At 67.6% G+C, this 115,343-nt stretch carries 93 protein-coding genes and 2 tRNA genes (2 of these 95 only partly in view); 45 read left to right on the top strand and 50 right to left on the bottom strand.

Annotated features, from left to right (window positions below; genetic code table 11):
- Window positions 1–214: the start of a DUF5691 domain-containing protein gene (locus F0U60_RS24235; protein ID WP_395823753.1), read on the bottom strand. The gene continues 1,295 nt to the left of window position 1, outside the view; 214 of the gene's 1,509 nt are visible here — the first part of the coding sequence; it begins with the start codon at window positions 212–214; its stop codon lies beyond the left edge, outside the window.
- Between the two features lie 234 nt (window positions 215–448).
- Between F0U60_RS24235 and F0U60_RS24230 the strand changes: the two genes are divergently transcribed.
- A complete protein-coding gene (locus tag F0U60_RS24230; protein ID WP_395823751.1) occupies window positions 449–988 on the top strand; it encodes a MarR family winged helix-turn-helix transcriptional regulator in 540 nt (179 codons plus the stop codon).
- 20 nt (window positions 989–1,008) lie between these two features.
- Here the strand turns inward: F0U60_RS24230 and F0U60_RS24225 are convergent, their stop codons facing one another.
- Window positions 1,009–2,364 (bottom strand): SWIM zinc finger domain-containing protein, encoded by a 1,356-nt coding sequence (locus tag F0U60_RS24225; protein WP_395823749.1) that lies wholly within the window; start codon window positions 2,362–2,364, stop codon window positions 1,009–1,011.
- Between the two features lie 45 nt (window positions 2,365–2,409).
- Window positions 2,410–3,759 (bottom strand): hypothetical protein, encoded by a 1,350-nt coding sequence (locus tag F0U60_RS24220; RefSeq protein ID WP_395823747.1) that lies wholly within the window; start codon window positions 3,757–3,759, stop codon window positions 2,410–2,412.
- 60 nt (window positions 3,760–3,819) lie between these two features.
- Here F0U60_RS24220 and F0U60_RS24215 point away from each other — a divergent pair, with 60 nt between their 5' ends.
- Window positions 3,820–4,641: a hypothetical protein gene (locus F0U60_RS24215; RefSeq protein WP_395823745.1), complete on the top strand. Its 822-nt coding sequence runs from the start codon at window positions 3,820–3,822 to the stop codon at window positions 4,639–4,641.
- Window position 4,642: 1 nt separating this feature from the next.
- On the top strand, window positions 4,643–5,557 hold the full coding sequence (locus tag F0U60_RS24210) for a type VI immunity family protein (protein WP_395823743.1): 915 nt from the start codon (window positions 4,643–4,645) through the stop codon (window positions 5,555–5,557).
- Window positions 5,558–5,599: 42 nt separating this feature from the next.
- Here the strand turns inward: F0U60_RS24210 and F0U60_RS24205 are convergent, their stop codons facing one another.
- Both F0U60_RS24205 and F0U60_RS24200 read right to left on the bottom strand, forming a co-directional pair.
- Complete coding sequence (locus tag F0U60_RS24205) at window positions 5,600–7,024, bottom strand: glycoside hydrolase family 6 protein (RefSeq protein WP_395825415.1); 1,425 nt, start codon at window positions 7,022–7,024, stop codon at window positions 5,600–5,602.
- A gap of 153 nt (window positions 7,025–7,177) precedes the next feature.
- Window positions 7,178–16,993, bottom strand: coding sequence for an amino acid adenylation domain-containing protein (locus tag F0U60_RS24200; protein ID WP_395823741.1), 9,816 nt, complete (start codon window positions 16,991–16,993; stop codon window positions 7,178–7,180).
- A 184-nt stretch (window positions 16,994–17,177) separates the two neighbouring features.
- Between F0U60_RS24200 and F0U60_RS24195 the strand changes: the two genes are divergently transcribed.
- Entirely contained in the window at window positions 17,178–17,942 is a 765-nt protein-coding gene (locus tag F0U60_RS24195; RefSeq protein ID WP_395823739.1) for a thioesterase II family protein, read from the top strand.
- Here the strand turns inward: F0U60_RS24195 and F0U60_RS24190 are convergent.
- Both F0U60_RS24190 and F0U60_RS24185 read right to left on the bottom strand, forming a co-directional pair.
- On the bottom strand, window positions 17,939–18,727 hold the full coding sequence (locus F0U60_RS24190) for a 4'-phosphopantetheinyl transferase family protein (protein ID WP_395823737.1): 789 nt from the start codon (window positions 18,725–18,727) through the stop codon (window positions 17,939–17,941). The genes F0U60_RS24195 and F0U60_RS24190 overlap by 4 nt on opposite strands.
- A complete protein-coding gene (locus tag F0U60_RS24185) occupies window positions 18,681–20,123 on the bottom strand; it encodes an MBL fold metallo-hydrolase (RefSeq protein ID WP_395823735.1) in 1,443 nt (480 codons plus the stop codon). The genes F0U60_RS24190 and F0U60_RS24185 overlap by 47 nt, the downstream gene beginning before the upstream one ends.
- Before the next feature lie 361 nt (window positions 20,124–20,484).
- On the opposite strand from F0U60_RS24185, the gene F0U60_RS24180 reads away from it, so the two are divergent.
- Together F0U60_RS24180 and F0U60_RS24175 are read left to right on the top strand one after the other, a co-directional pair.
- Window positions 20,485–21,387, top strand: a complete 903-nt coding sequence (locus tag F0U60_RS24180; RefSeq protein ID WP_395823733.1) for a zinc metalloprotease HtpX — start codon at window positions 20,485–20,487, stop codon at window positions 21,385–21,387.
- A 36-nt stretch (window positions 21,388–21,423) separates the two neighbouring features.
- The gene (locus F0U60_RS24175) at window positions 21,424–22,407 is read left to right on the top strand and encodes a TerC family protein (protein ID WP_395823731.1); all 984 of its coding nucleotides are present in this window, start codon (window positions 21,424–21,426) and stop codon (window positions 22,405–22,407) included.
- A 52-nt stretch (window positions 22,408–22,459) separates the two neighbouring features.
- Here F0U60_RS24175 and F0U60_RS24170 read toward each other — a convergent pair.
- From F0U60_RS24170 to F0U60_RS24140, 7 genes are all read right to left on the bottom strand, one after another.
- Window positions 22,460–22,531: transfer RNA gene (locus F0U60_RS24170), tRNA-Val, on the bottom strand.
- Between the two features lie 27 nt (window positions 22,532–22,558).
- Window positions 22,559–22,630, bottom strand: a tRNA-Val gene (locus F0U60_RS24165).
- Window positions 22,631–22,682: 52 nt separating this feature from the next.
- A complete protein-coding gene (locus tag F0U60_RS24160) occupies window positions 22,683–22,961 on the bottom strand; it encodes a hypothetical protein (RefSeq protein ID WP_395823729.1) in 279 nt (92 codons plus the stop codon).
- A 23-nt stretch (window positions 22,962–22,984) separates the two neighbouring features.
- Entirely contained in the window at window positions 22,985–23,410 is a 426-nt protein-coding gene (locus F0U60_RS24155; protein WP_395823727.1) for a hypothetical protein, read from the bottom strand.
- Window positions 23,411–23,418: 8 nt separating this feature from the next.
- On the bottom strand, window positions 23,419–25,047 hold the full coding sequence (locus F0U60_RS24150) for an Hsp70 family protein (protein ID WP_395823725.1): 1,629 nt from the start codon (window positions 25,045–25,047) through the stop codon (window positions 23,419–23,421).
- A 22-nt stretch (window positions 25,048–25,069) separates the two neighbouring features.
- A complete protein-coding gene (locus tag F0U60_RS24145) occupies window positions 25,070–27,097 on the bottom strand; it encodes an ATP-dependent helicase (protein WP_395823723.1) in 2,028 nt (675 codons plus the stop codon).
- A 63-nt stretch (window positions 27,098–27,160) separates the two neighbouring features.
- Window positions 27,161–28,849 (bottom strand): HEAT repeat domain-containing protein, encoded by a 1,689-nt coding sequence (locus tag F0U60_RS24140; RefSeq protein ID WP_395823721.1) that lies wholly within the window; start codon window positions 28,847–28,849, stop codon window positions 27,161–27,163.
- Between the two features lie 134 nt (window positions 28,850–28,983).
- Between F0U60_RS24140 and F0U60_RS24135 the strand changes: the two genes are divergently transcribed.
- Window positions 28,984–29,733 carry a CHAP domain-containing protein gene (locus F0U60_RS24135; protein ID WP_395823719.1) on the top strand — a complete coding sequence of 250 codons (750 nt, stop codon included), beginning with the start codon at window positions 28,984–28,986 and terminating at the stop codon, window positions 29,731–29,733.
- Between the two features lie 4 nt (window positions 29,734–29,737).
- Window positions 29,738–30,556, top strand: a complete 819-nt coding sequence (locus F0U60_RS24130) for a GNAT family N-acetyltransferase (RefSeq protein ID WP_395823717.1) — start codon at window positions 29,738–29,740, stop codon at window positions 30,554–30,556.
- Here the strand turns inward: F0U60_RS24130 and F0U60_RS24125 are convergent.
- Window positions 30,539–31,696: a hypothetical protein gene (locus F0U60_RS24125; protein WP_395823715.1), complete on the bottom strand. Its 1,158-nt coding sequence runs from the start codon at window positions 31,694–31,696 to the stop codon at window positions 30,539–30,541. The two genes, F0U60_RS24130 and F0U60_RS24125, sit on opposite strands and share 18 nt — an antisense overlap.
- 227 nt (window positions 31,697–31,923) lie before the next feature.
- On the opposite strand from F0U60_RS24125, the gene F0U60_RS24120 reads away from it, so the two are divergent.
- The 3 genes from F0U60_RS24120 to zigA all read left to right on the top strand — a co-directional run bounded on the left by F0U60_RS24120 (window position 31,924) and on the right by zigA (window position 34,750).
- Window positions 31,924–33,189, top strand: a complete 1,266-nt coding sequence (locus F0U60_RS24120) for an alpha/beta hydrolase family protein (RefSeq protein WP_395823713.1) — start codon at window positions 31,924–31,926, stop codon at window positions 33,187–33,189.
- Window positions 33,190–33,350: 161 nt separating this feature from the next.
- The gene (gene rpmG, locus F0U60_RS24115) at window positions 33,351–33,515 is read left to right on the top strand and encodes a 50S ribosomal protein L33 (RefSeq protein ID WP_203404384.1); all 165 of its coding nucleotides are present in this window, start codon (window positions 33,351–33,353) and stop codon (window positions 33,513–33,515) included.
- Complete coding sequence (gene zigA, locus F0U60_RS24110; RefSeq protein WP_395823711.1) at window positions 33,515–34,750, top strand: zinc metallochaperone GTPase ZigA; 1,236 nt, start codon at window positions 33,515–33,517, stop codon at window positions 34,748–34,750. Before rpmG ends, zigA begins: the two co-directional genes overlap by 1 nt.
- 14 nt (window positions 34,751–34,764) lie before the next feature.
- Here the strand turns inward: zigA and F0U60_RS24105 are convergent, their stop codons facing one another.
- From F0U60_RS24105 to F0U60_RS24090, 4 genes are all read right to left on the bottom strand, one after another.
- Window positions 34,765–35,946, bottom strand: coding sequence for a glycosyltransferase family 2 protein (locus F0U60_RS24105; RefSeq protein ID WP_395823709.1), 1,182 nt, complete (start codon window positions 35,944–35,946; stop codon window positions 34,765–34,767).
- 174 nt (window positions 35,947–36,120) lie between these two features.
- Complete coding sequence (locus tag F0U60_RS24100) at window positions 36,121–38,295, bottom strand: zinc-ribbon domain-containing protein (protein ID WP_395823707.1); 2,175 nt, start codon at window positions 38,293–38,295, stop codon at window positions 36,121–36,123.
- A gap of 36 nt (window positions 38,296–38,331) precedes the next feature.
- Window positions 38,332–38,715: a ComEA family DNA-binding protein gene (locus tag F0U60_RS24095; RefSeq protein WP_395823705.1), complete on the bottom strand. Its 384-nt coding sequence runs from the start codon at window positions 38,713–38,715 to the stop codon at window positions 38,332–38,334.
- 3 nt (window positions 38,716–38,718) lie between these two features.
- On the bottom strand, window positions 38,719–39,948 hold the full coding sequence (locus tag F0U60_RS24090; protein ID WP_395823703.1) for an aspartate kinase: 1,230 nt from the start codon (window positions 39,946–39,948) through the stop codon (window positions 38,719–38,721).
- A 162-nt stretch (window positions 39,949–40,110) separates the two neighbouring features.
- Between F0U60_RS24090 and hutH the strand changes: the two genes are divergently transcribed.
- From hutH to F0U60_RS24065, 5 genes are all read left to right on the top strand, one after another.
- Window positions 40,111–41,637 carry a histidine ammonia-lyase gene (gene hutH, locus F0U60_RS24085; protein ID WP_395823701.1) on the top strand — a complete coding sequence of 509 codons (1,527 nt, stop codon included), beginning with the start codon at window positions 40,111–40,113 and terminating at the stop codon, window positions 41,635–41,637.
- A 240-nt stretch (window positions 41,638–41,877) separates the two neighbouring features.
- Complete coding sequence (locus F0U60_RS24080; RefSeq protein ID WP_395823699.1) at window positions 41,878–43,308, top strand: hypothetical protein; 1,431 nt, start codon at window positions 41,878–41,880, stop codon at window positions 43,306–43,308.
- A 301-nt stretch (window positions 43,309–43,609) separates the two neighbouring features.
- Entirely contained in the window at window positions 43,610–44,668 is a 1,059-nt protein-coding gene (locus tag F0U60_RS24075; RefSeq protein ID WP_395823697.1) for a substrate-binding domain-containing protein, read from the top strand.
- 202 nt (window positions 44,669–44,870) lie between these two features.
- Window positions 44,871–47,597, top strand: coding sequence for a hypothetical protein (locus F0U60_RS24070; protein WP_395823695.1), 2,727 nt, complete (start codon window positions 44,871–44,873; stop codon window positions 47,595–47,597).
- Window positions 47,598–47,649: 52 nt separating this feature from the next.
- Window positions 47,650–49,365 carry a DUF4397 domain-containing protein gene (locus F0U60_RS24065; RefSeq protein WP_395823693.1) on the top strand — a complete coding sequence of 572 codons (1,716 nt, stop codon included), beginning with the start codon at window positions 47,650–47,652 and terminating at the stop codon, window positions 49,363–49,365.
- 86 nt (window positions 49,366–49,451) lie between these two features.
- Here the strand turns inward: F0U60_RS24065 and F0U60_RS24060 are convergent, their stop codons facing one another.
- Entirely contained in the window at window positions 49,452–49,994 is a 543-nt protein-coding gene (locus F0U60_RS24060) for a GNAT family N-acetyltransferase (RefSeq protein ID WP_395823691.1), read from the bottom strand.
- On the bottom strand, window positions 49,991–50,815 hold the full coding sequence (locus tag F0U60_RS24055; RefSeq protein ID WP_395823689.1) for a TrmB family transcriptional regulator: 825 nt from the start codon (window positions 50,813–50,815) through the stop codon (window positions 49,991–49,993). The genes F0U60_RS24060 and F0U60_RS24055 overlap by 4 nt, the downstream gene beginning before the upstream one ends.
- A 328-nt stretch (window positions 50,816–51,143) precedes the next feature.
- Between F0U60_RS24055 and F0U60_RS24050 the strand changes: the two genes are divergently transcribed.
- From F0U60_RS24050 to F0U60_RS24020, 7 genes are all read left to right on the top strand, one after another.
- Window positions 51,144–51,680 carry a hypothetical protein gene (locus F0U60_RS24050; protein WP_395823687.1) on the top strand — a complete coding sequence of 179 codons (537 nt, stop codon included), beginning with the start codon at window positions 51,144–51,146 and terminating at the stop codon, window positions 51,678–51,680.
- 110 nt (window positions 51,681–51,790) lie between these two features.
- Window positions 51,791–51,955: a hypothetical protein gene (locus F0U60_RS24045; RefSeq protein ID WP_203404366.1), complete on the top strand. Its 165-nt coding sequence runs from the start codon at window positions 51,791–51,793 to the stop codon at window positions 51,953–51,955.
- 78 nt (window positions 51,956–52,033) lie between these two features.
- Window positions 52,034–54,193: a polyphosphate kinase 1 gene (gene ppk1, locus F0U60_RS24040; protein WP_395823685.1), complete on the top strand. Its 2,160-nt coding sequence runs from the start codon at window positions 52,034–52,036 to the stop codon at window positions 54,191–54,193.
- A gap of 259 nt (window positions 54,194–54,452) precedes the next feature.
- Window positions 54,453–55,283 (top strand): hypothetical protein, encoded by an 831-nt coding sequence (locus F0U60_RS24035; RefSeq protein ID WP_395823683.1) that lies wholly within the window; start codon window positions 54,453–54,455, stop codon window positions 55,281–55,283.
- A 44-nt stretch (window positions 55,284–55,327) separates the two neighbouring features.
- A complete protein-coding gene (locus F0U60_RS24030) occupies window positions 55,328–55,831 on the top strand; it encodes a type IV pilin protein (protein ID WP_395823681.1) in 504 nt (167 codons plus the stop codon).
- Between the two features lie 123 nt (window positions 55,832–55,954).
- Entirely contained in the window at window positions 55,955–56,656 is a 702-nt protein-coding gene (locus F0U60_RS24025) for a YebC/PmpR family DNA-binding transcriptional regulator (RefSeq protein WP_395823679.1), read from the top strand.
- A complete protein-coding gene (locus F0U60_RS24020; RefSeq protein WP_395823677.1) occupies window positions 56,653–58,455 on the top strand; it encodes a tyrosinase family protein in 1,803 nt (600 codons plus the stop codon). The genes F0U60_RS24025 and F0U60_RS24020 overlap by 4 nt, the downstream gene beginning before the upstream one ends.
- 23 nt (window positions 58,456–58,478) lie before the next feature.
- Here the strand turns inward: F0U60_RS24020 and F0U60_RS24015 are convergent, their stop codons facing one another.
- The gene (locus F0U60_RS24015) at window positions 58,479–59,051 is read right to left on the bottom strand and encodes a hypothetical protein (protein ID WP_395823675.1); all 573 of its coding nucleotides are present in this window, start codon (window positions 59,049–59,051) and stop codon (window positions 58,479–58,481) included.
- A 98-nt stretch (window positions 59,052–59,149) separates the two neighbouring features.
- Here F0U60_RS24015 and F0U60_RS24010 point away from each other — a divergent pair, with 98 nt between their 5' ends.
- Window positions 59,150–60,358 carry an MFS transporter gene (locus F0U60_RS24010; RefSeq protein WP_395823673.1) on the top strand — a complete coding sequence of 403 codons (1,209 nt, stop codon included), beginning with the start codon at window positions 59,150–59,152 and terminating at the stop codon, window positions 60,356–60,358.
- 71 nt (window positions 60,359–60,429) lie between these two features.
- Here F0U60_RS24010 and F0U60_RS24005 read toward each other — a convergent pair whose 3' ends face one another.
- The gene (locus F0U60_RS24005) at window positions 60,430–61,356 is read right to left on the bottom strand and encodes a VOC family protein (RefSeq protein ID WP_395823671.1); all 927 of its coding nucleotides are present in this window, start codon (window positions 61,354–61,356) and stop codon (window positions 60,430–60,432) included.
- A gap of 139 nt (window positions 61,357–61,495) precedes the next feature.
- On the opposite strand from F0U60_RS24005, the gene F0U60_RS24000 reads away from it, so the two are divergent.
- Genes F0U60_RS24000 through F0U60_RS23980 form a run of 5 tightly spaced genes read left to right on the top strand, consistent with a single transcriptional unit; the run spans window position 61,496 to window position 66,725 of the window.
- Window positions 61,496–62,722, top strand: coding sequence for an MFS transporter (locus tag F0U60_RS24000; protein ID WP_395823669.1), 1,227 nt, complete (start codon window positions 61,496–61,498; stop codon window positions 62,720–62,722).
- 25 nt (window positions 62,723–62,747) lie between these two features.
- A complete protein-coding gene (locus tag F0U60_RS23995; protein WP_395823667.1) occupies window positions 62,748–63,491 on the top strand; it encodes a class I SAM-dependent methyltransferase in 744 nt (247 codons plus the stop codon).
- Between the two features lie 25 nt (window positions 63,492–63,516).
- Complete coding sequence (locus F0U60_RS23990; protein ID WP_395823665.1) at window positions 63,517–65,199, top strand: MXAN_5453 family MXYO-CTERM-anchored protein; 1,683 nt, start codon at window positions 63,517–63,519, stop codon at window positions 65,197–65,199.
- Window positions 65,200–65,223: 24 nt separating this feature from the next.
- Window positions 65,224–65,751 carry an RBBP9/YdeN family alpha/beta hydrolase gene (locus F0U60_RS23985; protein ID WP_395823663.1) on the top strand — a complete coding sequence of 176 codons (528 nt, stop codon included), beginning with the start codon at window positions 65,224–65,226 and terminating at the stop codon, window positions 65,749–65,751.
- Window positions 65,752–65,768: 17 nt separating this feature from the next.
- Complete coding sequence (locus F0U60_RS23980) at window positions 65,769–66,725, top strand: hypothetical protein (protein WP_395823661.1); 957 nt, start codon at window positions 65,769–65,771, stop codon at window positions 66,723–66,725.
- A 4-nt stretch (window positions 66,726–66,729) separates the two neighbouring features.
- Here the strand turns inward: F0U60_RS23980 and F0U60_RS23975 are convergent, their stop codons facing one another.
- On the bottom strand, window positions 66,730–67,332 hold the full coding sequence (locus F0U60_RS23975) for an O-methyltransferase (RefSeq protein WP_395823659.1): 603 nt from the start codon (window positions 67,330–67,332) through the stop codon (window positions 66,730–66,732).
- 75 nt (window positions 67,333–67,407) lie between these two features.
- Between F0U60_RS23975 and F0U60_RS23970 the strand changes: the two genes are divergently transcribed.
- Complete coding sequence (locus F0U60_RS23970) at window positions 67,408–68,133, top strand: ArsR/SmtB family transcription factor (protein ID WP_395823657.1); 726 nt, start codon at window positions 67,408–67,410, stop codon at window positions 68,131–68,133.
- On the opposite strand, the gene F0U60_RS23965 is transcribed toward F0U60_RS23970, so the two are convergent.
- The 7 genes from F0U60_RS23965 to F0U60_RS23935 all read right to left on the bottom strand — a co-directional run bounded on the left by F0U60_RS23965 (window position 68,082) and on the right by F0U60_RS23935 (window position 75,382).
- On the bottom strand, window positions 68,082–69,368 hold the full coding sequence (locus F0U60_RS23965) for an amidohydrolase family protein (RefSeq protein WP_395823655.1): 1,287 nt from the start codon (window positions 69,366–69,368) through the stop codon (window positions 68,082–68,084). The genes F0U60_RS23970 and F0U60_RS23965 overlap by 52 nt on opposite strands.
- Window positions 69,369–69,423: 55 nt before the next feature.
- On the bottom strand, window positions 69,424–69,993 hold the full coding sequence (locus tag F0U60_RS23960; protein WP_395823653.1) for an ExeA family protein: 570 nt from the start codon (window positions 69,991–69,993) through the stop codon (window positions 69,424–69,426).
- 129 nt (window positions 69,994–70,122) lie between these two features.
- Window positions 70,123–70,344 (bottom strand): hypothetical protein, encoded by a 222-nt coding sequence (locus tag F0U60_RS23955; protein WP_395823651.1) that lies wholly within the window; start codon window positions 70,342–70,344, stop codon window positions 70,123–70,125.
- An 849-nt stretch (window positions 70,345–71,193) separates the two neighbouring features.
- A complete protein-coding gene (gene tnpC / locus F0U60_RS23950) occupies window positions 71,194–72,864 on the bottom strand; it encodes an IS66 family transposase (protein WP_395806806.1) in 1,671 nt (556 codons plus the stop codon).
- Window positions 72,865–72,900: 36 nt separating this feature from the next.
- Entirely contained in the window at window positions 72,901–73,272 is a 372-nt protein-coding gene (tnpB, locus tag F0U60_RS23945) for an IS66 family insertion sequence element accessory protein TnpB (RefSeq protein WP_395804316.1), read from the bottom strand.
- Window positions 73,266–73,643 (bottom strand): IS66 family insertion sequence element accessory protein TnpA, encoded by a 378-nt coding sequence (tnpA, locus tag F0U60_RS23940; protein ID WP_395804338.1) that lies wholly within the window; start codon window positions 73,641–73,643, stop codon window positions 73,266–73,268. Before tnpA ends, tnpB begins: the two co-directional genes overlap by 7 nt.
- 221 nt (window positions 73,644–73,864) lie before the next feature.
- Window positions 73,865–75,382 carry a serine/threonine protein kinase gene (locus tag F0U60_RS23935; RefSeq protein ID WP_395823649.1) on the bottom strand — a complete coding sequence of 506 codons (1,518 nt, stop codon included), beginning with the start codon at window positions 75,380–75,382 and terminating at the stop codon, window positions 73,865–73,867.
- Window positions 75,383–75,725: 343 nt separating this feature from the next.
- On the opposite strand from F0U60_RS23935, the gene F0U60_RS23930 reads away from it, so the two are divergent.
- Complete coding sequence (locus tag F0U60_RS23930; protein ID WP_395823647.1) at window positions 75,726–80,795, top strand: Adventurous gliding motility protein K; 5,070 nt, start codon at window positions 75,726–75,728, stop codon at window positions 80,793–80,795.
- 47 nt (window positions 80,796–80,842) lie between these two features.
- Here F0U60_RS23930 and F0U60_RS23925 read toward each other — a convergent pair whose 3' ends face one another.
- Window positions 80,843–81,877, bottom strand: coding sequence for a DUF4157 domain-containing protein (locus F0U60_RS23925; protein WP_395823645.1), 1,035 nt, complete (start codon window positions 81,875–81,877; stop codon window positions 80,843–80,845).
- Window positions 81,878–81,932: 55 nt separating this feature from the next.
- Here F0U60_RS23925 and F0U60_RS23920 point away from each other — a divergent pair, with 55 nt between their 5' ends.
- Complete coding sequence (locus F0U60_RS23920) at window positions 81,933–82,487, top strand: hypothetical protein (protein WP_395823643.1); 555 nt, start codon at window positions 81,933–81,935, stop codon at window positions 82,485–82,487.
- On the opposite strand, the gene F0U60_RS23915 is transcribed toward F0U60_RS23920, so the two are convergent.
- Window positions 82,441–83,244, bottom strand: a complete 804-nt coding sequence (locus tag F0U60_RS23915) for a hypothetical protein (protein ID WP_395823641.1) — start codon at window positions 83,242–83,244, stop codon at window positions 82,441–82,443. The two genes, F0U60_RS23920 and F0U60_RS23915, sit on opposite strands and share 47 nt — an antisense overlap.
- A gap of 26 nt (window positions 83,245–83,270) precedes the next feature.
- Complete coding sequence (locus tag F0U60_RS23910) at window positions 83,271–83,975, bottom strand: hypothetical protein (RefSeq protein WP_395823639.1); 705 nt, start codon at window positions 83,973–83,975, stop codon at window positions 83,271–83,273.
- Between the two features lie 628 nt (window positions 83,976–84,603).
- Between F0U60_RS23910 and F0U60_RS23905 the strand changes: the two genes are divergently transcribed.
- From F0U60_RS23905 to F0U60_RS23885, 5 genes are all read left to right on the top strand, one after another.
- Entirely contained in the window at window positions 84,604–86,280 is a 1,677-nt protein-coding gene (locus tag F0U60_RS23905; protein ID WP_395823637.1) for a trypsin-like peptidase domain-containing protein, read from the top strand.
- Between the two features lie 119 nt (window positions 86,281–86,399).
- Window positions 86,400–87,116 (top strand): helix-turn-helix transcriptional regulator, encoded by a 717-nt coding sequence (locus tag F0U60_RS23900; RefSeq protein WP_395823635.1) that lies wholly within the window; start codon window positions 86,400–86,402, stop codon window positions 87,114–87,116.
- A gap of 141 nt (window positions 87,117–87,257) precedes the next feature.
- Window positions 87,258–88,112, top strand: a complete 855-nt coding sequence (locus tag F0U60_RS23895) for an NAD(P)H-binding protein (protein WP_395823633.1) — start codon at window positions 87,258–87,260, stop codon at window positions 88,110–88,112.
- Window positions 88,113–88,145: 33 nt separating this feature from the next.
- On the top strand, window positions 88,146–88,895 hold the full coding sequence (locus F0U60_RS23890) for a phytanoyl-CoA dioxygenase family protein (protein WP_395823631.1): 750 nt from the start codon (window positions 88,146–88,148) through the stop codon (window positions 88,893–88,895).
- A 183-nt stretch (window positions 88,896–89,078) separates the two neighbouring features.
- Window positions 89,079–90,092, top strand: a complete 1,014-nt coding sequence (locus F0U60_RS23885; RefSeq protein ID WP_395823629.1) for a DUF1028 domain-containing protein — start codon at window positions 89,079–89,081, stop codon at window positions 90,090–90,092.
- 164 nt (window positions 90,093–90,256) lie between these two features.
- Here F0U60_RS23885 and F0U60_RS23880 read toward each other — a convergent pair whose 3' ends face one another.
- Entirely contained in the window at window positions 90,257–90,958 is a 702-nt protein-coding gene (locus F0U60_RS23880) for a TetR/AcrR family transcriptional regulator (RefSeq protein ID WP_395823627.1), read from the bottom strand.
- Window positions 90,959–91,104: 146 nt separating this feature from the next.
- Here F0U60_RS23880 and F0U60_RS23875 point away from each other — a divergent pair, with 146 nt between their 5' ends.
- Window positions 91,105–92,313 carry a hypothetical protein gene (locus F0U60_RS23875; protein WP_395823625.1) on the top strand — a complete coding sequence of 403 codons (1,209 nt, stop codon included), beginning with the start codon at window positions 91,105–91,107 and terminating at the stop codon, window positions 92,311–92,313.
- 32 nt (window positions 92,314–92,345) lie between these two features.
- On the opposite strand, the gene F0U60_RS23870 is transcribed toward F0U60_RS23875, so the two are convergent.
- Window positions 92,346–92,831 (bottom strand): hemerythrin domain-containing protein, encoded by a 486-nt coding sequence (locus F0U60_RS23870; protein WP_395823623.1) that lies wholly within the window; start codon window positions 92,829–92,831, stop codon window positions 92,346–92,348.
- Window positions 92,832–93,143: 312 nt separating this feature from the next.
- Between F0U60_RS23870 and ycaC the strand changes: the two genes are divergently transcribed.
- Complete coding sequence (gene ycaC, locus F0U60_RS23865; protein ID WP_395823621.1) at window positions 93,144–93,791, top strand: isochorismate family cysteine hydrolase YcaC; 648 nt, start codon at window positions 93,144–93,146, stop codon at window positions 93,789–93,791.
- Window positions 93,792–93,872: 81 nt separating this feature from the next.
- Here the strand turns inward: ycaC and F0U60_RS23860 are convergent, their stop codons facing one another.
- A complete protein-coding gene (locus tag F0U60_RS23860) occupies window positions 93,873–94,757 on the bottom strand; it encodes a hypothetical protein (protein ID WP_395823619.1) in 885 nt (294 codons plus the stop codon).
- A gap of 223 nt (window positions 94,758–94,980) precedes the next feature.
- On the opposite strand from F0U60_RS23860, the gene F0U60_RS23855 reads away from it, so the two are divergent.
- The 3 genes from F0U60_RS23855 (at window position 94,981) to F0U60_RS23845 (ending at window position 98,062) form a co-directional block, all read left to right on the top strand.
- Window positions 94,981–96,813, top strand: coding sequence for an AAA family ATPase (locus F0U60_RS23855; protein ID WP_395823617.1), 1,833 nt, complete (start codon window positions 94,981–94,983; stop codon window positions 96,811–96,813).
- A 100-nt stretch (window positions 96,814–96,913) separates the two neighbouring features.
- On the top strand, window positions 96,914–97,123 hold the full coding sequence (locus tag F0U60_RS23850; RefSeq protein ID WP_395823615.1) for a hypothetical protein: 210 nt from the start codon (window positions 96,914–96,916) through the stop codon (window positions 97,121–97,123).
- A gap of 39 nt (window positions 97,124–97,162) precedes the next feature.
- The gene (locus tag F0U60_RS23845) at window positions 97,163–98,062 is read left to right on the top strand and encodes a 1,4-dihydroxy-2-naphthoyl-CoA synthase (protein WP_395823613.1); all 900 of its coding nucleotides are present in this window, start codon (window positions 97,163–97,165) and stop codon (window positions 98,060–98,062) included.
- A gap of 6 nt (window positions 98,063–98,068) precedes the next feature.
- On the opposite strand, the gene F0U60_RS23840 is transcribed toward F0U60_RS23845, so the two are convergent.
- The 3 genes from F0U60_RS23840 to asnS all read right to left on the bottom strand — a co-directional run bounded on the left by F0U60_RS23840 (window position 98,069) and on the right by asnS (window position 104,714).
- Window positions 98,069–100,903, bottom strand: a complete 2,835-nt coding sequence (locus F0U60_RS23840; RefSeq protein ID WP_395823611.1) for a DUF6851 domain-containing protein — start codon at window positions 100,901–100,903, stop codon at window positions 98,069–98,071.
- 185 nt (window positions 100,904–101,088) lie between these two features.
- Complete coding sequence (locus tag F0U60_RS23835) at window positions 101,089–103,104, bottom strand: serine hydrolase (protein WP_395823609.1); 2,016 nt, start codon at window positions 103,102–103,104, stop codon at window positions 101,089–101,091.
- Between the two features lie 209 nt (window positions 103,105–103,313).
- Window positions 103,314–104,714 (bottom strand): asparagine--tRNA ligase, encoded by a 1,401-nt coding sequence (gene asnS, locus F0U60_RS23830; RefSeq protein WP_395823607.1) that lies wholly within the window; start codon window positions 104,712–104,714, stop codon window positions 103,314–103,316.
- Between the two features lie 238 nt (window positions 104,715–104,952).
- Here asnS and F0U60_RS23825 point away from each other — a divergent pair, with 238 nt between their 5' ends.
- Window positions 104,953–106,488, top strand: coding sequence for an amino acid permease (locus F0U60_RS23825; RefSeq protein WP_395823605.1), 1,536 nt, complete (start codon window positions 104,953–104,955; stop codon window positions 106,486–106,488).
- A 26-nt stretch (window positions 106,489–106,514) separates the two neighbouring features.
- On the opposite strand, the gene F0U60_RS23820 is transcribed toward F0U60_RS23825, so the two are convergent.
- From F0U60_RS23820 to F0U60_RS23780, 9 genes are all read right to left on the bottom strand, one after another.
- Complete coding sequence (locus F0U60_RS23820) at window positions 106,515–107,660, bottom strand: cyclic nucleotide-binding domain-containing protein (RefSeq protein ID WP_395823603.1); 1,146 nt, start codon at window positions 107,658–107,660, stop codon at window positions 106,515–106,517.
- A 204-nt stretch (window positions 107,661–107,864) separates the two neighbouring features.
- On the bottom strand, window positions 107,865–108,599 hold the full coding sequence (locus tag F0U60_RS23815) for a competence/damage-inducible protein A (protein ID WP_395823601.1): 735 nt from the start codon (window positions 108,597–108,599) through the stop codon (window positions 107,865–107,867).
- A gap of 13 nt (window positions 108,600–108,612) precedes the next feature.
- Window positions 108,613–109,293: a dTMP kinase gene (tmk, locus tag F0U60_RS23810; RefSeq protein WP_395823599.1), complete on the bottom strand. Its 681-nt coding sequence runs from the start codon at window positions 109,291–109,293 to the stop codon at window positions 108,613–108,615.
- Entirely contained in the window at window positions 109,290–109,628 is a 339-nt protein-coding gene (locus F0U60_RS23805) for a hypothetical protein (protein ID WP_395823597.1), read from the bottom strand. The genes tmk and F0U60_RS23805 overlap by 4 nt, the downstream gene beginning before the upstream one ends.
- Window positions 109,629–109,707: 79 nt before the next feature.
- The gene (locus tag F0U60_RS23800) at window positions 109,708–109,827 is read right to left on the bottom strand and encodes an imm11 family protein (RefSeq protein WP_395823595.1); all 120 of its coding nucleotides are present in this window, start codon (window positions 109,825–109,827) and stop codon (window positions 109,708–109,710) included.
- Window positions 109,828–110,078: 251 nt separating this feature from the next.
- Window positions 110,079–110,702: a nucleotidyltransferase domain-containing protein gene (locus F0U60_RS23795; protein WP_395823593.1), complete on the bottom strand. Its 624-nt coding sequence runs from the start codon at window positions 110,700–110,702 to the stop codon at window positions 110,079–110,081.
- Window positions 110,683–111,075 carry a hypothetical protein gene (locus F0U60_RS23790; RefSeq protein ID WP_395823591.1) on the bottom strand — a complete coding sequence of 131 codons (393 nt, stop codon included), beginning with the start codon at window positions 111,073–111,075 and terminating at the stop codon, window positions 110,683–110,685. The genes F0U60_RS23795 and F0U60_RS23790 overlap by 20 nt, the downstream gene beginning before the upstream one ends.
- Before the next feature lie 9 nt (window positions 111,076–111,084).
- Window positions 111,085–111,780, bottom strand: coding sequence for an HNH endonuclease (locus F0U60_RS23785; RefSeq protein ID WP_395823589.1), 696 nt, complete (start codon window positions 111,778–111,780; stop codon window positions 111,085–111,087).
- 148 nt (window positions 111,781–111,928) lie between these two features.
- On the bottom strand, window positions 111,929–113,392 hold the full coding sequence (locus tag F0U60_RS23780; RefSeq protein WP_395823587.1) for an AAA family ATPase: 1,464 nt from the start codon (window positions 113,390–113,392) through the stop codon (window positions 111,929–111,931).
- Window positions 113,393–113,576: 184 nt separating this feature from the next.
- On the opposite strand from F0U60_RS23780, the gene F0U60_RS23775 reads away from it, so the two are divergent.
- Window positions 113,577–114,014 carry a zinc-binding dehydrogenase gene (locus F0U60_RS23775; RefSeq protein ID WP_395823585.1) on the top strand — a complete coding sequence of 146 codons (438 nt, stop codon included), beginning with the start codon at window positions 113,577–113,579 and terminating at the stop codon, window positions 114,012–114,014.
- A gap of 163 nt (window positions 114,015–114,177) precedes the next feature.
- Window positions 114,178–114,678 (top strand): ureidoglycolate lyase, encoded by a 501-nt coding sequence (locus tag F0U60_RS23770; protein WP_395823583.1) that lies wholly within the window; start codon window positions 114,178–114,180, stop codon window positions 114,676–114,678.
- A gap of 25 nt (window positions 114,679–114,703) precedes the next feature.
- Here the strand turns inward: F0U60_RS23770 and thrC are convergent, their stop codons facing one another.
- Window positions 114,704–115,343, bottom strand: partial view of a threonine synthase gene (gene thrC, locus F0U60_RS23765; protein WP_395823581.1) — the 3' end only. Its footprint extends 689 nt past the window's final position; only the last 640 of its 1,329 coding nucleotides appear in the window; the start codon falls outside the window, past its right edge — the gene reads right to left on this strand; it ends in the stop codon at window positions 114,704–114,706.

The following is a 115,343-nucleotide window of genomic DNA, read 5'->3' as shown; positions in this document are numbered from 1 at the left end:
GGGCCACGCTGTCTCGCGTCTCGAGCCGGGGAAGCTTGCGCCCCGCGGCCCGCGCCACCGCGCGCACCCCGGCGGCGAACAGGAGGCGCTTCTCCACGGGCAGGCCCTCCAGCGCACGCAGCGTCTGGGCCTCGACACCCGACGTGGGGCCGGGCTCCGGCGAGCGGGCAGTGCCTAGCGTGGCGAGGCGTGTCAGTGCGTCGAGCTCGTTCACGGTGGGCTTCCTCTCCAGCCCGGGACATGGGGGCGCGGCAGCATAGCGGCCCGTGTCCCATTCTGCCCCGAGGCATCGGGAATGGGGCGAAATGCCACGCACCCCTCCGTGGCATTTCGCCACAGACGGTCACGCGCTTTGCCTGTCTCCCTCGGCCTTACGTGCAGGCCTCCGAGGGATATGAGCGCGGCATAAGCATTGCTTGTTTCCGCGACCATGCAGGAAACGGCAGCCATGACGGTGATTGACGAGACCGGTGATTCCTCTCACGCGGACGACAGCCAGGCTTCCCCCTTGGGCGAAGTCCTGGAGTTCATGCGCCTGCTGTGGGCCGTGGACCATCAACTGAGATCCACCTCGAAGCACATGGAGAGCACGCTGGGGCTGACAGGCCCACAGCGGCTGGTGGTGCGACTGGTAGGCCAATACCCCGGCATCACCTCGGGCCGGCTCTCGCAGATCCTCCATGTGCACCCGAGCACGCTCACCGGCGTCTTGAAGCGTCTGGAGAAGCGTGGCTACCTCGAGCGCAAGTCGGATCCGCGCGACGCGCGCAAAGCGCTGTTCTTCCTCACCCAGCCGGGCCGAGGGCTGAACGTCCCCGCCTCCGGTACGGTGGAGGCCGCCGTGCAGCGGGCGATCTCCCGCGTGCCAAGGGCGCAGCTGACGGGTGCCCAGGACGTGCTCACCGCGCTCGCCGAGGAGCTGGGCGTCGGCGAAGAGAAGCCCTCCCACGAAGCCGCCAGCCCTGCCCTGTCGCTCCAAGCCGGCTGAGCACGCGCCTCGAGGGCCCCTCACCGCGGGCTGCCTCCCATCTGATGGAGGCGGCCCTCCACGCGAACGCTCAGGGGCCGGAACTCCTCTCCATCCCACTCGCCAAACACATCGAGTGGGTGGCCTCCAGACAGCGCGAGCAACCGCCACCGGTCACACGGGCCGATGCGAACCGCCGCGCCCGTGGCGTCCCGGAGCCACCAGCGCCGCCCCCCCTCCAGGACAGGCACCACCTGCCCGAGCATCGCCGCCATGCGCTCGCGGAAGGGTTGGCGGGACAGCTCCTCGGCGAAGCGCTGGCTGAGCCCCTCGAGTGAGAGCCCGGGCACGGTCCCCGTCCACGGGTGCACCTCGCCCTTGCGCTCGCGGATCATCGCCCGCTGGGGCGCCGCACTCGGCCAGAACGCCAGCTCGGCAGCGAAGGCCGTACCGGGAAGGAAGCTCTCGGCGAAGCGGGCTCCTGGGCCAGCCGCGAACTGGAGGACGAGCGCCGTCCGGCCCGAGGTGGCGCCGAGCAGGTATGTCCGCTGCGCGCGAACGCGCTCCGTGTCCTCGAGCTCCTGGCCGATGACGACCCAGGTGTCCTCGAGGTGCTCGCCCTGGGCGATGACCTCCTCCTCACGCAGGGGGATGCCCACGAGGGAGCGGAGGTCCGCGGCGAGAGGCGGCGGGAGCTGGTCCAGCTTCCGCCAGGCCTCGGCGATGAGCGCGAGACGTCCGAGCCGCTCCAGCAATCGCCGGGGCCAATCGGGGCCACTGCCCGGGAGCGCCGCGAGCTGCTGCACCTGACTCGCGAGTCCCGGAGCCTGTGCGTCCACCAACCGAGCCGCCTGGGTGTTCCACATGGCGGTCTCCGCCTCCAGCCCGGCGAAGCCATTGCGCACGAGGTCCTCCATCCAGAGGGTCAGCGCCTCGAGTCCTTTCTGGATGCGGCCGTGGCGCTCGGCGGAACGCTTTGCCTTGGCCTCGGTGTCGACGGTAGCCGCACCTTCCTCTCCGGCGGCCTCGCGCTTCGCCTTGCGCTCGGCATTGGCGGAACGCTTGGAGATCCACTCCTCCACCCAGGCAGGAGGCGTCCCCGAGGGGAGTCGCTCGGACGCGGTGAGCAGCAGGAGCCCCACAGCGTGCTTACAGGGGAACTTGCGGCTGGGACAGGTGCACTTCGTGGCGAGGTCGGAGAGATCGATGCGCACCTGGTACAGGGCGCTGCCCTTGCACTCGCCCCAGGCCGCCCGCCCATCTCGGCCGAGCCCCTGCCAGGAGCGCTCCGTTGCCAGCTTCTGGCCGGCGGCCGCCACGGAGGAATCCGGCGCGAGGGCGAGGGCCTGCTCTGAGGTCAGGGGTGAGGCGGACATGGTGTCGAGGCGCGGGAGCATAGCCGCTCAGGGCCGCTCGTGCCCCAGAGGATTCAGGGCGGTGATTCAGGGCAGCTCGCCCGTGCCGGCGAAGGCCTTCATCCACGCCCGCTCGTCCCGAATCCTGGACTCACAGGACTCCTCCTGCAACGAGAGCAGGGGCCAGCGATAGAACCCGGCCTGCTTCAAGCCGTCCTCCCACCGGCCCAGCTCCACCCAGGCGGCGATACACCGCTCTCGGGTTGGGACGTGCTGCGTCAGCTCGGAGCCGAACACCTGAAGCCGGAGCCCCATATCCATCTCCACAGCCGAGCGCTGCTCGTACAGGCGCGCGCCCACTTCCCACAGCAGCCGCCCCATCCACCGCTGCTCGTCCTCGGACAGGTGCGCCTTGCTGGCCCTGGCCCGCTGGATGAGCCACGAGCCCAGGGACGCCGCCTGAGCCGATGAAGCCAGCAGAAAGGCATGATGTGCAGGCGTGGGCATCAGCCCATCGAAGAGCGCGCGCATCTCCAGAAAGAACGGCTCGCTCGCGGGCTGCTTCCAATCGGGGAGCGCGACGAGCGTCTCGAGTTCCTCCAGGTCACGTCGCTCGAAGGGAGCCGTGAGAGGCTTGCCAGCGAGAAAGGAAACCAGGGCGAGCTGGAGGGTTCGCGGGGAAGAACCCGCGAGCTGCCCGAGTCGTGCCTCCACCTCGGACAAAAGGAACTGGCGCACGGGCGCTTGCTCTTCGAGTGCAATGAGTTGTTCGCGCAGCGCCATGAGGAGAGGAACGGATGAGCTGGCACGCACCTGCTCGAGCATCCACTCTTGGCGAGGCTCGGCCCATACCAGATGCAACACCGCCAACGAGAAACGACGTATCTCATCGGCGGACCCCCAGACGGCTCCGATATCGGCGAGTAGGTAATTCAACGCCAGGGGCGCGGGAAGCAGGAGGCTCTTGCGGAAGTCGGGCCGTCCGAGCGCCTGCCAGGCCTCGAAGAAGGCATGGCGCCAATCGGGCGCGCTGGGCCGGCGCTCGGCGAGCTCCAGCAGCAAACGTGCCTCAGGCGTGTTGCGCACCTCCGGGAACGCGAGAGCACGTCGTGCCGAGTCCCACCGGCCTTCCTGCATGGACAGACACGCGCGCAGCAACCGGGCCCGCGGGTTGGGCGTGGGAGAGCTGAACCGCAGCTCCACCTTGAAACTCGCGTCCGGGTGGCCGGCGAAGCAGAACCAGGCAGCCTCCTGGTCTCGCTCACTCCAGGTGTCCCCGCCCGTTCCCACCACCTCGCGACCACCGAGCCACTCGGAAGCAGCCCACCCGCCGCCCGCGACGACAGGGGCCAGACCCAAGGCCCAGCGCAACACCCTGCGACGCGGCCACCTCGAAGGCCGCTCGCCACCCGTCCCCTGCTCAGTCGATATGCTCATGGTGCCTCGACCCCCCACGCTATCGTGAGTCCCATGCTTCATACCGCGAAGAGTGGGCCCATGCGGCTCCTGATGCTCCTGGCCGTACTCCAAGCAGGGTGCCTGCTGGAGTCAGAGCCCTCCATCGAGGTCGCGGGGAAATGTGGCCCACGAGACCTGTCGCCCGAGTGCTGCCTCAAGGAGTTCCCCGGACAGTGGGAGCGCTGCACAGGCGTGTCGGCATACTCGATGGGCACCAGGGTGATTGCCGCCGGTGTGGCTGTAACCGTGGCGTTGAACCCCGTGATCGACTCAGCCGAGCGCCGAGGCGTGGCGTTGGCCGCGGACCTGCTCGCGAAGGTCGAGAAGGCCATCGTGCAGTGCGTCCGCAAGGCGGACCAAGAGGTCAACGACTACCACTTCAATGGCAGGAGCCCGAGCCGGGAAATCTGCCAGCAGGTCAAGGTCGGGGAGCAGACAACGTGGGCCGCATACTTGGGGCTCTTCAAGCACGAGCAGGCCAGGCCGTGCCTGGAGGAAGCGCTGAGCAAGCTGATACCGGACCGCTACCGACTCCATCCGCGATTCCGATTCGACGAACGGAGCGGCAAGTGGGAGTTCCTGGATGAGAACAAGGTGAAGCAGATTGTTTCGGAGCAAGGCTGGAAGGGTCTCACGGGCACCATCGAGCCAGACATCGTCCTCCTGGACGAGAAGGGATTCATCGTCCACGTGTACGATCTCAAGTTCCCGTGTCCAGGGACCAACCCCGCCATCTGGAACAGGTATATGAAAGGGCCCTGGCTTGGTAGCACACAGGGCGATGTCTATAAGCAAGTCCTCCACACCGATCCCAACCTTGTTTCCCCAAGACACGGGGTAGAACGGTGGAGCCCGGAGTAGAATGGAAATGCCCACCCTGCAATATCCGAGATTGAGATACCAGAACCGGCGCGGCGGTTTGGCCGCAAGCGATGCCTTGCTCATTTGTTTCTACATGCAGTACGCCAACGACCAGATTGCACCCGCCGTTATTCGTGCCCTGGAGCTCTTTCGCGAGCGAATACGCCCTTACCAACTGGCATGGTACGCAGGAGATGGGCAAGCCGAACCGCTCGATGGCTCCGCATGGGATGAAATCCGCAAGAAGACGTTGGAGCCGGAACCCGACGAGGGCGCATTCCAACAATTGTGGGATGACCCCATCCGGGTGGATGGACTCCACGTGGACTACAGGGGGCTACCCGTTGTCCCCCTCCCCTGGCCAAACCGGAAGGATGACGTGAGTGTGCTGTACCTGCGCCTGCCCACGGAATACCTGGAGGAGCAAGGCCCGGACCGGGTGCGCGAACTGGCTCTCGAGCTGGCGCAAGAACTCCCCTTCAACTCGGGGTTCGTGGACTTCGCCCTCTGCTCGAACACCGGGGATTTTGGAGAAGCCATCGACCTCGTCCGCCCGCGTTATCCGGGGGTGGAACTCGCCCCGAGCAGTGCCAACCTCCGCATGAACACCTGGGTGGACGGGGTGCACTGGATGAACTTCCTCGGGCAGCCAGTGCTCGGCCAGCTCGGCGGCGTGGACGGCTTGCGCGAGCGGCTGACGCTCCCGGGCGTTTCCATCCAGGAGATGAGTGGAGAGCGGGTCCTCATCACACTCGGCGATCGGCCAGAGACTGGCGATGTGGAGGCAGGCCAGATGCTCCCCCTCCACCGCGCGCTCGCTCGGCTTCTCGAACCCCACCTCTATCACCGGACCACCGAGCTCTCCCGTCTGAGCCCCGAGGAGTGGCTCCGCTGGGAGCGCCGCTTCCTGGACTGAACGGAACCGTTCAGCCCCGGAAGCCTCACGGGTGCCCCGCGATCACGTCCCGTCGATCAAGCGGATCGCCAGGTCAGGACTGAATTGACCCGCGGGCACACCTGGGGCGATGCCGCACGATCCATCGGAGTCACCGGGGACCTTTACCCACAGCAGCAGCTCGGCCCCTCCGCCAATCTGCGATGGCGTGCCGAGCTTGCGCCCGGCCGGGTTGCACCACTCGCCGTTGGAGCCGTTGCCATTGCGGCTGGTATCCACCACGAACGGCAAGGTGTACCCGTACCGATTGGACAGCGCGGTGTTGACCGCCGCCGCGTACGAGCTCGACTGCGCAGTGGTGTAGAAGTTCGACACGTTGAGGACGAAGCCCCGGATGTTACGTGCCCCGGCGGACTCCAGCCGCTGCGCCATCGTGTCGGCGGCGATCCATCCGGCGTTTCCTCCATCGAGGTAGGCCCACGTGTTCGGCGCGCGATCGCGGAGCTGCTCGGTGGCGTAGCGCAGCAGCCCCACCCGGGTCTGTCGCTCGGTGTCGTTCGACAGGCAGTCCAGCTGGGCCAGCGCGTCCGGCTCGATCAGGACAATGGCCGGGCGGTTGCCGATGCCCGCCGCGAAGGCGGAGATCCAGGTCCGGTAGGCCTCGGGGCTGCCCGCGCCACCGCCGGAGTGGCTGCCGCAGTCGCGACCGGGGATGTTGTAGGCCACGAGCACCGGAAGCTTGTCGGCGGCATCGGCGGCCCCGACGAAGCTGGACACCGCCGAGGTGATGTCACCGCTCCAGTTGCCGAACCAGCGTGCACCCGGCTTGCTCGCGATGGCCGACTGGATGCGCGACGCACGCGAGTCTCCCCCGTTGGCACGCACCCACGCCGCGGGGTTGGAGTTCGGATCGACGTAGAAGCCGCTGGTCATCCCGAGCGGTCCGGAGCCGCCGCTGCCGCCACTCGTGGAGAGCGAGATGTCATCGAGCCGGAGCGTGAAGGCCCCACGGCCGCCGAGCTGGAACGTCACCTGCCCCTGACCAGTGGACAGGGTCGAGGTGAACGGGAGCGAGAACCGCCGCGACGTGGCATCGAGCGCAATCTGTCGATCCAGCGTCACGGTGTACGGCGCGCTCTCCATCTGCACCGTCACGCGGACCGACACACTCGCCGTGGCCGAGGCGGTGAACGCCAGGGTGTACGCCTGACCACTCGTGAGCGAGATGGCGCTCTGGCCGATGATGGCGTCCCACGGGTTGGAGGTGCTCCCCGAGACATCCACGCGCCACTGACCATTCTCGACACGGGACGCGGTGTTGGCCCCGTTCCACCACGGTGTGGTCGTGCCTGAGCTGAAGGTGCCGTTGACGACGAGTTCGGTGGCCGCGGCCTGCACGTCCGCGGTGACGGTCCCGGTCCCAGGCGACGTTTCTGGCACCGGGCCACAGGCAAAGGCGACAGCCGACGCGAGCGTCAGCGAGCCCATGACAAAGCGACGAAGAGACAGTGAGCGAGTGATCTCCTGCGTTTTCACGAAGCCATACCTCCTGCATGCGGACGAACACCGGTGTTCGCCTGCCGGTGTATGCACGAGGTCTATCAGGATTTCATCGTCTTTCTGGTTATCCTTCAGCGAGGTTCATCCTCGCTTCTCAAGAATCGCTGCAACCTCTGCATCGAGCAGGTCGGCCAGTTCACCTTCGGAAAGCGCCTCGATTGACTCCGGCACCCCAGCAGGCACCTGGTCCAGGATGGACTCAGGAGCGGATACGGCAACGGGCATGGGAGCCTCGGACGACACCGCGGGAGGCAGCTCCTGGAGCAGGTGCGTGGCCAGGGCGATGATGTTCGGGAAGCTGAAGGCCAGCGTGCTCGGCAGCGTCCGCTCGAGCTCCGTCTGAAGCCGGTTGCGCAGCTCCAGCGCCATCAGCGAATCCAACCCCAGCGCGAACAGCCCCTGCTCGGGCTCGGGCAGCTCCCCGCCATCGAGCTTGAGCAGCTCCGCCACCACGCGCTGGAGGGACGAGACCGCCACGTCCATGCGCTCCTTCACGGGCGCCGTCTCCAGCCGCTGCCGGAGCGTGAGGCGCACCTCGGAAGAACGCGTGGCCACCGGCCGCCGCGTCAGCTCTGACAGGAGCGGGCCCGTCATCCCGAGCACCCCAGCGAAGCGCGCCCAGTCGATGGGGAGCACGCCGATCTCCGCGGGGGCACCGGCCAGCAGTCGGCCCAGCAGGGCCAGGCCTTCCGCGGGCGGGATGAGGCCGACGCCGAGCTCCTTCCACCGCTGCCGCGCGAGCGCGTCGAGGGTCGTCATCATCCCCACCTCGGCCCAGGGGCCCCAGTGGATGCTGAGCGCCGTCAGGCCCTCGGCACGCCGCTGGTGGGCGAGCGCGTCCAGGAAGGCGTTGGCCGCGGCGTAGCTGCCCTGGGCGGGAGAACCCACGAGCGAGGCCCCCGAGGAGAAGAGGACGAAGGCCTCCAGCGGCAGCTCGCGGGTGGCGGCGTGCAGATTCCACGCCCCTCGCGCCTTGGGGGCGAGCACCTTTTGGAACCGCGCCGGGTCCTGTCCCTGCAACACGCCGTCGTCGAGCACGCCCGCCGCATGGAACACGCCCCGGAGCGGAGGCCACTCCTGACGCACATGCTCCAGCATCCGGGAGACGTCGTCCGCACGAGACACATCAGCACGGACCACCTCCACCCGTGCACCCCGAGCCCGCAGTGACTCGAGGGCGCGGGAGGCCGTCTCACCGGCACCACTGCGTCCCACCAGTACGAGGTTTCGCGCGCCGCGCTCCACCAACCACCGAACTACGCACGACCCAAGGGCACCGAGACCTCCGGTGACGAGGTACGTCGCATCCGCCCGAGGACTCCACGACGCCCCGGAGCGCAGCTCGCCGCGCACCACGCGAGGCACTCGGCGCTCCGCACCTCGCAGCGCCACCTGGTCCTCACCGCCTGGGGCAAGAATCACACGCAGGAGAGACTCCGCCTCGCCTGAAGGCGTGGAGGCCTCCAGGTCCACGAGGCCACCCCACAGCGAGGGCTGCTCCAAGGCGATGGTCCGACCCAGACCGATCAGCGGCGCCTGCCAGGCAGCGACGCGTGCGCCCTGCTCTGCCGCGAAGGCGCCGCGCGTCACCAGCCACAGCCGTGCCTCCACCCCGCCCCCTGCAAGCGCCTGTACGAGCCGCAGCGAGCCACCGCACGTGAGTGCCTCGGCCTGCTCGGGCTCGTGCGCATCCAGGCCCCACAGGTACACCACGCGACGAAGACGCGGGCCTCCAGACGGGAAGGCTCCGGCCACGATCCGCTGGAGATCCTCGGCCCGGAGCGGATCCGCGGTCCAGGAACCCGGTCCCACCTGCTCACAACGCGAGCCCCGGCGGACTCGCACCACGGCCTCGCCTCGCGCGGACAGCAGCGAAGCCAATCGCTCGGCGACACCGCCTTCGTCCGCCAACAGCAGCCAGCCCACTCCCCGCTCGGCGACGGGCACGGACGGCACGAGCTCCTGACGTCGCCACGCCACCTCGCACAGCCAATCGGTGCGAAGCGCGGGCGACTCCTCGCGAACCTCGGCCGCTCCGAGGCGGCGCAAGCGCAGGCCGGACACCTCGGCCACCACCGTCTCCCTCTCGTCGAGGAGCTGCAAGTCTCCGCAGGGCATCTGCTCATCGTCGCGAGCCACCGCGCGAATCCAACGCACGGTCGCACTCCGGTCGAGGAGGGCGATGCGCTCGGCACCCGTGAGGGCCAGTGCCTCATCCGCCATCCCCACGTGAGCAGGCAACGCCGCCGCGAGCACCTGGAGAGAAGCCTCCAGCCAGGACGCAGCATCCGCGCCCGTCAGCGACCTACCGGGCAGCTCGCCCAGGGCCTCCCCCGCCCCAGACCAGACGGAGCCGTGCTCCCGCGAGCAGCGTGCCCGAATCCCGGCGACGGACACTCGAGCCTCCCCAGCACCCGCTCGCCCGGCACGCACCCGACCCGCGGCATGCAACGTCCATGGCGCCTCCGGTGAATCATCCCCACTGCTGGAGATGCGGAAGGACACCTGTCCCGATCCCTCCTTCGTCAGCACGGACTGCACGGTGCGGGGCCCACGCTCCAGAGTCAGCGGCTCGTGGAGCTCCAGGTCCTCCACCACCGAGGCAGCACGTCCGAGCACGGACTCAGCGGCCTCCAAGGCCGCCACCGCGAAGGCCACCGCGGGCACCGGCTCCGAACCCGCCTCCAGCCGCGCCTCGAAGAGGGGCACCGCGGAGCGAAGCCGCTTACCCGGAAGCACGGAGGGCACCGACGGTTCCACCCGAGCCCGCTCGGTCCGCGTCTCCAGTTCGGCCGGCTCCACCCAGTAGCGGCGCCGCTGGAAGGCGTAGGTGGGCAGCTTCACGCGGCGGCGCGAGTAGCCTCGATCGAAGCCCGCCCAGTCCACCTCCACGCCGCGCGTGTAGAGCGAGGCCAGCGTCTCGAGCATTGCCTGCCAGTCGTCCCGACCCTTGCGCAGCGAGGGCAGCCACGCCGCTTGGAGCTCCGGAAGACCCCGCTGCCCCAACCCCACCAGCGTCGGCTGAGGGCCGATCTCCACGAACACCGTCACACCGCTCTCGCGCAGGGCGCGCAGCCCGTCGAGGAAGCGCACCGGCTCGCGCGCATGACGGCGCAGGTACTCGGCGGACAGGCTCGTCACTGGACGGCCCGTGAGGTTGGAGATGAGCTCAATCCGCGGGGCGCGGAAGGACACCCCCGTGGCCGCTCGCTCCAAGCCGCCGAGCATCGGCTCCAACAGCGGCGAGTGGAACGCGTGCGACACCTGCAGCGAGCGGCACTCGACCCCCTCAGCCCGCAGCCGCTCCACCACGGCCCGCACCGCTGCGCGCGCGCCGGAGATGACCACCTCGGTGGGTCCGTTGATGGCGGCGATGGACACCTGCCGCGCGTGGGGCCGCAGCGCCTCGACCACCCTCGCCTCCTCGGCGAAGACGGCCGCCATCTCCCCGTCTCGAGGCAGGGACTGCATCAACCGTGCGCGCTCGGCGATCAGCTTCAGCCCTTCTTCCAGGCTGAACACCCCGGCCACGCACGCCGCCACGTACTCGCCCACGCTGTGACCCAGCACCGCGTGCGGCTCCACGCCCCACGAGCGCCACAGCTCCGCCAGCGCATACTCCAGCGCGAACAGCGCCGGCTGCGTGTAACCCGTCTCGTCGAGCAACGAGCTCGGCTCCCCCTCTGGAGGGAAGAGCACAGACAGCAGCGGGCGCTCGAGGTGGGGACGCAGCAACGCGTCGCACCTGTCCAGCGTCTGGCGGAACACCGGCTGCGACGCGTACAGCTCGCGCCCCATGCCCACGTACTGGCTACCCTGGCCGGTGAAGAGGAAGGCCACCTTGGGAGGACCCTCCTCGCGCACCCGGCCAGAGAGCACACCCGCCTCGGTCCGCCCCGCGTGGAAGGCCTCGAGCCGCTCACGGAGCTGCGCATGCGAGCCGGCCACGAGCGCCACGCGCTGGCCCAGGTGCGTGCGTCCGGCGCCCGCGGTGAAGCACATGTCCGGCAGAGAAGCAGGCTCCTTCGCGAGGTACTCCGCGTACCGCTCCACCAGCATCCCGAGCGCCTTCTCATCTCGGGCCGACAAGGGCAGCACATGCAGCGGGCGCTCAGGCCGCTCGGAAGAGCGAGACGTGACGGCGGGAGCCTCCTCCAGCACCGCGTGCGCGTTGGTTCCGCCGAAGCCAAACGCACTCACTCCGGCGCGGCGAGGCCCTCCGTTCGAGGGCCACTCGGAGAGAGCGGTGTTGACGTAGAAGGGTCCGCGCTCGAAGTCGATCTCCGGGTTGGGCGTCTGGAAGTGGAGGCTCGGGGGGAGCTGCCGGTGCTCCAGTGCGAGCACAGCCTTGATGAGCGAGGCGATGCCCGCAGCGGCATCCAGGTGGCCGATGTTCGTCTTCACCGAGCCGAGCGCACAGGAGCGCTCGCGCACGTGAGGCCCGAAGGCCTGCCGGAGCGCGGCGATCTCGATGGGATCTCCCAGGGGCGTGGCGGTGCCGTGGGCCTCGATGTAACCGATCGTCTCGGGACCCACCCCAGCGGCTGCGAGCGCGCGGGAGACAACCTCGGCCTGGCTGTCCACGCTGGGGGCGGTGAAGCCCACCTTGGCGGAGCCATCGTTGTTGATGGCGGTGCCGCGAATGACGGCGTGAATCCTGTCCCCATCGGCCAGCGCATCGGTGAGCCGCTTGAGGACGACAAGGCCCATGCCATTGCCGAAGAGGGTGCCCTGCCCTTGCGCATCGAAGGCGCGGCAGTGCCCGTCGGGCGAGGCAATGCCGCCCTCCTGGTGGAAGTAGCCAGGCACGCGAGCCACCTTCACCGAGACACCACCGGCCAGGGCCATGCCGCACTCACCGGAGCGCAGCGACTGGCAAGCCAGGTGGACAGCCACGAGCGAGGTGGAGCAGGCCGTCTGCAACGTGAGGCTGGGGCCTCGGAGGTTCAGCTTGTAGGAGACACGCGTGGCGAGGAAGTCGGCCGAGCCAGCCACGAAGCGAGGCAACACCTCGGAGCTGAGGTTGCCCAGCAGATGAGCGAAGGGCAGATAGCCGTTGGGCGCGAGGCCCGCGAACACCCCCACGGAAGCGCCCTGGCGCGTCCTCGGGCTGTAACCCGCGGCCTCCAGGGCCTCCCACGCGCACTCCAGGAAGAGGCGGTGCTGCGGATCCATCAGCTCTGCCTCGCGAGGCGAGTAGCCGAAGAGCCCGGCATCGAACTGCTCCACGCCCTCCATGGACGAGGCCGCGCGGATGAAGGACGGATCGCGCGCCAGCGCCGGATCCGCCCCGAGCGCCACCATCTCCTCGGGCGAGTAGAAGCGGATGGACTCTACGCCCTCGCGAAGGTTGCGCCAGAACTCGTCCACGTCCCGAGCGCCGGGGAAGCGGCCCGCCATGCCGACGATGGCGATGGGCTCCGGCGCTCCGTCCGAGCGCCGTGGCACGGGCACGCTTACGGGCTGACGCGCCTCCTTACCCTCCCCGACGCTGGACAGGTGACGCGCGAGGGCGCTGATGGAGGGGTGCTGGAAGAGCTCGGTGACGGGCAGCTCCTTGCCGAGCACCTCGCGCAGCCGCACGCGCACTTGAGCAAGCAGCAGCGAGTGCCCACCGAGCTCGAAGAAGTTGTCGTGCAGGCCCACCTGCTCCAGGTGGAGCACCTCGCGCCAGATGGCGCCAATGGCCTTCTCCACGTCCGAGCGAGGCGCATCGACAGCGGCCTGGCGACCCGAACGAAGCCCTTCCGGCTCCGGCAGCGCCTTGCGATCCACCTTGCCGTTGGGCGTGAGAGGCAGCGCCTCGAGCACGGTGAGGGCCGACGGCACCATGTACTCAGGGAGCCGCTCCTTGAGGAAGGCGCGGAGCTCGGGCCCAAGCAATCGGGTGCGCCGGGTCAGCAGCGGCTGATTGGCGAACACCCCACCCTCTGGGAATGCGCCGACCCCGGGAGGCACACGCTCCGGCTCGGTGGCACCGCGCCAGAAGACGACATCGTAGCGACCATCCGAACCATGGCGGCTCCAGCCTGGCGCGACCGAGTAGCCCAGCGACTCACCGAGCCGCCACAGCGCCTCTGGATCCACGCCCACAGGCTTTTGGGCCTCGAGCTCTGCCCGCCACTCGCCCACCGTGCCGGCACCACTGGCCGCCATCCACTGGATCGTTCGCACCTCCTGCTCCAGCCGGCCGTTGCGCACGCCACGCAGCCCCCACGCCTCCGGGGCCTCGCGCTCCAAGTGCTGACGAATGGCCTCTGGCGTCCACGCCTCCTCCCAGTCCGTCCACGAGGCCTGCGCCGCCGGGGGCACCTCGCCCACGCGAAGGACGGCCTGGTAGCGGAAGCGGCTCATCTCATTGAGAAGGCGCCCATGCCGGGGGGTGATGTCCACGCGACCGATGCTCGGCAGCTCCCGGCGCAGCGCCAGGAAGAAACCGGGCGCGAGGACCAGCTCCTCCTCCTGGGCCACCGCCTTGCGCACCCGCTGGAGCAACTCGGCCCGGGAGAGCGTGGGCGCGGCCTGGTGGAGCTGCACCGAGGTGTGGAAGGCCTCCAACAGCGGCAGGCTCCGCACGTCCCCCACGAAGACGGCGCCGCCCGGACGCACCGCGGAGACCGCGCCCGCGAGCACAGTGCGCAGGTACTCGGCGCTGGGGAAGTACTGGACGACCGAGTTGATGATGACGAGATCGAACGAGCCCGGCTCGATGCCCGAGAAGTCCTCAGCGGCTCGCTGCAGCAGCGTCACCTGGGACAGCCCGCGCGCCTCCACTCCGCGCCGCACATTCTCCACCGCCGCCGCAGAGATGTCCGCGGCCACGTACCGCTCGCACGAGGGCGCCACGCGGAAGAGCACCATTCCACTGCCAAAGCCGAGCTCCAGCACCCGCTTCGGCTTCAGCGCGAGGATGTCCGCGGCGGTGGTCTCCACCCACTCGCGCATCTCCTCGGCGGGAATGGGCTGGCCGGTGTAGCTGCTGCTCCACCCGGAGATGTCGAAGTCCGGCTCGCGCGAGCCCTGCCCCGTCCCAGCACCCTCGCGGTAGATCTCGCTCCAGACGGTGCGCCACTGGTCAACCTGCTCGGTGCGCAGCCGCTGTGACTCCTCGACGGCGGCTTCCGGCTGCATGGCCACATAAGCGAGCAGACGCTGATCACCCGGGGACAGCTCGCGCGCCACCGCGACGGCATCGCGCACGGCCGGATGCTGGCGCAGCACGGACTCAATCTCCCCGAGCTCGATGCGGAAGCCACGCACCTTCACCTGATGGTCGATCCGTCCGAGGAACTCCATCCGCCCATCCACGCGCCAGCGCACCCGATCGCCCGTGCGGTACATGCGGGCGTGAGGCACCTCGTGGAAGGGATCGGGCACGAAACGCTCGGCGGTCAGCTCGGGCCGGTGGAGATAGCCCAGGGCCACACCGTCGCCGCTGATGTACAGCTCGCCGGGTACGCCCACGGGGACGGGCTGCTGGTGAGGATCCAGCACATACACCCGGGTGTTGGCGATAGGCCGTCCGATAGAGACAGACCCCTGCCCCTCTTCTACCCGGTGCACCATGGACCAGATGGTGGTCTCGGTAGGCCCGTAGAGATTCCACAGCCCGGCGCCACATGACACGAGCGCGTTGGCCAGCTCGCGAGGAAGCGCCTCACCCCCACAGAGCATCTTCAGGCGTGGGTGGCCCTTCCAGCCGGCCTCCAGCAGCAGGCGCCAGGTGGTGGGCGTGGCCTGCATCACCGTGGCACCAATGGCGGCCATGCGCGCGGCCAGTCGGGTCCCATCCGTGGCCACCTCGCGCCGGGCGATGTCCACGCGAGCGCCGACGGTGAGTGGCAGCAACAGCTCCAGCCCCGCGATGTCGAAGGACAGCGTGGTGACGGCGAGCAGCACATCTCCGGGCTCCAGGCCCGGCTCCTGGCGCATGGCGTGGAGGAAGTGGGCCAGCGCGCGGTGCTGAATCTGGACGCCCTTAGGCCGCCCAGTGGAGCCCGAGGTGAAGAGGACGTACGCCACATCGTCCGGCCCGGGACTTCCCTCGGGAGCCGACTCCGGCAGCCGCCCCACGAGCTCGAGCTCCGAGTCGAGCCGCACCACCGTCATCCCCTCGACCACGCTCCCAAGCCGCTCCAGCAGCGCGGGCCCGGAGAGGAGCACGCGCAGTCGAGCGTCCTCCACCATGAAGGCGAGCCGCTCCACGGGGAAGGAAGGATCCAAGGGGACGTACGAGCCCCCGGCCTTCAGGATGGCCAGCAAGCCCTGGAGCATCTGGAGCGAGCGCTCGCCGGACAGGCCCACACGGGTGCCCAGCCCCACGCCCAGGGAGCGCAGGTGATGTGCGAGCTGGTTGGCCCTCGAGTCCAGCTCCGAGTAGGTCCACGACACGTCCTCGAAGGAGACGGCCAGGGCGTCGGGAGTGCGACGCACCTGGGCCTCGAAGCGACGCAGGAAGGTGGGCTCGGGCACGGGCTGACGGGTGTCGTTCCACGCCAGGAGGAGCTGAGTGCGCTCCTCCTCCGTCAGCACTGGCAGCGAGGAGATGCGCCGCGAGGGATCCGCGACCACGGCCTCCAGCAACACGCGCAGATGCCCCGTCATCCGCCAGGCGGTGGCGTCATCGAAGAGGTCGGTGTTGTAGAGGAGGTAGCCGAAAATCCGATCTCCCTCCTCGCTCATCATCAGGTCCAGCTCGAAGCGGGTGACGCCCTGCCGGAAGGGCAGCGACTCCATCACCCGCCCATCGCCCCACTCGATGGTTCCGCCGGGAAGGCCCTGGGTGAAGCGCAGGGCCTGGGGGTAGCGCTGCGAGGCGAGCACCACGAAGGCCACCTGGAAGACAGCGGGCCGGCTCGGAGTGCGCGCGGCCTGCAGGCGCTCGACGATGACGTCGAAGGGGTACTCCTGGTGGGGAACGGCGGAGGCGGCGTTGTCACGCGCCTGCGCGATGACCTCGGAGAAGCGCGGATCCCCCTCCAGCCTGGCCCGGCGCACGATTGGGTTGACGCAATAGCCCAGGGTCTGGGCGAACCCGGTACGGCGGCCGCGGCAGGACGCGGGCGTGCCCACGAGGAGCTCCTCCTGCCCCGAGTAGCGGTGCAGGAGCACCTGCCAGGCACTCAGCAGCGTGTTGTACAGCGTGGCGCCGTTCGCTCGAGCCAGCTCTTTGATTCCACGGGACAGCTCCGGAGACAGCTCGAACAAGAGGATGTCGCCGCGGGGCGACTGGACCGGTGGGTAGGGACGATCCACCGGCAGCTCGAGCGTGGGCAGCTCACCGCCGAGCGCCTCCTTCCAGTAGGCCCAATGACGCTCTGCCTCCTCACCGCTGGCGCGCTCCTCCTGCCAGTGGACGAAGTCGGCGTAGGGACGAACAGTCCATGGGGCGGGAGGCGCCTCACCGCGCGTCTCCGCGGCGTACAACCCGCCCAGCTCGTGCATCAACTCCACCAGCGACGGGAAGTCGATGACGATGTGGTGCACCACGAGCAGGAACAGGGACTCATCCCCGCGCCGCAGCAGGTGGATGCGTAGCAGGGGCCCCCGTGCCAGATCGAACGGACGCTGGTAGCGCTCCACCAGCCAGGACTCCAGCGCCGCCTCGCTCCAGCCAGACGCATCCAGCTCCTCGAAGGGGATGACGACGCCGGAGCGCACCTCCTGCACGGGGCCTTCGGAGCGCTCCACGAAGACGGTGCGCAGAATGGGATGCCGGTCCATCAGCGACTGGCAGGCCCGCCGCAGCGCCACTGCGTCCAACAACGGGCGGGTGCGCCCAGAGAACGCAAGGTTGTAGGCGGCGCTCCCGGGTGCGCTCTGGTGCAGGAACCACAAGGCCCGCTGACCATGGGACAACGGAAGGGACACGGGTTCCTGGGGCTCGGAGGCGGTCATCTGGAGGGGCACTCCACCCCTTGAGAAAAAAATGTGGGGGGAGTCCCCCAATGTTGTCATGTAGGGAACAAGGGCGGCAACGCTCGGCGGCGAGGTACCCGGGGGCTCGTATTAAAGTCCCGCGACCACGCCTGGATGCTCGTCTCCCGTTCCTGCTTTGACGCTCCGTGCTAGATGCACGGACATGCGTCCAGTGAACCCATCGACGAATCCCTGGTTCCCTACCCGGCAGCCCCATCCCAACGCACGCCTGCGGGTGTTCTGCTTCCCATACGCGGGCGGGGGCGCCTCCATCTACAACGGCTGGAGCGCGGCGCTCCCGGCGGGCGTCGAGCTGGTCGCCATCCAGCTCCCAGGCCGTGAGCGGCGCATCATGGAGCCCCCCTTCCGGCAGATTCCCCCGCTCTTGGACGCGCTGGAGCCGGTGCTGGCCCCGCTGCTGGACAAGCCCTTCATCTTCTTCGGCTACAGCATGGGCACGCGGATCGCCCAGGCGCTCGCGCAGCGCTGGCAGGTCCGCGGCGCGCCGATGCCACTTGGGATGGTGATGGCCGCCGCGGGGGCGCCCCACCGCTCCCGCGAGTCCCGCGACTCGCTCGATGACGCGGCCTTCGTCGAGCTGCTCCGCAAGTACGAGGGTACGCCCGCCGAGGTCTTCGCCCACAAGGAGCTGCTGGAGATGATCCTGCCGTCCTTGCGCGCCGACTTCTCCATCGCGGATGCCCCGCTCCCCGCCGTGCCGGTGCGCTGCCCGATCTCAGCCTTCGGGGCGCTCGAGGATCCGCACGTCCCGCTCCCCGAGCTCGAGCACTGGCGCGAGCTGACGACAGGCGAGTTCCGCTTCCGCCACTTCCCCGGCAGGCACTTCTTCATTCGCACGGCCCGCGAGCCGTTGCTGGCGGCACTGCGCGAAGAGATCGTCCGCTGGTGCCCCGAGGTCGGCCCCTAGGAGACCAAAACAAACCAGGGAGGTCCATCCCCCGCCAGCGGCACGGTCCGCTGGCACCGCACCGTCAGGGGCAGACCCCGAGCCCGGCGCACCGCCACCGCCGCCGGGTGTTCCGCCGACAGCCGTACCTGCACGAACTGCCACGTCTCCGGGTCGTCCTTCAGACGAGGATCGAAGGAGATGCGAGGCGGCTTCCCGGCCTCCAGGTGGAACGCGAACTGATCCAACGGCAGGCTCAGCCCCGCGCCTCGCGCCTTGATGTAGGACTCCTTCAGGGTCCAATAGTCGAAGAAGCGCTCGCGCTGGCGCTCGACAGGTAGAGCGTGCAGCGCCGCCACCTCTGAGGGCGCGAAGAAGGAGTCGGCCAGTTCCACCGTCTGGCCCGGACGCGCCGAGTTCTCCACGTCCGCCCCCACGTCCGTGTCGAGCACCACCGCGCACACCGCCATGCCGTCCGTGTGCGAGAGGTTGAAGCGGATGCGGGGGAGCGCCTCCCCGACGATCTCCGGACGCCCATACGCGTTGGTGGCGAAGCGCCAGGCCTGGGGCCGCACCGGCGCGTAGCGTGACAGGGTGACGCGCACCAGCGCGTGCGACACGAGGAACTGCAGCCGGTGCTTCTCGAAGCGGAAGCGCGAGTGCCTGTCCTGCTCCTCCGTGCTGAGCATCGCGTGGTAGGCCGAGAGGAGCCCGGGATCGGAGATACGCTCCGGCTCCACTACCCAGAGGTGGACCTCGTCAGGGCGCAGCGACAGGGGCGGCTCGGAAGGGGGGCTCGGCATCATGGGCGATGTCCAGCCCTTCCCCTATCGCGTCACGGGCGTACGCGCCAGCCCGACGACCGCGCGCCTGTTCACGGTCCATGGCGCGCAGATCCTCAACCTCGGCCGCGAGGAAGCCATGCAGGGTGGCGTCGTAGACGTCCGGCGAGCGAGAGGCGCGGAAGCGGAACGACAGCAGGAAGTCCTCCCAGTTCAGCTTGCGATCCAGCACGCGGGCGATGTCCACGGCACTTGCGAGGAGCATGTACCGGCTCAGGTCGCGCACCTCGCTGACGACATCCACCCGCCGCGAGCGGAAGTCCACACGGATGAGCTGCCCCGGCAGCTCGAGGAGGCCCAGGTACAAGGGCATCAGCACGTGATCCGCCAGCGAGAAGGCCTCCAGCTTGCGTTGCATCTCCAGGTGGAGCCGCAGGTGGATGCGATCCACCTCCTCGAGCAGCAGCTTGCGCCGACGCTCACGGAAGATGCGCGTCTGGAGCGTCGCGTAGGAGCGCAGGTACTGCGAGCGGTTCTCATCCGTGACGCGCTCGGACGCCAGCGAAACCAGCTCTCCCAGGCCCGGGTCGAGCACATCACCGGGCATGGGCTCGATGAGGCGCGGCGTCTTTCCGGCCAGGCGGTAGTTGAGGAAGGTGAAGAGCTCCGAGGCGCGGGGGAAGATGTTCACCGGCTCGAGGTTGAGGTGGAAGAGCGACGGATCCAAGAAGCAGGCCGGGCCGGCCGAGGCCAGGTAGACGCGGGGTTGGACCGTCTCAATGGCGCGCGCCACCGCCTCGAACTTGAGGGCGCGCCTTCGCCGTGAGTGCTCCGCGTACACCTCGCGCGGGTAGTCGTAACAGGTGGGGTGCCAGATGGCGCCCGAGAACTGGGCCGTGAAGACATCAATGGGCCCCTCCTCCGCGATGATGGCGGGCAGCCGCTCATGGACCTCACAGTCATTGAGGTTGAGGAAGCGCTGCCCGTCGGCCTGGATCAACAGCGCCGAATCCCGGTGGATCCCCGAGTCGGAGAGGTAGAGCTTCAAGGAGCCGTTCTCGAAGGGCACCTCCTGCTGGTCCTCGCAGGCAATGACACGTCGAGCCCCATAGGCCTCGAAGGCCGCCCGGAGCGCGGTGCGGCGAAATCGACCGATAACGACGGTGAAGTCCCGCTTCGTCAGCGTGCGGAGGAAGTCGGGATCGTAGTGATCCTTGTGCTCGTGGCTCACGTAGAGGAAGCGCTGCTTGGGCGAGTGCTCCAGCTTCTCTCGTACCAAGGGTGCGAGCTGGTGGTTGCGCGGGAACTGCATCCACGCCGAGTCAAACGCCCCCAGGGGTGACAACCAGGGGTCCACGACCACCAGCGCCTGTTGAGTTTCCACCAGAAAACCGGCGTGACCCAGGAACGTGAGCTGCATGAAGGGCTCCTCCATGTGCCTCCGGACGTACGGGTCGCACGCTTGGAGCAGCCGGAAGGCTGGTGTGTGGGGAGAGCTGCGGCCATGACCCTCGAGTGCGAGCCAGAGGTTCAACTTCGAGCAGAAGTCTGGCGGCCGACCTGAAAAACGTGTGGGTACGATGGAAATCTCTGCCCATTCTCCGCCAGCCCGTCTGCCCCACGAGGACATGAAGCAAGCGCCTGCTTCAGTTCGGTTTTTTCGAAGGGTTTCGTCTTGATTACCTATTTGCCGAAGATTCGCGCGCCTCTTATTTCCCAAGATGCCTGGGGTTTTGGGCGCGTGTGGTGCGCGCCCGAGCCCGTGGTGCGTGGACGGAGCCATGAAGAATCAAATCAAGACTCTCCTACTGCTCGGCGTTCTGTCGGTGGTGCTGATTGGAATCGGCGCCGCGCTGGGTAAGGGATTCCTCATCGGAGCGCTGGTGCTGTCGCTCGCGATGAACGTGGGGGCCTATTTCTTCTCGGATAAGCTGGTGCTGAGCATGCACGGGGCGCAGGAAGTGAGCCCCCAGCAGGCGCCGGGCCTGCACCGAATGGTGGAGGAGCTGTCGCGGCAGGCAGGCATCCCCAAGCCGCGCGTCTTCCTGATGCACGAGGCGCAGCCCAACGCGTTCGCCACGGGCCGCAACCCGGAGCATGGCGTGGTGGCGGTGACTGCGGGCATCCTGGAGGTGCTCAATGAGCGGGAGCTGCGCGGGGTGCTGGCGCACGAGCTGGCGCACATCAAGAACCGGGACATCCTGGTGTCCACCATCGCGGCCGCGGTGGCCTCGGCGGTGACGTACCTGGCGCACGCGGTGGGCCTCTTCGGCTCGATGTTCATGGGCCGGGACGAGGACGAGGGCGAGGGACTGTCGCCGCTGCAGACCCTGGCGCTGGCGCTGGTGGCGCCCATTGCGGCGACGCTGATCCAGATGGGGATCTCCCGCTCGCGTGAGTACCTGGCGGATCAGACGGGCGCGGAGATCAGCGGGGACCCCGAGGCGCTGGCCATGGCGCTGCAGAAGCTGGAGGCCGGGGCCATGGCGCTGCCGGTGGAGGGCCGGCCGGCCACGGCGAGCCTGTTCATCGTGAGCCCCTTCGCGGGGATGCAGAGCATCCTGTCGCTCTTCTCGACGCACCCGCGCACCGAGGAGCGCGTGCGCCGGCTGCACGAGCTGGCCTCGCGGATGCCCTCCTCCCGCTCCCGGGGCTGGAGCACCGCCCTCCCCTTCGCCCGCTGACGGTCTTCCACACTTCAAAACGAAAGACACCTATTCATGGAAATGCAGAGTGTAGGCAGCCCCGCCCTATGGGCGGGGTTCATCATATTCGTGCTGGCGATGTTGGCGCTGGACCTGGGGGTCTTTCACCGCAACACGCACGAGGTGAAGTTCAAGGAAGCCCTGGCGTGGAGCGGCGTGTGGATCGCGCTGGCGCTGGTGTTCAACCTGGGCATCTGGTGGAAGTTCGGCTCCACGCCGGCGATGCAGTTCCTGACCGGCTACCTCATTGAGAAGTCGCTCTCCATCGACAACATCTTCGTCTTCGTCGTCATCTTCTCGGCGCTGAAGATTCCATCGCTGTACCAGCACCGGGTGCTCTTCTGGGGCATCCTGAGCGCACTGGTGCTGCGCGCGGTGATGATCTTCGCGGGCGTGGCGATGCTCGAGCGCTTCCACTGGCTCATCTACGTCTTCGGCGCGTTCCTCATCTTCACGGGTGTGAAGCTCTTCGTGCAGCGCAACAAGGAGGAGCACCCGGAGGATGGTGCGGTCATGAAGCTGGCCCGGCGGGTCATCCCCTCGACGACGCGCTTCGACGGCGACCGCTTCTTCACGATGGAGAACGGCCGGAAGCTGGCCACGCCGCTGCTCATGTCGCTGGTGCTGGTGGAGCTGACGGACGTGCTCTTCGCGCTCGACTCCATCCCGGCCATCTTCGCGGTGACGACGGATCCCTTCCTCGTCTTCACCTCGAACATCTTCGCCATCATGGGCCTGCGCTCGCTGTTCTTCGTGCTGGCGGGGGCGGTGGAGAAGTTCTCCTACCTGAAGGTGGGCCTGTCCGGAGTGCTGGTGTTCGTGGGCGCGAAGATGGCGCTGATCGACGTGGTGAAGGTGCCGTCCGCGGTGTCGCTGGGTGTCATCGCCTTGATGCTGGGCGTCTCCATCGCGGCCTCGCTGCTGAAGGCGCGGGCGCAGGAGCGGGCCCAGGCGGGCAAGGCCGTGGACACGGGCAGCCAGCCGGCTCCGGCGGAGTAGGCTGAAAAGCGAAGAGGCCGTGAGCCCCAAGGGACTCACGGCCTCTCTCGTGTGGGCGCACCAGGATTCGAACCTGGGACCCCTGCCGTGTGAAGGCAGTGCTCTACCGCTGAGCTATGCGCCCGACTGCGGTCATCGGGTTTCGTGGGAGTGGGCGCACCAGGATTCGAACCTGGGACCCCTGCCGTGTGAAGGCAGTGCTCTACCGCTGAGCTATGCGCCCCCGACGAAGCGACGGGTAGGTAGATGCCACCCGCTGTGCCCCCTGTCAACGCCTATTCTCTCGCCACTTCTTCCAGCTTCTCGTCCAGCTCGCGCAGCCGGCGCTTGAGGCCGGAGAGCTTCTTGCCCACGGCCTTGAAGTCGCTCCGGGGTGCGAAGCTCAGCACCCGCATCAGCTCCTCCTGGCTCCGGTCCAGGGCCTGCTTGCCCCGCTGCACTGAACCCAGCGCCTGGGCAACCACCATGGCCCGCTTCTCGTCGGCCATGAGCTTCTCCACGGCCTTCTGCGACACACCCAGCGCCTGCTTCTTCAGATTCCGACGGATACTCATGGCTGCCTGCCCCCCGCTGGCATTCACTGCTCGTCCACGTACTCTGTCTTCAACTGGGCGAAGACACGATCTGCGATGCCCTTGAACCTCAAGCGCTCGATGAGCTGTTGCAGGTCCCCCTTCACCGCGATGCGGCGCCGCAGCACCGCCTCCACGGGATCCAGGCTGCCCTGCAGCAGCTGCTTCCACACCGAGTACGGCGCCCGGGCCAGATAAGCCGGATCGAGCTCGTCCAGGTCGTCCGGATCATCCAGCACCCGCAGCTTCTCAATGCGGGTGCCGCGAGGGACCAGGTGCACCACGAAGACCCGCGACAACTTGCCGGGCTCCGCGTCGACGATGACCCCGATCTCCCCCTGCCACCCCTGGGCGGCGAGCGAGCACTCCGGGTCCGCGTTCACCAACCGTACCGCCTCCTCACACCACTCCTTCGACGGGAACGTGGCCATGCCGCCCGCTACCCCCTGCGGAAGATGCTCTTGATGCTGGAGAACAGCCCGCTGCCCTCCTGGTGGGACGACGGCGTAGCCGCCGCCTGCTCGGCCTTCTGCGCCCGCTCCTCGGCCACCCGCGCCAGCTCCTTCTTGAGCAGCTCCGGGGTGTCACGCGTCGCCAGCTCGATGCGCCTCGGGCCACTGGGCTCCTCGACGATCACCTGCAGCAGGCACTCCTCGTTGAGCCGGAAGTCGATCTTCCGCCCCGCCGCCTCGGCCGGCACCTTCAGCGTGCCGAGGTACTCGTTGTCCACCATCAGGTCGCTGTCGCCCTGGAAGATGTCCATTTCAATGAAGGGCGCACCCGGCTCCTTCGGAGGAGGCAGCCGGAAGCTCTTCACCAATGGAATGACGGAGTTCTTGTCGATGACCCGGCGCACGCGCCCATTGGGCAGCGCGTAGCCAATGGGCATGGACACCGCGTCCAGCAGCGTCACCGAGTCGATGCTGCCCAGCGAGTCCGCCAGCAGCGCCGCGCCCAGCGCCACGCACTCGTCCGGGTGCACGCCCTTGCGCGGCGGCTTACCGAAGTGCTCCTGGATCCGCTGCTGCACCAGCGGCATGCGGCTCTGCCCGCCCACCAGGATGATCTCGTCGATCTGCGAACGGCTGATGCCCTTCTCCGCCAGCACCCGGTCGCAGATCTCAAACGTGCGATCCACCAGGTCCATGGTGAGCGCGTTGAGGTTCTCGCGCGTGAGCGGGATCCGCAGATCCAACGGCTTGCCCTTGCGCTCCTCGATGTAGGGCAGGTCGATGACCACGTTGGGAATGAGCGTCAGATCAATCTTCGCCGCCTCAGCCGCGTTCTTGATGCGCTGCATGGCGATGGGGCTCTGCGAGAGGTCGATCTTCGTCTCCTCCCAGAACTTCTCGAGCACGTAGTCCATCACCCGGTTGTCGAAGTCGACACCGCCCAGGAACGTGTCACCACCGGTGGCCAGCACCTCGAAGACGTTCCCCGTCAGGTGCAGCACCGACACGTCGAAGGTGCCACCGCCCAGGTCGTAGACGAGGATCTTCTGATCCAACCCACGGTTGAAGCCGTAGGCCAGCGCCGCCGCGGTGGGCTCGTTGACGATGCGCTTGACGTTGAAGCCCGCGAGCTTGCCGGCCTCCTTCACCGCCTGGCGCTGGCTGTCCGTGTAGTACGCCGGCACGGAGATGACGGCCTCATCGATGGGGCCACCCAGGAACTGCTCGGCAATCGTCTTGAGCTGCTTGAGGATGAAGCTGGACACCTCGGGCAGCGTGTACAGGCGCCCACCCAGCGTCACCGCGGCCTCCCCGTCCGGGGCCTCCACGATGTCGTACTTGAAGTACCCCTTCAGGTCCTCGACCACCTTGGAGTGGTACTTGCGGCCGATGAGGCGCTTGGTCCCGTAGAGCGTATTCTTCGGGTTGGTGACCATTTGATCCTTGGCCACACCACCCACCAGCAGCTCTCCCTTGCCGGACAGGGCCACCACGGAGGGAAGGATCAGGTTTCCACGATCCGTGGGGACAATCTTCGGGATGCGGTTCTTCACGGACGCGACCAGCGTGTTGGTCGTTCCCAGATCAATCCCGATGATGCGAGGTCTGTCCGCCATTGGAGTACTACTCTGTATCACGTCAGGAGCCGTCTTGCTTAGTTCTCGTCTCCAGGATCAGCCGGTCATAGGGGGCATCCTCGCCTACAGGTAGCTCCTCGACGAATCGGGAGAGCCGGAGGATCGCCCGCTCGCCTCCTCGCAGGACCGCGGAGATTGGGTAGCTCAGCGCCAGCTCGTCCCTGGCCCGAGTCGCCGCCACGTAGAAAAGCCGGCGCTCCTCTTCCTCCTCGTCGGGTGTGCGAGCGGCACCGGGCAGTGGGAAGCGGCCCTCGGCCAGGGAGATAACGAAAACCGCCCGCCATTCCAGACCCTTGGACTGGTGCACCGTGGAAAGCGTGAGGCTCTCGTCCGGGGCCTCTCCCGTCGCCTCACGCGCCGAGAATTCGGCCACGAGCGCGATTTCCGACAGAAAGCGCGCCAGGTCCTCGAAGCGCCCCGCGAACTCGGCCAGCTGCCGGATGTCGTCCTCCCGCCGCTCCTCCTCCGGGAACTCCGTCCGCAGGTACTCCCCGTATCCCCCCTCCAGCACATCCTGGATCATTCGCCCTGGGGTCAAGTTCGACCCAGGGGTACTCAACCGCTCCAGCAGGTGGATCAACCGGCCGAAGCCCGGAACCGCCTTGCGGGGTACCGCGGCCTGGATCTCGGGACGAGCCAGGGCCTCCACCAGCGAGAGCTCCGACGGCAGGGTGAGCAGCGCCTCCCAGAGGGCCTCCGCCCTGGCCGGGCCAATGCCGGGCACCCGTTGGATGATCCGCTTGAGGGCGAGCTCGTCGCGTGGGTTGCCCACCAGCCGGAGGTGGGCGAGCACGTCCTTCACGTGGAGCTGCTCGAAGAAGCGCACCCCTGAGCGCACCCGGAAGGGGATGCCCCGACGCGTCAGCTCCAGCTGAAGCTCAATGGAGTGGCTGTGGGCGCGGTAGAGCACCGCCATCTCCTCCAGCGGCATGCCTCCGTCGCGCAGCTCGAGCACCCGCTGGGCCACGAAGGCGGCCTGCTGATCCACGTCCAGGGTGGGCACCAGCACGGGCACGGGCCCCGGGGTCCGCGAGGAGATGAGCTGCTTGGGGAACTGGCGCTGGTTGAGGGTGATGGAGGCGTTGGCCAGCCGGAGGATCTCCGGCGTGGAGCGGTAGTTGCGGGTGAGCTGGAAGATGCCGCAGCCCGGGTAGCGCTTGGGGAAGTCGATGATGTTGGTGAAGTCCGCGCCCCGGAAGCTGTAGATGGACTGGCAGTCATCGCCCACCACGGTGAGGTTGCGGCGCTCGCCGGCGAGCAGATCCACCAGATCGCCCTGCAGCCGGTTGGTGTCCTGGTACTCGTCCACCAGCACGCAGTGGAACCGGTCCACGAGCTGCTCGCGGATGATGGGGCTGTCGACGAGCAGCCGCTTGAGCATCACCAGCAGATCATCGAAGTCCATCAGGTGCATACGCGCCTTGCGCTCGGCAAAGCGGCGCGCCACCGCGAGCACCTCCTCCGCCAGCGGGAGGAACTGCGGCCGACGCTCCACCAGCACCTCCGCCACTGTCGACTGCAGGTTGGCGGCCATGGAGACCAGGTCCAACACCACCTCGGCCCTGGGGAAGCGCCGCTCCCGGGGCAGCTTGCGCTCGGCGATGCACGAGGACATCAGGTCGCGCGCGTCCTCACGGTCCAGCACCGTGAAGTCGCGGGTAAAGCCAATGGCCCCTGCGTGCTGGCGCAGCAGCACATGGGCCGCGTGGTGGAAGGTGCCACCGAGCAGCGCGCGCACGTCCGCGAACGCCCCGGCCAGCTCCTCCACCCGCCGCGTCATCTCCCGCGCGGCCTTGTTGGTGAAGGTGAGCAGCAGCACCGCCTCGGGGGGAATGCCCCGCTCCAGCATCCGCGCCACCCGGAACGTCAGCGTGCGCGTCTTGCCGGAGCCCGCCCCCGCGATGACCAGCACCGGCCCCTCCCCCGCCTCCACCGCGAGCAACTGCTCCTCGTTGAGCAGCCGCTCATAGTCGATGCGCGACGCAGGCGTCGTCGTCGCGGCCTTCAGCATGTACGTGCGAGTGGCCATCGACGACTCACTTTACGGGTCGGTCTGACCTAGGAGATCCAGTCAGTCGGAGGGGACACCTGTTCAATGCGTCTGGAGCGCCGTGAGTCGGGAGGTAGCCTCGGCGCGGATCTCCGGGGACGGATCCCGGTCCCGGGCGAGCTCAAGCAACAGCGGCGCGAGCTTCGGCAGCTTCGTCCCCACCGAGCGGAGTGCCTCACGGCGCTCGGACACGGCGCTCGCCAGGCGCTCGCGGACCTCGTTCTCTCCGCACGTGCGAACCCCAGGCGTCTGCTCACGCAGCAGCAGCTCCGCGTCCGCCAGCCGTGCCTCCGCCAGCTTCAGCGCATCCGCCGCCGTCATCGCGAAGCCGTCCAGGTCCTCGGGGAACTCGGTGTTCGCCTTCCGGGCTCGGGAGATGGTCTCCGACGCGAAGCGCGCTCCCTGCACCGCCGCACACAACTGCCTCGCCGCCGCCAGTGGCACACCGCCCTCGGAGGAGATCGACTCCTCGCGCGCGACCCGCAGCGCCCACAGTGAGAGCTGCCGCGCCGCCACCGCCGCCGAGAAGGACTGGCGCCTCTCCTCGCGGATCTCCACCCAGCGCCGCAGCACCACCGGATCCGGATCCTCCGGCAAGAAGGCCCGCTGGTACTCGGGAACCGCCTCACCCATCCGACCTGACAGATCCAACAGCACCGCCATGGACAGGTACAGCTCCGGGCTGCCTGCCTTCTCGCGCAGCGACTCCAGCCGCACCGCCACCTCGTAGTCCGCCACCGGCTTCGGCAGCGCGCGCAGCACCGTCTGGAGGCCCTCCAGGGCCCGCTGCCGGACAAGCGGGTTGCGCCCCGAACGGAACGCATCCAGCAAGGGATCCAACACCTTCACCGACACGTGCTGCCCCAGCTCCTCCGCCGCCTGCCATCGATCCATCGGATCCGGCGCGAGCAACGCGCTCCGCAGGTCGTCGATGCTCCGCAGGTAGTGCCCCACCTGCGCAGCCTGAGCCAACGGCTCGCGGCTCTGCAGGGCCGCGCGCTCGGCACGAGCCCGGGCCAGGCGAGCCGGGAAGTTCTTCAGCTTCGCCCCGAGCGGGTGTCCCGCCACGCGAGCCTCCGCCTCCTCCACCAACCCCGAGACGAGCAGCCCTTCCACCTCCAGCTCCAGCAACCTCGCCTTCGCCTGCTCGCGATACCGCCCCGCCGGAAAGTCCCGCAGGTACGCAAGGAGCTGCGCCGCTCCTGCCGTCTCCGCTCGCGTGAAGGTCTCGTCATCCAGCCGCGACTCCACCTCCAACCGCCGCGGATCATCCGGCGCCTCCCGCAGGTACTCGCGCAGCTGCTGCGTGTCCGTCGTCGTGGACAGCTCCTTCAGCTCCGCCTCCTTCAGAAGCCGCTGCGCCTCCTCGCGCTGAGCCCCGTCTGGATGGTCTCGCAGGAACTGCCGCAACGCCGCCGCCGTGCCCGTCTCCTTCGCCGCGTTGAAGCGCAACCCCTCCAGCAGCGCCTTCGCTGCCCGGGCCTGCGGTGCCTCCGGGTGCGCCTCCAGGAAGCGCTTGTAGGCCACCACCGTGTGCAGCTTCGAGGCCTCCTCGAACTCCAGCTCCTCGATGCGCACCTCGATGGCCTCGGCCTCCTCGCCCACCGGGTACTCGCGCAGGAACGCGCGGTACGCCTCCAGCGTGTCCGCGTCCCGTGCCCGCTGGTACGCCCGGGGCGCGCCACAGCCGGTCAACAACAACAGCAGGGAGAAGGCTCGGAGCTTGCGCATCACCGCAGCATTACCACCACGTCCCCGGGTGAAAAACCCAAGCCTCCTCGTCCGCTCGGCTGGGTAGGTTTTTTGACGACACGCCCGGTCCACCGGAGCATGCCCCCGTGGATTCGCTACAGGGAGGTCGCGACATGAGGCTCTGCGTGCTGCTCGCGGGAATGGTGGTGCTGACGGGGTGCGCCACCGGCATGCCCATGGGAGGGCGGGTGATCGCCTCCAGCTACCGGTACAGCCCGCTGACGCCCGCCGCCGCGCCCCGGGCCCCCCTGAGTGAGCCGGCTCCCTCGCCTGCTCCCCAGAAGCAGAAGGTGCGCCCTCTCCCGCCCGATGCCCGCGAGGATGTGCTCGCCGCGGCCCGAGGACTTGTGGGCAGCAGCAAGGTGCGGCTCGCCGGGCGTACCTGGCCGAACGACTGCACCGGCTTTGTCGAGGCCGTTTACGCCAAGGCGGGAGTCTCGTTCCGCGGCGCCAACCTGTCCCGGGACAACGGCGTCACCGCGATGTACCGCTACGCGAGGACCCATGGCCGCGTGTACACCCGGGGCCGACCGAAGCCGGGCGACCTGGTGTTCTTCCGCGAGACCTACGACCAGAACCGCGACGGCCGCCGCAACGATGGGCTCACCCATGTGGGGGTGGTGGACGAGGTCGAGCGCGATGGCACCGTCGTCGTCATCCATCGAGTGAAGCGCGGCGTGGTGCGCTACCGGATGAACCTCGCGAAGCCGAGCCTCCGGCGTGATCCTCGCACGGGTGAAGTGCTGAACGACATGCTGCGCGCTCCCGGGGCCGGGAAGGCTCCCGTGCTCACCGGGCAACTCTTCGCTGCATATGGCTCGGTGTTGCCCGAGACTGCACCCACCCAGGTAGCACGGAGGTAGACCTATGAGAATCCAGGATGCACCCATCGATGCGCGGCTCGAGCTCCTGTTCGAGGGGCTGATCGACAAGAACACCTACTATCCGGGCCAACTCGGGCCGCCGATACGGGTCCAACGGACCCCTCACTACGCGGCCATCAACTCCGGCTACAAAACCGACACCTTCAACCTGGTGATCAGCAAGCGGCTCGGTGCGGAAGGTCCAGCGCTGGCCGACCGCATCTGCGGGGAGTTCAACGCGGCGAAGCTTCCCGCGGCCTGGTGGACCTGCGACGAGCTCCGAGAGGATGCCTTCCTGGAGGCACTCCGGCGCAACGACTTCGTCGAGGACGAGGTCGACGTAGGAATGCTGGCCGAGCTCAGCGAGCTCCCCGAGCTGAACCCACCCGCCGGACTGGAGATCAAGCTGGTGGAGCGGCCAGAGGAGGTGGAAGCCTTTGGCCACGTCATTGCCTCGCTCTTCAATCCACCGGACGTCTATGTCGTGCCCTTCTACGAACAGGTGGCCCGGCTCGGAGGGTTGACGGAGCGCCCGCTCAAGCTCTTCCTGGGACTCGTCGACGGCCGCCCGGTGGGGACAAGCTCGATCTACCTGAGCGGGGATGGCGCACACATCTTCGACATCAGCACTCGGGCCGAGCACCGAAACCGGGGCTACGGCTCGGCGCTCACCCACTTCTCCCTCGCGTTCGCGCGCAGACTCGGCGCGAAGATTGGCGCCCTTCAGGCCTCTCCTGACGGCCTGGGCATCTATCGACGGATGGGCTTCCGGGAGGTGTGTACCTTCCGGATCTACTCCAACAAATCAAGGCTCGCCGACTGAGTTCTCGAGGACGTAGATGTTCCAGAACCTCGAGACGGAGGCCGTCACCGTCCGGTTCGTCGCCCAGGAGGGCTGCAAGGGCTCGAGGCGCCACGTCGTTGTCAGACCCAGCTTCTGAACGGAGGCGGTCCCCGTCACCAGGTCCGCATGGTCGTCGATGGACAGCGAAAAGCTCCCGGCTGCGGACAGGTCGAGGATGAAGCCCTCGTGAGGGGGCGGCACGGTGTCCTGCAGCCCCGTGCGACCGGTGGCCCGGACAGACTGGAGAAGGAGCTTCTCTTCCACCATGCGGGCCGTGAGGAGCTCCTCCGGAAGGAACGCCGACGTGGACGTCTTGTGAACGGTGACCCACTCCCCGGCGATATCGATAATCTTATACACGTGCAGGTTCCCGGTGTGGTCCCAGTACAACCACCGCTCGCCTACGACGAGTTGCCTCGGGTGCCGGAACTGGAACAACTTCAGAACCCCGGCGCGGAAGACGCCAATCAGGAACCCTCTCGAATAGAACGCCGAAAGAGAACCTGGGGTCGGGCCCTCGCCGATCGGATAGGGCACCCCGTCAATGAGCACCTCAGTGGTGGGGCTGGCGAACGCGCTGGCGTTGGCCCACATCACGGGCAGCGCGGCACCTCCTGCATGCGGCCCGGGATCGATGAACCCACCCAGCTCCGCCCTAGGGGCAGAGCTGCCGTGGAAGTCCAGGAGAATGTCCTCACCCCGATGTGAAGTAAAACGGACTCGCAAGGTCGGAAGGCCTTCGATCTCACCTTCCTCGTACTGGATGGGCCGGTAGAACGTCAGTCGTTGGGTCAGCACCGCGGCACGTTCACGTGCCACGTCCTCGTCGTTGTAGAAGTCGATCTGGAATCCTCCGCGCAGCGAAAGAATCACCCGGATCAACGGCGGTCTCCCCTGCCGATGGGTCACCATCGCCTCGATGGCCTCGTATTCGGGATGCTCGAGCTGCAACGCAATCACATGGGAGTCGTGGCGCTCGAAGGTGATGGGGAAGGGTTGAACGAAGCTCTCGAGAGAGCCTTGTCTCGAAAAGGATGAATCGGCACGCGAGACACTCGTTCCAAACAGGACGCTGGCGACCAGCAGGACGAGGGCGATCCTGAATCGATGGAATCGCATGGGTCTGCCTCCATTGGGGTTGAAGGTGCCTGAACGTGCGCGCTCCATCCCACCTGGGAAAGCCACCCCTGGGTTGCAGGAGTCCTGACAGAACTGCCTACGCGAGTGTCGAGAAGCTACTGCCAGGCACTGATATGCCCTGGAGGGGCATGGATGGAATCGAGCCTCTTCCCTCAGATGCCTTTCGCCATTCCTTGTCCATGTCAGGGAATGGGAAAGGCACGGGTATGCTCCAACAAGCCAGGTCTCGATTCCCGAGACAAAGGGGATCGCTCTCCGCGCTGCTCTTCGCGCTGTTCCTGATGCTGGGGGCCACACTGGGAGGGGGATGTGATGATGTCCCATGGAAGCACAACCCTCCTGACAACCCGGAGCACGAGCCGCGCACCTGCCCGGCGAAACCTTCGCACAGGCCCGCGGTGCTGGAGTCGCTCTCCGCCGAAGGCCCGTATGGGTTCGCCACGCGAGACTTCGTGTTCGTCGACACCTCGCGCCCCACCCCTCCCAACCGGACCTTCCCAGGAGCACCGTCGAGAACCCTGCCCACGCGCGTCTACTACCCCGTATGCCCGCCCACATCACAGGCCTCGCCGCCCCCGCCCCAGCGCATCCCGGTGGCGTCCGGGGGACCCTTTCCGCTGCTGGCGTATGCGCATGGTCTGACCAGCCAGGGGGACACCGGCCGGCACATCAACGAGCACCTGGCGACGCATGGCTACATCGTCGTCGCGCCGCTGTTCCCCCTCAGCAGCGGAAGGGCCCCGGGGGGGCCGACGCTCATGGATGCCGCCAACCAGCCCGCGGACATGGCCTTCGTCATGCGCCAGGTGGCAATGCTCAGCGGCGCTGACGCGGACCTCGCAGCGGCGGTGGACTCGCAGCGCCGGGGCATCCTGGGGTTCTCCGCGGGTGGGTTGACGGTGTTTATCGCCGCCTATCACCCCGTCCTGGCGCTCGATGGCATCCAGGCCGCGGTGGCCCAGGCCCCCGTGTCATGCTTCCTCGGGGCCCCGGTGTTCCAGCGTCCCGTGCCCATGCTCATCCTCCCGGGGACCGCGGACGAGCTGGTCCCCATCGAGGGGCCTCGGAGGGCCTTCGAGCTGGCTCCTCCGCCAGTCACCCTCGTGGAGCTCATCGGAGGGACGCACACCGGCTTCATGAACCGGGAAGCTCCGTTCGTGAACAACACCGATACACCGGAGTGTCAGCGGCTGCTGGAATCCGGCGCCACGCAGGGAGACATCACCACGGGCCGATTCGCGGAGGACATCTCCCGGGGCGTCGGTCCTGGTGCGCTCGATCCATCGACCTGCACCCCCCTGTGCAGCGAGAGCTTCCAGCAGACAATGGGCGCATCGCGGCAGTTGACCCTGGCCCGGGCGGCTACACTGGCGCACTTCGAGGCAAACCTGCGCGGTCGCTGGGATGCGGCGTACTTCCTGACGACGCACCTGGATCGGGAGCCGGACGTGGAGGTCCACGTCAAGCCGTGAAGCACTGCACCGCCTGGTCGCCCAGCGAGCCGCATTGCCTCCGGAGGGCAGTGCGGCTGTACGGCTGCTGACAGCGCCTTGCAAATGCAACAACGTTGCATTAATGGTCGGGGTGGTTCTAGAAGCCACCGGCACGGCCGCGTGGCCGGGAGACAACGACCATGCCGAAGGGAAACCGCACCATCGTCCACCTGGTGTCCACCGCGGGCACGGGGCACTTCTACACGACGACGAAGAACAAGCGGCTCTCGCAGGAGAAGCTGGAGAAGAAGAAGTACGACCCGCGCATCCGCAAGCACGTGCTGTACCGCGAGGGCAAGGTCTGATGGCGGGGCCACTGCCGGTAACGGTGCTCTCGGGGTTCCTGGGAGCGGGGAAGACGACGCTGCTCAACCACGTGCTCCACAACCGCGAGGGACTGCGGGTGGCGGTCATCGTCAACGACATGAGCGAGGTGAACATCGACGCGAAGCTGGTGAAGTCGGGCGCGTCGCTGTCTCGCGTGGACGAGCGGCTGGTGGAGATGAGCAACGGGTGCATCTGCTGCACCCTGCGCGAGGACCTGCTGGTGGAGGTGGGGCGGCTGGCGAAGGAAGGCCGCTTCGACTACCTGCTCATCGAGTCCACGGGCATCTCCGAGCCGTTGCCGGTGGCGGAGACGTTCACCTTCGAGGACGGCTCCGGGCGCAAGCTGGGTGAGGTGGCTCGGCTGGACACGCTGGTGACGGTGGTAGACGCCTTCAACTTCCTGAAGGACTGGGAGCAGGCGGAGGACCTGCGCGAACGGGGACTGGCCGCGGGCGAGGAGGACGAGCGCACCGTGGTGGACCTGCTGGTGGAGCAGGTGGAGTTCGCCGACGTGCTGGTGGTGAACAAGACGGACCTGGTCACCCCGACCCAGGTGGAGGAGCTGGAGGCCATCCTCGCCCGGCTCAATCCAGGGGCGAAGGTGGTGCATGCCGAGCGCGGCAAGGTGCCCCTGTCCGAGGTGCTGAACACAGGCCGATTCGATCTGGAGAAGGCGCGGCGCTCACCCGGATGGCTGAGGGAGATGCGCGGCGAGCACGTGCCGGAGTCCGAGGCGTACGGCATCGAGAGCTTCGTCTTCAGGTCCCGCCGTCCGCTGCACCCCGGGCGCTTCTGGAAGTTCATCCACGAGGGTTGGGGCGGAGTGCTGCGCTCCAAGGGCTTCTTCTGGCTGGCCACACGCATGGACATCACCGGCGTGTGGGCACAGGCGGGCGGAGCCTGCTCCTTCGAGCCCGTGGGCCTGTGGTGGGATGCGGTACCGCGCGAGGAGTGGCCAGAGGACCCCGAGGCCCGCGCCGAGCTCGAGCGCGAGGTGCGCGAGGGTCCTCACGGGGACCGGCGCCAGGAGATTGTCTTCATCACTCGGAACGTGGACCGCGAAGCCATGCTGCGCAGGCTGGAGGCCTGTCTCCTCACGGACGCCGAATACGCGAAGGGCCCCGAGGGCTGGCGCCGCCTGAAGGATCCCTTCCCCGAATGGGTGAGGGTGCGCCCCGAAGAAGAAGGAAGCACCCCCACGTCCGCGGAATGAGCCCACCTCCGGTCCTACGACGAGGCCCGGGCCGTGCGATCCCACGCGGCCCGCTGCGTGTTGCGCAGGAACCGCCAGAAGCCCACCACGATCGCCAGGTTCATCGTCACGAAGTAGTAGGCCACCGACGCCACCCTCCGGGCCGTCCCCTTCAGCGCTCCCCTCTTCCCGAGGTACGCCAGCGCGTAGAACAGCACCTGCCCTGCCAGCGCCAACCGGTAGAAGGTGCTGTTGAGCAGGAAGAGGTTCGCCACGAAGGCCAGGGCCATCAGCGCCGGCGCGCACCAGCGCAGCAGCTTGTGCGACCAGAACGCGAACGCCGGGAAGCCGGACAGCGGCGACAGCAGGCCCGGCACGATCCTCAGGCTCTGGAAGTTCCCCGCCGCGATGCGCGCCCTCCGCCCGAACTCCTTCCCGTAGTCCTCCGTCGTCTCCTCGTGCGCCACCGCCTCGGGCTCGTAGACCACCTTGTAGCCCTTCTCCAGGATGCGCAGCGGAATCACGAAGTCGTCCACGATCGTCGACGCGGGCAGCGCGTTGAACAGCGAGCGGCGAATGGCATACAGCCCCCCGTTCGCCCCCACCACCGCCCCTCGCTTGCCCTCGTAGAACTTGATGAGCGATTCGTACGTCCAGTACGTGCTCTCCTCGTACTCGGCCTTCGTCGGGTTGTAGAGCCGCAGCTGCCCGCACACCGCCCCCACCTCGGGGTTCTCGAAGTGCCGCACCAGCCGCTTCACCGCCTCCGGCTCAATCATCGTGTTGGCATCCGAGAGCAGCACGATGTCGCCCTTCGCCATCGGGATGCACCGGTTCAACACCGACGTCTTCCCGCCGCGCGGCGCCGCCGACAGCCTCACCCGCGCGTCCGTGCACCGCTGCACAAGCTCGTCCGTCCCGTCCGTCGAGCCGTCCGAGCCGATCAGCACCTCGAAGCGCTCCGCCGGATAGTCCAGCGCCAGACTGTTGCGCAGCTTCTCCTCGATGCAGCTCGCCTCGTTGTAGGCCGCCACCACGAGGCTCACGCGGGGCAGCTCGCTCGGCTGCTCACCCAGGCGCTGGCTCTGCCCCGAGCGCATGTAGCGCACGTTGTGGAGCACCTGCGCCAAGCCATCCAGGGCGAACAACACCACCGGGTACAGAAAGTACGTGTGTACCAGCAGCACCGCGGCACACCAGAACACCAGTTCCGCCATCACCCCTGCCTCCCCGACCCTCGACACCCGTTCACGCGGGCCTTGGGAAGCAAGACACATACCGCCGCCCGCGGCCGCAACCATTCCTCCCGTCCTCAAGCGCAAGCGCCTGGATCTGGGCGGTAAGCGGGAAATTCTTTCACCTCAGGGAGGGCAAAAATTGCCGACCCGCGCTTAAGGCGAGGGGGTGGCCTCGAGAGAGGGCTCCGGCGAAGAGGTGGTTTCGGGCCCAGCGTCCGGCGAGGCCGAGGCCTCTGGATCTACAGCCGGTGGGGGCTCGACCTCGGGCGCGGAATCCGGCGGGGTCGGCTCGGGCTCGGCTTCCTGTTTCGCCAGCTCCCGGGCGTACGAATGAAGCTGCTGGGCCAGCTCGTGCTTGGGGTTGAGGGTGATGACGGTGTCCAGCAGAGACTGCGCGACGACCAGCTCCTTGCGCATCAGGGCGATGCGCGCGCCCAGCACATAGGCACGCAGCAAGGTGTTGTCCTTCTCACGCAGACGCTCCAGCGCGGAGACGGCCTCCTGAATCTGCGCCTCCGTGGGAGTGGCGTAGTTGAGGACGTACTCGGCCATCGTCACCGTGCTCCAGTCCCGCAGGTCTGCCTGAGCCAGCTTCACGGCCAGGCCGAGTGAATCGCCCCCGCCCAGGACGCTGCTGAGCAGGGCACTGCCCCGAAGGCGAACCAGAGCGGCCTCCCGGGACTCCTTCTCGGGAGCCGCCCCCAGCTGCTTCAACACCTGCGCGGCTTCATTCGAGAGCGTCTTGGCGCGCGCCTCGAGCGGGGTCAGCTCCCGCTGAGTCGAGGCCAGCTCGTCCTGCATGGTGTTGACCCGGCTCTGCCAGTCGAATGGCGTCCGGGCCTGCTTGAGGCGGCTGATGCGCGACTTCAACCTCGTCACCTTGGCCTGGAGCATGGCCACCTGGACATGGGTGTCGTCCATCTGCATGCCAAGCGCGCTCGCCACCTCCGCCAGGAGCTCGACGTGCTGGGGGTGCGCAGCCCACAGGGACTTCAACCGGGTGAGGGCCTCTTGCTTCGAGGTCGCATCGTCCCGCCGCAGCAGCACCACGGCCTCGTCCCGGGCGACCCGCACCTCGTGCGGCATGGCATCGGACTTCGTGAGCCAGGCCGGCGAGGTCAGGAACGCCGTCAAGGCAAGCACGAGCACGCCTCCCGCGATGAGCAGGTTCCGGCCCTTGTGACTCGGCTCCGGGCGCTTGTTGCGGCCTTCCTTGGGGCTGATGTCGACGGACCCATCGAGCAATGCCGGCGGCAGCTCGAGAGGCTTGGACAGGGCCTGCACCGGCCCTCCCACTGAGGGCTGTGGGCTCTCGGGAGAAGAAGCGCCCTCCGCCATCAACTCCGAGAGCGGGCGGTTCAACTGTTCGAGGATCTCGTCGGGAAGCTCGATGGGCGTCGTCGCCGCGACCCCGACCAACGGCCTGGACTGGGGCGCTGGGGTCCCGGGAATCCGCTCCTCGGTCGGGGCCCGAGGCATCAGCCCCGGCGGCTGCGAGAACAACCCTGTCGCGGGCTGGCCGGCCTGGGGCTGGGACACGGGCGCGGACGGAGGAGGTGCCACCGGAGCTTGAGCCTTGGGCTGAACCTCCGGCGCAGAGCCGAATACCTGTGTCGTCTGGGGCACGGGCGCGGCGCCGAATACCTGTGTCGTCTGGGGCACGGGCGCCGTGCTCGCAGGGGGCCTGGCACTGGGAGCCACCTGCTGCGGCATGGAACCGAAGGGAGGCGTCGTCGTCGCAGAGGGCGGCCTGGCCGGTTGTGGCACTGCGCCGAATACCTGCGTCGTCTGGGGCGCGGGTGCCGTACCTGTCGGAGGCCTGGTGGCCGCGGGTGGAGGCTTGGGCACCGCACCGAACACCTGCGTCGTCTGGGGCGCGGGCGCGGCCCCCACCGGAGCGGGCTGAGGCCTGGGGCTCGTCGGCGCCATGGGCGCCACGGACGGCACCTGCGGCACTGCGCCGAATACCTGCGTCGTCTGGGGAGCGGGTGCGGCCCCCACCGGAGCGGGCTGGGGCCTGGGGCCCGTGGGCGCCATGGGGGCCACGGACGGCACCGCGCCAAAGGTCTGCGTCGTCCCGATGGGCCGAGGCTGCGCGGTCCCACCTCCGCCGCCGTAGGGCAACGTGGAGTTCAGGCTGGGGTTGGGGTGCGGATTCGGGCTGGGCGCGGCGGGACGGGGCGTCGCCGGAGGAGGCGCCGCCGCTCCCGGCGGAGCGGCGATGAAGATGTGGCTACAACGGGTGCACTGCACCGGAACACCCCCTGGCGGAAGCAACCGGGGGTCGAGCGCGTACTGCATCGAGCACTGGGGGCAGGCGATCTCCACAGGGAGTGCTTATCACACGCCTCGGGGCCCTGGCGCCTACCGTAGCTCGGTCGTCGCCTGGAGGGTCTCCAGCCGGGCAGCGCCCACCCCGGGTATCGCCGCAACCTCCTCCCAGGAGGCGAAGCGGCCCTGGGCGTCTCGAGCCTGCGTGAGACGGCGAGCAAGCGAGGGCCCTACCCCGGGCACCCTCGCGAGGTCGTCCTCAGACACCGAGTTGAGATCCAGCTTCTGCCCCAACGCGAGGCGCTGCGAAGCGGAGGGGGCGGCGCCGTCACCGCACACCGCAACCCCGTCCACCATGCGCACCGCGCTGGGCTCACAGTCCAGCGCGGGCGCGGAGTCCGGCCAGCGGCCACGCGCCACCACACCCAGGCCCAACAGCCCGAGCGAGGCCACCGCGAGCGCGCCGGTCCGGTTCACGGCTCAGCTCGCCGCGGGAGCCTTGTCCAGGCCGAACGCCGTGTGCAGCGCCCGGACGGCCAGCTCCGTGTACTTCGAATGGATGAGGCAGGTGACCTTGATCTCCGACGTGGAGATGAGCTGGATGTTGATGCCCTCACTCGCGAGCACCTGGAACATCTTCGCCGCCACGCCCGAGTGGTTGCGCATGCCCACACCCACGATGGAGACCTTGGCCACCTCGCCGTCCGTCTCCACGCCACCCGCGTGGATCTCCTTCGCCACGCGCTCCACGGTCTCGCGCGCCTTGGGCAGGTCCGTCTTGCCCACCGTGAAGGACAGGTCCGTGCGGCCCTCCCTGGAGGCCGTCTGGACGATCAGGTCCACCACGATGTTCTGCGAGTCCAGCGCGCCGAAGATCTTCGCGGCCACGCCCGGAGTATCCGGCACACCGTTGATGGCGAGCTTCGCCTCGTTCTTGTCGTAGGCGATGCCGCTGACAACCACATTCTCCATCGACTTGTCCTCCTCACACACCAGAGTGCCCGGGTCGTCCGTGAAGGAGGACTTCACCCAGAGCGGCACCTTGTACTTCATCGCGAATTCAACCGAACGAATCTGCAGGACCTTCGCACCCAGGCTGGCCAGGTCGAGCATCTCCTCATAGGAGATGCGGTCCAGCTTGCGCGCCGCGGGGCACACGTTGGGATCGGTCGTATAGACGCCGTCCACGTCCGTGTAGATCTCACAGGCATCCGCCTTGAGCGCCGCAGCCAGCGCCACGGCCGTGGTGTCCGAACCGCCACGACCCAGCGTGGTGACGTTGCCCTGCTCGTCCTGTCCCTGGAACCCCGCCACCACGACGATGTGTTTCTGTTTGAGCGCTTCGACGATTTTCTCGGCGTCGATGCGTTTGATACGCGCCTTGGAGAAGGTGCTGTCGGTGACGATCTGCACCTGGTGACCCATGAAGCTGGTCGCCTGGCCGCCCTGCGACTGGATGGCCATGGCCACCAGGCCGATGGACACCTGTTCGCCGGTTGCCACCACCACGTCCTGCTCGCGCTCGCTGGGCCGGTCTGTAATCTGGGAGACGAGTTTCAGCAGACGGTTGGTCTCGCCGGACATCGCGGACACCACCACCACCACGTCGTTCCCAGCGGCCTGCGCCGCGATGCAGCGGCGGGCCACGTTCTTGATTCGGTCAATGTCGCCGACCGACGTTCCGCCGTACTTCTGGACGATTAATGCCACGTTGGCTGGTTCCTCCTTGGAACGGCGCGTCACGGTAGTGAGGTGACCCCCGACTGTCAAAAGCTCCCGAACACTCTCGGAGTGGACGGGCTGCGGACCGCCGGTTGTTGGGGTATAGGGTGCGCCCGAGGAACGCCGTACCCGTCGCTTCCGGAGCCCCACATGTACCGCCCCCGACTTCTTATTGATGGAGACACCCTCCGGCTGGAGGAGATTCTGCAGGTTGCCCACAACGAGGCGACCGTGGAGCTCACGCCCGAGGCCGAGGCCTGCGTCCGGGCCTCGCGCGAGCTGGTGGACCGCGTCGCCGCCGGGGATGCCCCCGCCTACGGCATCAACACCGGCTTCGGCACCCTGGCCGAGGTGCGCATCGACAAGAAGGACCTGCGCGAGCTGCAGCGCAACCTCATCCTCTCGCACGCGGCCGGTGTGGGCACGCCCATGTCCCTGCCCGAGGCCCGCGCCCTGTTGCTGCTGCGCTGCAACGTGCTCGCCAAGGGCTACTCCGGCATCCGTCTGGAGACGTTGAAGCTGGCCCTGGACATGCTCAACAAGGACGTGGTGCCGGTGGTGCCCGAGCGCGGCAGCGTGGGCGCCTCGGGAGACCTGGCGCCGCTGGCCCACCTGGCGCTCGTCTTCATCGGCGAGGGTGAGGCCTTCTACCAGGGGCAGCGGATGCCGGCCCGCTCGGCGCTGGAGCGTGCGGGACTTCAGCCCGTGGTGCTGGAGGCCAAGGAGGGCCTGGCGCTCGTCAACGGCACCCAGGCCATGTGCGCCGTGGGCACCCTGCTCCAGCTGCGCGCCGAGATGCTCTCGAATGTCGCGGACATCGCCGGCTCCATGACGCTCGAGGGCCTGCTCGGCAGCCACAAGCCCTTCATCCCGGAGATCCAGGATGTGCGCCCCCACGAGGGCCAGAAGGCGGTCGCCGCCCACCTGCGCCGGCTGCTCGCCGGCAGCGATCTGGTGGAGACGCACGTCAACTGCAGCAAGGTGCAGGACCCCTATTCCCTGCGCTGCATGCCCCAGGTGCACGGCGCGGCCCGCGAGGGGCTCGCCTTCGCCCGGCGCATCCTCGAGGTTGAGGTCAACAGCGCCACCGACAACCCGCTCGTCTTCGTGGAGAGCGGCAAGATTGTCTCGGGCGGCAACTTCCACGGCCAGCCCATCTCTCTGGCCATGGACGTGGCGGCGATGGCGCTCACCCAGCTGTCCTCCATCAGCGAGCGCCGCGTGGAGCAGCTCGTCAACCCGGCCCTGTCCAACCTGCCTCCGTTCCTCGCGAAGAACTCGGGCCTCAACTCGGGCTTCATGATCGCCCAGGTGACCAGCGCGGCCCTCGTTGCCGAGTCCCGCGTGCTGTGCCACCCCGCCTCGGTGGACTCCATCCCCTCCTCCGCCGGCCGCGAGGACCACGTGTCCATGGGCATGACGGCGGCCCTCAAGGGACGCCAGGTGGCGGACTTCACGCGGACGTGCCTCGCCATTGAAATCCTGGTGGCGAGCCAGGCGCTGGACTACCGGCTGCCGGTGAAGGCGGGCCGCGGACCTCGCGCCGCGCACGAGCTGGTGCGCAGCATCGTGCCCACCATGGAGAAGGATCGGGAGATCCACCGCGACATCGAGGCCGTCTGCAAGCTCATCGACTCCGGCGAGCTGATGCGCGTGGTGCGCGGCGCCACGGCGTAAAGAAACTGCGCGATGTCCCCTCTCCCTCTGGGAGAGGGCTAGGGTGAGGGTATTTCCCCGCTGTGTGCGACTGAATGGAGATTGGGGACCTCTGGCTTTTCTTGACGGGTCCCGTATGCAACTTGGGTGACGACTACCCTCACCCCCCGCCCTCTCCCAGAGGGAGAGGGTGCATGCGCAACCTGACTATCTCGATAAAGTCAGGGGAAGAGAGGAGCCTGCTTGGACGTCCTCAGGTAGGTGTCTTTCCTTCGCATCCCCTCCTGGCTGCTCCTGGGCCTCGCCTGCCTGCTGTGGTTCGCGGCGCTCGGCTTCGTGGCGCTCTGGCCCCAGCACCCCACCGGTGCGCGCCAGCTCCGCTGGAAGGATGCGAACGGCCAGCCGCTCGCTTCAGCGCCGACCAGCTGCGGTCGCGATACGCGCTTTCCCCTGCTCGCCCAGCAGAACCGCGTGTGGGTCCCCTGCCTGGCCGCGCCTGACCTTCCAGGAGGCGGTATCGCCCTGCTCCAGCCTTCGCGTGGAGAGGCTCGCCTCCTGGCCCCATTGCCGGAGCAGCTGTCACTCGAGCGCGTGGAGGGTCTGCTTCCAGGCACAGGCGGCCTCGTGGGCCTCGTCTATCGGGCGAGTACTCGAACGTCATCTCCAGGCGGCGTGGTCGATGTGCTCGTGGCAACCGTAATGAACGAGGACGGCTGGCAGGTCCCTCCCGAGCGCCTTCCGGGCGGAGCTGGCAGTCGCCTGTTGGGCCTCGGATGGTCGGGCCACCGGCTGGAGGTGGCGCTCGCGCCAGCACGAGGCGAGGACACCCGGGCCGAGGCCGCGGATGCGGTCCTGGTGAGGGTGGGCGACGCAGAACTCCCCCTCACCATCACGCGAGAGGAGATGTGCCTGTATCTCCCGGACTGCATCGTGCGCGCGGCGTACCGCGCCGCTCAGGCCGGATGGAGATTCCTCCTCGAGGATGGTGGAGCCCTCCGCGAGGTGAAAGAGAGCGGGGCCAGCGTGATGGAAGGGCAATCCCTCCAGGTGCTGGCCGGGCTCGACCTGCGCGTGGCCGGGCGCTTGCGGCCCGCGAGCATCCCCCCCACCCATCGACTCGAACCGGACGGCAGCATCCTCCCCTCGGAGCCACCGCCCTCCGGGCTGCGCCCACTGCCCTCGCCCTCCGTGGCCGAAGGCTCCCGGCTCGTGCCCTTGTCCCGCTCGCGGCCCGAGCAGGGCCCGGGCGTCATCCACGAATGGGAGGACCAGCACTGGCATACGGCCTCCGGCTCGGATGGCTCTCTGCGAGTGGGAGAAGGCGCCCGTCCACTGGCCACCGTCGCGCTCCTCGACGGCCCCTGTACCCACCTGTCCTCCGGCTTTCTCGTTCCCTTGCGCCGGGGCCTCACGCTGCTCACCCCCGAGGGGTGCCACGTGGGACTCACCGGGTCGGGACAGCGCACCGACCCACTCAACCTGCTCGAGCACCTCGAGCGAAGCCGCGTCCCCCACGCCGTCCCCGCGCTGCTCTGGATTCTCCTCGGACTGCCCCTGCTGCTGCTCCCCGCGGGCCTGCTGCGCTGGCCCCGTGAGTCCGAGCGCCGGCTCCTCGTCAGCGCACTGCTCGCCTGCTGCTACCTGCTCAGCACCCTGCCGCTCATCTCGTGGCTGCTGCCTCTGCTGTCTTGACCGACTTGCGACGTGGAAAAATCCACTCGCAATTGATTGCATCCAGCGCCTCACGTCCGCCGCTGCAAAAAAAAGACAGACATCCGTGACACGATAGACAGCCGTGACATGTGACCTGCCGCTGTCCGAACTTTGACGCAATTGGAGCGCGAAGAAACCCGTCGCTTGAGGCACCTTGCGCTCCGTCGAAACCGGGCCCCACCGGGTTCGGCGACTCTCCCCAGGCCCGCGTTCCCGCACCGCTCGGTGGAGAGTCATTGTCTTGTCAGAAGTGAGTCCCTCGCAACACGGAGCATCCGTCATGAACAAGATGAAGTGGGTGATGTCGGCCGCCGTGGTGGTTTCGATGTCTGTGGTGGGCTGTGGTGGCGCGGCCATGGAGGCCGAGCAGTTCGGTTCGGTGGCCCAGAACCTGGGTCCGAACAACGAGTTCTACGGTTCGGACACGCTGAAGGAGGCCCTGGTCGCCGCCAACGTTCAGTCGAGCGCTGGTCTGACCATCGAGGGCAAGGGCTCGGGCGTGGGTGAGGGCTGTCTGCGCAACGGCTCGGGCACGTCCTGTATCGGCCGTCAGCAGACGCTCGCGCCCATGTCGCGCGACTTCAAGGCGGGCACCTGCGCGGGTGGCGCTGCCTCCACTGGCGCCTGCTGCCCTGGCGAGTCCAGCAACGTCATCGCGCTCGACGCGGTGAACGCCTTCGTCAACAGCGCGACCTACAGCGCCCTCCCCAGCAACAGCATCACCTCGGCCAACCTGAAGAAGGCGTTCTGTGGCGACGGCAGCGGCAGCGCCGCCACCTGCGTCAGCAACTGGTCCGCGCTGGGCCGCCCCACCGCGGGCACCATCGTGAAGTACCGCCGTGACGACCTGTCCGGCACCACGGACACCTTCAAGTCGCTGCTCGGCTGCACCACGTTCTGCGCCGACGTGGTCGTCATCAAGGACGAGTCCACCACCAACCCCTCCACCTGCGCCGCCACCGACAGCGCCACCACCTGCATCGGCAAGCTGACGGCGAGCAACGCCAACGCCATCGGCTACGCGGGTGACTCGGCCAAGCGCACCGGCAACGCGGCGCTCAAGGTGGACGGCATCGCCCCCACCGCGACCAACGTCCGCAAGCTGCTCGCCAGCAACACCACGGGCGTCTACCCGCTCTCGCGCAAGCTCTTCCTCAACGAGAACGTGAACTACGCGAAGGCCTCCCAGGAGCAGGCCCTGTATGACTGGGTTTACAGCAACCCCCAGGATTTCGAGGACATCCTGGTTCAGCAGGGCTTCATCTCCTGCAGCGACGTCAGCCCGCTCAACTGCGGCGGGAACCTGGGCCGTGGCGCCGGCGTGTGCAAGGGCCTGTGAGCTGAATCCCACGACCTAAGCCATTCCGCGGCCGGAGGAGCACCTCTGCTCCTCCGGCCGTTACCATTTTGTAAAGACATACAATCGTGACGAACCCCGTGCCCCTGGAAGATTCCAGCCCGGCTTTCGTTACGATATTTTGTCAAACCCTTATTCACATTCTCCGATAAGGCTCGCGCAGCGTAGGAGGAGATCCGGCCTCATGGTGATGACAAGGAATAGGCTCGTCACGAGCCTCGCTCTCAGTGTGTCCATGCTCGTGCTTGCGATGACGGCAGGCTGCCCGTCCCCGGGAAAGCCTGACGTTGACCCGGACGCGGGCTGGACGGAACCGAACACGCCTGACGCGGGCGATGCGGGTCCCGGTCCCGTCACCTGCAACCCGGCCCGGTCGAACGAGCGAATCCCCCTGCGCCGCGCGGCAACGCGCGAGGTCGTCACGGAGACCTTTGACAACCTCAAGGCGAGCGTCGACGCGCAGTGTGGCTCGTGCCACAAGGTCCCCGAGGCGCGGGGCGGCTTCCAGTACACCTCTGACCTCGCTGGCCTCCGGGCCACGGCCCCGTCCCTGGCCCGCATGGCCTCGCAGGGCGCCATGCCTCCCCTGCCCACCCCCGAGCAGCTCAAGCAGGCCGTGGCGCTCGGACAGGCGCTCACGTCCTGGCTCGCGCAGGGTGCGCCAGAGGGCACCTTCGAGGTGAGGGAAGAGGGCTCGACCGACGGCGGCGTGACGGTGGGGCGTGATGTGGGCGAGGCGATGACCGACCTGGGCAACTGCATCCCCGAGAGCAAGCCGCTGGGCAGCGATCCGGAGAAGGACGCCTTTTTCGCCAGCCTCACCGCCCTGCCCCGCTACCTGTCCGAGACGGACACGGACATCGTGACTTTCGACGCGCAGAAGCTGGCCGAGCACGGAACCATCGCCTTCGCGCCCACCTACCCCCTCTTCTCAGACCACGCCAAGAAGCTGCGCCAGGTGCACGTCCCCGCTGGCAAATCCATCCGGTACGACTCCACGACGAAGCGCTTTGAAATCCCGCCCAATACCCGCTTCTACAAGACGTTCTTCAAGCCGGTGAAGGACGCCCAGGGCCAGGTGGGCTACCGGAAGATCGAGACGCGGCTCATCGTCGTGCGCCAGCCGTGGCAGGACTCGCTCTTCGGCACGTACATCTGGAACGAGGACGAGACGGTGGCGGAGCTGCATGATCTGCGCTACCGCGATGGCTCGAGCTTCTCCGACCGCGTCCTCGTCTACCGCACGGACGAGGCCACCGGCGCCACGCGCAACTACGCCGTCCCCGGCCGCCATCGCTGCATCGACTGTCACACCGGCTCCGAGGGGCAGAACTTCGTCCTCGGCTTCACCCCGCTTCAGCTCAACCGTCGCCCCGGTGGCGAGGGCGGTGTGGGCACCGAGACGGACGTGCTCGAGGACGAGCTCTCCCAGGTGGACCGGATGATCAGCTATGGCGTCCTCACCGGTATCCGTTCGAGCGCGGACCTGCCCAAGCTGGAGACGTACGGCAGCAAGCGCGCGCGCAACACGCAGGAGCTGGAGCTCCAGGGCTACTTCATCCCCAACTGCGCGCAGTGCCACAACCCCAACGGCTTCGCGGTGATCAGCAATCCGGCGATTGCCTCGCTCGACTTCTCCGCCGGCGGCATCCTGTTCCAGTTCCCCACCTCGCTGAAGGAGAGCAACGGGCTGCGCTCCTACGTCAACTTCGGGGTGACGGACTTCGCCGCCGACTTGAAGAGCCCGATTCCCGCCAGCACGCTCTACCAGCGCGTCGCCCGCGACACCGACGAGCGCATCATCCACATGCCCGCCAACGTCCCGGGCCAGGACTGCCGCGCTCCGCTCCTGGTGGCACGGTGGATCGCCTCGCTGGATTGGCCCAAGGACGCCGGGCTGAGCGCGGCGCAGAAGGAAGCCAACCGTCAGGAGCGCCTGCGTCAGGCGGAGCTCGCCGTGAAGGAGACCTGCCAGGATCCCCCTGACGTGCGGTGGGTGTCCGAGGACTTCACCGACAAGGTCCCCTACGAGCCGCGCAACACCCACTGGGAGTCCAACATCGGCGTTCCGCCTTTCGACTACCTGACGCGCTACCCCATCACCGCGGAGCACGAGGCGCTCGCTCGCCAGCGCATCCCCACCAACTTCTGGACTCCCAAGCCGGGCTGCCGCTTCGAGACCAACGCTCCGCCGCCGGAGTCCGTCGAGCCTTGGATGTTGGACAGGCTGGGCAGTCCCAAGCAGCCGTGGGGCGAGCTCTACTACTCCACGCCTGGAGCCGCGGTGTTCCAGGGCATCTGCGCCAACTGCCACGGTCGCGCGGGTGACGGTCAGAGCGGTGCCGCCAAGACGCTGGTCGCGCTCAACGGGGCGCGCGTGGCCAACCTCGCGAAGGGCCTGTTCGGCACCTCCTCCACCGGCGAGTCCCACCTGGCGATGTTCGAGCGAGTGCTCGGGCAGCACGGTGGTGCGCGCTACATGACGTGGATGGCCGCGGGCGGCACCACGGTGACCTTCACGCCAGAGTTCATGCAGGCGTGGATCAAATACGGAGAGGTGGACATCGACTTCTCGCCTCGGGAGACGGACTGGGGCAAGTGGGGCGCTAACATGCTCGGTGCCGCCCGCGGTGCTTGCGATCTCGTGCGCGTCGGCAAGTTCGGCACCGGCTCGAGCGAGCCTCCCAGCGGCAACCCCAGTGCCATCGGCGGCGCCACCCTGTGGAAGAAGATCTGCACCCTCGACAATCCCCTGACCCCAGCGATTGAGGAAGGGACGGATTCCACCGCGGTCTCGGAGTGGCTCCAGCACGCGCAGTTCAACGCGGGCGTGATGGCCTACTTCTACCTGCGCGATGAGCTGTCCAAGGGCCGCATCTACCCGCTGCGAAGCGAGTGCGAGAAGCGGTGAGCCCCACCCCCGTCATGGCTTCCTGTCTTTCATTTCCTGTTGGAGAGCACGCGTGAAGAGGAACGTTTCAGGTGTCTGGTTGTTGATGACGGTCCTCGCCCTGACGGCTGGGACTCTCACCGGCTGCGACGATGGCGAGCCGAACCCGCCCGGCAACACGGATGCGGGCGGAACCCCGACGGATGCCGGAGACGGCCTTCCAGATGGAGGGGATGGAGGAGACGGCGGGCCCGTCGATCCCCCGGCGGACGCGGGCACCGATGGCGGCACGGACGCGGGTCCTCCCGTGGCCAAGGCGTACGTCCGCTTCGTCAACGCCTACCTGGGCTTGAAGAACAACCCCAGCGACAAGGCCGACGCGCCGTGGGACCCGTACAAGCTCGACGTCTACGTCGGGGACACGAAGCTGTTCCCGAAGCCGGTGGAGCCGGGTGATGAGGCCGTGACGGCCTATCACGAGCTCGAGCTGACCCCCGGCGAGAGCGTGCAGTTCGTCGTGCGCAACGCGGAGTCGGCACTCACGGACGCTCCGGTGGTGACCTCGGACGCCATCACCCTCGAGGAAGGCGAGCGGCTCACCCTGGTGGGCGTGGGGAACATCACCTACGCCGGGGAGGACCGCATGGACAAGCCGCAGTTGCTGGTGCTGAAGGAGTCCTTCGACGCGGTGGAGGCGGGCAAGGTCCGGGTGCGCTACGTGACGGCGGACCGCGTCACCGGAACCAACCGCAACCGCCGGCTCGCCAACGAGACGGGCGCAACGCCCTACACCACCGCGGTGGAGCCGTACTCGGCCGACACGACCACGGGCGGCGTTTCCATCCCCGCGGAGCCCCAGCGGCTGGCGATCATCGGCTCGCCGAACTTCACGCCCTCGCAGAGCGGCAAGCTGTTCTTCTCTCCCCCGAGCGGGACGCTGGTGGCGGGAAGCACCTGGTTCGCCATCACCACGGGTGATGACCGGCGCACCCTCCAAGACGAGGGCGAGCCCGCGCTGCTGCTGGTCCCCGCGGGCAAGGAGGGAACCGTCCGCCTGAAGCGCGATCCGCTCCTCTACTTCTTCCATGCGGTCAATCCGGCCACGGCCGACGACTCCCCCATCCGGCTCCAGGTGCTCAACGGCTCGCAGATCATCGCCAACAACATGCGGTACGGGGCCACGCCAGCCATTGGCGATCTGCCGGTCACCCCGACGGGCACGAAGCTTCACTTCACGCCCTCAGGCGATAACTCCGTGACGGTACTCGCCGATGCCGCAACCGGTCCGCTCGAGGCGGGCCGCCGCTACCTCGCCGTGGTGAGCGGCACCGAGGGCGCGCAGGTCCGGCTGACCGTCGTGAAGGATGAGTTCCCACCGGACGCGGTACCCGCCCCCCTGGTGCGGCTCATCCAGGCCTCGACCAACGCGCCTGCGGCGCTCGACTTCGGTCACTTCGCGCCGCAGGCGGACGGCGTCACTCGCGGAGCCTTCATCCCCGTCATCACCAGCGCGGAGTACGGCTCGGTCGCCGGTCCCTCCACGGGGGCGTCCTTCCAGCCCCAGGTCATCACCCCCGCGACCGGCGGCAGCCCCTACGTCTATTACGGCGTCCGGGCCACCGTGGGCGGCACGGTCATCGAGCGCTCGGTGAATGGCTGGGCCCTCACCACGCCGAACTTCGTCGTGCTGATGGGTGACTGGAGCACCTCGCTGCAGTTCCGGGCGCTCAACGTCCGCATCAACACCTGGTCCCCCACGGCGCCGGAGGGCTACTTCAGCGAGCAGTAATCCTGGCCCCACACGCGAGGCGAGTCCCCACCAGCCCGGGGACTCGCCTCCCTCGGAGCGCGGGGCCACCGGACTCGAGTGTGGGTTCAGGGCAGCTCGCGATCCAGCAGCAGATTCATGCGCGGCACGCTGTAGCGGTCGTCGGGGATTCGTTCGATGATGCGGAAGCCCGCACTCAGGTACAGCCCAAGCGACTGCGGCAGCCCCTCGACCGTCCAGAGGTAGACGCGCGAGAAGCCCGCGGCGCGGCAGAACTCCATCGCACGCCGCAGGAGCTCCTTGCCGATACCCCGGCCGTGGAACGTCTCCTCGACGATGACCCAGCGCAGGCGCGCCCCCGGCTGGTCGGTCTTCGAACCCACGACGGCGATGGAGCCGACGAGCCGGCCGTCGACATGGGCCGTCAGCAGGAGGTCCCGGCCAACCTGGTAGTGCGCGAGGAACTCGCGCATTTCCTGGGCCATCAGGCCCTCGAACTCGGCGCCCGAGCCCCAGGCCTTCGCGTAGTAGATGCCGTGCAGCTCGGTGATCCGGCCCAGGATGCCAGGCCGGTAGCCCTCGACGTACGCGGTTCCCATGTACTCCGTGTACTCAGTACCCATGTGCTCGGTTCCCAGGGTGGTGGTCATAGGTCCTCGTAGGGGGTGCCCTCGTCCCAGAGTCGCTCGAAGGCGAGGTTCAGCAGGGCGACGGCGCCCCGGTGGCGCAGGGCGACCGCGGTGAAACTGGGCGGGCCGCCCACGGGGTCCTGCATCGACAGCAGGGCGACCTCGTCGTCGAAAACCTGCATCTTCACCGGCAGGGAGTGGACGACCCGGATCCGCTGCCCCTTCTTGCTCAGCGTGTCCATCCACTCGCGCAGCTCCGGGTCGTCCAGCGCCTCCCGCTCATAGAGCGCGCGGTAGAGCACGCCCCGCTCGAGCGGGACCTGCAGGAAGCGGCGGTTCTGCTCCTGGGAGAGGATGAGGGGGCGCTTGATGAGCGAGTGGACGTGACGCTTCGCCGCGCTCGCGAACGCGATGGCCTGCGCGGCGATGCGCGCGGGGTCCGCCAGGGCCTCGACGTACTGCAGAGGATCGTTCTCCCCCTTCCCCGCCTGGAAGAGAGGGCCGAGCTGCGCCGCCAACTGCAAGGCCACCGCGGCCGTCCGCTCACGCTCGCGCTCGAGCTCCATCGCCCGCTTCGCGCTGAGCGCGGGCAGGGCCGTCGCCGGATCGGTGGGAAAGAACGTGCGCGGAGTGGTGTCACGCGCCACGCACAGGCCCTTGGCCTCCAGCGAGCGGAGCACGTCATAGATGCGCTGCCGCGGCACTCGTGCCCGCTCGGCGAGTTCCGTGGAGCCCTGGCCGCTCCGGGAGAGCAACGCGAGGTAGACGCCGCTCTCGTAGGCGTTGAGCCCGAGGCTCGCCAGGTCCGTGCTCGAGGTCTCCGCTGATGTCTCTGTCTTCACCGCTGTCGCTCCCGAGCGCTGTCGCCGACTCCCTCAGCCCAACACCACTGCTCAGTGGTGTCATTTCAAGTAACACCACTGCCTAGTGGTGTCAACGCGAGTGGAGCGGGGCTCTTCGGGAGGCGCCCGGACAGGGGCATGCCAGCCCACTGCGCCATAGAGCCCCAACGTGGGACGCGCCCATCCCAGTTCCGGGGCCAACATGCGCGCGAGGCGTCGTGAGAAAGAGCCCGGCGCGTTTGCTGAATTGAACGGATGCGGGCTTGCACGGCTGGCGGTGTCACATCCGAGCACTAGATTTCGCCTCCCACGCACAGGAGAACGCCCCATGAAGCCGCTGCCCGCCAATCGTCCGGACCTCTGGAGTCAGCAGCAACGCGCCTGCACCCTGAAGGTATCGCGAGCAGAGCTCGAGCGGCGCTTGGGGCCCGCACTCGTCCATAACGAGGCAGACGGCTTGGGGCCCCGGTACCGGTGGGGGTTCCAGTGCGGCTGTGGCCTCGAGCTGATCATCGATCTCCCCCGCCAGCCCTCTCAGACGCGCGAGGCCGTGATGTGGATGGAGCATCTGGAGGTCGAGCACGCGCTCGCGCACCTGGGGCTCTCTCCCGAGCGGGTGCTCTGGCGGGCGGACATGCAGGATCCCCTTCCCCTGGAGGGCTGGGCGGTCGTCCGGCAGGCCGATGCGGACAACCGGTTCGACATGTGTGTGTTGTCCATCCGAACGCATGCGGAGTGTCTGGCACGGTTGAAGGAAGAGGCATGCGCCTACACACAGTCCTATGACGTGGAGCGCCGAGGGACGCCGCCACGCATGGCTCCCCACCGCGCGCCCGAGTATTTCGTCGAGTCCATCGCCTCCTAGCCTTCCACACGCCCGCTCTGCCGGCGTGCCACCCAGCCAGCCGTCCCATCCGACCCCGTGCCTGGAACCTGTTCAGTACCCACCTTCGTGGGGAACTGGAGGTGACCGACATGGCAGGAGTTCGCGGAACGAAGGCGAAGAAGATGCAGGCGGAGGCATCCAAGGCAACGGGACGTACCCGCAAGGGTCGCAACAAGGTTCCCAAGATCACCCGGCAGGATTCGAAGAAGGGGCGCGCCAAGTCCGGCCAGCGTATCGACACGCACGGCAACTGAGTCCTCGTCCCCACGAAGTTTCACAATCCCCGAGGCCCAGGCTTGCTACACCGCTCCCCCGTTACCAAGAGAGCGGATATGTCCAAGCGTGCATCCTCGACCCGGAGTACCACCAGCAAGCCCCTAGAGCGGGACGTCATCCCTCAGGGAACGGACGTGCCGGACAGCGACCTCTTCTTCAACCGGGAGCTGTCCTGGCTCGCCTTCAACAACCGGGTGCTTCAGCTGGCCGAGGATCCAGCGGTGCCGCTGATGGAGCGCGTGAAGTTCTGCTCCATCTACGCCCGCAACCTGGATGAGTTCTTCATGATTCGCGTGGCGCGGCTGCACGAGCAGGTGCGCGGCCGCGTGGCCCGGCTGGTGCCGGATGGCGCCACCCCGGGCGAGACGCTCGACAAGCTCCATGAGCGCATCCTCGAGCAGGGTCGGCGCCATGCCGACTGCTTCGAGAACCAGCTCCGCCCCGCGCTCTCGGAGAAGGGGCTGCGCATCCTCTGTATGAAGGACCTGGACGCGGACGGGCGGGCTCAGGTGGAGCAGCGCTTCCGCGAGCAGATCTTCCCCGTGCTCACCCCGCTGGCCATCGGTCTGGGGCGACACTTTCCGTACATCTCCAACCTCTCCCTGAGTCTGGCGGTGCTGCTGCGCGACCCGGTGACGGAGCTGGAGAACGTGGCGCGGGTGAAGGTCCCCAAGGAGCTGCTGCCGCGCTTCGTCCCGCTCAAGGGGGGGACGTCCTTCGTCCCGCTCGAGGACATCATCGCCCACCACCTGGACGCGCTCTTCCCTGGCATGGAGGTGCTCGACCGAGGGCTGTTCCGCGTCACCCGCGATGCGGACTTCACCGTCTCCGAGGATGCCGAAGATCTGCTGGTGGCCGTCCAGACGGAGCTCCGCCAGCGCCGCTTCGGCGACGTCATCCGCCTGGAGGTGCAGGCGGGGATGAGCCCCAAGATGCTCGAGCCCCTCATGGAGGCGCTCGCCCTGGAGCCTCGGCAGCTCTACGAGGAGCAGGGCCTGTTGGACCTGTCGGATCTCATGTCCGTGGTGTCCACACCGGGCTTTGCCGAGTTGAGGGATCCCCCGTGGACCCCCGTCACCCAGCCCCGCCTGAAGGCCGAGGGCGACGGCGGAGAGGTCGGCACAGTGATGTCGGCCATGCGCCGGGGAGCTCTGCTCGTTCACCACCCCTACGAGTCCTTCACCACCTCGGTGGAGCGCTTCGTCACGGAGGCGGTGGAAGACCCGGACGTGCTGGCCATCAAGCAGACTGTCTATCGCACGTCGGACAAGTCCCCGCTGGTGCCCGCGCTCATCCGAGCCACGGAGCGCGGCAAGCAGGCGGTGTGCATGGTGGAGCTCAAGGCGCGCTTCGATGAGCGCACCAACATCCAGTGGGCGCTCGCGCTGGAAGAGGCGGGGGTGCACGTCGTCTACGGCATCCCCGGGCTCAAGACGCACGCCAAGGCCATCCTCATCGTCCGCCGCGAGGGCGAGCGGGTGCGCCACTACGTCCACGTGGGCACTGGCAATTACAACTCGAAGACGGCTCGGCTCTACACGGACCTCGGGCTCTTCACCACGGACCCGGAGATCGGCGCGGACGTGGCGGACCTCTTCAACTTCCTCACCGGCTTCGCCCGCCCCAAGTCCTTCCGCAAGCTGCTGGTGGCCCCCATCAACATGCGCGAGGGCCTGCTCCAGGAGATCCGCCGCACCCTTGACGCGCACTCGGCCGAGCGCCCCTCGCGCATCCAGATGAAGATGAACGCGCTGGTGGATCCGGCGATGATCCGCGCCCTCTACGACGCCTCGCGCGCCGGCGTGAAGGTGGACCTCAACGTGCGAGGCATCTGCTGCCTGCGCCCCCAGGTCCCCGGCGTCTCTGAGAACATCCGCGTCGTCTCCACGCTTGGCCGCTTCCTCGAGCACTCGCGCATCTACCTCTTCGAGCGCGGCGGTGAGACGCGCTGCTACATCGGCTCGGCGGACCTCATGCCCCGCAACCTGGACCACCGCGTGGAGGCCCTCACGCCCGTGGAGGATGCCCAGCTGCTCGCTCAGATCCGGGATCTGCTCGAGCGGGGCCTCTCGGACAACACCCACGCGTGGGTGCTCGACGCGAACGGGACGTGGAAGCGCCGCTCACCCGAGGGCGAGAAGCGCTGGGTCCAGGGCGAGTTGATGGAGCGTGCGGTCCGCATGGCCCAGGCCAGCAGCGGTCGGCCGCTGCCCTGAGCGCTGGCTCTTTTTATTGCAACTGCAAGCATTCACCCGGACACGATCTTCAAGCTCGTGGGTGTCAGACCCACCCGGCACCGGGCTGCGCTATGCATTGTGTTGAGGGCCTCACCAGTCGGATGATGGGCGTGCCGTCAACCCGCGTGGGCCCATGACAAACGATCAGGAAACCCAACCCCCCCCCACTTCGGATGTGAGCGAGTTCGCTGTACCGGAGCATGCCCCGCCTGCCTCCAAGAAGTTGGAGCAGCCCGCGATGTGGCCCGGCAATGTGCCGTCTCAGACGCAGGCACTGGAGGTGCTACGGGGCCAGCGGACGCTGGTGGTGTCGCTGCCCAGTGCCCGCCGGCTCCAGGAGAAGCTCACCCTGCCCGAGCGGGAGGCGCTCCGGGACGACGGACTGGCCGATAGCCTGCGCGATGCGGTGGCGGTGCGCTGGCGTCTGGCGGCGGCGCAGGATCTGCTGCTGACCGCGGGTGGCAAGGTGGATGAGGTGGCGCTCAACGCGCTGCTCGCCGAGGTAGACGGAGTCCTGGAGGCACTGCGCGCCGCGAACCCGGCCTCGCCGGACCTGGCACTCGCCATCGATCGCACCTGGGAGACGCTGACCCAGGAGGCCGTCGACTTCTCCAGCAGCGTGAAGGCGGCGTCGAACCAGGAAGCCCCTTCCGCGCCTGTCCACGCGGCTCCGAAGAAGCACACCAACACGGGCAAGGTGACGTTCCAGCCGGAGACGCCCGCGGAGCAGCAGGCCCAGGGCAAGTCGCAGAAGCTGATGTATGCCGCCTTGGCCGTGGTGGTGATCGCGGTGGGCGCGTATCACGGCGTCAACCTGACGCGGAACAACCAGCGGCAGCAGCAGTCCTCCTACCCGGGCGCGCCTCCCAGCACGGTGATCATCCCCCACCAGACCAACGGGACGCTGATGATGCAGTCGACGCGCACGGGTGCGCTCACCCCGGAGCAGCAGGCCTGGCTCAAGCAGCAGGAGGCCAATGGCATGCAGGTGAAGCCACTGGGCCAGGGCAGCTATCTCCTCACTCCGTCGTCGAACACCCCGGTCACCGCCGGCAATACCACTCCGTGAGCTCCAAGATCCTTCCCTTCCTGTCTCCTCGAAGGAGGCCTGTCATGGCGAATCGAATGCTGCACTCCGTCCGCGCGCGGCGGGGCTTTACCCTGATCGAGTTGATGATCGTCGTCTGCATCATCGGCCTTCTCGCCACGGTGGCCCTGCCGGAGTTCCAGAACATCCTGCTGCGCACGAAGCAGGCCGAGCGCGAGATGATGATGAGCTCCATCATGCGCGTGCTGAACGAGTACACCGCCTCGCACGGTGGAAAGTTCCCGGGCGGAGACACGCCCGACTTGCCGTGGAACCCGACGCACGAGGCGGACGGCAGCAAGCAGGCCTTTGAGATGGGCCTGGGTCACTGGGCGGACCTGGGCTGGGGTCCCGATGGTCTGCTCTACTACCGCTACCAGGTGATCAGCACCGGACCCGATACGATCGTGGTGATGGCCAAGGCCGACCTGGATCGCGACGACAACGTCAACATCAAGTCCATCGAGTACAAGCTCCAGAACGGCATGTGGCAGCGGCACTCCGAGAAGGAGGAAGGCGGCTGGTTCTAAGGCCCTCGTCCGGTCGCTGGGTCACCCTGGGGAGGGAGTTCCGTCCAGTTGCTCGCTGGCTCGTGGACTCCCTGCCCCTTGAATTGGTGAACCCCGACCCGGAATGAGGTAGGAGCGCTCCCCATGGGCGCTCAATGGAAGCAAAAGGGCCGCACCGAGCATGCGGCCGCGAAGGGTCGGCTGTTCACGAAGCTGGTCAAGGAGATCATCGTCGCCGCCAAGGCCGGTGGTCCCGACCCGAGCAGCAACCCCCGCCTGCGCATGGCGATGGAGCAGGCGAAGAAGAACTCGATGCCCCGTGACACGCTCGAGCGTGCCATCAAGAAGGGCGCCGGCCTGCTGGATGAGCCCGTGAACTACGAGCTGGTGACCTACGAGGGCTTCGCCCCGCACCAGGTGCCTGTCATCGTCGAGTGCCTCACGGAGAACAAGAACCGCACCGCCACCAACATCCGGGTGCTGTTCCGCAAGGGCCAGCTCGCGAGCAGCGGCGCGGTGTCCTGGGACTTCAACCGCCTGGGCGTCATCGAGGCCACGCCGCCCGAGGGGGGCGCCGATGCCGAGACCGCCGCCATCGAGGCGGGCGCGCAGGACCTCGAGGCCGCGGAGGAAGGTGCCACCCGCTTCCTCACGAACCCCACTGAGCTCGACGCCGTGAGCAAGGCGCTGGCGGGCCTGGGCTGGACGGTGAGCTCGCAGAACCTCGCGTGGATCGCCAAGAACCCGGTGCACCTCGAGGGTGAGGCCCGGACCGAGGTCGAGTCGTTCCTCGAGGCGATGGACGAGGACGACGACGTTCAGAACATCTACGTCGGCCTCAAGTGAGCCTCTCGGAGCTGCATGCCCGAACCCGGGCCCTGCTGTGCCGGGAGTCTCCACCGGCCGCCCTGCCGATGACGCCTCGGGGGGAGCTCGCGCCACTCGAGCCCCCCTCCTCCGCCCATCGCTTCCTCCCCTTCCTGCCCTCCCACCTCAAACAGGCGGTGTCCCTGGCGGCCCGCTTCATGGGGCTGGCCAACGCGCGGCCCGGAGAAGAGGGACTGGCGGCGGTGCTCGACGAGGCGGAGCAGCGCATCCAACAAGGGGACCCCGAGTGGGTGAAGTACGCGCTGCGCGTCTTCATCGCCCACCACCCCGAGGGCCGCCACCTGCCCGTACCGCCCCTGCACGAGCGTGCTCCGCACCTGGTGGCGCCCTCGCTGCGTCCGGAGCTTCCCCGCAGGGGCAACCCGGGGACGCCCGGCGCGGAGATCTGGCTCGACTACTTCCGCGAGGACACGGGGCTCAACGAGCACTTCGACACGTGGCAGGTGCTGCACCCGGCGACCGGGTATCCAGACCCCACGCAGCCGCAGCGACGCCTCCTCCAGGCTCAGCGGGGGGAGCAGTTCTGGTACGTGCACCAGCAGGTGCTGGCCCGCTACGACACGGAGCGGCTGGCGTTCGGCATGCCCCGCGTCGAGCCCCTGCAGGACTACGCCTCCCCCATCAACGAGGGCTATGACGCCCGGCTCCCCGGCTTCGCGCCCCGGCCACCCGGACTGAGCCCGAGGGGATTCCCCGGCTACGACGTCACGGACCACGCCATGCGCCGCGACCGGCTCTTCACCGCGGCCTCCTCCGGGCTGCTGTGGCAAGGCTCTACGCCCCTCTTCATCGAGGACCTCGAGCAGCTCGCCGACACCGCCGAGTCCAACATGGGCTCCGTGGATGGCGAGGCGTGGGCGGATCCGCTCGGCGCCTATGGCTCACACCACAACCTGGGGCACGTGCTCCTCGCCTGCCTGACGGGCCCTCGCGACAGGTCGGGCTTCCCCGGGGTCATGGCCTCTCCGGCCACTGCGGCGAGAGATCCGCTCTTCTACCGCTGGCACCGCCACGTGGACGACATTCTCGACACCTGGCAGAGCACCCACCTGCCGCCGCATGAGCTGTCTGATGGACCCCAGGTGCTGGTGCGCAAGTGGCTCGGCGATGGGGTGGCACCGTTGCACCAGAGCCCGGACATCCTCCTGTGCTTCGACCAGGACATCCCCGGGGCGGCGTCACCGGATTTCGACGGGCAACGCTGGAGCGAGGAGACCTTCGGCGGCGACTACTGGACCAGTCCTCCTCCGTCCTTCCGCTCGAGCACGCATACGCTGCGCACCCGCATGGCGCAGCACCCGGTGCGACTCCCAGACGGACGGGAGCTCCTCAAGCCGCGCCTCGAGCACGACGCGTTCCACTACGTGCTGCGGGTGGAGAACCTGCTGCCTCGCGAGCAGAAGGTGACGGTGCGCATCTACCTCGCGGCGGATGCGTTCGCCGAGGATCGCCGGATGTGGATGGAGATGGACCGCTTCGACCACACGCTGCGGCCCTCGGCGCAGGCCGTCATCTTCCGGCCCGCGAACCTCTCCCCCGTGGTGCGCGAGCGCGGCTGGCCCGCCAACCTCCTGCTGCCGCGCGGCCGACGCGAGGGCATGCTCTTCCGGTTCATGGTGATGCTCACCCACGCGGAGCAGGAGCTCGTGAGCGGCTATCCGTTCGACCGGCCCTTCCCCCCGGGACAGCGCATCGCGGATCTGCTCTCGCTGCCCCATGTCGCCACGCGCAACATCTGGATTACCCACGTCTCCTGAGCCGCTCAGGCAGTCCGAGCTGCTCAGTAGTCGCCCTTGCGAATCTGGAAGTGCATGGCCTTGAACTGCTTGAGCAGCTTCTCGCGCTCCTGAGAGAAGAGCTCGCGCGCCCGGGGCTTCTGCGTGTCCGTCAGCAGCTTCTCCGCCTGGACATAGGCCTCGGAGTCGTTGTCCTGCATCTGGCGCAGCGTGGACTCGATGCGCTCCAGCCGCTCGCGACGCTGGAGCCTCGCCTGCTCCTCCTCGGGAGGGGCGCTCGTCGAGCCGCCCTTCCCCCCGTGGAGGTCATGCTGCCCGCCGCCCATATAGCCCCCGTGCCAGGGACGGTTGCCTTTCTTCTGCTGGGCCTGCAGCGCCTCGAGCTCGTGCTGGAGCACGATGTTCTTCTCGTGGAGGGTGAAGTCCATCTTCTCGAAGCGGTCCACCTGCTCGGGGGTGAGGGCCAGCTCGGCACGGTTCTCGAGCAGCACTGCCAGCGAGGACTTGAAGGCCAGGCCCGGGGCCGCATCCCCGCGCTGGGACGCGGAGGACCCAGCACAGGCGGCCAGCGCGAGGCACATGCACAGCAGAAACATCTTCCGGATCATGAGTGTCATCGTGCCACCAAACCCGGGGGCAGCTCACGTCAGTCCACTCCGCTGCTCGGCGTCCGAACACCACGCCCCTCCCCCTTCACTCCGAGTATAGAGGCCACATGGGTTCCAACATCTGGAAGCTCCAAGCCATCCGGATGCTGTTCTGGATGCAGTTCTTCTCCGCGGTGCTCGTCCCGTTCTACACGGACTGGGGAGGCATCTCTCTGGCCCAGGTGCTGTTCCTCAACGCCTGGTTCTTCCTCTGCAACTTCCTCTTCGAGGTCCCCACCGGAACCGTGGCGGACTTCCTGGGCCGCAAGGTGTCGCTGGCCCTCGGCAGCCTGGTGGGCGTCGGTGCGGCCCTCCTCTACGTGTCCAAGCCGTCCTTCCCGGTGTTCATGGCCGCGGAGGCCATCTTCGCCATCGCTTACACGCTCCACTCCGGAGCCGACGAGGCGCTCGCCTATGACAGCCTCAAGGCGGAGGGGCAGACCGAGCGGGCCGCGCACGTCCTCGGCCGCATGGAGTCCTTCAAGCTCGGCGGCATCATCACCGCGACCATCACCGGTGGCTTCATCGCGAGCGCCTACGGCCTGAGCGCCCCCATGCGGGCCTACGTGTTCCCCTCCGCCCTCGCATTCCTGCTCTCCCTCACCCTGCGCGAGCCCCCGGATACGGGCCGGGAGCGGAAGACGCGGACCTCCTACGCGCGCATCCTCACCGAGGGCGGGCGGTACTTCCTCGGCCACAAGGTGGTCCGGCTGCTCGCCTTCGAGCTCGCCGTGACCAACGCGCTCGCCTGGGGGCTCATCTGGCTGTTCCAGCCGTTGCTCGAACGCGGCGGGCTGCCCCTGCGGTTCTACGGGGTGATTCATGCCCTGTCGTGCGTCGGGCAGATCGTCTTCCTCGGCAACGTCGCGCGGATTGAACGGTGGGTGGGCTCGATGCGGCGGCTCCTGCTCGCGGCCACCGTCGTCTCCGGCGTGAGCTTCCTCCTCCTCGCCACCACGCGGTGGCTGCCGCTCGTCATCGTGGGGATCATCGTGGGCTTTACCTTCAGCCTGCCGCGCATCCCCCTCTTCAGCGCCTATATCAACCACCACATTCCGTCCGAGCGACGGGCCACGGTGCTCTCCTTCGTCTCGATGGTGCGCACGCTGGCGATCGTGGTGATCAACCCGCTCATCGGGTTGCTTGCCGAGTGGTCGCTGTCCTGGACGATGGCCGTACTGGGGACGGGGCTCATCGCGCTCGCGGCGGGCTCTCGCATCGAGGAGCGGCACCTGGTCACCGAGATGGTGACACCCGAGCCTCCCGCCAAGGGTTGAAGTCCGTCACACAGGGAAGGAAATACCCTCACCCTCGCCCTCTCCCAGAGGGAGAGGGGACATCCACGGACTCACGCGATGAGCGAGATTCTCAGCCCGGAGCTCGCCGCGGGATCGATCGACAGCCGGCCCGTGGCCTGCGAGCCGAGGAGCTTGCGCTCGGCGAGGAACACCCGCGCTGTGTCCAACGATTGAACCCTTAGAACGAGCTCGTCCAAACGCTCCGCCTGCCCTGAGATCACCCGCAGAGCCGGCCCCCGCTCGAACTCGAAGCGCCCGGCCTCCGTGGGCGTGACAGGCGCGAGGATCGCGCTCCACGCGCGGAGCACCCGCCGGGGCTCCCGGGACATCATGACGACCTCGTCGACTCCGAGGATGCCCAGGGGACCGAGCGGACCCGGTGTCTCACCGAGGAGCCGCTCCATGCGCCGAAGGTGGCCCTCTTCGGGCGACATGTACTCCACCGCGGACAACATCCCCTTGGTGAACGTCCGGTTGAAGAACCTCCACGCCAGCGCGCCCCGGAGTTGTTGGGGCTTGCGCACGGTACGCGGCTTCCGGCGCGTCATCACCAGGAAGAGCTGGAGCCAGAGGCTCGAGCCCCCGAGATCATCGAAGTAGACGTTCTTCCAGAGCGTCCGCAGCGAGCCAGCCTCCACCTGCTCCTGCATGGGGATAGCCCCCCCGGCTCGGATACCGCGCGCCCGAAGCGCCTTCGGAACCTCGTCGATGGGGAGCGTCGGCTCCAGGGCCAGGCCGAACAGCCTGACCGGAGGCGTCCCCGGGCGCGGCGGGCCCATCTGGAGGAACTCGAGGGGAACATTGCCGAGCGCCACTCCCGCGCTCGTGAACGACCCATTCCGGGACATCCACGGAGAGGGCAGACCCAGCGTCCGGGTAAAGAAGTCGAAGACCTTGTCCAGGTGTCCGGGCGCGACACGCACGGTGAGGTGCTCGCAGCACCGGAATAGCGCAGCAGCGGATTCCGAACCCGTCATAGATGAATCCCCACCCTATCTGGTCGAGATTTCGGGTCGAGCGCCCAACACACTTGCGCTACAGACTGAACAAATCGACCCCACCCGCGCCAGCACCGTGGCGGGTAACTATACAGAGTGGAGCATGGTGGCCCGCACCTTGAACCCCCCAGAAGCCTCCCCGCGCCTCCTCGGCCGGGTTGAGGCGCTCGTCTTCGTCACGGTGTTCCTCGACCTGGTGGGCTTCGGCATCGTCATCCCGCTCCTGCCCTTCTACGTCCAGTCCATGGGCGGCTCGGCGCGTACCGTGGGTGTACTCCTCGGCTGCTTCTCGTTCACCCAGCTCCTCGCGACCCCCGTCCTCGGGAGGTTCTCGGACCGGTACGGCCGTCGGCCCATCATCCTGTTCAGCCTCGCGGCCAACGCGGTCGCCATGGGCCTCTTCGCCCTGGCCAGCTACCAGCGCCTGCTGCCGCTCCTCTTCGTCTCGCGCATCCTCGCGGGCGCCACCGCGGGCAACCTCGCGGCGTGCCAGGCCTCCCTCGCCGACATCTCCACGTCCGAAACCCGTGCGCGAGCCATGGGCCGGGTGGGAGCCGGCATCGGATTGGGGCTTGTCATGGGGCCCATGATTGGGGGGATGTTCTCGCAGTGGGGCGCATGGCTCCCTCCGCTCGCGGCGGGAGCGCTCGCGCTCCTGGGGTCGATCGGGGTGCTGCTGGCCATGCCTGAGACGCACCCTCTCTCGGCCCGCTCCACCGCGAAGCCCCGGTCCCGGCTGAGCGTGCTCCGGGAGTCGCCTCGGCCGCGTGCGCTGAAGCTCGTGCTGCTGCTCTACTTCCTCGTCTTCCTCGCCATGACGACGCTCCAGGTGGCCCTCGCCCTGCTCGCGCAGGCCCGCTTCGGCTGGAAAGCGAAGGAGGTGGGCTACGTCTTCGCCATGCAGGGCGGGCTGGGGCTCCTCATCCAGGGCGTGCTCATCGGCCCGCTGTCGAAAGCCGTGGGCGAGGTGCGCCTGTTGATTCTCGGCACGCTGCTGCTCTCTGCCGGCATGCTGGGCGTGAGCCTCGCGGAGCACCCCGTCGCCCTCGTCGGGGCCCTGGCCGTGCTCGGCACAGGGCTCGGCTTCACCCAGCCCCTCCTCTCCAGCCTCGCCTCCCAGGCGGCCAACCCCTCCCTGCAGGGACTGACCCTCGGGCTTGCACAGTCCTCGGGCGGGCTCGCGCGTACCGTAGGACCCGTGGCCAGCGGTGCGCTCTATTCATCCCTGGGCACCAGCGCGCCCTTCGCCGCGGGAGCGCTCGTGGCGCTCATCGCCGCGGCGCTCGGTGCGCTGTTGAAACACGAGGGCCTCGGAAAGCAGCGCCCCCCACCCGGGGCAGGATGAGGCAAGCTTGGGGGACGGAGAGCAGATGGACGAGAAGGACTGGTCACTTCCCGAAGGCAAGACAAAGCGCGTCGACACCTCGATGGGTTTCGATGCGTCGCCCTGGGAAATGATCGTCATCCGGATGACCGTGCTGCTCATCAGCTTCGTCACCCGGGCACTGGACGTGCTGCTGCTGCTGTTTCGCCCGAGGCTGCTCGGGCCCTACCTGCGCGTGTGGCTGGCAGAGTTCCTCCGCTCGCCCTATCGCCTGGGGGCCAGCTTCGAGGTGGTGCGGGTGCTGAAGGCCAGCGGACAGGACATGCGCGAGCTGGTGTACGGCGAGACGCCGGTGGCCACCGCTGTGTGGATCTTCCACCGGGCGGGGCTCAGACGCGGCGGGCGGCTGGTGGATGTCGTGGCCGGCCGAGGGCGTGCGCTGCTCGGCGCGAGGTGGCTGGGAGCCGAGGCGCGCGGGGTGGACCTGCTGGAGCGGCACGTGGCCAGCGTGTCCGGCGCCATGCGGAAGGCCGGCATTTCCCTGCAGGTGGGGGACGCCACGCAGCAGGACCTCGGCGATGCCACCCACGTCTACCTGGCCTGGACGTGCCTCAGCCCCGACACGAAGGCCCGCGTCATCGAGCGTCTGCGCACCTGCGCGCCTGGCACGCGCATCCTCACGGTGACGCGGCCCCTGGAAGCGCCCGGCTTCATCACGGTCTCACGCCATTGGGTGCTCTTCACCTGGGGCTTTGAGCGCGTCTGGATCCACGAGTACCGCCCCGGTTAGCGCCAGACGTGGTACCCACTTCTCCATGAGAGAAGACACGTGGAAGAAGCGACGGAGTCGGGTCGGACTCCATGGGGTGGGGGTGGTGCTGGGGAGTCTCCTGCTCGCGGGGTCCGCCCAGGCCGAGCTGCCGGACTACACGCTGCAACTCCAGGCGCGGACCAACATGCTGGGAAACAGGAGCGGCGCCTACAACATGGCGCCGGGCAACCTCCTCGCGGGAAGCCTGCAGATTCCCATCACGTCCGAGCGGAAGGTGGCCTTCCGGCTGGCGATCACTCCCGAAGAACGCTCCAGCGTCTGGTGGGGCGGAGATGGCCAGGGCAAGCCCCTCTACCAACTCCCCGATCTCGGCACCGACGTGCTCTCGGGAGACCCAAGCATCAACACGGCGGGAGAGCTCGCCTTCAGCGTCACGGGTACGAGTGATGCCGCCAAAAGCGGCATCTACCTGTTGAACGTGTCGGCACCGGACGAGGTCCGCATCATTCGCGAGCCCCTGGGCGCCACCAGTTGGTCGAGCGTGACGATCAACGAGGCAGGGCAGATCGGTTTCCGGGCCATGTTCGGCGGCCTGGGCCGCATCCATGCCCTGGTGTCGCCCGAGAATGGTGAGTTCAAGGCGACCATCGTGGCCAAGGAGCAGGCCGTTGATGGCAAGAGCCCCTACAAGTTCCTCTACTCTCCCAACCTCAACGATCGCGGCCAGATCGTCGGAGTGGCGGATCTCACCACGAGCTCTTCGGAGTACGCCCAGGAGCTGCGAATCTGGAATGCGGACGGGAGCTCGCAGCTCGTTGCGGCGTCACACGGGTTGGAACCGGCCTCTCCCATCTACCAATTCGCGCCGGTGGCACCAGCCCTCAACAACAAGGGGCAGGTGGCCTTTCTGGGAAGAGCGACGCCGAAGGATCCCACCACGGGGAAGAACCCCGTCACGCTCTGGCTATGGGACGGCACTGGCTTGAAGGTCCTCGCACAGGAGGGACAGGAGCGCATCCAGACGATGGAGTACTTTCCCCCGGACCTCAATGACAGGGGCCTGGCCGTCTTCCGGGCCATCGACAGCGACGGCCTGCGTGCGGTGTGGGTGAGCGATGGCGCGTCGATGAAGCGCGTCGTGACCGAGCATGACATCGTCCCCTCCGATCTCGGCGAGGCGCGCGTGGATCAGGAGACGCCCTCCAACCCCGTGTTCGCCGGGTCGGGACAGATCAACGAGCGCGGAGATGTCTCCTTCGCCGCCGGTCTGGCACCACCGGATAACGACCAGGAGGAATGGGGGACCGCGGTGTACGTCGCGCTGTCCTCACTGGCCCCTGACCTGCCCGACGCGGGCACGGGTGAACCCGATGCAGGCACAGGAGAACCGGACGCCGGCCCGGGTGAGCCCGATGCCGGCCCAGGTGAGCCTGACGCGGGTCCGGGTTCGCCCGACGCTGGCTCAGGAGAGCCTGATGCAGGCCCTGGAGAGCCTGATGCAGGCCCTGGAGAGCCTGATGCGGGTCCGGGTTCGCCCGATGCAGGACCCGTTGAGCCGGACGCTGGCACGGGTGCGCCCGACGCGGGCTCTCAGGGACCTCAAGTCCCGGCTCCGGACACCGGCTGTGGTTGTCAGTCGACGTCACCCGTGGCGCTCTGGCCGTGGCTCCTCCTCGGCTTGCTGGTCTCCAGGAAGAACAGGTCCTCCGCCAGACTGAAGGGGTAGCACGACCCGGGCTATCATCGGCCCATGTCCGTGCCCCTGCTCATCATTCCTGGCTACAGCAACTCCGGCCCGCAGCACTGGCAGAGCCACTGGGAGCGACTCCTTCCGGGAGCGCTCCGGGTTCAGCAACGTGACTGGGAATACCCCACAGTCGAGGAGTGGGTGGCCGCGCTCGATGCGGCGATCGCCACCTGCGCCACGCCTCCCGTGCTGGTCGCCCACTCGCTCGGGGGGAGCACCGTGGCGCACTGGGCGGCTCGCTTCCGCCGGCCCGTCCAGGGCGCGCTTCTGGTGGCGCCTCCGGATCTCGACAACCCCGCCCTTCCCGAGGCCTGCCGCACCTTCGCCCCCGTACCGCGCCAACCTCTGCCCTTCCGCTCCATCCTCGTCGCATCGAGGGACGATCCCTTCGCCTCCTTCGAGCGCTCTGAGCAAATGGCTCGCGACTGGGGCAGCCAGCTGGTGGACGTGGGCCAGGCAGGGCACATCAACTCCGCCTCCGGTCTGGGTGAGTGGCCTCGCGGGCAGGCGCTGCTCCGCGAGTTCCTATGAGCCAGGGAAGAGAATCCATGACCGTCCCTTCATTCACATTCACCCTTCATGGCGACTTCTCCGAATTTCTCGGCGACCTGCAGATCATCGTTGCCTCCATCGGACCCGATGGCTCCGCCAATCTTCTGGCGACGGACGTCAACGAAGCGAGAGTCCCCTTCGTCCGCGACGTGAACCCGAGTGGCTCCTCCTTCCCCCGAACGAGAGCGGAGCGGCCCTACAAGGCCGTGGCTTTCAAATACGACGGCCTCTCCGTTCATCGGACCGAGTTGCCAGCTGTGCCCTTTGCCTTCCCCTTCATCCAGATACTCGGCACGGGCCACGTCCTCGTCGCCGGGTCTCGCTGCCTCTACTCCAAGGGACGTGCCGAGCTCAACGCCGCGCTGTACACACCCGAAGGCGAGCTGACCCATCAGATGACGTTGGGCGATGGCATCCAGGACATCCAGGCTTCGCCCCATGGGGAAATCTGGGTCTCCTATTTCGACGAAGGCGTCTTCGGGAACTTCGGATGGAGCAACCCCCTCGGTGCGCCGGGCCTCGTCTGCTTCGGACAGCAGGGACAGGTCCTCTGGAACTTCACGGCTCCCGCGGGCATGGACTCCATGGCGGATTGCTATGCCTTGAATGTCTCCGAGGACGCGACCTGGCTCTGTTACTACACCGACTTCCCAGTGGTTCGCATCGCACAGGATCGCTCGACTCGAGGCTGGACGAACAAGATCTCGGGAGCCAGTGCACTGGCGGTCTCCCGCAGCCATGTGCTCCTCTGGGGTGGCTATCAGGAAAAGCGAAGCCGCTGCGTCATCCAACGTCTCGGCCCCGAGTCACTCACGAAGGCTCGGGAAATCTCCCTGCTGCTCCCCAACGGTGAGCCGCTCTCGACCGGCACCATCGTCGGCCGAGGCTCCGTCCTCCATGCCATCGTCGGCACCCACTGGTATCAGCTCGACGTGAACGAGATTCCCTGGTGATCGCTCAGGTCGTGGCCTTGAGCACCAGGAGCTCGCCCTTGCCCACGGGGACCAGGACGTGCGTTGCGCCTGGCTGCTGGCGGATCCGTTCGACCAGCGGCTCCATCTCCGCCTCATGACTGATGGCGTTGTCCACCACGAGTAGCCCGTTGGCTCGCAACCCGCGCCACAGGTCGGGCCACCACGTCGCGTACGGCTTGCGGTCAGCGTCGAGGAAGATGAGATCCCAGCGCTCGGCGGCACCGCGAGCCAGCAGGTCGCCCGCGTCACCCGTGAGCAGCTCCACTGTGTCCTCCAAGCCGGCCCGGCGGAGGTTGTGGACCGCGAGCTGCGTCTTCCGGGCCTCCACGTCGATCGTCGTGACCCGGCCGCCCACCGCCGCGGCCGCCGACGCGAGCCACACCGTGGAGTAGCCATTCGAGGTACCGATCTCCAGGATGTTTCGGGCGGCCATCGAGCGCACGAGCACCGCGAGGAACGCGCCCGTGTCAGGCGTGATGTTGAGCATCCTCGATGCGCGATCCGTGGTGGTCGCGTCGTTGTGCTCACCGAAAGTTTCGAGCTCTTCCAGCAGTTCGCGCAGGCCTGGGGGATACGAGATGGACATGGCCGAGACATAGCCCACACCTGGCTCACAATGCTTCGGTGCTCATCGAAATGACGCACCAGCTATATTCGCCGCATGTCGATCGATCCGAACCCCGCCTTTCCCGCCGCACGCCATGAGGTGGCGAGGATCGGCGCCCTGCTGGGTGACTCGAGCCGGGCCGCCATGCTGCTCGCGCTTCTCGATGGCGATCCCCGCTCGGCAGGAGCGCTCGCCCGGGCTGCTCGGATCACCCCCCAGACCGCCAGCACCCACCTGGCGAAGCTTGTCGAGGGCGGCCTGCTGACCGTGAAACAGGAAGGGCGCGACCGCCTCTTCCGCCTCGCCAGTGGCCGCGTGGCCGATACGCTCGTTGCCGTTGCGAGCCTCTCCCCCACTCCCGCCGTCACTCGTCAGCGGCTGGCCCTGGAGCCGGTACGCAGGGCCTTCCGTCGCGCGAGGCTCTGTCATCACCACCTCGCTGGAGAGGTCGGAGTCGCCGTCACCGAGGCGTTGCTCCAACGCGGATTCCTCCGACGGCGTCAGCGAGGATTCGCCCTCACGAGCGCCGGTCAGGCCTGGATGGAGACCTTGGGCATCGCGGTGCACGAGGCCCGCCCGAACGCGAGCGACTTCGCAACTGCGTGCCCGGATTGGACCGAGGAGCGTTCACACCTGGGGGGTTGTGTCGGGGAGGCCTTGACCTCGCGTCTGCTGGAGCTGGGCTGGTTCAAGAAGATACCCCGAGGGCGGACGCTGCGTCTGACGGCTCACGGGGCGGTCGGCCTAGCCAAGGAGCTCGGTATTGGAGACGACCGGTAGACGAGCTTCCCCTGTCTCAACACCAGGCGCACCTTGGCGAGCGCCTCGATGTCTCGGGATGGGTCTCCGTCGATGACCACCACATCCGCATCAAGCCCCGGCGCGAGCCGGCCCGTCCTCGAGTCCTGACCGAACTGCGTCGCGGGGTTCGTGGTCAGGCTCGCCAGGATGTCGCGCAGGTCGAGCCCCGCCTCCCGCAGCAGGGTGTACTCTCGTCGTGGATCGTCGTCGGTCATGTAGCCCACGTCCGTGCCAAAGAGGATGCGGCCTCCGAGCCGGGCGTGGTGGCGGACCTGCTCGGCTCCCGCCTGGGTGAAGCGCTCGAGCACGGCGGGCTCCTCGTTGGCTCGCTTCAGCTCCCACTCGAACAGGGAGAGCGTCGGCACGAGCGCCACCTTCCGGCGCACCATGGCCTCGTGGAGGGAGTCCGGCAGCGGGCCGGCCATCGGCGCCGTATGCACCACCACGTCCACGCCTCCTTCCACAGCCGCGCTCAGCCCCGCCACGTTCGTCGGGTGCGCGAAGACGGGCTTGCCGTGCGCATGCGCTTCCTCGGTCACCGCTTGGACGATGGCGAGCGGCATCACCGGATAGGGTTTATGGGCCGTGAGGGAGGCGGTGAAGAGCTTGATGGCATCCGTGCCGCCCGCGAGCTGCTCCTTCACGATCGCCTTGGCCTGCTCCGGCGTCCGGAGCTCCGGCAGCTTCACCGGAACGTACCAAGGTGTGCCATCCACGGGGGCCAGCGGGGCACCCGCGGTGATGATGCTGGGACCGGCCAGCTCGCCAGCCTCGATGCGCCGCCGCAGCGCCAGCGTGGCCTCCGGGAACGAGCCGGTATCCACGACATGGACGAAACCGTGGCGCAGCAGCATGTTCCGCAGGTGCTGCTCGAGCACGGGCGCGGGTTGGGTCGCCGACTCCTGCCCCCATGGTTCGGTGAAGTGGACATGGCTGTTCCAGAACCCGGCCAGCAGCGTCTGCCCCGAGGTGTCGAGGACGGTCGCCCCCGCTGGAATCTCCACCTCCGACCGGGGCCCCACCGCGGAGATCCGCCCCGCGGAGATCAGCACGACCCCCTCCGGGATGGGAGTTGCCTCCGGGGACGGGTAGACCGTGCCTCCAACGAGCGCCAGGGTGGGCACTTCTGGGTCCGCGATCCGCTCGGAGCTAGCGGGCGTCCTGCACCCTACGAGACCCACCGCTCCAGCGACGAACAACACCTTCCAATCCATGCGCTCCTACCTTCCGAGGTTAATGATCCCTCCTCCCTACGTTCTCGGGGGCAGGTCATTTCCTGGCAGGAACGAGCGAGGGGCTCGACGACCATCCGCCACTCCCTATGAGAGCTTGTTCGCGATGAGTTCCCTGGCTGGCCTCGTGCAGCAAGGCGACGGCGTCGAGCGGGAAGAGCTCGCGGTCGCAGCCAGCGAGTTGGAGGCGGTAGCGCAGGTAGTCGGCGGAGTCGTCGGCGCTCACCGGCTCCAAGTGCACGCGGGTGTGAAGCCGGGAGAGCAGAGACTTGTGCGTGCGCAGGGAGAGCCGATCCTCGAGCTCGGGCAGGCCGACGAAGACGAGGCTGAGCAGGGCACGGCTGTCCCACTCGTAGTTGAGCAATATGTGCAGATGCGCCAGCACGTCGGAGTGCAGCAGGTGGGCCTCGTCCAGGAGGAAGACGGGATGGACGCGGGCGCTGGCGAGCTCCTGCACCTGGCCGGTGACGGAGTAGAAGACGGCGGCGGCGGTGGCCTTGGGCGACAGGCCCAGCGCCAGGCACAGCTGACGGTAGAAGTCGCGCCGGCCCAGGGTGGCGTTGTGGCAGTAGGTGAGGCGGAAACAGGTGCGCCAGAAGCGCTCCATCTTTCCCCGGGCCTCTGGGTCATAGGGGCGGGCGTGGACGAGGGCGGAGCCCAGGCGGGCGCAGGCGGTGGCCAGGGCCTTGCCCGAGTAGGTGGAGCCGTTGTCGAGGTAGAGGGAGTCGGGGCGCCCTCAGCGGCGCAGGGCGGCGAGGAAGAGCGAGAGCATGTCCTCCTCGCGCTCGCTGCAACGCGCCTCCAGGGCCACCACGTAGCGGCTCTTGTCGTCCAGCAGGGCGTGGATGCGCAGCGGCCGTCCATCGGCCAGCGCCAGCCCGTGGCACACGTCCCCGTGCCAGAGAGCCCCGAGGTGCGAGGCCTCCCAGCGCAGCCGCGCCGTCTCACCCGGGCCCACTTCTCTCTCATCCAGCGTGCTCGGTAACAACCATGGGGCTGGGCGGACATTTACGTTGAACAAAGCGGCGCAGGGGTATTTCATCGCCCCGGGCGCAGGTCCGAGTCTCCACGTCAGCCCTGCCGCAAGCGCCGCGCCCCGCAGCATTCCCATCCCTCCTGCATCCGCCCTCATGAACCAGTCATTTTCTCCTGTGTTTCTGGCGCTTCTGGTGTCCCTTATCCCTGCCGCAGCATTTGCGCACAGTACTCTCCGTTATCCCCCGCCATTCGATGGCACGACTACTCATATGAATAAACAGGGGCTATGCCACGGCAAACTGGCTGCCGCTGGGCAGGCGACGCAAGTAGGACGTCAGTTGACGCTCAAGTTCTTTGCCGTCAACCACCACACAGGCCCGTGCACGGTTGAATTGCGAGATCCTAAAGACGTTAAAAGGGTCACCCATAGAATCGCGCAGAAGAAAGACTGTGTGTCGTTCGGGAAAAATACGAAAAGAAAGAACGTTGAGTTCGAATGGACGATTAGAGTGCCGTCGTCCGTAAAGCCGGGGAGGTGGGTACTGCGGTGGTCTACGGTGTCCACGAATACACCGAAACCCCAACATTTCGAGAGTTGCGCCCACATCGAAATCAAAGATCCGTCGGCCGACGCGAACCCGCCCGTCAAGCCGACCGCCGAGGACAAGCCGGCATACTCCATGACGACCTCCCAGTCTGGCGCCGAGAGGCCTCACGTCAGGTAGCACTCCGTCACGACGTATCCACTCGGCAGAGCGGTGCAGGGGGGCGGCGCAGATGTGATAACGGGTGCGCCGCCCGCCGGTCTGCCGACGGGGATGGGCGGTGCTCAGGTCGCGGCAGAAGAGGTGGAGGGCGTCTGCGAGGCAGCCGCGCGCGCGGCCTTCCACATGGGCGGCAGCAGTTCCTCGAGACGGCGCTGCGGCCAGCCCTGGGCGAGCTTCTCCAGCACGTCAGCCAGGTACGCCCACGGCTCCACCCCGGCCAGCACGCACGTGGCCACCAGCGTGTACACGCACGCGGCGCGCTCGGCTCCCGCGTCGCTGCCGGCGAAAAGGTAGTTCTTCCTGCCGACGGCAATCTCCCGCAGCCGCAGCTCCGAGGCGTTGTTGTGCAGCGGCAGGCGCGCGTCCTCCATGAAGCGCGTCAGCGACTTCCACTGGTTGATGGCGTAGCGGCACGCCCGTGCCAGCGGACTCTTCGGCGGCTCCCGGTTGTAGACTTCGGCCATCCAGCGCCCCAGTTGCTCCGTGACAGCGCGTGAGAGCGTGTCACGCCTGCGCAGCCGCTCGGTCTCCTCCACCTGCTGCTCGTCGGCTTCGCGCTCCACCTCGAAGAGCCGGCCGATGAGAGAGAGCGGCAGCGCCGCTCGTGTGTCACCGGCGTCCAAGGCCTCGACGAAGTAGCGACGGGCATGGCTCCAGCACCCCACCTCCACCGCGGTGGCGCCCTGGCGGGTAAACAGCTTGTCGTAGCCCTTGTACCCGTCCACCAGCAGCCAGCCCTCACGCTTGTCCAGGAAGGACAGGGGCCCTTCTTCCTTCCAGTCCGGCGTGTAGACGAAGGCCGCCCAGGTGGTGTCCCCCAAGTACACCCACATGTGCCCGCGCTTGAGTCCGTTGGGGTGCTCTCTGTCGAGCACCTTCAGGTGCGTATCGTCGCTCTGCAGCACGTGCGAGGCCAGCGCCCGTTGGGCCACCTCCCGGGCCAGCGGCTGGAGGGTGTCGGCGCCCGCGGCCACCCAGTCCGAGAGCGTCGAGGTACGCAGCTGCACGCCATGGCGCGCGTAGATGCCGCTCAGCCGGTGCAGCGGCAGGTGGTCCTTGAATTTGGAGACGAGGACGTGGGCCACCAGGCCCGGTCCGGGCAATCCCCCCTCAATCACCCTGTCGGCGGGAGGCGCCACCACCAGCCCGTCACCACACGGCCGGCAGGCGTACTTGGGCCGTACCTCCTCAATCACCTTGAAGTGGCCAGGCACCCACTCCAATGTCTCACTCTTCTCCTGGCCACAGCACGTCTTGTCCCGCCCGCATGCCTCGCACCGCAGCGCCTCGGGCGGGGGCTGGTGGACGCGCTGCTCGCGCGGCAGGCTGGAGGGCAGCGGGCGGCGCCCGTGCCCCTTGCGCTCCTTCTTTCGCGATTCCTTGTGGGGTGGCTTGGAGGGCGGCGTGGAGCCCGCCGCGACGCCTGCGTCCCCGGCCTGGGGCGGCGCCGCCTCTTGGGCCCCGGCGTTCTGCTGGCCCAGTTGCTCCAGGAACAGCGACAGTTGCTCGGCGGAGAGCTTCTCGCTTTGGCGGCCAAACCGCTGGCGCAGCGCCTTGCGCAGCCGCAACTCCAACTCGGTGTTCTTCTCCACCAATTGCGAGAGCAGGCCCACCACCAGCTCAATCACCTGCTCGTCCTGGCCCTCGGCCAGCAGCGTGCGCAGCAGCGCCGCCACGCCGTGTACGTCCGTCGTCTTCTTGCCGGGAGCCGCGCCGCTCATGTCCCGGGACATGAGCCATGACCCGGACCCAGGACGCAAGAGGTATTCTCAAGCAACCGACTTCTCAGGTGGGGGCTGCCAGCGAGGCCGGCGGACACTGGCCTTCAAATCAATCCCCTCCAGCAGCAGGGTGAGCTCCACCGCTTCCAGGATGACGGCGCCCGTGTCCTCCGGTAGCGGGCGCGGCAGGCGGAAGCTGCCCTTCTCCAGGCGCTTGGAGAAGAGGCAGAAGCCACCGGAGTGCCACCACAACACCTTCACCATGTCGCGCGTGCGGTTGAAGAAGACGAAGAGGTGTCCACTCAGCGGGTCCTCTCGCAGGACCTGTCGTGCCAGCAAGGACAGCCCGTCGAAGGACTTGCGCATGTCCACCGGCTGGCTCGCCAGGTGGATGCGCACCGAGGAGGGTAGTGTCAGCATGCTTCCTCCAGCGCCCTCACCAGCCGCGCCAGCGCGTGCGCGTCGAAGCCCGGCTCCACTCGGATGCGCCGGCCCCTGGCCAGTAGCACCTCCATGCTGGCTGTGCCCGGTGCCCCACGTGCTTCTGGCGAGGGCGGCGCCGTGACGTGCACCGGGACGAACGAGAGCGCCGGGCCCGCCTCCCCGGCCCGCCGCTTCTTCCACCACCTCAGCCGCTGTGGCGTAAGCCCATGGCGGCGGGCGAACTCCGCCACCGACAGCCCGCTCGCCTCGTAGGCCTCCAGCACCGCCTGCGCTTCGGCCTCCGTCCAGTAGTTGCTTGCCGCCGCCCTCGCCAGCGTTGCGTCCACTCTTTCCGTGTTGCGTCCCATGTCTACACCTCCTGGAACGCGACGCTGAACGGCTCCTCCCTCACGCGGAAGGTGTGGTCCACCGAGCGCTTACGTCACGACGGGGCAGGGCAGCTCTTACGGAACTTCTTGATGCAGCAGGAGCGCCAGCTTGGACAGGGTGTGACAGGCGTTCCGGGGCGACGAACACGGAGGCGATTACCCTCACCCCCCGCCCTCTCCCAGAGGGAGAGGGTGTGTGTTTAGCGCAGTCCCGCTTCTTCACCCACGGCCGCCACTCGGGGCGGCATCGTGCTCACGTCTAGCTCGGCAGCGATTGCCTCCAGGGCCGCGGGCGCAAGTCGCGGATCCTGCCGCAGGCGAATGAGCACGCGTGCCGATTCCCCTTGTCCCGGCTCGGGACTCTGAACCTGCGCAACGAACGCCGCCGCGCTCAACAGCGCCCTCGCGGCTCGTCCCGCAGGTGGGCCCGCATCCGGTCCCGAGAGCAACACGGCCGAGAGGAGCTCGCTCAGTTCCGGAGCCCCTCCCACCAGTGTCCTCACGCCCGTAAGCGTGGGCAGAACGAAGCGCCGGGGCTCCTCCAACCTCGCGGCGAGCACGAGCGTTCGGGCCGCCAGGACCGCCAGCGACTCTTCGTCCTCCCCTCCTCCCAGCCGCGCCACACAGCCGCGAGTGAGCCGCACCAGCAGAGGGGCTAACTCCGCGCTGCCTCCGATCAGCCCCAGGGCCTCATCGAGTAGCCGCGTTTGCAAGTCCTCAGGTCGCGTCTGGCGAGGGGGGGTGGGTCGCTCCTCCTCCCTCTTTGGCATCCCCTCGAGCGCCTCATCCGGAGGTGGCGGCGGTTCCACCGGGTACAGCACCGGTGGGAGCTCCCCCTGGACGCGCTTCCCGGACGTCAGCGGGACGATGTCGATCAAGGCCTCGCTCCGCGCGCCCATCCAATCATCAATGGACGAGCGGCGCGCGGGGAAGACCCGGGCGAAGAGGTGAGCGATGTCGAAATGATCCACGCTGAGCTCTCGCTCCACCAGGAAGCCACGCAACGTGTCCGCGAACGCACGCGCCGAGGGGAACCGGGCCTCGGGTACCGCAGCGATGGCCTGGAGCAGCACAGACCAGAGCGAGGGCGGGCACCCTGGCACCGGTTCGAGCTCGCGCTCGTCGAAGTCACCAATGTGATGGATGGCTCGCGGATGCGCGCTATCGAAGAAGAGCGGCCGTCCCGCGAGCAGCTCGTAGAGGATCAACCCGAGGCGGAAGACATCGCCGCGCGGATCCGCGGGGCGGCCCCAGACTTGCTCAGGCGTGAGGTAGGGCGGCTCGCTCCGAGAGGCCCCGCCCGTGTCGATGAGCTTCACCTCGCCGTCGCTGGAGATCCACACGTGGGCGGGATGGAGACCCCGGTGACTGGCACGGGCTTGATGGAGGTTGGCAAGGCCATCGGCCACCTGCTGGACAATGAAACACACCTCGCGCAGGCCTATCGTCAGCCCGCGCTCCCGCGCCACCTCAAGCAGGGTGCTCAGCGCCTCTCCCTCCATGAACTCCAGCACCCGACAGGGCCGCTCTCCGCTCACCCCCGCATCGAGCACCCGCAGCACATTCATGTGCGGATGCATGCTGGACGTCCGAGCCGTGCCCAGGAAGAGCTCCACGAAGGGGGCATCCCCCGACAGTCCGGGCTGAAGGCGCTCGATGAACACGAGGGGCTCCAGGATTCCCTCCCCCACCGTGCTCGCCAAGAACAGCTCGGCCACCGCTCCCGCTGCCAGTCTCCGGATGACTCGGTACGTCCCCACAAATGCCCCCCGGCTTTCGTGCCCACCTGCCCCTTCCAGTTCTCCCCGGAACCGGGCAGCCCGGGCCTCGCCTGAAAGCTAGGAAGCCCCGCCGCACTGGCACCCTGCCCCTGAGTGCGGATTGCTCGCCCTTCAGCGAACAGCAAACACCCGAAGGCGGCCCTCGCCCACCCGGCAAGCGGCCATACCCAGAGCAAAATGCCAAGAAAGTCGGGAAGTTGAGCGACCTCCGAGCACATGGTACGACCCTCGGCGGCCTGCCTTTCATGGCCTCGATTCCCGTCACGGAGCCGGCTTTCCCATGAGTGAGCGCAACGATCTGCCGAGGATGCCGTCCTCGTCCTCTCCCGGTGTCCCCGTGGCCGCCGTCACGCTGGGAAGTGCCCCCACCCGCCCGGTCGCCACCGAGGCCCTCGCCAACACCCTCCCCTCCATGCCCCCTGCCTCCAGCCCCGAGCAGGAGGCCCGCGAGCGCATCACCTCCCTGGAGCGTGAGGCCCGTGCCCTCGGCGCCGATCCCCAGGCCGCCCTGCTCTTCCACGAGATGGGCCGCCTCTGGGAGGACCCCCTCAAGAACCCGCGCAACGCCGCCATGGCCTACAACCAGGCCTACCGGCTCGCGCCTCGGTTCCTCGCCAACATCCGCGCCGCACGCCGCCTCTTCGCCGATGTGGGCAACTGGCAGATGGCCGTTCAGCTCCTCGAGGCCGAGCTGAACGCCACCGAGCTCCCCGCCGGCCGCGCAGCCCTCTTCTTTGAAAAGGGCACCCTGCTCGAGGAGCGCCTGTCGCGCGAGGAGGATGCCACCATCGCCTTCCGCCAGTGTCTGGAGCTCAGGCCCCAGGACGTGGCGCTCCTGTCCCAGCTCGAGACGCTCTTCGCCGCGCGCAACGACTACGCCTCGCTCGTGGAGGTGTACCGTCTGCTGGCCACCTCGCTCGAGACGCCCGCACTGCGCGCCCACTACCTCACCGCCGCGGGCCTGGTGCTCGACGAGCGCCTCAAGCGTCCCGAGCAGGCCGCCGCCTGCTTCCGCGAGGCCTTCACGCTGGACCGCGAGGATCTGCTCCTGCTCAACGCCCTCAAGCGCGTGGCCCTGCGCGAGGGCCGCGCCGAGGAGCTGCTCGAGGTCCTCACCGCCGAGGCCGAGGTGCTCGGGCCCCAGGGCGCTCCTGCCTGGCTCCAGCTGAGCAAGATGTACGAGCGACTCGGGCGCAAGGAAGAGGCGCTGGCCGCCCTGCTCGACGCCCGCCGTGTGAGCCCCCAGGAGCCGCTCATCCTCTCCGCGCTCGCCAACATCTACGAGACCCGCCAGCGCTTCGAGGAGCTCGCGGACGTGCTGCTCGCCTGGGTGGGCAGCATCAATGACGAGAGCGAGTTGGTGGCCATCAACCTGCGCCTGGCCGCCCTCTACGAGGAGGATCTCAAGCGCGACGCGGACGCCATCGCCCGCTACCAGGCCATCATCGCCCGCATCCCCGGCCACGCCGCCGCGCTCGCCGGGCTGGGCAAGCTCTACTACCGCACCCAGAACTGGGAAGGCCTCGTCTCCGTCTTCGATGCGGAGAGCGCCGCCGCGCAGGATCCGAAGGAGAAGGCCGCGCGCTTGTTCAAGGCGGCCGAGGTGCTGGAGGAGCGGCTCGGACGGCAGGAGGAGGCCATCCAGCGCTACAACAGCTGCCTCCAGCTCCAGCCGGGCTACCTCCCCGCGCAGAAGGCCCTCACGCGCCTCTACGAGCGCCAGAGCCGCTTCGCCGAGCTCGTGGCCATGTACGAGCAGGATCTGCTGCAGACGCAGGATCGCGATCAGATCATCACCACGCTCAACAAGGTGGCCCTCATCTACGAGGAGCGCCTGAGCGACCTGGACCACGCCATCGAGAGCCTGCGGCGCATCCTCGACCTGGCGTCGGACCACCTGCCCACCATCCGCAACCTGTCGCGCCTGCTGGAGCGCGCCGGGCGCTTCCAGGAGCTCATCAGCAACCAGGAGCTGGAGGCCTCGCTGGTGGGTGACACCAAGCAGGTGCTCTCGCTCTACCACCGCAACGCGGAGCTCCTGGACGAGCACCTCAAGGACCGCACGGGCGCCATCGCCGCCTACGAGCGCGTGCTCACGCTCACGCCGTCGTACCTGCCCGCGCTCAAGGCCCTGGGTCGGCTGTACGCGCAGGAAAGCAGGTGGGAGCAGCTCATCCGCATGTACCGGGCCGAGGCGGAGTTCTCCCCCACCCCCGAGGCCGCCGCGGCGCTCATCTACAAGATTGGCGAGCTGTGCGAGCACCGGCTCAAGGACGAGCACCAGGCCGTGGCCTCCTTCCAGGAGGTGCTGACGCTGGCGCCGAGCCACTTCCCGGCGCTGCGCGCGCTGGCGCGGCTGTACAAGGCACAGGGTGCGTGGGAGAGCCTCATCGAGGTGTTGCGCGCCGAGGCCGCCAACCGGACGGACCCCGTCGAGCGGGCCAACGCCATCTACCAGGCGGCCACCATCTGGGAGGATCAGCTCAAGCGGCCGGACATGGCCATCGAGGTCTTCCAGGAGGTGCTCCTGCTGGCGCCGGGCCACACCGCCACGCTGCGCGCCCTGGAGCGCTTGTACCTGGCCGACGAGGACGTGAAGTCGCTGGTGGCCCTGCTGGACCGCGAGACGCAGATGGCCCAGACGGCGGGCGCCAAGGTGGCCGCGTACATGAAGCTGGCGCGGCTGTACCTGGACCACTTCCAGGAGCCCGCGCGCGCGGCGCAGTGCTGCGAGGCCGTGCTCGCGCTGGAGCCCCAGCACCTCTCCGCCCTCAAGACGCTGGAGCGCATCCGCGCGGCTGATCGGGCCCGCCGCGGAGAGCTGCGCCTGCGCCTGGCCGAGCTGGTGAAGGACGGACGCCTGGGCACCGCGCTGCGGGTGAACGCCGCCACCGACCTGGACAAGGGCGTCGACGTGGAGGCCCTGCGGCGCGCCGTGGCGGAGAACCCGCGCGACGTGCGGCTCACCTTCGCTCTTGAGCGCGCCCTGCGCCAGACGGGCGATGCGGCGGCCCTGTCCGACCTCTACATGCGCCGCCTCCAGGTGGTGACGGAGGAGCTGGAGCGCGTGGAGCTGATGCTGCGCTGCGCGGAGCTGGACGAGTCGCGCTTGAACAACCCCCTCCGCGCCGAGCAGGCCTACCGCGCGGTGCTGCAGCTCCAGCCCCAGTGCCTGCCCGCGGTGCAGGGCCTGCGCCGCGTGCTGATCCGCCGCGGAGACGCTGCCTCCGCCCGCGTGCTGCTGGAGAGCGAGGCCCGCCTCAGCAAGGATCCTCGCAGCGCGATTGAGGCCTTCGTCGCCGCGGCTCGACTCGCCGCGGGTCCGCTGCGGGACACGGATGGCGCCATCGGCTTGTACCGCCAGGCGCTGGAGCGCGATCCGCTGGACGCGATGGCGACCGCGGGCCTGGAGGATCTGCTGGCCACGCGCGGAGGCGCGGCGGACCTGGCGGCGCTGCAGGAGCGGCGTGGCGAGGCGCGACAGGCCCAGGGTGACACGGCCTCGGCCGCGGCGGCCTTCTTCGATGCGGCGAAGACGCAGATCTCCGCGCTGGCCAACCGTCCCAAGGCCCTGGAGTTGCTGGAGCGCACCCTGACCCTCCAGCCCACGCACGCGGAGGCGCTGGAGCTGCGCGCCCACCTCCTGATCGAGGAACACCGCTACGCGGAGGCCGCCTCGCTGCTGACCCAGCGCATCCAGCTCGGAGGCGAGCCTGCCCACCTGGCGCAGCTGCACCTCACGCTGGGCGCGCTGTACCAGGATCACCTGGCCGAGCCGAGCCGCGCCGCGGTTCACCTGCGCGCCGCACGCGAGGGCATGCCGCACAACATCGAGGTGCTGGAGCGCCTGGCCGCCCTCTTCCAGGAGGTGCACAACTGGACGGGTGCGGTGGAGTGCCTGCAACGCCTGCTCGAGCTGGAGCTTCCGTTGGCCGATCGCGCGCGCCACACCGTCTCCCTGGCGCAGCTCTACGAGCAGGGGCTCAACGACGGCGCCTCCGCCTCCGCGCTGTACCGCCAGGCGCTGGAGCTCACCCCGGGCGACACCTCGCTGGTGGACCGGCTGGTGACCCTCTACGAGCGCGCCGGCAACCTGCCCGAGCTGTCGCGGATGTTGGAGGCCCAGGCCGCCCAGGCCCAGACCACCGGCGACACGAAGCGCGCGGCCTTGCTGCGGCTGAAGGTCGCGGACCTGTGCGCTGGCCCCCTGGAGGAGCCCGCCCGGGCGGTGACGCTGTACCGGCAGATCGTCGACGGGGACGCGACCCACATCCCGGCGCGTGCGGCCCTGGCGAACCTGTACATGCGCGACGCGGCGGCGTCCCAGCTCGCCATCGAGGAGCACCGGCAGCTCCTGCGGCTGGAGCCCACGCGCGTGGAGAGCCTGCACTCGCTCTTCCGGCTGTGGGAGGGCCTCAAGCAGAACGACAAGGCCTTCTGCGCCGCGGCGGTGCTGCACTTCCTGCGCTCGGCGAACGACGTGGAGACGGCCTTCTACACGGAGATGCGCACGCGGCTGCCCATGGAGACGCAGGAGCGGCTGAGCGTGGCGGACGTGGACGCGGGGCTCATGCACCCCACGTCACGCGGGCCCCTCGTCGAGGTGCTGCGCGCCGTGGGCGACCAGCTCAGCAAGCTGCACCCGCCGCAGCTCGAGGTGCTCGGGGTGGATCGCAAGGACAAGCTCAAGCCGGATCACGCGGTGTTCAAGGCCGTCCGCGCCGTGGCCCAGGTGTTCGGCGTGGAGGAGTTCGAGGTGTACCTGGCACGCCGGGGGCTCATCGGTCTGGAGACCACCGAGCCGCTGTCCGTATGCGTGGGCCAGGACGTGGTGCGCCGCTTCAACGTCCGCGAGCAGAAGTTCCTCTTCGGCCGCGCGGTGCTGGGTCTGATGAACAAGACGGCGGTGCTCACCAAGCTGTCGCGAGGTGAGACGGCGGACCTGTTCGGCAACTCGGTGCGCATCTACGCCCCGCAGTTCACGGCGCTGGGCCGCAACAATGAGGAGCTGGTGAGGCAGTACCGCCGGGCCTATTCGCGCAAGGCGCTCAAGGCGCTGGAGCCGGCCGCGCTGGAGCTGGGTCCGCAGTCGAAGGTGGAGCTGGCGCCCGTGTTGGAGGGCCTCTCCTACTCGGCGGACCGCGCGGGCATGTTGATGTGCGGCGACGTCTCGGTGGGTCTCACCATGGTGCTGCGCGAGGACCCCAACTTCGCCACCGCCCGCGTGGATCAGGCCGAGCCCCTGCTCCAGGCCGTGCGCGAGCGCACAGACATTCAGCAGGTGCTCGCGTACATCCTCACCGACGACTTCCTGCGCCTGCGCCAGCGGCTCGGCCTGGCGATCGCGTGAAATGACTCGAGGTGATCAGCTCCGGAGGGAGTTCCCGTAGCCGGCATTCAGGGGGTGGCGCTGACCTCGGTCTTGTGTTTCGCCTCGTCGGGGTCGCAGCAGTTCCACGAGACGTTGACTTCGCGCGTCTTGGGCCCCTCGACCGGCGTGTTGTTCCACCAGGAGGGCTGGATGTCCGTCGAGGGGAGCCCTCCCGCCTCTGGAACCTTACCCACCCGCGGGAAGAGGCAACCCCACCCGGGCTCGCGCTCCGTCCAAGCCGTCATCAGGTCGCCGGTGGTGCCTGCCGTGAAGAATTTAATCGTGCCCACGGAGCGCAGCATGCCGGCGGTGTTCGGCATGGGGGTGAAGAGCGCGCTGGTGTCTGTCCTCCCCTCGCCGATTGTATCCACGCTCTTCCTGTACCCCTTCTTCACGAACCACGCCTCCCAGTAGGTTGGGAGCGGGGCCGGCGTGCCCTGCGCGGGGCATTCCCCTATCCACTCGTTTCTATCGACCTGCTGCACGATGTAGCCGTCATCCGGGGCCGCGTGGTCGAGGACGAACGCCCAACTTACGGAGTACTGCCCGCAGTCCCCCCACGATCGGCCCGCCTGCTTGATGGCCAGACACTGGACGTGCGGCCCCGCGCGCTCCTGCTGCACGACATGCGCCAACTCGTGCGCCAGCAGGCGGCGCCCCTCCAACGTCTCGGGCGCGTACTCGCCCGCGCCTACCATGACGTCTCGCCCCAACGTGAAGGCGCGGGCGCCAACTCCACGCGCAAGCCGCGCCGCCCTTGCGTCCGCGTGAATCCGCACGGCCGAGAAGTCGTGCCGGAACCTCGCCTCGAAGAAGGAGCGCGCCGCGTCGGGGAGGGGCGAGCCCCCTCCTTGCAGCGCACGCACCTCGGACTCGACGCGGCCGCCGACCTCACCCGTGTCCGAGTCTGCCGGGAGTATCTGAGTGGAGTTGAAGTCGTGGCCGGGACGGTGGGACGTGGCGGCGCCCGGGCGGTGGCCCGGCCGCAAGGCCGGCGCGTTCGACCTTGCGGAGTCGGAGGAGGGCTGCCGTCGATCCTCTCTCTGCACCAGGACTCTCACGCTCACCCTCCTACCCGCCGTCGCGTGGCGGCGGTAATTATATATCGGCATCGACGTGCACAAGCAGGACAGCCAGGTGTGCATTCTGGGTGAGGGTGGCGAAGTGGTGCTGGAGCAGCGGGTACGCACGCAACGGGAGCGGTTGGGGGAGCTACTGAGCAAGCGTTCGAGGGCCCGAGTCCTGCTGGAGGCCTCCACCGAGCTCGAGTGGGTGGCGCGGTGTCTGGAGGAGTTGGGCCACGAGGTGGTGGTGGCTGACCCCGACTTCGCCCCCATGTACGCCACGCGCAGCCGCCGGGTGGACGGACAAGAGGGACGCGCGCACCCTGGCGGAGGCGTGCAGGTTGGGGGCATACCGGCCCGCGCACCTCTGCCGGGCAGGTTGAAGGCGGAGGTGGCCCCGCTGCTGAGCCTCCTGCTGCAGCTCAACGAGCAGATTGCCTTCCTGGTGTCAAAGGATTCGAGTGACTCGGTGGCGTTGGCGTCCACGAGACAAAGCTGGAGGTGGTGGAAGTCAAGACGCGCTCCGAGGCGCTGGGAGCGATGTTCGACTGAGGGGGCGACTACTGCACCTCGAGCTCATGATCCCAGTTGGTCAACAGCCAGATGAGATCCCCCGGGCGTGCACCAGAAACCCGCTCGAAGAACCATGAGTCGAGTGTGGTGAGGCGCTCGCGCTGGAAGTCAGGCTCGGCCACTACGTTCCAGTGTTTCAACTTGCCGGCATGCGCGAGGGCTCGCGGCATTTCCCGGATGATAGCCTCGATGCAGTCCTCTCTAGTGGCCCGCTCCATGCGCTCCGCCGCCATTGCCAGACGCTCGCGCACGGAAGCGTCTCCCACCGGGCACCACGCATCCATAGCCCAGTCGTAGGAGGCCACCATCAGTTCCTCCAGCGTGTGCGCCGCCCTCGGTTTCTTGAAGAGATAGCGCGCGCACTGGAGCGGCTCCCAGAATCGCAGCACCGCCTGAAGGCGCTTCGCCGTTCGCTCCGCACTCACCGGGCCCATTTGGGCCAGAGCGAAGTAGAGCGCGCCCCAGGCCGTCTCCAGGAAGAAGGCCTCGTAGGCATCCCTCGTGGGTAACGTCTTCTGCCGATCCACGGCATCGAGCAAACCGTCCATGACATTTGACACCATGTACAGCCGCCAGGCCGGGCGCTCGTGCTGGAAGTCCACCACATCGTGCGCCACCAACACCTCGCCCGGGAGCACCTCCACCATCTTCCGTGGAACAGGGAAGGTGCCATCCTCCCGGTACTGCTCGCCACACCGCAGGCCCTCTCTCCTCGCCTTCTGCTGCGCCGAGCGGAAGGTACCATGCAGGAACGACGGCAGTTGCAGCGCAGCGATCTGTCCAGGCGTCATGGAGCGCGTCCTATCAAACCGGCTCTTCAGGGCGGAAGGGACATGCCCGCGGCAGCGGGCACCTGGGCCGGAGGCGCGGTAGGAGGGGGGCGTGCTGGGAGCGGGATGACCTGTCCACCTCCTTGGGCTGGCGGCTGCTGGGCCCCTGAACCCATCTGACCCAGAATCGCCCCCCACAAGACCGTCGTCGCGACTCCTCCGATGAGGTCGATGACCATGCCCACGGACCCACTGACGGTAGCGAGCTTCTCACGACGATTGAGCATGCCCTCCACGGCCCTTTCCACCCACCCGCCATACTGCCGCAGTTCCTCTACCGTGAGGTCCACCCACTGCGCGGCTTTGTAGGCTGCTGCCTCAGAATCAAATGGCTTCTTGCTGCGCGTCCACTGGTACTGCACCACTCCTGGTTCTGCTGTCTTCCATTCCAACCGCCAGATGTACTGCCCCCTCGCGAAGCGAATCAGGATTTCGCCGTGGAAATCCGTGCCACCCGTGAAGCGTCTGCCGCCCAGGATCGTCCGGTTCAGTGCAACCAGGTATTTTCGCGCTTCCTCGATGCCTTCTTGGAGAGCCCGCTTATTCCAGGGTTTTATCTCGAAGAGCACCAAGCGGGAGACATCGGTGATGTCCGGGCATATCTCGCGCTCCTCCGGAAGAAGCAGTGATACATCTCCAAGTCCTGTATCCCGAATGATGACTTTGAGGGATTTATTGTTGTAGTAGGCCACGCTGTCTGGGTGATTGATACCCTACTTGAAAGCAATAAGCCGGTGTGAGGCATTGCCCATGAAGAACTCCCAAGGCATCTGCGAACCCGGCTTCCGGCCGGGGATATTATATCCCTGGACTGGCTGGCTGACGGTTTCCCCACCCGCCGACGTGACGTCGCTCATGGCAAGCAGGATTCCCTGTCGCGCAGCGGCAGTTCGCGGCACCTCGAACCGTGGTCCCTCCTGGTTCCAGGCAGAGGCAGTCCGTCCGCCGGAGGCCGTAGCACAGCCGGCGAGTACCGAGACGAGGAACAGGGAAACGCACCGCGAAGTCCGGGACATGGGTGGACAGCTGGCAGCGGCACTACTCACGTGTACCTCCCGCTCCGCTTGCGCACGCTCGAGAGCACTCCAGCGCGGGGATGCTGTAGCAAACTACAGCACGATTGAGCTGATGGGTGTGAGCCGTGTGACATAGCTGCCGGTGCGAAACGGTCGCATCACCTGTCCAGGCCGCGTCTCGTTCTCGCGCCTGTGTTTCAAATTTCTTTCGAATTCTCCGACGCCATCTCGGGCATCATGCATTGGCCGGATTTTCCGGCTTGGCATTTTTTGCCAATTCTCAAGAAAACAGGAGTGAACTCTCATGCGACGTCCCAGGTTCGGGCTGCACGCACGTCCCCTCGCGGGCGCGTTGGCGTGCACCCTCACGCTCGCGGTGGGCTGCGGCCCGGCGGAGGAGCTGGAAGCGGCGAAGAGCGACGAGGCCGCCACGATCGGAAAGAAGGCAGGCCGGATCGTCTACGGCACGGACGACCGTCAGGACGTCTACGCGCATCCGAACGCCACGCTGCGCGCGCGTGCGCAGCAGGCCACCGTGGCGCTGATGGAGCCCGGGTCATTCGATGCGACGGACCCCAACAACGTCACCTTCTCCGACTGGACCTTGGGCGAGGCCTACAACCTCTGTACCACTGAGCGCTTCCGGGATGATCCGATAGCGGCCGGCTGCTCCGGCACGCTCATCGACGACGATCTGGTGCTCACCGCGGGCCACTGCGTCCTGGACGCCGCGGACTGCGCCAACAAGAGATTTGTCTTCAACTACTACCGGCCCGCCGCGGGCACCCTGAAGACCGTCACGACCCAGGACATCTTCAGCTGCGCCTCGATCGTGGCGCGCAAGCTGGAGGACGTGGGCGGGCGGAACCTGGACTATGCCATCCTCCGCCTGGACCGGCCGGCGACGCCGCGCTTCACCCCGGCGCCGGTACGCATGAGCAACACCGCGCTGAGCACCGGACAGAATGTGGCCGTCATCGGCTGTGGCAGCGGCGTTCCGTTCAAGATTGATTCCGGTGGCTCAGTGCGCGACCCGCGCTCGGGCACGCGGGACTACTTCGTGGCCTCCACGGACACCTTCGGTGGCAACTCGGGCTCGGGCGTGTACGAGACGAGCGGCTACACGGTGGCGGGCATCCTCGTGCGTGGCGATGAGGACTATGTCTCCAACGGCAGCTGCAACGTGGTGAACAAGTGCAGCGAGACGGGCTGCGGCGGCGAGTCCATCACCTACGTCTACCCGGCCATCCAGGAGCTGTGCGCCGTGACCAATAACGGCAGCCAGCGGCTGTGCAGCAACCTGCCGCCGCCACCGCCTCCTCCGGACAACTCGTACACCTACACCGCGAGCAACACCAACAGCGCCCAGCAGAACACGGCGGACAAGACCCTCACGCTCGCTGCGGGCGACGTGTTGGAGGTGGGCACCTGCGGCCTGGAGGGCGCCGCCGGCTCCGGCGACACCTTCCTGCGCCTCCATGGCCCGGCGGGCACCCAGGTGGCAGAGAACGATGACTCGGGCTCGTGCGACAACAACAACTCCTACATCAAGTACACCGTGCCCTCGGCCGGTTCCTACACCGTCCGCGCCGGCTGCTACGACAACGGCAGCTGCGGCGGTACCGTGGTGTGGAAGGTGACGCCGGGCTCGGGTGGCGGCTCGAGCGGCTCGTTCAACTTCAGCGCCAGCAATACCGACAGCGCCCAGAGGAACACCGTCAACCAGAACGTGACGCTGGCAGCCGGCCAGGTCATCCAGCTGGGCACCTGCACGGTGAGCGGCGCCGCCGGCTCCGGCGACACCTTCCTGCGCCTCTATGGCCCTACGGGCACGCAGGTGGCCGAGAACGACGACACCTGCGAGGTCCTTTCGTACCTCGGCTACACCGTCCCGGCGGGCGCGGGCGGCACGTACCAGATCCGCGCCGGCTGCTTCGGCAACGAGAGCTGCGGCGGCACCGTGGCCTACACCGTCCAATAGGCACCCGGTGACCCGGGCCACTCTCGGGTGGCCCGGGTTCCCCGGTGGAGCGATGTTCGACTGAGGGAGCGGCTACTTGGAAGTGGTGCTCGCCCGCTTTTTTCGACCCAGGTGCCAGAATGAACAGGATCGTTCGCCTCTTCAGCCTCATGGACTCCCTGCGCCGATACCGTCGTCCCGCACCGGCGCAGGTTCTCGCGGAGGAACATCGCGTTTCCGTACGTACGATCTATCGCGACATGCAGTTGCTCAGCGCGCTCGGGGCACCTATCGGGGGCGAGGCCGGGTTGGGCTACGTGCTCCGACCTGGTTTCTTCCTGCCGCCGCTGATGTTCTCCACGGAGGAACTGGAGGCGCTCGTGCTCGGCGCGCGCTGGGTCGAGCAGTTGCCGGACACGGAGCTCGCGGCAGTCGCCACGAACGCCTTGGCCAAACTCGCAGCGGCGATGCCACGGGCGCTCGCAGAACGGATCGACGACACGGGGCTGTATCCAGTCACCCGCGGACGCGATTCGAGCCCGAAACCGCTGCTCGGCCTCGTCCGACGCGCAATGCGCGAGGAGCGAGGGATCTTCATGCGCTACAAGGACCAGGCCGGCAGGACGTCGCAGCGGGTCGTTCTGCCGGTGCAGCTCGCGTATTTCGAAGACCGACAGGTCGTCGCGGCGTGGTGCTGCGCGCGGAGCGCGTTCCGTCTCTTCCGTCTGGACGGCGTCCGGCACGCAGAGCTCACCGATCAGCGCTTCCACAAACGCCGCGTCGAGCTCGCGAAGCAGTGGTTCGACGAGTTCCAGGCCGCGAACGCGCACAGCGCACACGGCGGGGAGGCGACCTGACGCGCAACCGGCTTCCAGACGGCGCTCCGTAGAGGTGCGCACGCAACCGAGCTCGACTGCTGACATGTCCTGTCACGGCGCGGCGATACCACCTCCTGGCGCCGCCCTGGAGGGCGGTCGAAGCCTGACACGGAGCCTCACATGTCAACCCTCCTTCAAGAGACGCCTCGTTCTCCCGGTACGATCCTGGTGACCGGCGCGACCGGAATCGTCGGCCGGCACCTCGTCCAGCAACTCGTCGCCGCCGGCCACCGCGTTCGCGCGCTATCGCGGCGCCCCGCCCAGGCGAACCTCCCGCCGGAGGTCGAGGTCGTCGCAGGTGACCTTGCGGACGTCGGCTCGCTCGCGCGCGCGTTCGAAGGCGTGAGCGCCGTTCACCTGATCACGTTCGCCGGTGATGAAGGCGAGTCACTGTCGAACGGTGACGAGATCGTCCGCCTCGCCGAGCGATCGGGCGTTCGCAAGGCCACGGTCCTGGGCGGTTGGGACGAGACCTCCGTCGAGCGCGCTCTCCGAGTGAGCGCGATCGGGTGGACCCGGCTGGAGCCGGTCGAGTTCATGGCGAACGCGCTGGAGTGGGCGCCGAGCATCAGGGAGAAGAACGTTGTCCGCATGCTCGCCACCTGGCCCAGCGCGATGGTGCACGAAGCCGACATCGCGGCGGTGGCAGCCGTGGCGCTCACGCAGGACGGCCACGAAGGCAAACGCTACCCTCTGAGCGGACCCGAGGCACTCACCCCTGCCGAACGAACCGCGCGCATCGCCGAGGCGGTGGGCCGGCACATCGCCTTCAAATCGCTCAGCGAAGACGAAGAGCGCGAGCGCCTCCGGTCCTACGGCTATTCGGAGGACTACGTCGAGTTCGGCATTCAGCTCGCCAGAAATCCCCCAGCAGAGGCGGCCAGGGTCGTTCCTACGGTCGAGCAGGTGACTGGACGTACCGCACGCACCTTCGCCTCATGGGCGCTCGAGCACGCCGACGCGTTCCGACCGTAGGTGAACCCCGAACATTTCACGACGAGGATTCCGATGTACCTGAAGGACAGCGAAGTGACACGGTTCCGGGCGGAGGGCTTTCTCAAGGTCCCTCAGGTGCTTTCCACCGCGGAGGTTGCCGGTTTTCTCGAGGAGGCCAAAAAGCTCCTGCACCACAAGACGACCCTCCACTGGCCAGTGGAAGAAGGGATGGTCATGGACTGGGTCGCCGACGTGGAGCTCGAGAGCGCGACCATGCGCCGCCTGGCGCTCCATCCCGTCGTCACCGGCATCGCCGAACAGCTTGCCGGCCGGCCGCTGCGCCTGTTCAAGTCGGAACTGCTGCGCAAGGAGAGCGCGGGCTCGACGGCCACGCCTCTGCACATCGACGAGTCCGCGCTCCCCATCAACAGCGCTCCCGTCACCCTCACCGCCTGGGTCGCGCTGGTGGACGTCCCCGCGGAGCGAGGATGCATGACCTTCTGGCCCGGCTCACACGGGTTGGAGCTCGCCGAAACGGAGGATCTGACTTCGCACCCCGAACTGAGATTCTGGCCTCGGCTCACGGTCCCGCTCCGCGCCGGCGATTGCACGTTCCACCACGCGCGAACAGCGCACTCGGCCCACGCGAACGAGACCGACGTGACACGGATTTCCCTGGCCACGGTCTACATGGACGCCGAGGCCAGGTTCGACCCTCGAAGGCTCTACGCCGAGGGGATGACTGACGGTCTCTCCAGGCTGTTGGCCACCATGAAGGCGGGCGATGAGCTTTCAGGCGAGCGCTTTCCCAAGCTCCGCTGAGATGGCCGCGCTTGAAGAACTCAGTGCTTGCGCAGCCAGAGCGAGCGGGGCCCGCGCAGGAAGAACGAGCCGCTTGAAGTCCATGCGCCGTCCGCACGTTCGCCCCGATATGCGCGCGCGGGCCCTGCGTTTCATGGAGCAGCAGCACCCGCGCATCCCCCCATCTCCAGAGGTCTCCTGCCTATGAAGTCCTTCAAGCGTGGCTTGCTCGTTGTCTCGTCCCTGATGCTCGCTTCCACGTCCGCCCTCGCGGCGGCACCGGCTCCCACCACCAACCCGCGGCTTCTGGGCACGCGCGCCATCGTCGCGTGCGACCCCGTGGAGAAGTCGTGCGGCGTGGCCAGCATCTCCTTCCCCGCGGGCATCAGCGGCCTGGTGCCCTACGGCCGTCCAGATGTGGCGGTGGCCACCATGTTCTACCCCTCGGTGGATGACGCCGAGGCGATCCTCGCCCGCACCGCCGCGGGCGACACGGCCCAGGCCGCCATCGACTTCGTGTTCTCCGTGGACCCGTACGCGAACTACCGCCAGCTCGCCGCGGTGAAGCTCAACCCGGACGGCACCGTCACGGTGGGCCAGCGCACCGGCGAAGAGAACGCCCAGCAACGCTGCGCCGTGAAGGGCGCCACCTTCGTGGTGCAGGCCAACAACCAGACCACCTCGGCGATGTGCGGGGCCATGGCCCAGGGCTTCCAGGAGGCCAAAGGTAGCCTGCCGCAGCGGCTGCTCGCGGCGCTCAAGGCGGGGGCGCTCGTGGGCGGTGACCGCAACGGCGAGCGCTCTGGCGTCATCCGTGTCTGGAGCGCGGAGAACGAAGCGGCCTTCTATACGCACGTGCTGGTGGAGGCCGTGGTCCACAGCAGCTCGAATGCGCTGAAGGAGCTGGACGTGGAGATGAACCGCTACCAGGCCAGCGTCGCCGCGCCGTACGAAGCAGACCTCATCCCGCTCGACTCGGAGACCGTCAAGAACGTGAGGCTCGTGCTGAACAAGCTCGGGTACTACAACAGCCGCGTGGGCACCTCGTGGGGCGACACCGACGAGCAGGCCCTTTACAACTTCAACTGGAACAACCTCTTCTTCCTCAAGCCCACCGTGGTGGTGAACGGCGTGCGGAAGATTGACAGGCCGCTGGTCCAGTACCTGCTCAACGCGGACCTGGGCGCGCTCCGGCCCGCAACGCCCGCGACCCCGTGAGCCCGGGGTGGACTACGGGGAGCCTGTTCCGGCCTCCACACCTCCAGCGTGGAGCACTCGGAACCGCAGAGCCTGACCGGACACGGGCTCCCCGGTCCTCCCTCCCAGATCATTGAGAACGGGGCATCTTCAACCCCATGTGAGCACGCTGGCGGAGCAGATGCTCAAGGGCCAACTCGCTGCGTGTCCTTGGCGGCGCGCCGAGAAGTCCCAGGCGGACGGGAAGGCTCGGAGCGCAAGAGCCCTCGCTCGAAGACAGCAAGCGCCTGCTCTGCCACCGAGAGCGGAGCGTCCCCACCGAGCCCCAGGCGCGCGAAGTGGCCCTCCACGTACATCCGCCCCAGGCCGTAGACGAAGGCCCGCGCCGCCAGGTGCACGATTCGGGGATCGCCGGGCGCGACCTCGCCCCTCTGCTGTCCTTCGATGATCAAGCCATCGAGCGCGTCCAGGGTCTCCTGGTTCTCCTTCTTGAAGAAGTCACTGTCGAAGAACCCGAGCTCACCTGCCCGCGCGAACGCCCGGAAGTAGGCTGGCTCTCCGAGCGCGAACCGCAGATACGCCACGGCCATCGCGTGGATCTGCGCGGAGGGCGCGGAGGGTGCCGCGCCGAGCGCGGTGACGACCTCGCGGCGGAAGCGCCGCATCGTCTCCTCGGCCACGGCCGCGAGCAACGCGGCCTTGTCGCGGAAGTGCCGGAACGGGGCTCCCGGGGACACGCCCACGAGCCGCGCCGCCTCTCGGAGGTTGACGTCCTCGCCGCCACCAATGAGCCGGAGCGCGGCGGCAATCAGCGCCTCGCGCAGGCGACCGTGGTGGTACGCGGACGCAGGCTTCTTGGGGATGGGCTGTCGGCGCTCGGCGGACATGGTGCGGCGAGCATAAGCCTCCCCGCCGGGCCCCGCAACGCGAGGCCACATGTAATCAATGCTTATTTTGTTGCTCCGGAGCCAGGCTCCGGTCTATCCATTTCAATGTAATCATCGATTACTTTCCATGCAAATGCGGAGGTCCCATGTCGGCATCGCGAATCCCGAGGCTCGTTGTCCTTCTGGCGCTGTTCGGCTGTCCCAAGGACGACTCCGACGAAGGCCCCGGAGGGTCCCCCGACTCGGGCACGCCCCCCTCCACCCACGCCGGCACCATCTCCATCCAGGACCGCAAGATCCTCGGCGCCCCACAGCTTGGGCACGGGTTGTCGGTGCTCGTCGACCTGAGCACCGCAACACGGGCTCCCGACTATGACGAGGAGCTGGGACAGCTCACCGGCTGCAAGGTCTGGGTGTACGACGTCGAGTCCGACCCGCCGCCACGCGCCGCCGGTGACGTGGGCACCCTGTCCATCGAGGGGACGAGCGCGAGCCTGGGTCCGGGCTGCGTCTTCCAGGACGGTCCGGGGTACGTCTGTCCGACGGCGACGGGTCAGGGCGAGGTCGTGCTGGAGCACGCCGCGGGGACGGGAGCGCCCCCCAACACCGCACGGATCTCCATCGGCGGCGCGGCGTTCGGGCCGGATGATTCGGGACGCTACCTGCAACTCCGAGGCGTACCGGGGGCGAGCGGCAGCTTTCCCATCGTCGCCGTGACGAGCACCACCGAGGTGCGCGTCGCCAAGGCGCCGGGCACCAACCCGGCCCCTTCTCCTGGCACCTACCAGGTGCTCGCTGGCGCCGGGCCCGTGCCAGGGACTCCCGAGGACGAGGCCCCTGGAGATCCGCTCCGCAACTCCGACCACGTCCGTGTGCGCATCACCCCCGGTAACGACACCCCCTTCCACTTCCCGGAGACGACGGTGGCGGACATTGGCAGGGCCTTCACGCCCGACATGGCCACCTTGGGACTGCTCGACCATGTTCCCCTCGACGGCCGCGCCTTCCGCCTCGGGTGTGCTGGCGAGGGGGGACATTGCGGCGCCGCGGAGTTCACCATCATCCAGCTCCAGACGACGGATGGGCCGACGGCGGGCGTCTCGCCCTATGCGCTTCCACCGTCGAAGAAGAAGCAGGTCGTCCTCACGTGCGTCGAGCGGGGTGAGAGCGGCTTCGTGGACATCCCCGCCGAAGCCTCCGCCCTGCTTGCCCAGGCCCATGCCGCGAGTCCCATCACCCGCATCCGCACCGCGATCATGCGCAATGGCGCCGTGTTCACGAAGAACCCGACGCCGCCGGACAACACCGTCCGGGTCGTCGCGGGTCACCAGCTCATCGGGTTCACGAACCCCTGAGCACCGCTATGCGCGGACGGAGTGCCCGAGGGTCAGCGCAACCCAGCCGGAGGCGACGGCACCTCTCCTCTGGCGATCTTGAGCACCTCCTGCTGCGGGACGCTCATGGCCGCTCTATTCATCACCTCGCCCAGTTCGCGCAACCGGTCGTCCGAGGACAGCTCTTTCAGCCGGGGGAAGACGACGGACTCCTCCTCCTGCACGTGGCTCCGGACGGACCGCTTGAGCTCGTCGAACAGCCCGTTGATGCGCGGGTCATCCAGCTCACATTGGAGGAGATCCGAGAGGAGCCGCTTCACTTCGGTGTGATCCGCGATGGAGCGATCGACGAGGTCCTGAAGGCCCGCCTGTCGCGCGAACGGGTAGAAGTGCTGCTCCTCTATCCGCGCGTGGATGGTGAGCATCTCCGCGATCTGCGCCAGCAGTTCGAGCATCTCCTCCTTCCGGGCGTTATCGAAGCGCTCGCATAATTGGTCGACGGCTCGGTGCTGTTTGGTCAGCAATTCGATGGCATCCATGGCTTCCCTCTTCAAGCAACCCTGGGGAGGATCCGCACGGTGGTGGCGCCACGGCAAACCTCGCGCCCAGCATGCTGGGCTGGGTTCCGCGGAATCATGAGAACGCTTGGGTGCTTCATGGATGGGCCGCGCTACATCCAGTTGGAGGCTCGGCCGCTCAAGGGCAAAAGCCTTCCGTCCTTTGACCCTTCGGCTCCCCGCTCATTGTCCAATGGATAGGACAATGAGTACCGAATTCACGGGCTACCTGGCGAACCGGTCCCTCCGCATACTCCTCTCCAACACGACGCACCCACCCCACGGAGAAAAGCCATGAGCAAGCCCTACAGCCGTCTCGACATCGCGAATGCAGCGGTCCTGATGGTGGACCATCAGGCCGGTCTGCTGTCGCTGGTCCGCGACTTCAACCCGGACCAGTTCAAGAACAACGTGCTCGCCCTGGCCGACCTCGCGGCCTACTTCAAGCTCCCCACCATCCTGACGACCAGCTTCGAGGACGGCCCCAACGGTCCGCTGATGCCGGAGCTGAAGGAGAAGTTCCCGAATGCACCGTTCATCCCGCGCCCCGGTCAGATCAACGCCTGGGACAACGAGGACTTCGTCAAGGCGGTGAAGGCCACCGGACGCAAGCAGCTCATCATCGCGGGCATCGTGACCGAGGTCTGCGTCGCCTTCCTGGCGCTGTCGGCCCTCGCGGAAGGCTTCGAGGTGTTCGTCGTGACCGATGCCTCCGGCACGTTCAACGAGATCACGCGCGACTCCTCCTGGAATCGGATGTCCGAGGCTGGCGCACAGCTCGTGACGTGGTTCGCCGTCGCCTGTGAGTTGCACCGCGACTGGCGCCGTGACGTCGAGGGGCTGGGTGCGCTGTTCGCGAAACACATCCCCGACTATCGCAACCTGATGACCAGCTACAGCGCGATCAAGGCCGCCAATCCCCTGCCCAGGTCCGTGCCTTGATGGTACCTGGGCAGGCCTGGCTCGGCCTGGTGGTCGCGTGACGTGAAAAGACCCGGAGTGAGGGGCTCCCCCCTGCGCCCCTCACCCCGGATCGACCTGCAAACCCTCCGGTGAGGACTTCGATGGAAGGACCTGCTGGAGGGCGAGCAGTGCCTCGCCGTCCAGGGACAGTCCCGCGAAGAAGGCGGGTGTCCAGGGGCCCTGCCAGAACCCTGACTGCGTCGGTGAGAACGCAGTCCCTCCAGTGGCCCTCCGGAAGTTGACCCCCGTGTTCAGGTAGAAGACCCAGACCTTGAACGTCAGCCCCGCGTAGAGGTTGCCTGGGAAGCCATTGCCGCCCAGCCCGAGCATCCCTCCCAGGCTGAACGTCTGGCGGCGATCCCGGCTGTTCAGATCCACCGGCAGGAAGGCGACTCCCCCGAACGCATCGAACTCCCACCCGGTGACCCGGCCGCCGCGCCCCGGGGAGGTGCCGGGCTCCGAGGCGCCAAGCCGGAACTCCGGGAAGCGGTACACTGGTACGCCCGCTCCGACGACAAACCGGAAGAGCCTCCTGCCATTCTCGAGCGTCTCCAGCCGCTCCCCCTGCGCTCCAGCAAGTGACAGGAGTTGCCCCTGGCGCTGGACGAAGTCCTGGACCTCCCTGTCCTTGTGCTCCACCGCCCTGGCGAGGTTCGCGTCCTGTCCCCCTGTGCTGGCGAGCCGAGCGACGAGCGCCTCGCGCTCCTGGAGCAGTTGCTCGAGCCGCCTGCTCTGCGAGGCAATCTGGCTCAGGAGATCATTGATGACCATCTCCGCGTTGACGAGGACCGGAGCTGGGGGAGCAGCCGGCGCCTTCGTGAGGCTCGGAGGCGGAGCAACCGTCGGGACATACGTGCTCTGTGCGAGGGAGGGCATCGCGAGCAGAGACACGCACCCCACCAGACACCTCCCTGTGAAGCGCTTCACACCGTGCGACGACATCATGGTTCCCCCCCTGTACGTGAGCGAGCCCGAGGAGCTCGTCCTTCACGACAACAGTGTGGACGGGGGTGTGATTGGCGCGTGATCGATAACCCCTGGCCCGGGTCCGAGGCGTGACTGCGGTGTGACAGGTGTCTGTTTCCGCTCGTGCACCGTGCTCACGACAGCCTTGCAGCCAACCTGCCAGGGCGTGAAGATTCCAGGCACCTTGGGAGGAGGGGGGAACATGGAGACCGAGGCTCCACGTATCGAATTGCTCGGACGTGCGCGTGTGACCTCCTCCCGACTCGGGCCGAGGCACCTGGAGCGCAAGGCGGCGGCGCTGGTGACCTACCTCGCCATCGAGGGCCCCACCGAGCGCAGCCTGCTCGCCAGCCTCCTGTGGCCGGACGCTCCCGACAGGGCCGCCCGCGGCAACCTCCGCCAGCTCCTGCGCCGGCTGAGATTGACCCTGGGCGAGGACAGCCTCGCAGGTGAGGACCCTGTGTGGCTGCACGAGGGGCTCTTCATCGACACCCGCCTCTTGCGCGACGTTTTCGAGGCGCGCGAGTACTCCAGGCTCTCCACCCTTCAAGGCGAGCTGCTCGCGGGCTTCACCTACGACGACTGCGCCGAGCTGGACGAGTGGCTCCGCGTCCAACGCACACGCTTCCACTACCTTCAATGCCGCGCCGCCGAGGCCGAGGCCCTCCGTCTGGAGCAGGAAGGTCAGCTCGGAGCCGCCCTCGACGCGGCGCGACGCCAGCTCCACCTGCAACCCACCTCCGAGCAGGCCTGGCGCACCGTGATGCGCCTCCACCTGCTGCGAGGGGATCGCTCCTCTGCCCTCCAGGCCTATCGGGACTGCCAGGCCGTGCTCCACCGCGAGCTCGGAATCGATCCGTCACCGGAGACCCGTGCGCTCGCGCAGGGGATCGAACGGCCCGCGGACCTGGAACGCGCTCGGCCTCGACCCGAGGAGATCCCCCTCCTGGTGCTCTCCCCTCCTCTGCTGGTCGGACGCGAGCACGAGTGGGCCGCGCTGGAAGAAGCCTGGGCCACGGGTCGCTCTCTCTATGTGCTCGGCGAGGCGGGCATCGGGAAGACCCGGCTGGTCTCCGACTTCTGCAGCGCCCAGGGCTCCTGGCTGCTGGTCGCGGCCCGGCCCGCGGATCCTCCCACGCCCTACTCGACGAGCGCCCGAGTGGCCCGCGCGGTCCTGGGGCTCGCGCCGGCTCGGCCCCTGGAACCGTGGGTGCGATGGGAGATCACCCGGCTCGTCCCGGAGCTCGGCCCCAGCGCACCGCCCTTGCCCTCCAGCCCTGAGGAGAAGGCGCGGCTTGCCGAGGCCCTCGCCCGGCTGATCCGCACCTGCTGTGAGGACATGGAGGCCCTGGTGCTCGACGACGCGCACCGCGCCGATTCCTTCAGCTTCGAGCTGCACCTGCGGGTGAAGGATCTGCTGCTGGAGCACCGGCCCGAGGGCAAGGACGCGCTGCGGCTGTTCACCTGCTTCCGCACGAGCGAGCTGTCCCCCGGGTTCGAGGAGCGGCTGCGTGAGCACCGGGAGGCGGGGCTCGCGGCCTGGCTCGAGGTGGAGCCGCTGGCGCCGGACTCCGTCAGCGAGCTGCTCGCCAGCATGTCCGTGCCTGGGCTGGAGGCGAGCGCTGCCGAGATGGCGAGGTACACAGGCGGCAACCCGCTTTTCATCATCGAGACAACCAAGAGCCTGGTCGCGGCCGGAGGCTTCACGGGGAGCCATCCCGCCGTGCCGCCGCCCTCGCACCGCGTGACGTGGATTGTCGAGCAGCGGCTCAAGCGACTCTCCCCGGACGCGCTCCGGCTCGCGAGGACCGTGGCGCTCGCGGGGGCGGACTTCAGCCTGGAGCTGGCCGCGTGCGTGCTGGGACTGCCGGCGGACCAGCTCGCCGCCCCGTGGAAGGAGCTGGAAGAGGCCAAGGTCCTGCGCGGCAGCACGTTCACCCAGGGGGTCTTGCGCCGCATCGTTATCGAATCGCTCCCCCAGCCGGTGCGAGAGGCCGTCCTGCAACGGATCTCCGCCTGCGCACGCCGAGGCTGAGCCGCACGACGGAGGACAGGCGAAAAAAGGCTGTCCGGTTTTTCCGGGGATATTCGTTCAAGAGACGAAGGCACCTGCTCTTCTCCAGGCCTTCGTCACCATGAAACGCCTCCTCTTCCTCACGCTCCTCACCCTCACCGCTTCTTCCTGCACCCGGTTGGCCCACACAGGCAGCACGCGCAAGGCGCGGCCGGAGACGGGCTCCTCTCATGTCATCCCCCTCCATGGGGAATGGGTGGTGTTGGAGATCCCCGAGGGACGGAGTTCCCTGCGCCTGGCGCTGCGGTGGGGCGCTGGCTGGCCGAGGTGACGTGAGCTAGGGTCGCGCCCCCCTCCAGGAGTGACGACCATGACGGTTTCCGCCATCTTCAACACCGCGCGCTGGCGCGAAGTGGAAGGCTTCAAGTTCGAGGACATCACGTACCACCGGGCCGTGGAGCAAGGCACGGTGCGCATCGCCTTCAACCGCCCCGAGGTACGCAACGCCTTCCGTCCCAAGACGGTGGACGAGCTGTACACCGCGCTGGATCACGCGCGGATGACGACGGACGTGGGCTGCGTGCTCATCACCGGCAACGGCCCGTCGCCGAAGGATGGCGGCTGGGCGTTCTGCTCGGGTGGGGACCAGCGCATCCGCGGCAAGGACGGCTACAAGTACGAGGGTGACGAGGCCGGCAAGCCGGATCCGGGCAAGCTGGGCCGGCTGCACATCCTCGAGGTGCAGCGGTTGATCCGCTTCATGCCGAAGATCGTCATCGCCGTGGTGCCGGGCTGGGCGGTGGGCGGTGGACACAGCCTGCACGTGGTGTGCGACCTGACGCTGGCCAGCAAGGAGCACGCGATCTTCAAGCAGACGGACCCGGACGTGGCGAGCTTCGACAGCGGCTACGGCTCGGCGCTGCTCGCGCGGCAGGTGGGCCAGAAGAAGGCGCGGGAGATCTTCTTCCTGGGCCTCAACTACACGGCGGACCAGGCCGCGGCCATGGGCATGGTGAACGCGTCGGTGCCGCACGCGCAGCTGGAGGAGGTGGCTCTGGAATGGGCGGCCCTCATCAACTCCAAGAGCCCCACGGCGATGCGCATGCTGAAGTACGGCTTCAACCTGCCCGACGACGGCATGGTGGGCCAGCAGCTCTTCGCGGGTGAGGCGACGCGGCTCGCCTACGGCACCGACGAGGCGAAGGAGGGCCGCGACGCCTTCCTGGAGAAGCGCGATCAGGACTACTCGCGCTTCCCCTGGCACTACTGAGGGACGTCAGGGGACGGCGGTACCGGCGAAGAACGTCTTTGCGCGCTCGACGGCCGCCAACCCCACTTCACTCCCGAGCCGGCGGCCCACAAAGTCGTCCGGCTCGATGTGGATGCCGCCCCAGAGCCGCGACTGACCCGCCTGGTCCGCCGCGTCGTAGTACGAGGCCCACTGCAGGCGGATGTCCGTGGACGGGCCCTTCTCGAAGGTGAGGTAGGCGTCGCGCTTCGCCACGAACTCACCCAGGCCGCCCGGGAAATACGGACTGCCCGTGAGGGAGGTCAGCACCTCGGCCGCCGAGCGGCTGAAGGTGCTGTGCCCGGAGATGAAGCCCGGGAAGGCCGGCGTGACGAAGGTGCGCAGCTGGTAGGGAATCCACTCGGTGGCGCGGATCCACCCGAGCCCGCCCACCTCGTTCTTCCGGTCCCCCGGCTCGCCCCTCCACGAGTACACCGCCACCTGGCCCTTGAAGCGAGCCAGGCTCGCGTGCCGCTGTCCTGGCGCCGAGCTCTCCGCGGTGATCTCCTCGATGAGTCCGGGGACCAGCGGCAGCCCGTCGGGGTGGGAGGGTCCCAGCCCTCCCATGTAGCGAATGAGGGAGATGGGCCGCACCGTCACGAACACGCGCTTGAGCTCCCACGCGGTGATGGCCGCGTCGTGCACCGCGCCGTTGAGCGCCAGGTACACCTTCACGTCCCACTCGAGCGGCTCCAGCGAGTCCCCGGTGCCAAAGAGGCGACGCTGGAACCCCGGTGAATCCGCCACCTGGTTGGCGAGCACGTTCCAGTGCCCCGGCGGCGTCTCCGACTTCGGCCCATCCGCCCAGAACTCGGCGAGCACGCGGCCGAAGTCCCCGCGATTCACCCACTGTTGCGTGTACGGCAGGCCCGTGACGGGGTTCACCGCGTAGCCCTTGCCGTCATTGGCGCCCAGGCTGTTGTTGCCAACGGAGGCTGGCGACAGATCGATCCGCGCGTCACCGCCGAGCATGCTCGCCTTGCGGATGACCTCCACGACGTCGTCGCGCATCCTCGAGTCACCGAACGCCGGCGCCGGACCCGGGGTGTGGTACAGCCCCCCGCCCGCAGGCCGAGTCATCGCGAATGGCGTGACGTTCTTCCAGTGCGCGCCGATGTAGCCCTGCACACCCGACGCGGTGTCGATGCCGTTCTGGGTGACAGAGACCGCCAGGTTCAGCGGCTGCCACAGGGAGGGCTCCACCAGCGTCGCGCCGACGTCGTCCACCACGAGCGGCGGGTTGACGAAAGAGAAGCCCGTGGTGTCCGCGTAGTCATTCTGCTCGTTGGCTCCGTCATCGGCGCCGAAGCTGATGAGGGTCCGGCCAATCCGGTTGCCCAGTGCACGAGGGCCATCCCCCTCCACCGTCATGTCATCCGGGTCGTAGCCCAGCTTCAGCATGAAGGCCTTGAAGCACGCGGCCGACACCTTGCCGCCAATGGCCGTCGTGTAGCGGTGCGCGAGCACCCGGTAGGCCGCGTAGCTGATGGCCTCAGCGCGCGCCTGGGCTACGTCCGGAGCGGTGTGCTTCTCATGCACGAAGGTGCCATCCGCGGTCGCGTCATACGCCGCCCACGCGTCCCACATGGCAGCGGACACGTGGTACAGGTTGCGCGCGTGCACCGTCGGGCGCGGAAGGTCCCGCCGGATGGCCCACAAGAGCTGCTCGTTCCAGCGCCGTGCGATGGAGCCCGTCGGGCTGGGATCCACCTGCTCGGCCGGGCACGTATCAGGTGGCGGGGTAACGGGGCCGGGAACGAGCGATGCCGCCGTCACCGACCCGCCAAAGTGACCGATCGCTCCGCCATTCAGCTTGGGGGACTGGAGGTTGCCCCCCACAGTCCACATGCCGCCCCGTGAATCCACCCAGACCCCCTGAAGGGACTGGACTCCGAACGCGAGCCGGTGATCCACCAGCGCCCACTTTCCATTCAACCGGTGGAACACCTGGCCCCACGAGCCCACGACGTAGCCGGTCCCATCCGCGGCGATTGCCACGTCTTGGAAGAGCTGGCTCCCCGCGGGCGTCCTGTCCTCGAATTGGCCAGAGGCATTCAGCTCCAGGAGCCTGCCGCTCGTGCGGCCTCCCACCACCACGACCGAGTCACCCATGCCAGAGACGGAGACGAGGCGATCCGTGGTGCCCGTGGGGAGGACTTCGAAGGCTCCGCCGAAGCGCGAGCGGAGCACCATGCCCTGACCGCCCACCACGTAGACCTCACCCTTCCCGTTGCCCCAGACCTTGAAGAAGGGCCAGAGGTCTCCATCCGCGGTGCGCGGCAACCGCGCATAGGGAAGCTCCACCTCGCGCCACTCCGAGCCGTCGTAGTGCCACACGAAGCCGCCCCGGCTGGGACCGCTGCCCACCGCGTAGACATCCTTCGGGCCCGAGCCCCACAGGCTGTAAACCGTCTGGCGCGCGAGCCCTGGAGTGCGCATCCGGGTGAACCGGCCCGCCTCGTGGAGCAGGATGGTGGCGTTGGAGCCCGCCATCATCGTCGTCCCATTCTCGAAGGGGAACACCGCCCAGAGATCGAGCCGCATCCCGGTGGCGAGCTCCGACCAGGACGAGCCGTCGTAGTGCAACACGGCCGGACCGCGACCGCGATCCATGCCCACCGCGTAGATGTCCTCGGGAGAGCGGCCTCCTACCGCCAGCAGGGCCTCGGGCCGCTCGGAAGTCACGAGCGTCCAGGTGCCCGGCTCGGGCGGTGGAGGCGGCTCCTCACACCCACCGAGCAGCGCGGTGAGCAGCACCAGGAGCGGTACATTCCAACAAGCGAGCCCCTTCAGCGGAGCCTGTGTCCGGATCGAACGAAGCATGTTCCCCTCATCGTCCGGACAGCCCCACCCTCCCCGCACTGCGCCTGCACGCACCGCCTGTGGCCCTCCACATTCCGCGCGCTCGTCGAACCGGACAAGAACCTTCCGAATACTACAGCACGCGGAGCAATACCTTTGGATGGGCTGAGGGGCTGGCGCCCCCTGAAAGGACTTTCTTCCCTGGATTAGAACAGGTCGTGCTCGGGCCAGGCGCTGACGCCGTTCACGACGTTCCACATGAGGCCATCGAGGTTGATGTCAGACATGCCGGAGCTGTTGTTGGAGTTGGTCATGACGGACCATGTGAACTCCTCGGAGCGGCTCGGGCCATAGATGTTCTGGGTACGCACCAGCATGGACAGGGTGCCGGGGATGTAGCCGTTGTGCCACCAGTTGGGGATGTTGTTCACGGCCCAGCCCTTGGCGTAGTAGACCGGGTTGCCCGAGGTATCGAGCGCCGTCGTCCGCGTGGTCATCGTGGAGAGAGTGCTCGCGCTCAGCAGATCCGGGACGGTGGAGAACCCATCCGCTCGCACGGTGACGCGCAGCAGATCGATCGGCGTGACGACCCAGCCGCCATGCGCATCCATGCGGCGCACCGGCATGCCGTACGGGTTGTAGGCACCCGCGCCCAGTTGGTAATAGACAACCTCGTTCGGCAGACGCGCGCTCAGCGTGTCGCCCCCCACGGCGAAGCTCGTGGCGCCGCTGGGGGTGAACACCTGGTCGCGCATGTAGGCCTCATAGGTCTTGCCCGTGACGCGCTCGATGATGCGGCCAAGGACGCTGTAGCCGAAGTTCGAATACTGGTAGGTCGTCCCGGGGTTGAACTCGAGCGGCACGTTCTGCAGCACCCACTGAATGAGCTGCGCCTGCGACATGCCCGTCTGCATGAACATGGGGTCGCCCGAGCCATCACTGCCGTCATTGTCCCAACCGCCCGCGGTGTGCTCGAGCAGGTGCTGGACCGTGATGTTCAGGACACGGCTGTCCCTGTAGGTGCTCTCCGCGCCGTACGTCTCCCCGAGCAACCCGGACCTGCCGAAGACGCGGTCCGTCAGACGAAGCTGGCCGCTTTCGATCAAGCGCATGATGCCAATGGAGGTCATAGGCTTGGACACGCTGGCGACGCGGAAGCGGTGCGAGGTATTGACCGGGGTGTTGCTGCCCTGATCGGCCAGGCCGTAGCCCTTGGCGAATACGAGGCGCCCGCGGCGGGTGATGGCCAGCGACAAACCAACGGTGTTGGTGTTGGCCATGGCCTGGAGGACCGTGTTGTCGATGCGCTGCAGGTCGGCCGCGCTGAACGTGAGGTTCTGCCAGAGCATGGCGAAGACCGGCTGGCTCCCATTGCTGTGCGCGCTCACCAGGACGGGGCGATAACCCTGGTACTTGAGGTCCTGGACTGTCTGTTGATACGCGGCGGAGGAGAGCGCATGACGTGCGACGGTCGGAATCCCCGATGAGGCCTGGAAGATGGCCGCGTACTTGTCCGTGCCGCCCACGTTGTAGCCGCTGACCTTCACGAGCTGGTAGCCCTGGGCCGCGTTGGTGTCGAACGTGGACTGATACTGGGACGAGCTCATCCCGTGGTAGGCCCGCCAGGCGGGTCCAGACGACTTCTCCCAGAGGGCCGCGTAGCGCTCCGCGCCACCGGACGTGTAGCCGCTCACGTGCGTGAGCCGGTAGCCCTGCCCCACCCAGGTGTTGAACTCCGTCTGGTACTGGGACGAGCTCATGTCATGGCGGGCCACCCACGCCACGCTGCTGTCCTGGTGGAAGATGGCCGCGAAGTAAGGCACGCCTCCAACGCTGTACCCATTGACCAGCACCGGGCGGTACCCCTGCGCCATCAAGCTCTCGACGGTGGACTGGTACTGCGCGGAGGACAGCCCGTGGTAGGCCTGCCAGGCCGGGCCGCTCGTCTTCTCCCAGATGGCGGCGTAGCGGACAACTCCCCCTTCTTCGTAACCACTGACATAGGTGAGCCGATAGCCCTGCCCCACCCAGGTGCTGAACTCTGTTTGATATTGAGAGCCGGAGAGCCCATGACGGGCAACCCAGGCATCATACGGACCGGCCAGCTCCTGGGTGACGGTGCCAGAGGTGAGAGGCACCTCCTCTGGAGCCTCACAACCCGTGAGGGACAAGACCAGCGCGGACAAAACGGCCAAAAGAGGCTTCATCCTGAAAGGATTCATGCTCGGCTCCTGATGGACTTTCTTGCTGTCTATTCGTTACGGCGAGGGAGATTCTCCACGGGATTTCACTCCCGGAGTATCTCCCAGACACGTGACCACCTGTTCTCCGTCTTGGGGAAACAGGTGGTCACGTTTCGGTAAAGAACAAACAGCGTCGCAGTCCAGCCCTCGCTCGGAGCCAACCCCTGACAGGGTTTTCTGCGGGCAGACTAGAATTGCGCCCAGCCCGGAACGCGCGGGTAGGGAATGGCGTCGCGGATGTTCTGCAGGCCGCACATGTAGACGATGAGCCGCTCGAACCCGAGCCCGAAGCCCGCGTGCGGCACCGAGCCGTAGCGCCGCAAGTCCCGGTACCACTGGTAGTGCTCCGGCTTCAGCCCGAACTGCACCATGCGCTTGTCGAGCACGTCCAGCCGCTCCTCGCGCTGGCTGCCGCCGATGATCTCCCCGATGCCCGGCGCCAGCACGTCCATCGCCGCCACCGTGCGACCGTCCTCGTTCAGGCGCATGTAGAACGCCTTGATCTTCTCCGGGTAGTTCATCACCACCACCGGCCGACCCACGTGCTCCTCCGTCAGGTAGCGCTCGTGCTCCGTCTGCAGGTCATTGCCCCACTCCGGCGCGTAGTCGAACTTCTTCTTGGCCTTCTTCAGGATCTCGATCGCGTCGGTGTAGTCGATCCGCTCGAAGCTCGAGTTGATGAACTTCTCCATCCGCTCGATGACGCCCTTCTGCTGGCGCTCCTCGAAGAACTTCATGTCGGGGCCGCACTCGGCGAGCACCGCCTTGAAGACATACTTGAGGAAGCGCTCGGCCAGGGCCGCGTCCTCGTTGAGATCCGCGAAGGCGATCTCCGGCTCGATCATCCAGAACTCGGCCAGGTGCCGGGTGGTGTTCGAGTTCTCCGCGCGGAAGGTAGGCCCGAACGTGTACACCTTCGACAGCGCCAGGCAGTACGCCTCCACGTTCAGCTGGCCGGAGACGGTGAGGTAGGCCTCCTTGCCGAAGAAGTCCTTGCTCCAGTCAATCTTCCCGGTGTCCGTGCGCGGCGGGTTCACCACGTCCAACGTGGACACGCGGAACATCTGCCCGGCGCCCTCGGCGTCGCTGGCGGTGATGATGGGCGTGTTCACCCAGAAGAAACCCTCCTCGCTGAAGAAGCGGTGGACGGCCTGCGCCGCCGCGTGGCGTACGCGGGTGATGGCACCGAAGGTGTTGGTGCGCGGACGGAGGTGGGCCACCTCGCGGAGGAACTCCAGCGTGTGCTGCTTGGGCTGGATGGGGTACGTGTCCGGGTCATCCACGAAGCCGAGGACCTGGACCTCGTCGGCCTGAATCTCGAACGACTGGCCCTTGCCCTGCGACTTCACGAGCGTGCCGCGGGCGACGACCGAGCAGCCCGCCGTGAGGTGCAGCACCTCCTTCTCGTAGTTGGGCAACGTATTGGGCGCGACCACCTGGATGGGATCGAAGGTCGAGCCATCACTGACGTTGACGAAGCTGATGCCCGCCTTCGAGTCACGGCGCGTACGCACCCAGCCGCGCACCTCCACCTTCGTGTCCGGTGCGACCGAACCATCCAGCGCCTTCTTCACACTGACGACCTGCATGATCCCCTTCCTTCCTCACGAATCTCTGGGGACGCGGAGTTAGCCGCCCGCTGGCCAGAGGACAAGCCCCATGAGCACCCCCAGTGGATTGCCGAGGCTTGACAGGCTCCCCGCTCCCCTCCAGGGCAAGCCGCCACCCCCTGGGAGGGGGTCCACCGCCCCACGGGCGGGAACCAACGCGGCGCAGCACGGACAAGGTGGAGACCCGATGGGTGGGAACGTGGTAAGCGACGCCCACATGCGTTCCCTCTTCAAACGCAAGCAGATCGCCGACCTCCTCCCCGAAGGAGAGTCGTCCGGTGGCTTGAAGCGCGCGCTGGGCACCAGCGACCTCGTCATGCTCTCCATCGGCGCGGTCATCGGCGCCGGTATCTTCTCCACGCTCGGCACCGCGGCCGCTGGCGAGATCATGCCCAATGGCGAGGTCATCCGCCACGGCGCGGGCCCCGCCCTCACCGTGTCTTTCCTGCTGCTCGGGGGGGTGTGTGCGCTGGCGGCGCTCTGCTACGCCGAGCTGGCCTCGATGATCCCCCAGGCCGGCAGCGCCTACGCGTACTCCTACGCGACGCTCGGAGAGCTCATCGCGTGGATCATCGGGTGGGATCTCATCCTGGAATACGCGGTGGGCAACGTCGCGGTGGCCATCGCGTGGGCGGGGTACTTCAACTCGCTCCTCTCCCCCTGGGTGCACATCCCTGACTGGCTCACGCACGGCTACTACAACGTCCAGGCGAGCAGCGATCCGGCCATCCGAGGCCTGCTGGAGACCGCGCCGCGCGTGTTCGGCATCCCCGTGCTGGTGAACCTGCCCGCCTTCCTCATCGTCATGCTCATCACCTGGCTGCTGGTGATCGGCGTGAAGGAGAGCACCCGGGTCAACAACCTCATGGTGGTGGTGAAGCTGCTGGTGCTCACCCTCTTCGTGGGCGTGGGCGTCCTGCACATCGACACGGCCAACTACACGCCGTTCGCCCCCAATGGCTTCACCGGTGTCCACCAGGCGGCGGCCATCGTGTTCTTCGCCTACATCGGCTTCGACGCCATCTCCACCGCGGCCGAGGAGACGAAGGATCCGCAGCGCACCCTGCCCAAGGGCATTCTCCTGGGCCTGGGCGTGTGCACGGTCATCTACGTCATCGTCGGAGCCGTGGCCACGGGCCTCATCCCCTATCAGCAGCTCAAGTCCTCGGATCCGCTGGCCCATGCCTTCGAGGTGGCCGGGCTGACAAAGTTCAGCTGGATCATCTCGCTGGGTGCGGTCGTCTCCATGGCGGCGGTGCTGCTCGTCTTCCAGTACGGCCAGCCGCGCATCTTCTACGCCATGGCGCGCGATGGTCTGCTCCCCCCGTGGGCGGCCAAGGTGCATCCCAAGTACCGCACGCCCCACATCACCACGCTCCTCACCGGCGTGCTGGTGGCGCTCGGCGCGCTGGTGGCCGATGACGCCGCCACCTACGATCTGACCAACATCGGCACCCTGTCCGCCTTCATGCTGGTGTGCCTGGGCGTCCCCGTGTTGCGCCTGAAGGATCCCCACCGGCACCGGCCCTTCAAGGTGCCCTTCGTGTGGCCCGTGTCGCTCGCCGGGGCCGCCGCGTGTCTCTTCGTCATGAAGGGCCTGCCCGTGCACGCCTGGGAGCGCTTCGGCATCTGGCTGGCCGTTGGGCTCGTCGTCTACTTCGCCTACGGCTACCGCAACTCCGTGCTGCGCCGGGGCGTGGCGCCCGTGAACCTGGAGGCACCGACCAGCCCGGACAGCAGCCCGGGCACCTGAGCCGGTGCGCTCTAGAGCGGGCGTAATCAGACGCGCGGAGGCTCTTCGCCGCGCGCCGGGGTCTGCTGCCAGAACATCTCGGCGGAGCACAGCAGGCGCTCGTTCCCCAACCGTGAGAGCGCCTCGCACACCCCGGGATGATCCATCAGGTACCGCTCGCAGCTCCCCCAGTCGAGCCGCAGCAGCAGGCAGGCGCTCTCCGCGCGCACGGTCGCGGTGGCCTGCAGGCCGAGCATCAGGGCGATCTCCCCGAACATGTCGCCCTCCCCCAGCGTCCGCAGGAGGCTCTCGCCACCCTCCGGGCGCTGGTGGAGCACCTGACAGCGTCCCCGCAGCAACAGGTACAGGGCGTCCACCGGCTTGCCCTGCGTCAAGAGGGTCGCCCCCTCTGGCCGGGCGCAGAGCTGGAAGTCACGCGACAGGGCTTCCCTGCGCTCGGGTGGGAGCATGCGGAAGATCGGATTGCCCCGGAGCACATCGTCCAGCAGGCGCTCGCGGTGGTAGGCATGCAACGCCTCCCCTACAGAGGGGTGCTGCTGCATGAGCCCCTCCAGCCTATCCCGGGTCAGCTGCAACACCGCGGTGCGCTCGAAGGCCTTGACGCTCGCGAGCCTCGGCACGTCGGAGAGGAGCGACGCCTCTCCGAAGAAGTCGCCCTCGCCCAGGAAGGCCACGGTGCGCCGCCGCCCCGACTTCAACGTCCGCACCACCTCCACGCTCCCCTCCACGATGGCGAACAGGGCGTTGCCCGGCTCCCCCTCCGCGACGATGGTCTCTCCCGGCTGGAACTCCCGCAGCTCCAAGGATTCCATCACCGACAGGAACGCCTTCTCGCCGAGCTGCGCGAGCAGGGACACGCGAGGCTGCATCCCGCTCATGTTCGAGCCCGCCTCCGCGGTCGGCAACCGCACAATGCTCCTCGGGACAGGATGCCCCGGCGGAGCCAGCGGATCCATCCACCGGGCATCGAGCTTCGTGAAGAGCCGGCGCGTCGGCTCATGATCCGGCTCGAGCCGGAGGATGACCTTGCACAGGGCGATGGCGCGCGACAACCACCCCCGCTGAGCCCAGGCCTCCGCCAGGTGCTCGTAGTCCGATAGCGTCTCTTCCAGCTCGCTGCTGGAGGGCAGTTGAACGACCACATCCTCCTGCTTCAACGGTGCGTCGGACACGGTTCCCCCTTCTGATGAGGCGCTGTACGGGTTGCGTGGTTTCTTGCCCCATCTAACGCCAAGGGTGAGCGCGCACCCTTCCCTTGTCTGTGACCGGATTCACATGTCGGAGGAATTCGCGTGCTCTCCGGTGGAGAACGGCCGTGCGCTCGTTTCTGATGTCCAGTGGGTGACATTGAAGAGGGAGGCGGTAGGGAGTGGCGCTTACTCGGTGCGCAACACCGAGCCCGTGGGCAGCCCCGCCAGGAGCCGGGCCATGGCCTCCTCCACGGCGTCCTTCTCCACGCTCTCCACCGTCACCTTCACCTGGTAGTCCAGCGTCCGGTCGAACATCGGGTACGAGCCGATCGCCACGTGCGGCATGTCCAGCGCGACCCGATCCAACACCGCCGCGACAGCGCTCTCGCCCAGGCCCAGGTACAGCATCCGCAGGTGCACCGGTGTGCCTTGCAGCCGCGACAGCACCGCATCCAGCTGCGTCCGGAAGAGCTGCGGTACTCCGGGCAGCATGAACACGTCATCCACCGTCAGCACCGGATACCAACTCCCCGGTTGGTAGATCAGCTCCGCGCCCTCGGGGGCATCCGCCAACCGCAGGGCCTCGGCCGTCGGCGTGTCACCCGCCTTCTCGTGGATCAGCGCCACCATCTCCGGCAGCCGGACCACCTTGCGTCCCATGGCCAGCGCCACCGCGCGCACCGTCACGTCGTCATGCGTGGGCCCGATGCCCCCACTCGTGAAGACGTACTTCGCTCGCAGGCGTGCACGCGCCACCGCTTCCACGATGACGTCCACCTCGTCCGGGACGAGTTCCAGCGTGCGCAGGGGAATCCCCACCTCGCGCAAACGCCGGATGAGGTGGGGACCATTCGCATCCACCACCTTCGCCGTGAGAACCTCGTTACCGATGATGACCGCCGCTGCGCCCGTGGGCTCCATGCGGCCGGGGACTCTACCGCACCGCCGCGCGCCTGGGTTTGCGTCCGAGCAGTTTGCGCACCTGGACCAGGCAGTCCGCCGTCACGGCCTCCACCGGCTGGTCCCCATCGATGCGCACCACGTGCTCGCGCTTGCCGCGCAGCCGGATGGCCGCCTCGTACTGCTTGGAGATGCGACGCTGCTTCTCCACTGCGTCGAAGAGCTCCTCCGGCCCACCCCGCGCCGCTCGACGCCTCGCCGCCACCTCGATGGACACCCCGACGAAGAGCGTCAGGTCCGCCGGTACGGCGTGCGCGTTGATCGACTCCACCCACTCCATGGGCAGTGATGCCCCCTGGTAGGCGAGCGACGAGAGCACGGAGCGATCACTCAACACCACCTGCCCCGCCTCTAGCGCCGGTAGTACCTTGGCGCGCAGGTGATCCGTCCGGTCCGCCGCGTACAGCAGCGCCAGCGTCTCCTGTGCCAGGGGCTGCGAGCCCGAGGACCCGGGCAGCACCACTCGCCCCGTGAGCGCCTGGCGGATCAGCACTCCGACGGGTCCGTCCGAGGGCTCACGCGTGGTGAGGACGGGATGGCCCTCGGCCCGCAGCGCGGACGCCAGCCGCTCCACCTGCGTGGTGGTACCCGCGCCGTCCAGGCCTTCCAAAACGATGAGACGCCCGCTGCGTGCGGGCTTTCGGGCGGGACTCACCGAGGCAGCAGTGCCGTGGGATCGTCCAGACGCAGCCGGCGGCGCAGCTCCAGCATTGTCTCGTAGCGAACCAGCTCGTCGGCCAGCACGGTGCGGCCCTTGCGGTAGCGGACCAGCGAGTAGATGGCCAGCCCCACCGTCAGCGCCAGACCCAGCCACGCCACGTACGGCGCCCTCGCCGAGTCCCAGAAGAGCTTCGCCGTCGCGCCTCCGAAGATGAGGGCGACGACGAGGGACACGCCCGCGTGGGCGAAGTGGAGCGTACTCTGGCGCGTGGACAGCGCCTCCTGGAGGCGCTCGAGCTGCTCGTGGAGATTCTGCGTTTCTGCGTTCACGGGGCGGCGAACCTAGCGGAACCCGGGGGCCGCGTCGAGTCGGCAACCACCCCGGCAGACACTGAGCGACAGGCGGCCCTTACACCTCCGTGAACTTGAGTCCAGTGAGGCCCTCCTGCTCCAGGGCCTGCTTGAGGTTGTCGGAGACGATGAGAACCACCCGCCATCCCCAGGGTCGGAAGATGTGGGCGTCACTCACTTGGTGGCCCTGACTAGGGAGCGGCGCACGTGAAGCTCGCCGCAGAGACAGGGTCGCCTTCTCCCTTGTAACAGGAATAGAGGGGGTACCTGCACACCTGCCTCGCAAGAAGCGGTGCTCTTGCCAGCCGTGGATCCGAGAGCAGATCGCCCCCCCAAGCGGGGGCAGAGCCGAAGCCATAAGAGGATGTTCGACGCCATGCCCCTGCTCTTCTGGATGGGACGGAGCCTCTTTGGAGCGTGAATGCAGGTTCAGCGCAGGGGGATGCTCAAGTAATCCAGAAGGAACTTCGGTTTGAGCCGGGCTCCGCGCGCCAAGCGCTCCAGCTCTTCCCTCGCATGCGGAAGGCGGGCCCATGCTTGATCCAGCAGCGGCGTCGGAGGAACGGGCTCACCTTGAGCCAGGAGATCGTGTCGCTGGAGGTCACGGCGGATGAGCGCGAAGTGCTTCTCCCGGTAGAGCGCATCTAACAAGGGAAAGCTCTTTTCGACGGCTTGTAGCCTGCGGCGAAGTCTCTCGGCCTTTCGCTCCTTCGCATCGAGGGAGGGCCGCACCCGGTGCACCCAGTCTGGTTCCCCCACGAGCCACTGGCCGTACCTCGCGACATGTCCGGCCAGCTCACTGCCAAGCCAGCGCTTCCTACGGCAGTCCTCTGGAGTCACGAAGACGAGATCGAGCGAAGGGCCAAGACGGCTGAGCCCCGAGCCAATGCACATCAGATCGAAGTCCGAGCCTTCTCGGGAGACACCCGCCGCACGCGAGCCGAAGAGGATAATCTGCTGGCAACCCTTGGAGAGTTCCTCCCATGACAAACCTCTGCGCGCCAGCAGTGGCTCCAGGAGGACGATCCAGTGCTCATACTCCTTCGTCGTCATCCTCGTCGTCCTCGATGCTGCCGTAAAGAGACTCCAAACCGGAGAGAAGCGCCTGCCGATCCTCCTCATTGATTTCATCGGGAGTGACCTCCACGACTGAACCATCATAACGCTCGACGCTGGCTGTTTCGAGCAGACGGCTGGCGGCCTTGGCGGCAGCAGTGAGCCACCCATCCTGGCTTGCCAGATAGGCGAGCAGGGCATCGAGCGGGGCAGCCTGCGACTTGAGTGAGTCCGGGAGATCCTCGAAGAAGGGCTTGAGCGTCGATGCGACGGCGTCCAGTACCGTCTCAAGCTGGTCCGGCTCTTCGAAGTCCTGGAGCGCAGAGATAGCTTTCTTGAGCGCCCTGAGTGCCTTGGGCCGATCACGCATGGCAGGTTCCTATTCGTCCCAGACGGAAAGAGGCATTTCGAGCGCAAACTCGATGAACTCGTTTGTTTCAATCACTGCTCGCAGGAGCGCAACCTTCCAGTGATGCACGCCACGAAGCTCCCGCTCCTGCTCAAGCTGCTCCCGCAGGCTGTAGATGAGCTCCGGTCGGCTCAGGTCGCGCCCGTACTGCTGAATCGCCTGATGAAGCTCACACAGGCGTGAGGGAGCGGCCTGCGCGTACTTCGCGAGGAGCTTCAAGTCACCCGTGATGTGACGCTCCAGCAATTGATAGAATGGTTGCGCACGAGCTTTTCCCAGGTCCAGGCGGAAGGTCACGGACGGGGTCCGGGCGACGAAGATGTCCGCGAAGAGGATCTCCACGTCCTCGTCGATGTGGTCATCATAAAGATGCACGTATTTCCGTTCTCCCCGTGCGTTCTTCCACCGGTTGCCCCTGTCCCGGTTGCAGTCGGCGCAGCATGGCACCAAGTTGCGCAAATGAACGGCGAACTCCGGGTACTGACTGCGGGGCAGGTAGTGATCATACGTCGTCGGGGGACTCACGCAGCAGTACTGACACTCGGCTCTCGACAGGTCGGTCTGGCAGCTCTTGATGAGGCCCTTCAATGTGGATAGCGGCCGCGTTTCCTCCTCATAGGAGTGCAGGAGCGCTTCCCGCTCCTGTCCACTCACCGACATCGGCACGAGTGCCTCCAGGGCCGGAGAGGCGGCGGTGTAACTGAGATAGACCGCATTGATACGGGCTTCGAGCGCGAGAAGACGCTCGCGCCTTGGGGGCTCCTTTGCAGTCGCGATGGCAAGGTAGTGCCGAAGCGGCGGCTCCGCGCAAGGTCTAAGGTTTCTCATCGTCCCGTTCCCCAGGCTTCGCCGTCAGCGCCTGGAGCGCCATGCGAGCATTGAGGCTCAGCTTCTTGTTGAACAGGTTCGCGACACCCTCGCGCGTCCCTTGTGTATCCACGAGCTGGCGAAGGATGCGGAAGTAGTTTTTGTGCCGTTCGTCCACCCGAAACGCGGTGTTGACGATCTCGGTCAGGTTCTCCCCGAATGACTCGGCGGGGTAGCGCGAGATGATGGGAACGCCCCCCTCGCGCTCCAGGATCCGGATGTTCCTCGCGGGAATCTCCTGCAGCACGATGGGCGAGTGGGTTGCGATGATGGCATATGAACGGAACTCTTGAATGGCCTTGTGGAGCAGTCGCATCATCCCGGAGAGTAGCTGCGGATGCAGGTGGGTCTCCGGCTCGTCGAAGAGCAGGATCGAGCCCGGCCGGATGTGCGCAAGAACCCTGGCCAGGATCAGCAGGAGCAACTTGTGACCGGAGCTCTGCTTCCGGATCCACGCGACGCGCGTGTCCAGGTCCGGAAGCTGGGTGATCCGCTCCGGCTCCGAGAACTCCTCGAGGATTCCTGATGCCTTCATCAGCTGAGTCCACTGGGGAGCACGTTTCTGCTGCTGGATGAGGAGGATTGCCTCATCGAAAGCAGACATGGCCCAGTCCATGTTGACGTGGTTGGTCGCGTCACGCAGCCCGCAATAGATGTAGTTGACACCCAGCTCTGGGCTGAACGGTCTCTTGAATGTATCGAAGGCGCTATACGAGATGGCGATGACCTGGCTGACCAGAGGCCGCGCCGAGCCAAGCCCCGGAACCTCACTTTTTTCGAGCCCGCTCAAGGCATGCGCCAGCCCCCCCAGCAGAACCGTCTTGCCGGCTCCATTCCGACCCACGAGCGCAATGGCACGCCCGAACCACTCTGCCCGCTCCTCGAAAGCAATCTCGAGCTGGTGCGGAACATCGAAGCCGTCGAGCTGCTTCGTGTACGTGAAGGAGGGCGCCGGAATGGGCGCGGTGGGGCGACCGAACAGGGCACCCGCTGTTTTCAGGGCCCACAATGCCGATGAGGCTCGCAGCAGCGAGAACTGATAGCCCTCTTCCTGCTCGAATTCAGCATGGATCGCGGGGTTGAAGGCGCTGTCACGGAGCGCCTTCAATATCTCCCCGGCAACATCCAGTCCCAGTTCCCGGATGCGCTCGTAGAACTCCAGGGTCTGCCCCAGGCTGCAGTAGCGCTCGTCAAGCGCGGTGAAGGCGCCAGGGAGTTCGGTCTTCTTCTGGTCGCGCTGAAGAATCTTCAATGCACCCAGCTCGACTTCCTGATTGGCGTCCGGACAGTAGTACGCTCTGAAGCTGGTCTTATAGGTGTAGTCGTCCCAGGGACGTCCCCGTTCCAGGACCACGCACGGGAATTTCTGGCGGGGCACCAGGTACTTCCACTGCTCGCTCTCGAAGTGCATCGTGGTCCTGTCGGATAACCGCCGCCAAGGATAGCCGCATACCGGATAGATTGGATGCCGGACCTTAACAAGAGGCCACGGGGCTGTCGCCGTCGTGCGGGGACGAACCCTGCCCGTTGGCTCTCCGACAAAGGGGCCACAACTCCGCATTCACGTCCCTCGTCGGCTCTACCCTCGCGAGCGAATGCCCCCGGCTCACCCTGGATGGAAAGGCGCTCTCCGACATGGCGACCACCACTCTTGCCGGACTACCGAGCGCGGCGACGAGGGTGTGGACCGCATCAAGGATCTGGCCGACGGCATCGGCGCTGACGCGGTGCTGGAGTGCATCGGAACCAGCGAGTCGACGAAACAGGCATTGCGAGCCACCCGGCCCGGTGGGTTCGTCGGCTATGTCGGCATCCTGCTCGGGGTGGAGCTCCCGGGTGAGGAGCTGTTCTTCTCCCACGACAGGCTGCGCGGTGGCCCTGCGCAAGTGCGCCGATTCCTGCCTAATCTGATCGACCGAGTATGGAACGGCAAGATCGAACTGTTCGACCTGACCCTGCCACTCGAGCAGGTCGCCGAGGGCTACCGCGCCATGAACGAGCGCCGCGCGATCAAGGCACTGCTGCGCCCGTGACGCGCTTTGCACCTCCTGAGCGAGGTAGTTGATGCCAAACTGTTAGCCTTCTACGTCGGCTGGCCCAACACCATGTCGGCCATTACGCGCGCCAAGGCGCTCTTCGGGAAGAAGTAGTCGTCGGCCCCGTCGAAGCGATGAACTGCTATAGACTCCGCCGGACATGTCCATCCAAGCGCGGTCACTCACTCGCGAGGCGTTCGCCCCTTTCGGCGACGTCATCGGCCTGGAGCTCTCCGGGGGTTCCAGCGCCAACCAGGGAACGGCCACCCGGTATGACCGGGTCGCCCAGCTCACCAATAGCCGGCCCGGTGCCCAACCCAACCTCGCCGTGTTCCGCTCGGTGGCCAAGGCCCTGCCCTTCCAGGTCCGCCTGCTGGAGCGCCACCCCTGCTCCACCCAGATGTTCGTGCCGCTCGCGTGCCGGCGCTTCCTCGTCGTCGTGTGCCCGGACGACGCACACGGCGAGCCAGACCTCTCAGGTCTGCGCGCATTCGTGTGCGGCCCCGGCCAGGGCATCAACTACCGCGCCAACGTCTGGCACCACCCCATCATCGCGCTCGAGGGACCGGCCGACTTCCTGATGCTCGCGTGGGAGGATGGGTCGGCGCAGGACTGCGAAGAGCGCCCCCTCTCCACCCCCCTCTTCGTCACGAGCGACTGACCCTGCCTCCTGGCAGGGCCGCCTCTCAGAGATCCGCGAGGGCGTTGCGCACAGCGCCCAGCTCGGCGGGGAGATCCACGGGAGGATTGGAGTACCGGCTCGTCACGTCCGCCAGCGCTCCCCGGTGGTAGCCCACCTTGAAGTCCGGGAACTTCAACCCGTGCGCCGTGGACACCACCGCCACCCGAGCGCCCCGGGCAATCACTCCCTGGGCCACCAGCTTCTCCAGCGCCGCCAGCGCCACACCCGTGTGCGGGCACGTGAAGGTGCCTTCCCGGTCCGCCCGCGCCGCCGCGTTGGCCAGCTCGGACTCCGTCGCCTCCTCCACCACCCCGTCGAAGCTCTTCAGGATGCGCACCGCGCGCCGGAAGGACACCGGGTTTCCAATCTGGATCGCCGACGCCAGCGTGCGCTCGGCCTGCATCGGCAGCAGCTCCTTGAAGCCCCCGCGGAAGGCCCTCATCAGCGGGTTGGCCCGCTGCGCCTGCGCCACCGCGATCCGCGGCCGCTTGGAGATGACGCCCAGCGCGAGCATCAGCTCGAAGCCCTTGCCCAGCGCGCTCGCGTTGCCCAGGTTGCCGCCCGGAATCACCACCCAGTCCGGTGGCTCCCAGCCCAGATCCTGGCACAGCTCAATGGCCACCACCTTCTGCCCCTCGATGCGC

The organism is Archangium minus, from assembly GCF_044360475.1.
GTDB lineage: Bacteria > Myxococcota > Myxococcia > Myxococcales > Myxococcaceae > Archangium > Archangium minus.
The sequence above is the reverse complement of the archived record's forward strand: the minus strand, read 5'-3'. Positions and strand labels throughout refer to the sequence as shown.

Coding starts and splice junctions, on each gene's coding strand:
- asnS (WP_395823607.1), bottom strand. CDS start 104,714: ATGCAGGTCGTCAGTGTGAAGAAGGCGCTGGATGGTTCGGTCGCACCG.
- F0U60_RS24230 (WP_395823751.1), top strand. CDS start 449: ATGACGGTGATTGACGAGACCGGTGATTCCTCTCACGCGGACGACAGC.
- F0U60_RS24005 (WP_395823671.1), bottom strand. CDS start 61,356: ATGACGGGTTCGGAATCCGCTGCTGCGCTATTCCGGTGCTGCGAGCAC.
- F0U60_RS24130 (WP_395823717.1), top strand. CDS start 29,738: ATGAGAATCCAGGATGCACCCATCGATGCGCGGCTCGAGCTCCTGTTC.
- F0U60_RS24125 (WP_395823715.1), bottom strand. CDS start 31,696: ATGCGATTCCATCGATTCAGGATCGCCCTCGTCCTGCTGGTCGCCAGC.
- F0U60_RS23795 (WP_395823593.1), bottom strand. CDS start 110,702: ATGACGACGAAGGAGTATGAGCACTGGATCGTCCTCCTGGAGCCACTG.
- F0U60_RS24155 (WP_395823727.1), bottom strand. CDS start 23,410: ATGGCCACGTTCCCGTCGAAGGAGTGGTGTGAGGAGGCGGTACGGTTG.
- F0U60_RS23900 (WP_395823635.1), top strand. CDS start 86,400: ATGAACAGGATCGTTCGCCTCTTCAGCCTCATGGACTCCCTGCGCCGA.
- F0U60_RS24185 (WP_395823735.1), bottom strand. CDS start 20,123: ATGCAGCTCACGTTCCTGGGTCACGCCGGTTTTCTGGTGGAAACTCAA.
- F0U60_RS24075 (WP_395823697.1), top strand. CDS start 43,610: ATGAACAAGATGAAGTGGGTGATGTCGGCCGCCGTGGTGGTTTCGATG.
- F0U60_RS23815 (WP_395823601.1), bottom strand. CDS start 108,599: ATGGAGCCCACGGGCGCAGCGGCGGTCATCATCGGTAACGAGGTTCTC.
- F0U60_RS23905 (WP_395823637.1), top strand. CDS start 84,604: ATGCGACGTCCCAGGTTCGGGCTGCACGCACGTCCCCTCGCGGGCGCG.
- ycaC (WP_395823621.1), top strand. CDS start 93,144: ATGAGCAAGCCCTACAGCCGTCTCGACATCGCGAATGCAGCGGTCCTG.
- F0U60_RS23985 (WP_395823663.1), top strand. CDS start 65,224: ATGTCCGTGCCCCTGCTCATCATTCCTGGCTACAGCAACTCCGGCCCG.
- F0U60_RS23770 (WP_395823583.1), top strand. CDS start 114,178: ATGTCCATCCAAGCGCGGTCACTCACTCGCGAGGCGTTCGCCCCTTTC.
- F0U60_RS24045 (WP_203404366.1), top strand. CDS start 51,791: ATGGCAGGAGTTCGCGGAACGAAGGCGAAGAAGATGCAGGCGGAGGCA.
- F0U60_RS24135 (WP_395823719.1), top strand. CDS start 28,984: ATGAGGCTCTGCGTGCTGCTCGCGGGAATGGTGGTGCTGACGGGGTGC.
- F0U60_RS24015 (WP_395823675.1), bottom strand. CDS start 59,051: ATGACACTCATGATCCGGAAGATGTTTCTGCTGTGCATGTGCCTCGCG.
- rpmG (WP_203404384.1), top strand. CDS start 33,351: ATGCCGAAGGGAAACCGCACCATCGTCCACCTGGTGTCCACCGCGGGC.
- tnpB (WP_395804316.1), bottom strand. CDS start 73,272: ATGCTGACACTACCCTCCTCGGTGCGCATCCACCTGGCGAGCCAGCCG.
- F0U60_RS24215 (WP_395823745.1), top strand. CDS start 3,820: ATGCGGCTCCTGATGCTCCTGGCCGTACTCCAAGCAGGGTGCCTGCTG.
- F0U60_RS23890 (WP_395823631.1), top strand. CDS start 88,146: ATGTACCTGAAGGACAGCGAAGTGACACGGTTCCGGGCGGAGGGCTTT.
- F0U60_RS23825 (WP_395823605.1), top strand. CDS start 104,953: ATGCGTTCCCTCTTCAAACGCAAGCAGATCGCCGACCTCCTCCCCGAA.
- F0U60_RS23975 (WP_395823659.1), bottom strand. CDS start 67,332: ATGTCCATCTCGTATCCCCCAGGCCTGCGCGAACTGCTGGAAGAGCTC.
- F0U60_RS24220 (WP_395823747.1), bottom strand. CDS start 3,759: ATGAGCATATCGACTGAGCAGGGGACGGGTGGCGAGCGGCCTTCGAGG.
- F0U60_RS23965 (WP_395823655.1), bottom strand. CDS start 69,368: ATGGATTGGAAGGTGTTGTTCGTCGCTGGAGCGGTGGGTCTCGTAGGG.
- hutH (WP_395823701.1), top strand. CDS start 40,111: ATGTACCGCCCCCGACTTCTTATTGATGGAGACACCCTCCGGCTGGAG.
- F0U60_RS23895 (WP_395823633.1), top strand. CDS start 87,258: ATGTCAACCCTCCTTCAAGAGACGCCTCGTTCTCCCGGTACGATCCTG.
- zigA (WP_395823711.1), top strand. CDS start 33,515: ATGGCGGGGCCACTGCCGGTAACGGTGCTCTCGGGGTTCCTGGGAGCG.
- F0U60_RS24050 (WP_395823687.1), top strand. CDS start 51,144: ATGAAGCCGCTGCCCGCCAATCGTCCGGACCTCTGGAGTCAGCAGCAA.
- F0U60_RS24200 (WP_395823741.1), bottom strand. CDS start 16,993: ATGACCGCCTCCGAGCCCCAGGAACCCGTGTCCCTTCCGTTGTCCCAT.
- F0U60_RS24140 (WP_395823721.1), bottom strand. CDS start 28,849: ATGCGCAAGCTCCGAGCCTTCTCCCTGCTGTTGTTGTTGACCGGCTGT.
- F0U60_RS23845 (WP_395823613.1), top strand. CDS start 97,163: ATGACGGTTTCCGCCATCTTCAACACCGCGCGCTGGCGCGAAGTGGAA.
- F0U60_RS23840 (WP_395823611.1), bottom strand. CDS start 100,903: ATGCTTCGTTCGATCCGGACACAGGCTCCGCTGAAGGGGCTCGCTTGT.
- F0U60_RS23870 (WP_395823623.1), bottom strand. CDS start 92,831: ATGGATGCCATCGAATTGCTGACCAAACAGCACCGAGCCGTCGACCAA.
- F0U60_RS23960 (WP_395823653.1), bottom strand. CDS start 69,993: ATGGAGCGCTTCTGGCGCACCTGTTTCCGCCTCACCTACTGCCACAAC.
- F0U60_RS23885 (WP_395823629.1), top strand. CDS start 89,079: ATGAAGTCCTTCAAGCGTGGCTTGCTCGTTGTCTCGTCCCTGATGCTC.
- F0U60_RS24150 (WP_395823725.1), bottom strand. CDS start 25,047: ATGGCGGACAGACCTCGCATCATCGGGATTGATCTGGGAACGACCAAC.
- F0U60_RS24070 (WP_395823695.1), top strand. CDS start 44,871: ATGGTGATGACAAGGAATAGGCTCGTCACGAGCCTCGCTCTCAGTGTG.
- F0U60_RS23835 (WP_395823609.1), bottom strand. CDS start 103,104: ATGAATCCTTTCAGGATGAAGCCTCTTTTGGCCGTTTTGTCCGCGCTG.
- F0U60_RS23850 (WP_395823615.1), top strand. CDS start 96,914: ATGAAACGCCTCCTCTTCCTCACGCTCCTCACCCTCACCGCTTCTTCC.
- tnpA (WP_395804338.1), bottom strand. CDS start 73,643: ATGGGACGCAACACGGAAAGAGTGGACGCAACGCTGGCGAGGGCGGCG.
- F0U60_RS24205 (WP_395825415.1), bottom strand. CDS start 7,024: ATGGGCTCGCTGACGCTCGCGTCGGCTGTCGCCTTTGCCTGTGGCCCG.
- F0U60_RS23995 (WP_395823667.1), top strand. CDS start 62,748: ATGGACGAGAAGGACTGGTCACTTCCCGAAGGCAAGACAAAGCGCGTC.
- F0U60_RS23930 (WP_395823647.1), top strand. CDS start 75,726: ATGAGTGAGCGCAACGATCTGCCGAGGATGCCGTCCTCGTCCTCTCCC.
- F0U60_RS24105 (WP_395823709.1), bottom strand. CDS start 35,946: ATGGCGGAACTGGTGTTCTGGTGTGCCGCGGTGCTGCTGGTACACACG.
- F0U60_RS23775 (WP_395823585.1), top strand. CDS start 113,577: ATGCCCCCGGCTCACCCTGGATGGAAAGGCGCTCTCCGACATGGCGAC.
- F0U60_RS24010 (WP_395823673.1), top strand. CDS start 59,150: ATGGGTTCCAACATCTGGAAGCTCCAAGCCATCCGGATGCTGTTCTGG.
- F0U60_RS24225 (WP_395823749.1), bottom strand. CDS start 2,364: ATGCTCCCGCGCCTCGACACCATGTCCGCCTCACCCCTGACCTCAGAG.
- F0U60_RS24210 (WP_395823743.1), top strand. CDS start 4,643: ATGGAAATGCCCACCCTGCAATATCCGAGATTGAGATACCAGAACCGG.
- tnpC (WP_395806806.1), bottom strand. CDS start 72,864: ATGTCCCGGGACATGAGCGGCGCGGCTCCCGGCAAGAAGACGACGGAC.
- ppk1 (WP_395823685.1), top strand. CDS start 52,034: ATGTCCAAGCGTGCATCCTCGACCCGGAGTACCACCAGCAAGCCCCTA.
- F0U60_RS24035 (WP_395823683.1), top strand. CDS start 54,453: ATGTGGCCCGGCAATGTGCCGTCTCAGACGCAGGCACTGGAGGTGCTA.
- F0U60_RS24145 (WP_395823723.1), bottom strand. CDS start 27,097: ATGGCCACTCGCACGTACATGCTGAAGGCCGCGACGACGACGCCTGCG.
- F0U60_RS24160 (WP_395823729.1), bottom strand. CDS start 22,961: ATGAGTATCCGTCGGAATCTGAAGAAGCAGGCGCTGGGTGTGTCGCAG.
- F0U60_RS24175 (WP_395823731.1), top strand. CDS start 21,424: ATGGAAATGCAGAGTGTAGGCAGCCCCGCCCTATGGGCGGGGTTCATC.
- F0U60_RS24060 (WP_395823691.1), bottom strand. CDS start 49,994: ATGACCACCACCCTGGGAACCGAGCACATGGGTACTGAGTACACGGAG.
- F0U60_RS23915 (WP_395823641.1), bottom strand. CDS start 83,244: ATGACGCCTGGACAGATCGCTGCGCTGCAACTGCCGTCGTTCCTGCAT.
- F0U60_RS23855 (WP_395823617.1), top strand. CDS start 94,981: ATGGAGACCGAGGCTCCACGTATCGAATTGCTCGGACGTGCGCGTGTG.
- F0U60_RS23980 (WP_395823661.1), top strand. CDS start 65,769: ATGACCGTCCCTTCATTCACATTCACCCTTCATGGCGACTTCTCCGAA.
- F0U60_RS23880 (WP_395823627.1), bottom strand. CDS start 90,958: ATGTCCGCCGAGCGCCGACAGCCCATCCCCAAGAAGCCTGCGTCCGCG.
- F0U60_RS23875 (WP_395823625.1), top strand. CDS start 91,105: ATGTCGGCATCGCGAATCCCGAGGCTCGTTGTCCTTCTGGCGCTGTTC.
- F0U60_RS24120 (WP_395823713.1), top strand. CDS start 31,924: ATGCTCCAACAAGCCAGGTCTCGATTCCCGAGACAAAGGGGATCGCTC.
- F0U60_RS23970 (WP_395823657.1), top strand. CDS start 67,408: ATGTCGATCGATCCGAACCCCGCCTTTCCCGCCGCACGCCATGAGGTG.
- F0U60_RS23990 (WP_395823665.1), top strand. CDS start 63,517: ATGAGAGAAGACACGTGGAAGAAGCGACGGAGTCGGGTCGGACTCCAT.
- F0U60_RS24190 (WP_395823737.1), bottom strand. CDS start 18,727: ATGATGCCGAGCCCCCCTTCCGAGCCGCCCCTGTCGCTGCGCCCTGAC.
- F0U60_RS24195 (WP_395823739.1), top strand. CDS start 17,178: ATGCGTCCAGTGAACCCATCGACGAATCCCTGGTTCCCTACCCGGCAG.
- F0U60_RS24180 (WP_395823733.1), top strand. CDS start 20,485: ATGAAGAATCAAATCAAGACTCTCCTACTGCTCGGCGTTCTGTCGGTG.
- F0U60_RS23780 (WP_395823587.1), bottom strand. CDS start 113,392: ATGCACTTCGAGAGCGAGCAGTGGAAGTACCTGGTGCCCCGCCAGAAA.
- F0U60_RS23790 (WP_395823591.1), bottom strand. CDS start 111,075: ATGCGTGATCGGCCCAAGGCACTCAGGGCGCTCAAGAAAGCTATCTCT.
- F0U60_RS23860 (WP_395823619.1), bottom strand. CDS start 94,757: ATGATGTCGTCGCACGGTGTGAAGCGCTTCACAGGGAGGTGTCTGGTG.
- F0U60_RS24030 (WP_395823681.1), top strand. CDS start 55,328: ATGGCGAATCGAATGCTGCACTCCGTCCGCGCGCGGCGGGGCTTTACC.
- F0U60_RS24025 (WP_395823679.1), top strand. CDS start 55,955: ATGGGCGCTCAATGGAAGCAAAAGGGCCGCACCGAGCATGCGGCCGCG.